The organism is Streptomyces sp. NBC_01092 (assembly GCF_045039535.1).
Lineage (GTDB): Bacteria > Actinomycetota > Actinomycetes > Streptomycetales > Streptomycetaceae > Streptomyces.
Window position 1 is genome coordinate 8,715,116 of the sequence record NZ_CP108659.1, and the last position, 114,700, is coordinate 8,829,815.

Below are 114,700 nucleotides of genomic sequence, written 5' to 3' on the forward strand. Positions count from 1 at the left end.
GACCTCGCCGCCCGCGGCGATCAGGGCGGAAATCTGCCCGTCCTCACCCTGGTCGATGATGAGTACGGCCTGCCAGGACGCCGTCGTCGCCTGACGGCGCGCGTCCGAGGGCCTGATGCGATCCGACCCGGAGGAGCGGTCCGTGGTGGCGTCCTGGTCGGGTTTGGAAGCGTTGCCCGCCCATCGTTCGCGGATGCGGGGCAGGGAGAGGTCGGGCGCGAGGGTGGAGCCCGAATAGTAGATCGGCTCCTGGTCCTCATTGCGGTCGTCGGACAGCGCGACCTTGTAGCCGAGCAGGTCACCGGAGGGCGCGACGCGCTGCTGGACCAGAAGGCCGGCGGCGGTCAGACGGTCGAAGAACTCCTTCTCGCTGGCGACGCCGGCGGCGGCGCGGCGCACCGTCTCGCGCAGTTCTTCGCGTGGCGTGCGTTCCTTGCCCTGGCGGTTGGCTTTGTGGCGTTCGGCGCTGCTCGGGCGTTTGGCGGCGGTTCCGTCGCCGACGTTCACCCGCCGTAGCCCGTAGTCGATTTCGATCTGCCGGGCTTCCGCCTGGGCGCGGGCGCCATCGCGATGAATGCGGGCCTGGCGGCCGTCATGGCGGACGACGGTGGCGATGATGTGGATGTGGTCGTCGGCATGGCGGACGGCCGCCCAGCGGCAGGCGGCGTCGTCGCCATCGGGAGCGATGCCGGTGGCGGAGACCATGCGGCGGGCGATGTCCGCCCACTGCTCGTCGGTGAGGATCGGGTCTTCGGGGGCGGCGCGTACGGACAGGTGCCATACGTGCAAGGCGGGCCTCTCGTCCTCGGGCAGGGCCATGACGGGCTGGTCGAGCAGTATCTGCAGGTCGGCTTCTGTTGCGTCAGGGTCGCGGCCGGGGTCGGGGGCGAGGCTGTCCCATGCGGCGACGAGGTGGGGATCGATGTGCTCCTCGGCGTCGCCGGGGCCGTACAGATACTTGAGAAGGCCGAGGGTCTTGTCGCCCATGTCGTTGACTGAGGGGATCATGCTGCTGGACGCTCGCTGTCCAGGTAGTGCTGGATGAACGCGTGCACCTCCAGGCGAACCTGGTCGACACCGTCGAGGACTGCTCGGGCCTGCGGCGCCAGCTCGTCTCTGTTCAGGGCTGCCGCAACCTGGTTGAGGTTGTTGCCGATCCGGCTCAGCGCGGGGCCAAGGGCAAACAGCTGGCGCTTCATTTCGCGTTCGCCGGCGACCTCGGCTTCTGTACGGGTGAGATCCCGGGAGGCGCTCAGCGCGGCATGGGCGAGGAAGCCGGACGGTGTCATGGCACACGCTGCCGCTGCGTCGAGCACGGACTGCTTCTCGGCATCGTTGAATCGGCTGGCGATCAGGTGTTTGCGCTTGCTGGATTTGGTCTTCGGCTTGCGATTACGCGCGGGCGGCGGGCTCGGCGGCGCACTCGCGTGCTGGGCGCAGTGCGGGTTGTGACACGGGTGAGTCGTCTCCTCCTCGGGATGCGAGCCGCCCTCGGTCGCATCCCCCCGGTCCAGTGCCCCCCGGCGCTGGACCGCCTCCGCCACCCCCGGGGCGGAGGACGCGAGAGTAATACTCCCAACGGGAGTATTACTCTCGCACCAACTTGCTCCCGCTGAGGTCGAGTTGGCTTCCGGCTCATCGGGCGCGGAAGAGGGGTTTGTCGTCGGGTCTGTCATCGGGTGTCGTTCCTCGTGGTACGGATGCCTTGCTGGATCTCGACGGCCAGATCGACCATGGCGGTCGCGCCCGCCAGGACCCGGACGGGCGACGCAGGCCGGTCCTGGACGAGCCACTGGCCGGTGGGGGTCAGCACGGCTGCGTGCAGCAGCTGGTGGTGCACGAGCACGTCCGCCCAGGCGCCGGCTTCGGCGATCGACGGGACACGCGCGCGCGGATGGCGGGCAGAAATGGCGATCCCTCCGTGGCAGGAGCGGTGGCCCGACCGAGGCCGGGCCACCATGCGGAATGCGGATTCAGACGCGTGACCTGCTTCTTTGCAGGAGTCAGCCGCACTCGGGACAGCGGTCGAGGTGCGTGTTCAGGGCCCGCGCCATGTTCCGCTTCACCGAGACGGCGTTCTTCGCGCTGGTCTTCGCCGGCGCGGATCCCTGGTGGCGCTCGGCGTGACCGCGCAGAAAGCGGGCGTCCCGCTCGAAGCCGGCCTTGATGGTGGAGAATCTGTGGCAGTTCTTCATCGGGGTGCCCTCCTTGTCGTGGTGCCCGCCTCATCCCGCAGCAATTGCAGGAGCCGCGTGATGTTCTCGTTCCGGCCGCCCGCGAGGTTCAGGGAGCGGAGGATCTCCCGCAGCTGCGGGCGCGTGATGACGGCATTTCCGTCGCGCTCCAGCAGCGCGGGTATGTGGGGACGCACCAGCTCGGCCGTCTCCTCGAGGCTCAGCTGCTTCCGCCGAGGGCGCTTGGACTTCCCGCCACCCGGCCGACTCCGCTGCGCCTTCGTCCTGGGCTTCGGCTTCCGGCGTACGGGGACGGTGTGGGGACGGTCCCCTTCGGCCTCGGTCCCCGTTTCCGTGGCGGGGTTCTCACCGTCCCCGTTGTCGTTGGGGACGGTGTGGGGACGGTCCCCTTCGGCCTCGGTCCCCGTTTCCGTGGCGGGGTTCTCACCGTCCCCGTTGTCGTTGGGGACGCTGTGGGGACGGTCCCCTTCAACCTCCGTCCCCGTTTCCGCGTCTGGGTGTTCCCGGCCCGCGTCGCCGTTGGGGACGGCTGCGGGGGACGGTCCTGCACCGCCCTGAGCAGCAGCTTCGTGGAGGTTCGCGGCATTGCCCTCGACGTCGGCGTCGGCCTCTTCGGCCCCGGCAGGTGCGTCCCCTCGGTCCCCGATCGCCGCCGCTGTGCCCTCGCTCAGCAGGCTGGAGTCGGGCTCATTGACACGGCCCCGGGTGTCGTCGGGGACGGCGTGGGGACGGTCCCCTTCAGCCTCCGTCCCCGTCCCCGATTCCGTACGATCCCCGTCCCCGCGGTTCTTGAGACCGTCGTTGGGGACGGCGCTCAGCCACCGACCCACCTGCTTCTCGTCCGTCGGCAGCGACACCGGGGACGGGCCGAAAGGGGACCGGCTCTCGCGATCGGAGTCCGGGCCGTGCACGGACTGAGCCCAGGGCGACGGCAGATCGACGGTGGCGAGAGCCGCCGCGTGCCGACGGGCGGCCAGCTGCTCCAGGAGAGCCTGACGCTGCTGAGGATCGGTACCGACCCCGGCTCGGGTGAGAGCCGACTGGAGCCGACGCGTGATCCTGGTGTCCTTCTCGCGATCCGCTGCCGACATCCCGGCCAGCTGGGAGGCAAGGGCCACTGCCCGTCGAGTCGCGCGGTCTTTGGTGATCTGCGCGGCATCGCGGTTGCGAGTGGCGACGCCCAGGCGTGAGAGCAGCCGCTCCCGCGCTTCGCGTCCGAGCGTGGCCAGGAGCCCCTGCGAGGCGGCGTCCGGTTTGTGCAGCCGCAGCTCGATGCCCATGGCCAGGTGCCAGAGCACGGCTGCCATGACCGGGCCGATGAAGGCCCGCACGGTGCCGCCCACCGTGCCCGACTCGGCGTACGCCGGGATGACCTGCACCCCGGTGATCACCCAGACCAGGGCACCCGGCAGGCCGGGCGCCCCCTGGGTCTTCAGGTTCTGCCGGGCCATCAGCGCGGTCGCGAACAGCGCCGCCTCGCCTGCGCTGAACATCATGGCCCGCTCCACCGTGCCGGCCATGTCGAGGTAGTCGGCGGCGAACCGCCAGCTGGTGTCGCCGGAGTAGACGGTGCAGTTGAGCGCGGCAAGGGCTGCGACCCAGACCGCGGGAGTGCCGACGCGCCTGCCGCCCGCCCGGTTCCGGCTACGCCGGATCGACCAGCCAGCAAGCGCGAGGGCGAGTAGCCCCACGGCCGCGACGACATAGACGAATTCGATGCCGTAGGGCAAGGACATGGCGATGGGGTTTGTCATGCGGCCTTTCGGAGAGCGGCGATCAGCGAGTCGGTCTGTACCTGGCGGGGCACCTGCACCGACGAGGCGACGTCCTCGTTCTCGGTGGTCTCGTCGGCCTGGTCCCAGTAGCGGTCGCGGTCGGCGACTGCGTGTGCGGCGTTGCGCATCAGGTCGCGCGCCCAGTCGAGGTCGAGCCGCAGCGCGTAGGCGAGCCGCTCGGGGCTCCAGCCACGGACGTAGGCGTGGCGCGTGACGGCGTCACGCTCGGCGTCGCTGAGATGGACGTCGCGTCCTTCGAAGGCGGCCTTCACCCGGCTGTAGTCCAGGCGCTTGTTGACCTTGGCGTGCCAGGGGCGGCGCTCGTCCTCGGTGAGCCCGCCCCACATGCCCTGGCGGATCTCGTTGTCGAGGGCGTAGTCGAAGCACGCCTTCTTCACCGGGCAGCTGCCGCAGATGGCCTTGGCCGCGTCGATGGCCGCGCGGTCGCGGGCGGCGTGGAAGAACAGCTCGTCGATCTCCTCAGCGGGCAGGCGATGGCACCGGCCTCGTTCCTGCCAGCTGTGGTCGGCGATGCCCCGGATCGTCGGGGCGGGGGTGTTGTTGGTGGTGATGTGGCGCAAGACGGTCTCCGGAAGTCGCCTCGGTGGGTGCGGGTCGCGCGGCACCGGCGGCGGACGGGGGTGCGGCGGGATGCGGCGAGGCCGGGCTCGGGGTACGGCGTCGGGCCGTACTGGAGGCGGAACGTTTCTGTGGGGAAGTGGGCTGGGGTCAGGCGGCGGGAGCCTGGGCCTGCGCAGCCAGGGCGAGGTCGATGCGCCCGGGGTGGGCGGTGGCGCGTGGTGCGTTGCCCCGGGCGGTGCCGTCGAGGGTGATGCGACGGCGGCGGCAGGGTTCACCCTTTTCGGCGTGGCACCAGTCGCACGGCACGCCGAGGATGTCGGGGCCTCCGGCGGCGATGGCGGCTTCGCGGGCGGCGCGGGCCGGGCGGTAGGGGGCCAGCTCCGCGCGTACGGCCGCCGGGATGTAGGAGCCGACGGCGGCCAGCTGGTCCTTGAGTCCCGGCCGGTGTCGCCCTGCGGTGATCCCGCGGTGCGCAGAGGGGGCGGCCTGTCCGGCAGCGACGGCGTCGCGCGCCGCCAGCAGCTCGGCCCTCCAGGCTTGCGGATGGTCCGGGTCGGCCATGGGGGTCGGGTCAGTGTGCCGGGCCAGACGATCGCGGCGGTGCGCCTGCCATTCACGGGCCACGTCGGCCGGGAGGATCGGGTACGGCGAACTCACGATGCGCTTGCGGACGATCTCGCGGACGTCCCAGCCCTGGCCGGTGGCCATCGGGACGTCGCCGAGCAGCTCGTGCCACATGGCGAGCTGGTCGCGGGCCTCGCCCGCGTCGGTGCGGATGGTGCGCGGGTCCAGGCGGCCGACGTAGGTGAGCACGGCAGCAACTTCGCGGCGGTCCATGGTGGTTACTCCGTTCCAGTCGGTTCGTCGAGCGCGGCCTTCAGGGCGGCCATGTGCAGGTCGGCTTTGGTCATGCCGGCCTGCGGGGCGGGGCTGCCGCCGGGCAGGGCGTAGAGGTTCGGACGCTGGGGGGTCGGGCTGTGCTCGCGGGCGATCCAGGACCGCCAGTCGGCAGCCCAGGCTGCGGCGGAGCGAGGGCTCCGGTCGGCTCGGTGGTGGCGCCACTTCGCGTCGGCGGCCTGCAGACCATGCTCGCCGAGGCGTTCGAGATGCCCCTGCTGCTGGGCCCAGGACAGGCTCGCGTCGTCGACCTGCCAGTCCCCGGCCAAGGTGAGGTCGGCAGCACCACTGCTGCTGTACCTACGGTTCACCTTCGGTTCACTACGGTTCTGGGGGTCAGAATCAGACCCGGGCAGGGGTCGGGATCTGACCCGGGGAGGGGTCAGGTTCTGACGAGGGGGTGCAGATTCTGACCCGGTCAGATTCAGACGACGGGGGTCGGATTCCGACCCGGTCCTGGGCCAGATTCCGTGCTTGCGCAGCCGCTCGACGTCCAGTTCGGGCACCGGATCGGACTCGACCGGGGGCGCCACGTACGCCTCGGGGTCGTCCTTGCGGGCCGCCGCGACCTTGGCCAGCCACGCAGCGGCGCGCGGCAGCCGGTAGACCGTGCTGTGCTGCGGGCCGTCGAGGTCGTCGAGCACCTCCAGTTCGCCGGCCTCGGCCAGCGCCGTGATGGCGGCGCGTATGGCGTTGCGGCTGGCGTTCGTACGCTTCATCAGCGAGGTGAGGGACGCCCAGGCGACGCACTGCTCGTCGGGGATCCGGTCGGCGATCGACAGCAGGACCAGGCGAGCGTTTCCGCGGCTGGCGCTGTACTCCCACGCCCATTCGCGGGCGTCCCGGCTCATCGGGTCACCACCCAGACGGGCCGGGTGCCAGCGGCAGGCTCCGGCGCGAGGGCGCCGAGCAACACGTGCACCGTCAGGAAGCCGGGCGGCGAAGCGAGGACGGCTGCCGCGCGAGCCGGGGACACCGGCCCTTTGCGCAGGGCAGGCGGCATGTAAGACTCTCCTCCGTAGTGAAGCCCGCGCCGGTGTGCCTCGTAGGAAAGGACCGGTGCGGTGAAGGTGGGTAAATCTCCGCCCTTGCCGGGGCAGGAGTACCGTTTGGCGTTCGGCGTCCGGGAGTTACCGCTCCATGGGCGCCGTCGCTGTGTTCGGGGCTATCTCACCCGGCTGGATTGCGCGTTGCGCATGTGCTCCTAGCGTCGTCTGCCGCCGGGCGGGGTGCCCGGCGAGGGACGACGAACATATGCAGGCCCGGCGGCAAGATCTAGACCTTGCTAAAGGACTCTCTACAAGTCGCACAGGGCTGGGCCTTGCACGACGCATGCACCGAGTGGACTGGCTGCTCGGTCTAAGAGGTGCTGCGGCATGGTCGGGACTTCCTGACGTGCGGTGGGGGGAACGTTTGCCCACTGCGGCGCAGAGGTACTGCCGGCCTCCGGGCCCGCGGTGGACATGCCGCGCCGTCGTGGAGAGGTGACCTCTCGCAGGCGGTGCGAGCCTCTCCGCTGGCTTGAGGGCTGGTGGAGAGGCTGAAGCCAGAGGGGCCGGCGGTGTGCACAGCCACTCTTTTTTCGCTACGCTGAACCTATTCCCCGGCAAAGTAAAAGTCAACAAGATGCATCCGCTTCAACTTGCAGAAAAATCGAGGTTTGATGCCTGCCCGTCACTTCGACCGACACCGCGCTCGCGCGGTGCGGCGAGCCGCCGACCGCCTCCAGAGTGAGGTGGGGGCTGACGTGGGCGTGTCCAACTCCGCAGTGGCGAACTGGGAGGCCGGCCACTCCTCGCCCGATCCGGAGAAGCTGGCCGCATACGCTGCGGCGCTCCGCGGCGACCTGGACGACCTGTTTCCGCGGACGGGCCTGCCCGATCTGGCTGACCTGCGCTGTGACGCCGGCGTCTACCTGAACGAGACGGCCGAGGTGATTGGGACCAAGAGCGCAGGACCGGTCAAGGCGGCCGAGAAGGGCGACCGCCGTCTCAAGGACAGGTACGTCCCGGCTTTGGCGGCGAGGTACGGCGTCAGCGAGGAGGAGCTGCGGAGGGCCGAGGACCGTTCCTTCGCCGCAGCCGAGGAGAGAAAGAGCGGGGGAGTGGAGCCGGGAACGCAGCAGGATGCTGCTGCGGACTTGGGTAGGCCGCCGGGCTCGCTCGCCGAGAAAATCACCCTCATCCTGCAGGGTTCGTACCCGGGGCCTCAAGGGCCTCCGTCGGACGCTGAGATGGCGGCGCAGGTGAATGCCCAGATGGGTGCGGACATCCTCACCGCGCAGGACTTCAGCGATCTACGGACTGGCGCCAAGGAAACGGCGCCTCCGGCAGTGCTGCCTGCCCTGGCCGCCGTTGTCGGCGTGTCACCGTTGTACTTCGAGTCCGATGAGGCTGTTGCCGCGCAGGTCTATGAAGGACTCCACCTGCTGGCCGCCGCCAAGCAAGGAGCCATCGGAAGGGTCAAGGCCCGTGGTCTGGGCCCTCAGGGCCTGTCGCCCAGGATGATGGCGCTGGTTAACGAGCTGGTGGCGGAGATGACGGAGAAGGAGGCGGAAGCCGGAAAGTAGAGCGGCCCCGTGGCCTGTGAGCCCGGCAACCGGCCGTGTAGCTACCGCTTCTGCTCTGCCGTTGAGCCCGGCTCGTGCACGCGTCCTGCCGTGATCACGGCACGGATCTCCTTGAGCGCCGCAAGGTCGGCGAGAGGATCGCCGTCGACGACCAGCAGGTCCGCGCAGTGCCCGGGCGCGATGCGGCCCGCTGACCCGCCGAGTCCGAGAGCGTCGGCCGCGTGGGCGGTGGCCATGTCGATGACCCTGCCGGTCGGCATACCCACGTGCGCATAGAAACCGAGCGCCCCGGCGAGCGATCCGTGGAACCCGGTCCGCTGTACACCGGCGTCGGTTCCGGCGATGAGCCTGACACCGGCCTCGGCCATCTGCCGGACCTGCCCGAACAGGATTCGCGTCCGCTCGTCGCCGAAATGGCGGGCCACCATCTGCCAGTGAGGACTGACAGCAGGGCAGACCGCAATGCCCCGATCGACGATCTCCTTTAGGACGTCCTGGCGCAGACCGAAGCCGTCCTCGGTCATCCACGTGCAGTGCTCAATGGTGTCCACGCTGGCAGCCACGACCGCCGCGATGCCGTCAGCGCTGTGAGCGTGCGCGGCCACCGGCACGCCGGCCTTGCGCGCCTCGTCCACCAGGGCCCTCAGCTCGTCAGCCGAGAACTGGCTCTGCCAGCTCTTCGGCCCGTCCTTCGTCAGACCGCCCCCGCTCGCCATCACCTTGATCACTCCGGCACCCGCCGCCACGTTGCGCCGTACCAGGTCACGGACCGAAACATCGCCGCAGACCTCACCGCCCAGGAAATAGCAGTGGCCTCCAGGAGTCGTCAACGGTGTGCCTGCAGACACGATGCGGGGGCCGGCGGTGGCGCCCCGGCCGATCTCCTCGCGCAGGCGCAGAGCCAGGCCGTTGCGGTCCCCGAGGTCCCGCACCGTTGTCACGCCGCTCGACAGGAGCTGCTGCGCGCGTCGGCGCATGTCGTGCAGCAGCTCCTCGTCGCTCGAGTCCTTGAAGGCGGCCAACGGGTCGGTGCTGCCGTCGAACACGAGGTGTACGTGGGCGTCGATGAGCCCGGGCATCACCGTGGCACCGGGAAACGAGAGATCTGTGCCCTGTGCGCCGGAGTGGCCGGTGATCTGCGCGCGAGGCCCGACGGCGGTGATCAGGTCACCGTCGATGAGGACGGCGCCGTCCTCCAGGTACGTCCCGGAGCCGGTCAGAATCCGGTCGGCGGTGATCAGCATGTCGTCTCGCCTTCGCTGTCGCTTCCACGGTCACGCGGTCAGCCGCAGTGCCTCCGACACCGCGATCAACTGGTCGACATCCGAGTCCCGGTCGTCACCCTTCGGCTTTGCCAGAGGTAGGGGCCTTGCCGTAGCTGGGGCGGCCTGCCAGATCGTGGCGGAGGCACGCCGCAGCCGTCTGGCCAGTTCGGCCGGCTCCAGGCTGAGGAGGTCGGCTTCCTCACCCCCAGCCGCTAGATATGGGCTGATGTCGACCAGTCCGTCGCGGCATTCCACTATCCGCCGGTGATAGCGGCGGTGCACGCCACGGGCACGCCACCGATCCCAAGGTGTGCGGGACGCGGGCTTCAGCTCGTTCTTCGGATTGATCCCGGTCAGCAGTTCCCACAGAGGGGCCAGCCGACGGTGATCCCGGCGCCGGCGCAGCCATAGCCGAGTGGCGGTGATTCTCGCGCGCAGGCCCGAATAGGTGATGCCCACGACGAAGAGCAGGCTCGCCAACGTCAACAACGCTGCCGCCGAAGTCATGAGCGGGTGCGGCACGGACCCTCCGCTCCAACGGACGACGGTGACGACCGCGCGGACGCCGCAGGCCACCGCCAGCGAGCCGAGGCCGATCGCGGTGATCCACAGCCCGGTGGCATGAGGCCGGCGCGACAGGCGGGCATAGCGGGCGGACCACCGTCCGGCCATCCCGATCGCGTACGTCATGTACAGGCCCGCGCAGAGGTAGAAGACGGCGACCTGCGGGATCGTCATGTCCATCGTGCGGCTCGGTCCGCTGAGTGCCCCCAGCGGTACGGTCAAGGCCGCCACAGTGATGGCCGTCGAGACCAGGGCCACGACGACGCCCTCCACCCGGGCTCGACGCCGAGCCGCCGGCCCGTCGGCCGAGTAGAGGTAGAAGCACATCAGGAAGTAGCACGCGAGCAGCAGCAACAGGTTCTGGACCAGCCGCGTGATGTTGTGCCCCGCCATGATGTCGAGGCCGTGGGTGCCCCCTGGCCTGGCTACGGCGTGTGACAAGCCCAGGCTCAGGAGGGTGAGGGCAACCGACCGGGTGGGAGCGTCACGCGGGGCACGCGACCACAGAAACAGTCTCCACACGACGGCAGCCGCGATGATCAGTGGAAGGAACTTCGCCATGGCCTACAGCCACCCCCGCCGGTCACCCAGAGCAGCCTGCACCCGACGGACCTCCGGGTCCTCCGACAACGGCGGAAGCGCGTCGACCACCGAAGACCACTCCAGGATGATCGTCGCCGCGAGCTCGACCGAGCACTCCTGCTCATCCTCGAACGAGCAGCGCAGGGAAACACGCCGGATCAGCTTCGGATCGACTATAGGGATGAGGGCAGCCCACTCCTCCACGAAATCGGCCGCCGACTCCGCCACGACCTCACCCTCCCACTCCGCGACGATGATGTGGAGAAGCTCGTGGAGGATGATCTGGAGCTGGTGCAGCCGGGTCGTCTCCTGCTGGTAGACGATGATGTCCACCTGCGGCATTTCGAGCCACATCCCCGACGGCCCCGGCACCTCCAGCGGGACCGGGCGAAGAACGATCGGACGGCCGCGCCTCTCGCCGAGCGCCTTGGCCAGCTCCTCCACGTCCAACGGGGGGTGAATACCCAGGCTGCGCAGCTCCTTCCGGAGCCGGCGGTGGAGGTCGCGTTCCACGGTCCGCCGTTCCGCTATACGCCACCGCCCCCATCGGCGGCGACTCGCTCTCTCGCGCGTAGGCACCGGAGATTCCTGAGTGCGGGGGAGGCTCTCTCCCAGAGACATGTGAGCAATCCCTTCGTACCGGCTGGTCGAGGCTCTGCTTCCGAGCCGGATTAGGCCAGAAGGCTTATCCCCTGGCGGCAATAACCCTATTGGCGGATCTCGGAAGCCACAGGGAACAAAGGCCGTGCCTATCTTGTAGATGAGAACTGGCAGTTCTCATAGCCCGACGGTCGCCGTTTCAGCCATCGCTTGTCCGTTGCGAGCGCAGGCTTCAACTGGCGCAAATTCAAGCTCGGATGACGAGTGGCCATAGCGGCGGGCGGTGCCGTGGAAAATCGGAAACCTGTGACGTGAATCCCACCCGTGGACACCAATGGACGTTATATGAACGTTATGAGCGGTGGGGGTGCCGAGTCTCTCCTTCTCACCCGCATACTGCGGCAAGCCCGCGCACGTCGGAACACATCGGACATACCAGGGTTTACATCCATGTTCGGTGCGGGTTTCGCTCGCGGGATCACCCAGGGTCAGACCGCGCAACTGGCGGGCGTCAGTCGCCGGTGGTACAACGCCCTCGAATCGGGGCGCCCAGCGAACTACAGTGACGCCTTCCTCCATCGGATCCGCGCTGTCCTCGCTCTGGACGACGATGAATGGGTCATCGTCTACCGCATCGCCCGTGGCCGAGCGCCGGCCGCCACTCCCGGCATCCCTCTCAATCAACTCCTGCCGCCTGCCTTGCTGGCCCTAGTCGAGCAGAGCAAAACCTGGGGCATCTACCTCAGCGACCAGCGCTGGGACGTCCTCGCCTGCAACGAGAAGATCCAGGAATACTTTCCGTGGATGGGTTCCGGACCCAACATCGTGGAATGGGTGCTGACATGGCCCGAAGCGCGGGCTCAGCTCATCAACTGGCAAACAGACTGGGCTCTGCCCACGATTGCGGCGCTCCGGGTCAACGCAGAACAGTGGCCCAACGACAAACGCCTTCAGGAAGTCATCGAAACCGTGCGGCTCGACCCGACTGCCCGCAAATTATGGAACTCTCCCGACCTGCCAGCCGTCAGCCATCCGGCGTCGAGTTCACCACGCCGTCTTTACCTGCCACAGCAGGAAGACAAAGAGTTCGCTATACGGATTGTGTCACTCACGCCTATGGAGCTGCCCGGCTGCCGACTGATCGCAATCACGCCTGCAGAGCTGGTGTCCACAGGCTGAAACGACGTCAAGTTCACGCCTCGCGGAAGGTACGCCAAGAGAGGAGAGGCCAGACTCAACAAGGGCAGCAAGAGGTGCCCAGAGCTGCGTGCCTCCGGTGGGGGCAGACCCAGGCGGTCCAACGGAGCGCGGCCCACGAGTACAAACCCCGTGCCCGACTAGTCGAGGCCCCCGGTCTCCTCGATGTGTGTGACAAAGGCGGCAACAATACGCGGCCGAGGTGCGTCGGGAACAGGCGTGGGCGGCAAATCGTCCAACAGGCCCCACTCGGTGTTGAACATGACCGTCATGCCGGTCGGTACCACGCAGTCCCTGAGCCAGAGGGCGAACTCGGCCGCCAAGTGGGCGTTGCAGTCCAGAACGGCCACCCCTTCGGATGACAGGCGGGCCAGGCCCTCCAGCTGTTCGTCGCCCAGGGTGATGCCGAAATGCATGGATGAGCCTCTGACCGGCCCTTCGGCGTCGATGCGGGTGAACTCGTCGGGGTTCCGCTCGCGTAGCTTGTCTTCGAGGCTCTCGAACGTCAGGCCCCAGCTCTGCCCCTCAGCTGGGGTGAAGACGTACATGGTGCGGAGTTCCGCGATCTCTTCGGGTTCCATCGTGGATCTGGTGCTTCCTGTGTGGCGGTGTGGCGGGCCTCAAGGAACGTAGCGGGCGTGGCCGCTGACGCCGTAGGCGGCCATCATGATGCGCCAGTACTGGACTGCTTCCTGGTTGTTGGTGACGGTTTCGACGCCACGCATCTCCGTGTTCCGCGGGTCATTCAGGGCCGCGGCGTACTTGCGGAGCTCTGCGCGGTCCTTGTCGTAGAGGAAGTCCCTGTCTCCGCTGGCATGGTTCTTACGGAGATCTTCCAGGGAGCGGTAGCAGCGCTGGTCCGGTTTGTTCACGTACTTCGCCTCGACGGCCATCCCGTCGACGTCGCGGAATCCGTCCACCATCAGCGTGCTGTTGGGGCTGATCCCTGGAGGGATGTGGACTTCGTACTCGGGGTAGCCGGCGACGCGCCGCTGGTAGGCGACCTCTGCCGGCCTTCCCCCGGAGAAGTCGCCTTGGCGCAGGGAGTTCAGCCACATCTGGAAGTTGTTCCGCTGCCCGGGCGTGAGTGGGGGAAAACGGGGGTTGGGCGGCACCCCTGGGGGGATGGGCTGTACGCGCGGGCCGTTGGCCGGGCGGTAGGCGGCAGGGACCAGCATCGGGACGCGAAGAATCGGTGCCAGGAACGGGGGCAGCCCGGGCACAGGGCTGTCGTTGTCCGGCCGCGGCATCTTCACCTTCGCCTTTGAGCTGTCCAGAGCGGGCGGGATCTTGCCGAGCGCAGCGATCCGCATGTCACTCGTGACGAGTTCGTTCAGTCCGCCGTCGTGGCCGTCCCCTCCGAACCGCGGCTGTTCCCACGGCCAGAGGGACTCATCGGGGGAGGTCTCCTCGACCGGCAGCCGCCGCTTGGCGGTCTCTATGTGATCGGCGTAGGCGTCGCAGGCGTTGGCGATCATCTTGCAGGCGGTGGGCAGGTTCGCCATGAGGGTCTCGTCCTCGCTCACCTCACTGGGAGGCGAGCTCTTGCCGACGAACTTCCTGAAGAACTCCTCGACCCGGTCGGCGGTCTGACCGACCTCGTCGAGGGTCGCGCGCTTCCACGCGGCTTCGGAGTCCCAGTACGCCGCTTCGAGAATCTTGGCTGCGGCACGCCAGGTACCCGCCACGGCACGGCACTTATCCGGCTGCCCGAGGAAACGCTCGTTGAAAAGGAACTGGTCGACACCGCTGGTCTCGCCGACGACCTCGGGGAGGTCCTCAGCGTGGTGACTGCCGCGCGGGGAGCAGTCAGGCCCCGACGGCTGTACGCCGATGTCCGGACCTTGAGGGCTGTGACCGAGAAGCTCGGCCGCGATACGGCTTTCCTGCCTCAGGTACGCCTCGGCCGACTTGAGCAGCGCGCCCGCACCGTTGGCCATCACCTGGTGGGCAAAGGCGGACTGGTCGAAGACCGTCTTCACGGCCGCCTTGTACACAGTGGCGAAGGCGCGGCCCGCCTCGTCGTCGCCGGCCATGCCGCCGTTCTCGCTGAGTTCGGTGGAGAGAAGGCTCAGCATGTTGTAGATCAGGTCCCGCAGATCTACCAGCGACCAGGACGCGTTGACGAAGTTCGAGGTCTGATGCTGAAGATCCAACGCCCCTCCCCGTGGCCCTGACATGCACTCAGGGAAACCGTACACGGTTGCGAATAGGGACTGTGGCCTAGCCGATGCCTGTTCGTCACATGCGGGGCTGCCGTGCGGGCCTCGGCGATCATTTTCGGACTGCGGGGCCAGGACTGCCAGCGATGATCACGGTCAAAAACCGTTCCGTTTCGGAACAAGGCGCCGTTCCGGCTCGGAACAAAGCGCGCGTTCCGTTTCGGAACAGCTCGGCGTCGCCCTAGCCGTCATGGGGCGTGCGAGCACCGTCCTGCAGGCTCACTCGGTGCGCTTTGGCACCGTCGCCCACAGGAGGGTGCCGACGGGGACGTTCGACCAGAGACACGGCCGGGTTTATCGCTGCTGGGCAATCAGCCAGAGGCGCTGAGCGGCTAGGGCCCATGAGGCTTCGGCATCCGGCCCTTCGTGTCCCGACTCCAACTCCGCCAGGATCGCGTTGCCTTCGGCGAAGCGGCCGACGGCGAGGTCTAGCCAGACCAGGCTCAGCCGGTCGTCGGCGATCGGGTCTCGCAGCGCGGCCACCGTGTAGGCCGCCCAAGCTGCGGCAACCAGGTCGTCGCCGCGCGCCGGAAGCAACCCGCCGACCGCACGCAGTGCCATCCCGTTGCGCTGCACTGCGGCGAGCGACGCTGCGTCGCCGAGGGGAAAGGGCATGGCGGCCTGCAAGGCGGTGACATCAGGTTCGTTCAACTCGTGCCAGGAACGCCACTGCAGATGTACCGACTCTCCGGCGTCCTGGGAGGTGGGGCCCGGGGTGCAGCCGTGGGCGAGATAGAGATGGGCTTTCTCGGTGCTTGTGGCGCGCGCGGTGGCCACCGCGCCGAGTGAATACAGCCATGCGGCCTGTAGTCCGGTCTCCTCGGCCAGTTCGCGGCGGGCGGCGTCGGCTGGTTCCTCGTCCTGGTCGACAAGCCCGCCGGGCAGGTCGGTGATCGAGCCGTGAAGGTAGTGGTGCTGAGTGACCATCGCCACCTGGCCGTGACGGACGGCGAGAACCCTGACCGAGTCCGGGGCGGCCACGTGCGGGTATTCCACGGTGACACCATCGGGCCGGACGGCTTGATCAACCGTGAGCCGGATGCGCTTGTCCGGTCCGCCGGCAAAGAGGGTCCGGCTGTCCCGCTTGCTCCATTGGCCGTCACTGTTCACGCTCGGGACCCTACCGCCCTGCCGACTGGAGTCTGCACCCGTAGGGCGATCGGGGAGTCTTTGCAGGTTGTGCCGGTGAGCCAGTGCGCCGCGTGACCCGTCTCGGATCTGCGGTGGCAGCGTCATGGATGCTCTCGCAGGGTAGCGGCCATGACACAGGCCGCGGACCAGCGCAAGGTGAGCGATGGCTCTCCGAGCAAGGACGGCACGAGACCGTGGAGGTAATCGCCGCGGTGCTTGTGCATCTGGAAGCGTGGCCGTCCTGCGGCGTCGGGGCGCGTGTTTCGGGGCTTGCTCGTGGGTGCTGTTCACTGCGTACGCCGACGGTGAGGTCTTGGTCTACGACCTGGGAGGGGTTGAGTGACCCCGGCCCTCGGCCGCCGGTGCCTTCGCCGTTCCCTTTGGTTCCCTGATCTCTGGCCGTGGACTCTGGAAAGATCTGCTGCGGATCCGGACGGGATGCGTCCGGTAATCGGATAGGGAGGTTGCGTGGGCCAGGATCGACAGGCACAACCAGCCATTGACGGGGAGTTAGCGCAGGCGGTGCCCTCCGACGCAGTCCCGCAGCGGCCCGCTAGTGACGGAGCGTCAACCCAGACACAACCCTCTGACACTGCGCCCCTGCAGCCACAGGCACAACCCGGCGGAGACGCCGGCTCAGCACAGCCGCAGTCTCCCGGCCCCGAAGCGAAGCCGCCGCAGCGCATCGACTGGATGAAGGCCGCCACAGTGGTGGCGGCTCTCGCAGCCGCCGGCGGCCTGATCTTCTCCGCCTGGACCAGCTACTACAGCGTTCAGACAGCTCAGGACCAGCTCGACCAGTCCCGCGAGGACGCTGACCGAGAACTCCGCCAGCAAGCCGTACTGGTCTCGACCTGGACTCAGATCGACGGTAGCAACGCGGCGCGCGGAGAGCCTGGCGTGACCACCGGGTACATAGCGAACCGCTCACTCGATCCAATCGATCAGGTCGTCGTCGGCCTCTCCACAGAACTCGAAGGCGACCCCCGCACGTTCCCCCTCGACTACAAAGAAAACAAGACCATGCTGTATCTGGGAGCCCTCCCGCCGTGCTCGCGGGTGACCCTCCCGGCGATCGTCGCGAAACGCCAGCTAGGTCCCGGAATGCCCCTGGAGGTCAGCTACCACATTCCCGGGGTGTCCTTCATCGACGTTTACGGCCAGCGGTGGGCACGCCCCTCCTCCGGCCCCTTGCAACCCCTGAAAGAGGGGGGACCCGTCGATAGCAAGGGCAACCTCTCAGCAATGTCGAAGGTGCTGTTCGAGGACGAAGTCTTGGAACTCACTTGGGCGCCCGCCGGGGCGAGCAACACTGAGGTGCCTGCACCGGAACCGCTCGAAGAATGTGGGCCCGACAAGTAGGCGACCCATACTTCCGCGGACCCCAGAGACCTTGACCGACGCCTCCTGACCGGCCACCGCCAAGAAGGCCCGCTTCCTGCCGCTTCACCGTGCGGGCCGCCTTCACCGCGTGATCGTCGACTCTTTTGGTGCCTGGACGCCTCGTTTACTGGATGGGGTCTTTCTCTTGTTGGTCGTCTGCCGTTCCGGCTCATCGTCGACCGGCATGCTCAGCTTGACGTCGCGCAGCCCTGCGGCACGGGCACGGGTCGCCTGGCCCGTGTCGTAGGTAAGTACCGTTACCTCGCGTCCCGAGAGCGGCTTGATGGCGAGCGCCCTGTCGACGATCTCGTCGTCGTTGATTGGCAGCCGTACATGCCCTGGCGGGTCAAACAAGAGCTGCACGGTCACTTCGCCGCGCCGTACACCGGTGTTGCGTTGCACCTCCGCGTCTGCTCGGCGGAGCACTGCGTGATCGGTGCTCTTCTGAAAGAGCTGGTCAAGTACGGCCAACGTGTACCGCGCGCGCCACCTTGCCTGCGGAGCCTTGCTCTCCTTGAGCTGGTCGAGCTCGTCTACAACGACCATCGGCACCAGGAGGTGAACAGGGTGTTCTGTGATGCCCAGCAGCTCGGCGAAGTCGGTCTCCTCCAACTTGTAGGAGTGGTGGACGTAGAAGCTGCTGTCAGCCACGACCGGCATCCCGCGTAGTTGCCACCGCTGCAACTCCTGCGCGAGTGTTTCGACCGCGGCCGTGAACACCGTCGTACGTTGCCGAAGTTCGGCGCTCACCAACTGGTTGACGAGGCGCTGAGTCGACCCGACGGTGAAGTTGTCCAGCCCGGCCAGCAACTGGTCGTACCGCTTGGTGAGCACAAGCCGGTCAATGTCGGCGCTGCTGATGAGCGAGTCCAGCCGCTCAACGGCATCGGTGGCCCAGTCGAGGTACGCCAAGAGCCGCTCGTAGTACTCGTGCGGGCCGCTGGTGTAGAGGTTCGACACCTTCTGGCACACCTCGCCAAGCGTCCGGTGCAGGTGCTTGCGGTCAACGCCGGGCAGTGGGCTTACGAGCATCCCCCTACTGTGGCATCCGGGTGACGGCTGCCGCACGTAGATTCAGGCGACCACCACGCGGCCGGACGACGGTGATGCGCTGACACAAGGCGTTAGTTCAGAGAAGTCCGGGGCGTCTACGTGAGGGTAGGCGACGGTGACGCCATCGGGCCTCACTGCGTGGTCCACGGTGAGGTGGATGCGATCGTCGGGCCCGCCGGTGAAGAGCACCCGACTGTCCTGCTTGATCCATCGGCCGCTACTCATGTCGAGGAACCCTACTGCCGCTGCGGTCGGGGAGTTGGCACGGGCCACCCTGCGGGTGCCAGGGGGTGGAGATTCTTCGACCAGGCCGACTGGGCCAACCTCACCAGCCACATCGGCCTGCCCAGCTTGGTCGTGCCGGTAGTCACGATCACCCAGGGGCTGCCTATGGGAATATCGGCCGGCCCGCTGACGGTTGTGGTCAAACCAGGCAAGCGAGTCAGGACTCGTATGCCCAGGTCTGGCCGGTCTGCCGGTACTCGGCCAAGGGGATCGGGGCGGCGTCGGGCCGCATTCGGACCGTGTACAGCTTCCCTTCAAGGTGGTCGATCTCGTGCTGGATCAGCCGCGCGAGACCGCGCTCGTAGACCGTGCTCATCGTGGAGCCGTCGAGGTTCGTCGTTTCGACGGTGATTCGCAGTGGGCGGGGCACGAGACCGCGTACATCGAAGAAGGACAGACACCCCTCGTATTGCTCGTCACTCTCGTCGGATTCCTGCGTGACGCGAGGGTTGAGAAGGATGATGGCACCGGCACCAGGCTCAGGAGGCTGGACGACAGCGGCAGCGCGGCCGATGCTCACCTGGGGAGCCGCGATGCCCATGCCCTTGGCGAAGGTATGGACCTCCGCGATGCGCTCGATGGAGGCGAACAGGTTGTCCACGACCTGCTCGGCGGTGTCCCGCTCAGAGGGGAGGTCGAAGGGCCGGGCCGGCTCGGCGAGGAGCGGGGCGCCTTCCTGGACAACGCCGAGGTCACGCATCTGCTCGCTGGGCCGAGCCTCGTTCACCTGAACTCCCTGTGATTCACGTTCTGTTGGGGCCGCAGCGCGGAAGCGCCATTCAAGACGATAGCGGGCATGCAGAACCGGCCGGTCGGTCGACCAGGTGAAGACCGTGATCCCGTTCTCCTCACGCCGGGTCGGGGCGGTGCGCAGCGGTGAAGCCTCGGCGGTCATGGACGTCTCCGTGCCCCACACAGCCGGGTCGAGCCGGGCAGGGAAGGCGAGTTCGACTTCCAGGTGCTCGGTCGGCAGCCGGACGGCGCGCTGGAGCCAGCGGCCCCACTTCTCGTGGCTGACCGTGTACGAGTACTCGATCCATACCGACTCTCCGGGGTAAAGCGGGAAGCGGCCATGTGGTCTCCATTCGAGTGAGGTCGGGGCCGGAAAGTCTTCCGACGGCCATTGCCGCCGTCCCTACGTACGCGAGGCCCGGCGGGCGCGGATGAGCTGCACGACAACGGGGTTGCCGGCCTCGGGAGCTTGGAGCAGATCAATTGCTTCCACGCGGAAGCCGTAGTCGACCAGCAGGTCCTCCCATAGCTGTGATGTAAGCACCCACATCTGCACAGGGATTGGCTCCTGGCCGCGGATGCGGATGATCTCCTGCCGGGGTGTGACCGCAGAGGAAGGACCCTGATCGTGAAGGTTGGTGTGCAGGACGGAGAAGACCAGCGGTGCTCCGGCAATGAGTCCATCCCGCAGGGCCGGCAAGAGGTAGTGAGGGTCGGCGCAGGCGAGGGTGCCGATTGCGTACGCCACCTCGTACGGCGCCGCTTGGCTGAGGTGGTCGACGACATTGCCCAGCACGAAGCGGACACCGCGTTCGTCTCCGAACTGATGAACGGCCCGCTCGTGCTGAGTCGGCGACAACTCGGTGGCGTCCACGAGGGCGCCGTGGGCGCGCGCGAGGTGTACGGCGTGGTGTCCAGGACCTGATCCGATGTCCAGGACCAGTCGTCCGGCCAGCGGTCCGAGGACCTCGTCGCCGGGTCCGACTCCGTCCCAGAAACCCCACCTGATCTGTTCGGGAACGGGCGGGAGGTAGCCGCGATCCAACTGGATCTGCCCGTAGCGGGCCCAGCTCTCCTGGTTTGTGGTGCTCACGGTGGTCTTTCTCTGATCGGATGTGCGAGGTCACGGGCGGAGGGCGAAGCAGGCAAGCTGATCGAGGTCGACGGCGGTCACGGTGGACCAGCGGGCGGTGAGGAGTTCGACGTCGGGCGCGGTGATGCCCAGGCTCTTGAGGGGATCGTCGTCGGCGCGCCGGTCGGTGAGCTCGGTGACCACCCAGAAGGTCCCGCCGGGGACGAGGAGTCGACGGACCTGGTCCAGGAAGACGGCCTTGTCGGTGATGAACCGGAAGACGAGCCGGCAGGTGATGACCGCGTAGGCCGGGTCTGGCAGCTCAGCCAGGTCGCCAGCGGCGAAGTCCATGACCTGGAACCGGGGCTGATCGCTTGAGCCCGGGGCATCCGTGGCAAGGGCGATGGCAGTGGGTGCGCAGTCGATGCCGGTGGTCCGGTAGCCGAGCTGGTGGTGCAGATGGCGGGCCAAGGCGCCGTCGCCGGACCCCAGATCGAGGGCCGGCCGTCCTTGGCCGGGACCGAGGTGTTCGGCGAGGAGCTGGGTCTCGGTGTCGGTGATCTCCCGGTAGCGGCGGCCGGAGGCCCACAGGGGTTCCCAGTAGTCGACAGGGGAGGCGATCACGTGTTGTTCCCTTCGGCGCGGTAATCGGCCGTCGGTGCGGTGCGGTGTGGCTGTCCGCGGGCCGAGCGTCGCCCACGTCGCCCTGTACCACCAGGTCCCGAGAGGCGATGCGGTCCATGTGGCGTGCGAACACGGCCTGGGCATCGGGGTTCATGCGGGCCAGGGCGACCATTCCGGTGACGATGACGTCGCAGATCTCGGCTTCGACGTCGGCCCAGGTGTGCGAGTGCCCTTTGCGGGGGTTCTGCCCCATGGCTCCGATCACCGCCTCGGCGACCTCTCCCGCCTCCTCCTGGATCTTGAGGAGCTGGAGCAGGATGCGTTGCTCGCGAGGAAGGGTCGAGTGGTCTTCCAACCGGCAGGCAAGGTCGGCGATCGTCTTCCAGGTATCAGGCATGCGCGTCTCGCTTCTGTGGAGGGAATGACTCTGGGCCGGTAGGGTCATCGGTCTTGTGCCAGAGCGACGAGCTCGGCGAACAAGCCACCGGAGCTGACCAGGTCCTCGTACTGGCCGTGCTCGATGACTCGGCCCTTGTCCATGACAAGGACGCGGTCGGCGAGGCGGGTGTTTTCCAACTGGTGCGTGACCACGATCGTGATGCGGTCGGAGGCGCCGTGTTTGATCTTCTCGAAGATCTGGTGCTCGCCTCGGGCGTCCATCTGCGAGGTGGGTTCGTCCAGGATGAGTAGTTCGGGGCGCCTGTAGATCGCGCGAGAGCAGGCCAAACGCTGCCACTGCCCGCCGGAGAGTTCGGCACCCCCGAAGACTTCCCGGGCAAGCAGCGTCTCGATGCCGTCTGGCAGTGCCTCGACCGCCTCTCGCATGCCTACGGCGTCGATCGCTTCCCATACCGGCAAGTCGTCGCGGGTGCGGGGTTGCCCGAGGGTGACGTTCTCGCACACGCGCAGCGGCCACTGGGCAAAGAGCTGCGGCACGAGCCCCGTACGGGCCCAGACGCTGTCCTGATCAAGGGTGGCGAGGTCTGCGCCGTTCCACAGCACGCGCCCCTTGTCCGCCAGGTAGATGCCGGTGATCAAGCGCAGGAGGGTGGACTTGCCGCTGCCGTTCTCGCCGACGATGGCCAGGATCTCGCCGCGGCGCAGCGTGAGGGATACGCCGTCGACGGCGGGGCTGTCCTTGCCCGGGTACTGATAGACCACGTCGGCGATGCGGATTTCCTCCACGGTCGCAGGCGCTGGCAACTCGCCTCGCTGTGGGGCACGTTGAGCTGCGTCGTCGACGAACGTCTGCATGTCGGTCAGGTAGAGGCTGGTGTGGAACAGGGCCGCCCCGTTGATGACGACCTGGGAGAGCGCTGCGAGCGTCGTCTGCACGGCGACGACTGCGGTCGCAGCAATGGCGAGTTCGATGCGCCCGGTGATGGCCAGCCAGGCGAGGGCAGCCCAGGCCAGAAGTAGGAAGACCCCGCCCGCCGTCGAGGACAGCAGGGTGATGCGCAAGGTCCGTGGAGCGGCGTCCAGCAGACGGCGGTCGATGCGCTCAGACAGGGACCGGTACCAAAACAGCAGATAGCCGGTCATGCCGTTGGCGCGGACTTCGTCGCCGTGTTTCGGCGTGGTGGCCCACCAGCGCATCATGTGGCGCACGTTGCGGTCCGAGACGTTCGCGTAGTGCATCTCGTAGTCGACGCGCGCGCTCAGAACGGCGCCGACTCCGGCGGGCAGGACAGCGAGGAGGAGCAGCGGCAGCATTGCCCAGTGCAGCACGGACAACACTCCGCTTGCGGCGACCATCCTGATGAGAGCGGCCACGAATCGCTGCGCGTCGTTGACCATCACGTGGGTGCGGACCACGCCCATCTCGGCGGCTTCCTGCCGGTCGGCGAACCCGTCCTGGGCGTAGGCAGCGGCTTCGACTCGGCACACCGCCTCGACCAGCGAGGTGTCCGCATGCGTCGTCAGCGGCGGGGTGAGCCTGCGACCCGCGTACGAGGCGAGCGCGCTGGAGAGCCGCCCGAGTGCCGCCGCGCCGGCCACGACGAGCAGTGCGGGAAGCGCCTGATGAAGACGGTCGGCCACGGTGCCGGCGCCAAGGATCGGCTGCATGGCGCGGGCGGTCGCGGCTAGGCCCATCGCGGCGGCGGCACCTGTGACCAGTTGGCAGGCGGCGAGGAGGAGAACGGCCGTGCGGTCGAGCTGCCAGGCCATGCGACAGATGCGGCGCAGCACGGAGGGCAGGCGGGCGCACATGTGCGTGAAGGACACGTCGCCGAGCGGGTTGACGGAGTATTCGCCGCTGTAGCGGATCTCCGCAGGTGGCGGAGGGGGCGGCGTCTCAGCGTTGGCAGTCGAGGCGTCAGTCACAGTCACCTATGTCCCTCCTAGGGGGGGGCAGGGTCGCACCTGGATGGTCGGCGGTGCACGGCATAACGACGCGGCGCCGGAATCGAACGCGCTCGATTCCGGACGCGCTGGGGGCCTTGAAACACAAGGGGGTGAACGTGCGACCGCCGTGTCGGGGCGGCCCAGAGCCGGTGCAGACATGGCCGAATCGCCGATGCCTGTGACGTCTGTGACGCATGAGGTTTCCAGGCGGTGATCGGCTCGCGATGGCGCCAAGGGGTACGGCCAATCAAGATCATTTTTGCTCAATTGGGCAAGGATGATCTCGGCGAGCAACGCTTTCCCGGATTGTGTGATCGCTCGTACGCACCGCATGCTCCAGTTGGTCACGCAACTCATCGGGGATCGTTCCTGCTCCGAGTGCGCAAGCGGTGAGGAGAGCTCGGCACTCCTGTGCCTCTCGATCAGCAGCGAGGGCGGCACACAGGGGGTGCGTCAGGATCTCTCGGGCGGCATAACCGTCGGAGGCTTTGATCGCCCTGCGGTGCAACGCCTCGACCACGAGGCGTGCTTCAGCCCCTTCGGGCGAAGCGAACATGTCCAGCGCGGCGAGCCCGAGCCGCGTGTTGAACACGGTCAGGTCGTCCCCGTCTAGACCTCTGAGGCACATGGTCACCAGGTTCTGCAGGGTGCGCTGCCAGGGCAGTCCCGCCGTCCGATGGCACACGATGCTCAGGCAGTCGGTCACGGCGTTTTCCCAAGGTTCACCAGGCTTCGTGTCGGCCAGGAGGCTGTCAGCGCTGAGGGTGTCTCCGGTGGTGAGTGCGGCTAGTACGGCGACCTGGCGGCCGTCGAGCATGCGCTGTCCAACGCCGTGGTGTGCTTCGACGTGGGCGAGTGCTTCAGTCCAGCGGCCGGCGGCGGTCAGTGCGCGTGTTCCATCGGCGAGGAGGACTCGCCATAGCCAGGCGCGGACCTCTTGGCGATCGTCAGCTGTTGAGGTGAGGCCGGATGGTACGGCGATGTCCTCGAACAAGGTGGTGGGGGCGTTGGTGCTGACCGCGTCGAACAGCTGGAGGAGCGTACGGCGGCCGTCGTCGTATTGCCCGGCGCGGATGGCGAGACGGGCGAGGTTGATGACGGGTTCGAGGGCTCGGATCGCGGTCCTGCCGGGCAAGGGGACGGCGGCCAGGTAGGCGGCAGCGTGCTGGTGGCACAGTGTGCGGGCAACGTCCGGGATACCGGTGTCGGAGGCGATCAATGCGGCCTGGTTGTAGACCGTGGAGGCCATGCTCGGGTCGCCCGACTTTGCTGCGCTGTCGGCGAGTTCGGCGAGCGCGCCTACACGCTGGGGCAGCGGGAGACAGGCCGGTCGGGGCCGGGCGACGAGCGGGAAGCGCCGGGCCAGAGTGTCAGGGAGTTCCCTCACGGTCTGCGGTGCTCCTTTCCGCGGTGGGGTCCGGGCCAAAGATGACGGTTCTCGCGGCGTCGGCGAGGGTGGCCTGGGTGGAGTAGGGCAGACCGATGCGGTTCCAGGCGAACAGCACGTGGTGAGCGAGGACGTCGCGCAGGCCGCGGTGGAGCAGCCCCAGCTGCATGAGATGGGCCAGATCCCTCCCGGTGTCGGCGTAGGCGCGGGCCCATTCCGCAAGGTGGGCCAGTGGCCCGCCGGTACGCATCAGCTCTTCCCCGTCCACGGAGATCAACCGCTGTACGGCGGCCTGTAGTTGCTCTCCGCTCGCTGATGGGGTGTCTAGGGGCAGTGCACGGTGGGCGCCGACGCGTGCCCAGACGTCGCCCTGTTCGTACCAGTCGAGCCCGGCGGAGCGCATCAGGAGGCTGCACAGCATCAGGGACATCTCGCGTCGCTGCCGGCCACTCTCCCTCTGAAGGTGTTCGAGCAGACTGCGGCTGTCGTGGTGGAAGAGACGGTGTGCGCTGGCCATGGCTTCGGGGCCGCCGAAGGCATGCACCTCGGGCTCGTAGACGATCTCCGTCCACGCGGTGATGGCACCCTCGGCAACCAGGTCGTCGAGGCCCTGGCCGATACGGTCTGCTCCTCCGCTGGCGGGCAGGTAGCGCACACGCCAGCACGGGCTTTTGCGGATGATGAACCATCCGGCGAGGAGGCCATCTTCCTCGGCGGTACGCAGAACGGGGGCGAGTCGGGACACGGCGACGGTCTCGGCGCTGTCCCAGTCCGAGAACACGACATTGGCCTGGCACCAGGCAGGCAAGATCATCGGAGGGTCTCCGCGGTGTATGCAGCTGCCAGGTGCGGTGTCAACGTTCGTTCGAGGCGTACCAGGTAGAAGCGCAGGATCAGGAGCGAGTGGTCGGTGGCTTCGCGGGTGTCGTCGTTGTCGATGACTTCGACGCTGTGCAGCGCGGAGGCGAGGCCGCCTGCCCCGTAGGGGCGGTCAATGCGCTGGGGACCGCCCTGGTCCGGTTTTTGCTGTCCGGCGGTGGCGTTGAGCGCCTCGGGCTGGCCGAGGTGGTCGGCGGCATATCGGGCAAGGTCGAGGTAGCCGGCGTCGGTCATGGAGGCGTCGGGACGGGTGTCACTGCGGCGGTGTCCGTCGGCGTCGAGGTAGGTCCGGTGGACCATGTGCGCGCGATCGGTCACCGTGTCCCAGTCGGGCAGGACGAGGCGCTCGGGATTGCGCGGGTAGCTGTTGGTGTCGCCTGCGGCGAGGGTCACCATGCCCGGCTGCGCGTGCATGGCCAGCCAACCGGCTTCCGCCAGACGCTGGTTGGCGTCGAAGCAGCACATGTGGAAGGAGATGAGGTTGAGCGGCACCGGACAGTTGCCGAGCCGCGCGACCACGTGGCAGGGGTGCAGCCACCACGGCTTGGCGCGGGGGCGTGCTTCGGCGACGTCGAACAGGGAGGACCGGAGGTAGACGGCGGTCGCGATGTCAGCGTCCGCGTACGGGTTGGGCGCGGAGAGGAACCCTCGCAGCCCGAGCCGCTTCTCCGTGGCGTGCAGGCGCTCACTGCCCCGATCGCGGCTGAACTTGGCCTCCTGCTGGAGGACGACGTCCGGCTCAACCCCCGCGAGGACGTCGAGTGCAAGATCCCGGTGTTCGCCGTTGCGGCCACCGTCGGCCTCGATGTTCCACACGGCGACGGTCACGAGGTCAGTCACTTCAGACCTTTCGGTATCAGTACGGATGGGCGCGGCATCACGCCAGAGCGAGGAAGGTGTCCCAGTGCGGAGCGGGCGCACGGCCCGTGCCCACGGTGTGCAGAGCGAGTGCTGCTCCGGCCGTTCCGTCAAGAAGTTCCGGGTTGGAGGCGCTCTGGTCGAGCGCGGTGATCAGGCGGTTGGTCAGGATCGGCAGCTCCGCGGTGATCTCGGGGCTGTCCGTCTCGGTGGCCATCCGCCAGGCCGCCTGAAGGAGTCCGGCCATGCCGTGGCACAGCCCGGTCTCGGGGAGCGTGTCCAGGTAGAGGGGGTCTTGCAGGGCGGAGAGGAGGGCGTTCTCGGCCATCGCGACGCGTGCCCGGTCTCTGAGGGCGAGTCCGGCCAGCTGCTGGGCACGGGCGGTGCCGCTGACGCCGTAGCACCAGGATGGCCGGGGCCGAAGGGAGCAGTGGATCTCGTGGTCGGTCACCTGCTGGATCGAGAGGTGTCCCGGCCACCAGGGCGTAGTCTCGCTGCCTTGCCGCCAGTGGTCGGTCCAGGCGCAGATCCTCGCGATCGCGTCGGCCATCCCGGGCACGGTCAGCCCGCCGAGCAGGGCTTGAGACAGGACGGCGAGGGTGGAGCCGATGCCGTGGGCGAGCCCGAAGTTGCCGTGCCCGCCAGGGTAGTCCGGGTGAAGGACGCCGCTGGGGGCGACGTCCGTCCACCACGGCGGCAGCCCGGCTGGGTCCGATAGCGGCTCGGTCAGGCGTACCAGGTAGGTGATGACGTCCGAGGTGATCTCGTGGTGCGGGTGGCGGCTGAGGTGGTAGGCGCCCAGTCCAGACAGACCGCGGATCAGGTCGAACTCTTCCATGAGGGGGCGCTCGGCACGGGCGATGCGCTGGTGGGCAGCGGCCAGCCGGCTTCGGGTGAGGGAGAGGGTTGCGGTGTCCAGACGGTCAAGGACCGGCAGGTACCGGCTCGATGCGCTGGCCGCCCGGTGCATCACGTACGCGAGGGCGGGAGCGCCGAAGTACAGGTTCGCGTTGGCCGCGGCGCTGACTTCGCCGTGCACGGCCGCCCTCAGCCAGGCGTGCGCGGTGGACCAATCCCCGTGCCCGGCCCGGGCGCGCTCGATATGAAGCAGGGCGATGCCTGAGGCTCCTCCGGCAAGTGACTGGGGCCAGGACCGGCCGCCCTCTGGGCGTCCGCCGGGCCACGCTGTGCCCGGGTCGGCCAGCGCGTCGGCCAACCGGTCAGCCGTCGTCAGTGCAGTGGGGGCGGGTGCGGTGGTGATCACGATGTACTCCTTGCGCGTGCCGTCCAGCTGAGGGCAGCGGCTCTGGCCAGGTGGAGGTGGGCGCGTTCCTCGGGCAGTCCCGGCCCGCGCATCCGCACGTGGTGGAGGTGCAGCAGGTCCGGCAGCAGCTCATGGGGGTGGGTGGCCGCGTCCGTGAGCGCGCGGCGGTAGTCGGCCAGTGCTTCGCGGCGGGCGGTCCAGGCTGCGGTGACGTTCTCGCTCAGGCTGGCCGGGGGCGCGTTCACCAGGTCGACGGCTTGGCGGTAGACGGTGCGGGGCGGTGCGGCCGGGTCGGTGCGCGTGTGTTCGATCAACCACTGCATCGCCGTTGTGCTGTCGCCGAGCACCGCCGTGGCGATGTCCACCATGCTCGCGGCGGTTATCGCGCGAACGTCGGGAGCGTCCGTTCCTGCCGGGGTGGCGAGTTGAGCCAGGGCGGCGGCGGAGTCGGCGGCGAAGTATCGTTCGGCCGCGTCGATGGCGGTGGGGCCACCGAATCGGGCGGTTTCCGGGTGGTAGGTCTCCACACTGGCGTGGGTGATCAGGCTGTGCTGCCGCAGGCGTCGGGTCCACTCGCCGATCGACTCGAAGGCGGCTCCCAGGGTGCCGGGCCGGCAGGTCAGGCGCACCCGTAGGTGGTCGTCCGGATCTCGGTAGCGGACAAACCACCATTGGAGAGCCCCGAGGTCGTCGCCCAGGAACGACGGCAGGTGCCGGGTCAGGAGGGCGTCCTGACGGTCCCGGTGGCCGTGGAGGTGGAGCGAGATGCGGTCCTCGCATCCGGGCAGATGACCGTGCTCCCGGCTGACGGCGCGACCTGGCCCGCGGACGGGGACGACGTTCTGCTCGGTACTCAGGGGAATGACGACTTCGTGGGCACGGCCACCGGTCCAGCCCAGATCCTGCGGGCGTGGTGCCGGGTGCAGCGTTACGGTGCCGTCGCGGTCCAGGTGGACGCGGAGCAGGGCTCGGTGGGATGGCTCCGTCAGGTCCAGGGCCATGCACTGGTCGGCCTCGCTCAGGTACACCCGGTCGGGCAGCTGTACGCCGTGGCGCCACTGGGTGAGGGCGTCGTCCCATTGCGGCCACGGCGCCGGCGCGGCAGGCAGGTCGTCGCGGGTCAGGAGCCAGCGGGCCGGGGAAAGGATGGTTCGGCCGTAGCGCAACGCGGGCAGGAACGGCAGGTTGGAGGCTGCGGTGCCCCATCTGAACCCGGTGCAGGGGACGGCCAGTGCGGAGGGTGCCTCGGCCAGGAACCGGCACAGCGGGTGCGAGTGGTGGCCCAGGTCCACGGCGTTGAGCAGCAGGGTGTGGACCGGGCGGCGGCGGGACAGGGAGATCAGGTGCAGCCGTTCGGCATCGGCAGTGACCGCGAGGTCCGTCACGGGCAACAGCTGGGCGTCCGGCCCGCGGTAGTCGCCGAGCGAGATCACCAGCTCGGTCGCCTGCGGGGCGCGGGCGACGTTCTCCGCGGATACGGACAGCGGGGTGGAGATGATCTGCGCGCGCAGGGCGTCTTCGTGTACTGCGGGCAGGGCGTCGTAAGCCTCGGTCATGCGGCGGCGGTCTTCGTCGTCGAGCAGATGCAGAAAGCGTCCGGTGGTCGCTCCGGCCGAGCGCGCCACCCCGACCACGTGCAGAGTGAACTCGCCCTGGTCGAGAGCGGTGACGCTATCGGCGTCGATACGGACGGTCAGCTCGGTGCTCGGCTGGACGGGATGGCCCGGATCTACGGTGGCCAGGGCCTCGATCGCCGCATCGTCCAGCTGGATTTCGAGGCGGCGCTGCATGCCGGCGGTGTGCGCGAGTTTGATGAGGCTCCTGTCACGGTCGGGCAGCGGGGAAGCCGCCGGAGAGGAGGCGGCACCGAGGAATCCGGACGGGTAGCCGAGCATGTCGATCGCGTCCAGGACGGGGACGGCCGCCCCTGGCCCATAGCGGTCCAGGAAGCGGCTGTGCCACTCGGCCCAGCCAGTCAGTGACGTTCGTGGCGCGAGGCGGATGAGTGCCTTCGCTGCCGCTGCCGCCTCCTGTACGACTGCCGTGGACATGGTCAGGTCCCAGTCCACCCGCAAATCGAGCGCGGACCTGGGGGCGGACCGGATCTTGGATGCCTCAGCGGAGGGGAGGTGCTGTGCCTGTTCAAGGAGGGGGGTGAGCGGGTCGGTGACGGTCATTGCCGGCCGGAGGCTGGTGAGCAGGGCCCGTTGCCTGACCAGGTCTGCGATGAGGCTGTCGATCACGGAGGGCGGCGCGCTCGGGAAGCTGGTGGACAACTTCGCGGCGAGGTCGCTCCACAGGACCGGCGTCCGTGCCCCGTCCAGAGCTTCGCGGACCGGTGCGGTCACGCGTATTCGCACGTGCTCGGGGCCTTTGTCGGGCGTTCCGCTCGGGCGGTGCTCGATCATCATGTGCCCGTTGCGTTCGACGAGGAGGCTGGAGGCGAGCAGCATCAGGCGGGGCCGCAATGCCGGGTGCTGCTCGAAACGGTCGATGAGGGCCGTACTGTGCGCGGCGTCTGATCTGGCGACGGCACGGTGGGCGGTGCCGACGCGGAGCGCGGGTACCGCGCCTATTCGTACGGCCGCGACACCGGCGAACAGGCCGAAGGGAGTTGCCCGGGTGTGAGCACGCAGGAGATAGCGCAGCATGGCGATCACTGTGCGCCGCACGGCAGGTGCCGGTAGCGGTCGGTCGGCACAGATCTGTTCCACCCGGCTCGCGAGGTCGGGGCTGGCTGCTTTGACGGCCGCCGCGAACTCCGTGTCGTTCCAGGTCTGTTGTAGCCACGACCGCCAGGACGCCGGGTCCTCGGACGCGCCGGTGAGATCCGGCCATACCGTCTGGTGGTTGGCATGCCATGCCGCCGCCCGGACCAGTGCCGCATCAATGAGGCGATACATGAGCCCCTCCTGTAGCTGCGTGGGGCCCGGCCGCGCCCATGGAGCGGGCACGGCCGGGCACAGCGTTGGACACGGTTGGTGCTACGCCGGGCAGCTCGTGCACGCGGTCGCGCACGTGGAGTTGCAGCCGTCATCCGTCATGCGGATGAGCTGGTCCGCGGAGGGCCCGCCCTCAACGATGGTGATGTCAAGCTCGAACTCGGTGAGATCCGCCGGTTCGGCGGACGGCGTCGCGGGCTTAACCGGCCGCTCCATTTGAACTGTCATGCATGCCTCCTTGAAGCAGTGGATGGAAGGTGCAAGGTCCCGGAGCCCTCGTGGGCCCCGGAGTCTTAGGCCCAGGACGCGGTGACGATCCCGTGGCGGCGCAGAACGGCGGCCTGGGGCAGGGGGGACGGGGCGGGGGCCGGCAGGTACCGGAAGGTGGCAGCTCCCCGGCGACGGTGGTGTTGGGCCCAGCGGCGCAGCAGCTCCGCGTACTGGTGGGCGAGGTTTTCGGCCTGCGGGCCGTGGGCGATGACGCCGCTCTCGAAGCCGCCGGTGTCCTCGTTATCGCGGCGGGTGCGGTAGGCGATGCTGTCCTCGCTGACCAGGGCAGGCACGCCGAACTGGACCGCCGGTGTCACCAGCCCTTGCTCGATGACGTCCTTGGCCGCGTGCAGCCGCACCGCACGCGGCAGGTTGAGCGTGAGGTACAGGTCCAGCTCGTCGGGCAGGTCCCATGCCGCCCCCGACCAGTTCACCAGCCCGGGGGTGTCCAGGGCATGGTTCAGCGCCTGCGCGTTGAGCGGCACCGTTACGTCGTCGGTCTGCACGACGACGCCCTCTCGCAGCATCACCTTGCGTTCCTCGGCGGCGCCTTCGCCCTGCATGGGCACGAAGTGAGCCAGGCGGTAGGAGTGGCTGAGCAGGCCGGCACCGTCGCGGTCGAAGGCGATCGAGCGGGTCGTGCCGCACACTGTCAGCGGGACGACGAGCCGGCCTTTCTCGGTGAGCCCGTCGATCCAAGACGGGGGGATGTCCCACGCCGCGGCGGTGACGATGATCCGGTCATACGGTGCCCCTTCGGGGACACCGGCCTCGCCATCGGCGAGGACCGTCTTCACCTGCCGGTATCCGGCCTCGTCCAAGCAGAGGCGGGCGCGGTCGACGATGTCGCGGTCGATGTCGACCGTGGTGACCTCACCGTCGCTGCCCACGAGTTCCTGGAGGTAGGCGGCGTTGACGCCGCCCGAGCCGATCTCCAGGACCTTCATCCCGGGCGCGATGTCGGCCTGCTCCAGCATCACACCCTGAAGGTGGGCGGCGGACATGACGCTGACGTTCAGGCCGCTCTCGTCCTTCTTGACCGGCACAATCCGGTGGAGATCGTAAACGACCTCCAGGGACGCCTCCGGTGCGAACTGGTGCCGGGGCACTGCGGCGAAGGCAGCGGCGACACGGTTGGACGTGATCGCGTCCTGGTCATGGAGTGCGCGGACCATGTCCGCACGCAGCGTGTCGGGATCGCGAACAGGCGAGTCATCCATTGCAGTCATCCGATTCCCTACTTCTGTTGGTGGTGGTCTTGCGGTGGCCCAGCTCGTGCTTGTAGTCGGCGAGGGCGCCAACCACGGCTCCGTACCTGGAGAACGGATTCGCGCCGCCGGGTGGTGTGGCTGTCGGAGTTCGGGCTGAGTGCGGCCGGGGCTCGGGGGCTGGGCCGCCCCAGTCCTAGGCGGCGGCGGGCTCTGTGTCGTCGGCCGCTGCGGTGTACTCGTCGTCGAGGATCGAGTTGAACGTGTGGTCGATGCGGTCCATCGCTTCCTCCTCGCGGAAGGTGCCGGATCGGGCCCAGTACGCCCGGTAGGGGGCGCGCTCCATCAGGGCGCGGGCCTGCACCCGCAGCGCCGCTCTGTCGGGCAGGCCGACGCGGTGCTTCGCGGAGAGGAAGCTGACCAGCCGGTTGCAGTGCATCAGCTGGACGTTCTCTTCGTCGGACAGGCCGTCGGTTGCCCAGATCGCCTGGTGCTCGGGGTCCGCTGCGGTGTCGGCGATCAGCCTCTGATGCATCTCTGCCGCCTGCAGGGGGAGTCGCTGCCGGTGCCGGCGTTCGGCGAGCCAGAGCCCGGCGGCCCCCACGGTGGAGGCGACGAGGACGGCGTGTGAGGTCTTCATCAGGTGCCTTTCGTGGCGGCGTGCTGCGGGTTCCGGCACGCGGCACGCTCCTGTTCTTGACGCACTTCTTCGGTGGCTTCGACCAGGCGATGGATGAGATGGGCGAGGTTCTGTGCGCGGTGCGCCACCAGCTTTTGGCTGGCGTGCGGGGGCGACAGGTACAGCCGTCCGGCGGCTTGGCCGAGCGTGGCTTGCGCACCGGTTCCCGCCTCCGAGTCGGCGGGGATATTCAGGCACCCGGCGCGCAGGTCCTCGGCGACGGCCCGGCCGAACTCGGTCAACGTCTCGACCATGCCCAGCGCGACAATGACGGACGGGAGGCGGGGGCCCTTGAGGTCCCAGGCGAGCGCCGTCTCCACGAGCGGCAGGATCTCGGCCTTGCCGGGGACGGTGGGTGTCACCGCAGCCATGCGATCACCTGGTCTTCGGTCAGGATCTGGTACTGCCACGCGCGGGTGATGGCGTGGGCTCGGTTTCGGGCCTTGAGGTTCTGCAGCAGTTCGCGGCCGTCCCGGCGGACGATGCCGACCGGCCGTTTCAGCTCGGTGGCCATCTGTGCAGCTGCCATTTCTCGTGCGATGAGCGGGATGATGTCCCGCTGTTCACAGGGGATGTCCAGGGCCTCGGGGTCCAGCATGTCCGGCCGGGGGATGGCCTGGGTGGCGTAGCCGGCGGCGAGTGCGGCGGCGTTCTCGCTCACGCCGTACAGCTTGCGCTTGGCGAGTTTGAGGTAGCCCGCTGCCGTGCTCTCGCGGATCTTGAGGTTCAGCGCGACCGCGGCGAGCGTGCTTCCGTCGGCCAGTCCTTCGAGGACCTGCCGTTCTCTGGGGGCGAGGTCGAACCTGGCTACGGTCGTGGTGGTCACTGCTCAACTCCTCGGCGTGCGTGGGTGATCTGCTGGCACAAATCGGCGACGGGGGGAAGTGCGGGCCGTTGTGCAGCGGGACGGGCGATGGGGTCATGGGCAGGTGATGACGGCGGCGTAGGCGCGATCCAGGGGAGGGGGCAGGTCCCTGCCGCCGGGCGGGGAGTTAGGGGTTGCTCGGCGACAGGGAGTGGAACCCGTGCGCGGCAGTGGATGGCAACGGGGCTGCCGAGCAGGGGAGTCAGCAGAGGGCTGTGGTCAGGGGACGCTGGCCTGTTCGAGTAGCCGGGTCAGTAGATCGGCCTGGGCGGGGTCGAGATAGAGCTCCACTCTGTCTGGTTCGTGCCGGCATCCCCGGGCCCCTTCTGCCTGGACGAGGGAGCCTGTGACGCCGGTGAGCAGCCAGGCGAGCCGGTCGGTGATGTGGCGGATGCCGTCGGCATGGGAGAGGTCGAGTTCGGCGGCGATGCCCGGGGCGCCGAGCAGTTCGGCGAACGCGGGGACGGTGCCCGCGCTTTCGGAGTCGTGGAGCAGGAGGCTCAGCGCGCCAGGTCCCGTCACCCGGACCTCGTAGGGCAGGGGGTGGGTAGCGAGTGCGCCGTCCAGGGCTGCTGCGGCGGCATGCGTGACGATGCGTGCGTCGAGGGTCAGCTCGGTCAGCCGGTGAACGGCCTCGGGGGTGGCAAGCCTGATCACGAGGTCCATGCAACTGTCGAACCGTGCGCTGGCTTCGATGCCGTTTTCGGTGAGCCAGGCGTTGGCCTGGTCAGGGTCACGGTCGAAGGGCATCCTGCCGGCCGTGAGCAGGGTCAGGTCCAGGGCGCCGCCAGGCGCTACCTCGACCCGGGCGGCGAGCCGGGCGGCCACGAAAGCGTCGTCCAGGTGCTGCTTCAGCTCGGCTGCCGATGGGGTGCCGGTGTCGGACGGTGGGCAGTCCAGTGGTGGGGTGTCGGACATCAGAGCATCAGCTCCCCGTCAGCTTCGGGCGTCAGTGGCTGGTGGGCAGGGGCGAGAGAGTGGCTGTCTCACGGGTGATGGGTGTCCACCGGGTAGGCGAAGTCGGTGACCTGGCCGAAGAGGGCCCGGCCAGGGCGTGTGATGGTGTGGGCGTCAACTACGGGCAGCTGTTGCACGGTCAGCAGTGCTCCGTCGAGCAGGGCCTGGCGGTGAGCGCGATCGAGCACGACCCTGAGGACTATGGGTTCTTCTCCGTAGATGACACTGATGTGCTGGGGGCAGCACTCGGTGTGTCTCGGGGTGGGACGGGGCGGCGCTGGCGCTGCGGGGACGTCGGCGACTATTCGGTACGTGCGTGGGCGGCCCGCGTCATAGGCGATCAGCCCCATCGCTTGCAGTCGGTCGAGCTGGTGGGTCACGGATGACGTACTTGCCAGCCCGGGAGCCTCACCGATTTCGCGCAGGGAAGGCGCGTACCCCCGCTCTCTGGATACGTCGCCGATGAACTGGAGGATCTGCCGCTGCTGCTCTGTGAGTTCGTGTGATGCCATGGTGAGCGGACTGGCGGTGTTCTCAACTGCCTGGAGCGGACTACCGTCCGCTACCAGCAGATCGTCATTCGTCATGGATTACCTGAACAGGTCATTTGGTGGACGAAGCAGGGGACGTGAGTGGCCGGCCCGGCGCGCAGGGTCATGCGGGGGCCGGGTCTGGTGTGGGCTGGATCCAGGCGGCCTCGGCCGCGAAGTGCTCGGACCATTGGCGGGGCATGGTTCCCAGGGCGGTCTTGGCGAGGTGGATGCGCTGGAACTCGCCGGTGCCGGCGGGCGGACCGCCGTGCCAGACGTCGCGGAAGAACCGCTGGAGTTCGTAGTCGGCGTCTAGGCCGTGCGCGCCGTGCAGCTCCATGGCGTCTCGTGCGGACTCGGCGGCGAGCTGGTGGCCGGCGTGCTTGGCGCCGATGAGCTGGCTGTCGCAGGCCACACCGTTGTCGAGGAGGTGTACGGCGCTGTAGGCGGTGGTCATGGCGGTCTGGAGGCGGCCTTGCATCTCGCCGAGGCGGTCTTGGACGACGGGGTGCTCGGCCAGGTAGCCGCCGTAGCGGGGCCGGTCGTTCAGGAAGCGTGCGGTGGTGTCGACGAGTGCTTCGTGGATGCCGAGGCTGACGGCGGTCAAGTTGGGGCGGCCGTAGAGGATGCTGGCGCTCTGCGCCACGTACAGGCCCTGGCCGACCTCGCCGAGGACGTTGGCCGCGGGTATGCGCACCTGGTCCAGGATGAGCCGCCCGGCCGAGAAGCCGTGCAGTCCGAGGCGCGCTCCGTGCGTACCGTGGCTCAGTCCTTCGCGTTGGTTCTCGACCAGGAAAGCCGTCAGCGCCGCAGAGGCCGTGACGCCGGGCGGGGCGGTGCGCGCGACGACGACGTGGAGCCCGGAGAGGTGGCTGTTGCCGATGTGGATCTTCTCGCCGGTGATGACCCACTCGTTCCCGACGAGCTTAGCGGCGGTCTGGCAGCCGCCGATGTGGCCGCCCGTATCCGGTTCGGTGACTGCGATGGACGCCAGCATCGTCCCGGCGGCCACCTTCGGCAGCCACCGTTGCTTCTGCTCGATCGTGCCCCAGTGGCGGATGGCGCCGACGGGGATCAGGGTGGCCTGGAGGATCGCCGCGGCGGTGGCGGAGACCACCCCGATGCGGTGGATCAGCACCGTCTTGGCGACATGGCCCGCCGCCATCCCCCCGTACTCCTCGGGAATCGTCACCCCGAACCAGCCCCGCTCGCGCATGAGCCGGGGCAGCTCCCGCTCCAGCTTGTGCGGGGCGGCCTCCATCCGCTTCACGCGGGGAGCGACGTGCTCGGAGGCGAACTCTTCGGCTTCAGCCCACAGTTGCTCGTGAGCGGGGTTGAGGTACGGGCGGAGTGCCAGGGGTGGGGTGCCGGTGGTGGGCATGGTCGTCTACCTCTCCCTGTGTGGGGTCGCAAAGCGGGGTGCGGCCGGGTCCGCGTGTGTGTGGGGAGGGGTTGGGCGTCAGGGACCAGGGGTTTTGATCTTGAGTACGTCCGCGGTGGTCTGGGCGGCGTCTTTGACGATGGCCTGGAGCCGGTCCGCGTCGTTCAGGGTGCGCGGCTCGGGGTCGATGATGCAGAACGTGAGCAGGACGAGGCCGGTGGCGTCGTCGATGACGGGGCTGCCGAAGTAGCTCTGGATGTTGATGGCGTCGGCGACGTGGTTGCTCTGGAACCGCGGGGAGGCGGCCACGTCGGGCAGGGGGAGACCCCGCTTGCGTTGCACGACCTCGGGGCAGTAGCCGTGGCCGCGGCTCATGGTGCGGCCGACGATCGGGTAGCCGGCGTCGGGCGGCGGCTGGTAGAGGCCGAGGAAGGTCTGCTCTTCGCCGAACGCGTTCGCCATGGCGTAGATGAACCCGCTGCGCTGGGCCATGTCGGTGGCGATGTCGTCGAGTACCTCGTGGCCTTCAAGGCTGATGCCCAGTTCGCTGAACCTGTTCAGGCGCTGCTGCATCTCGGCGAGTTCGGTGGCCGGGTCATCGGTGAACGCCTCGATCTGGGCCGTGCGGGGGGCGGGGATGGGCACGGTGGGGGCCGGGTGGCGCGGGGAGTAGGTCATCAGGCGTCCAGGAGGGTGGAGTGGGTGGATGTGATGCGCGTGATGTGCCGGACCAGGGTGATCAGGACCCCGGCCACGGAATCGGCGTTGCGGGCGTCGCAGAACATCAGCGGCACCTGCTCGTCCACGTCGAATGCCTCGCGGACCTCGGGCAGGGTCCGGGTTTCGGTTCGGGGGAACCGGTTGACGGCGATGACGAAGGGCAGGCCGAGCTGTTCGAAGAAGTCGGCCGCGGGGAAGCTCGACTCCAGCCGACGGGTGTCGGCCAGCACCACGGCGCCGAGCGCCCCTTCGCACAGGTCGTGCCAGAAGCTCCAGAAGCGGGGCTGTCCCGGCGTGCCGAAGAGATACAGCTCCACGGGGTCGGGGACATCCCAGCCGACGCGGCCGAAGTCGAAAGCGACCGTCGTGGTCGTCTTGCCCTCGACGCCCTGAAGACTGTCGGTCGCGGTGCTCTGTGTGGTGAGGACTTCCTCCGTGCGCAGCGGTGTGATGTCGCTGACGGAGCCGATCGCGGTGGTCTTGCCGACGCCGAAGCCTCCCGCGATGACCAGCTTGGCGATGGCGCGGTTGGCGGGGGACGGGGACTGGGTCATGGGAGTCACCCGGCCTTCGCGGTCGCGTTGGGGTGCCGGCGCATGAGCCCGGCGCTGATTGCCTGGAGCAGTTGCAGGTCGCTGCCTGCGCTGCGCCGGTCCGGGATGGGCAAGGCCAGAGCCTGCGCGTCGATCAGGTCGGAGACGAGCACGCTCACCGCGGTCACGGGAAGTGCGAGGGTGCCGGCCAGCTCGGCGAGCGGACGATGCCGCTGAGTACAAAGCTCGATGATTCTGCAGCTCTCCTCGGACAGCCCAGGGCGCGGCGAGCGGCGTCCAGGCCCCAGGACGGTGTGGAGACTGAGGTTGTGACGTGCGCGGGTGCGGCCGTCGGTCACCGCGTACAGCCGGACGATGGTGGCCGTGTCGTCCAGGGCCTGGCCCTCTAACGAGTCCTGGCCTGTCGGGGCGTTCATGCGTTGCCCTGGCCGTCGTGGGCCCGGACCGGGGTCGTCATGAACGGGGCGAACCGCTGCACCAGACGCCCGACGGCGAAGGCGACGGCACCGACGTTCGCGTCCGTGCGGGTCAGCACCGTCAGCACCGTTGCAACGCTCTTCCCGGCCGCGGTGAACGCGCTGCCCACCCCGGCCTCGGTGAGGAGGAACAGGGTGTCGTCGCGTTCGATGAGGATCTGCTGTACCGGCCGCTTGTCGCCCGTGGGGCCCGTGACGCCCTTGGCCAGGGCCGCCAGGCCGGAGGCCGCTGCGGCCAGTTCGTCGGTCCAGTCCTCGTCGGCGTTGGTGGAGTTCATGTGCGAGGGGACGACCTGCTTCATGCCGTCGCGGGAGGCCAGCAGGGCGTGCGTGACACCGGGGGTGTCCTCTACGAACTCGTCGATCAGGCGCGTCATCTCCTCCTTGACCTCATCGGGGGAGATCACGGGGGCGGCGGCGTTCACATCGTGGGTCATGGCGGGTCGCTTCCTGCGGGTAGTGGGGGTCAGGTCTGGGGGGAGGCGGGCGTGTCGTGGGCCGGATCCGTGTTGATCCCGGCGCGCAGGCCCGTACGCCAGTCGGCCAGGGCCTGGGGGTTCGCGGCCGGAGCCGGTGCCGCAGGCTCGTTGGCCGCCTGGTCAGGCATCGGCCTGGCCACTCGCCGGCGCCGGGGCAGAGGGGATGCGCTGCCGCTGTCAGCCTGCTCCGCGGGGCGTGCGGTGCTGGGCGTCGGGCGCGCGGGCTGCTGGGCGGCTCCCACAAACGCCAGCTGCGGGGCGGCGGGGGCGACTGTGACGGTGCCGATCGTGGGGGTCGTCGGAACGAGGTACTGATTGGGGACGACGACGTTGGCGGTCGTCCCGCCCATCGGGTTCATCGCCAGCCAGACCTTCAGGCCGTACTTGGCGGAGATCTTCGCGGTGGTGATCAGGCCGAGGTTCCCGGCGCGGACCTGGCCTGCGACATCGGCTTGAGCAGGGTTGGCGAGAAGGTGGTTGAGCATCGTCCGCTTGTCCGGGTTCATCAGCAGCGTTGCCCGGTCTTCCACCTCGATCAGCAGGCCGTGAGCCACCTTCTGTGCACTGACGGTGACCTTGGTTACCGGATCGGAGTGCTCCAAGCCGTTGTCGATGAGCTCGGCGAGCAAGTGCGCGATGTCGGGGTGCACATGCGCGGGCAGCGCGAACTTACTGCCGACGTCGCCGGGGACCGTCTGGACTCGCTTGTACTTGACCACCTCGGACTTCGCGCCGCGCAGCACCGTGGTGACTTGCACAGGCGCCCGCGTCTCGCGCAGGGACTGGCCGCCCAGGACGACAGAAACGCTCTCCACCATGCGACGCAGCCGCGTCGCGAGGTGGTCGATCTTGAAACTCCGGTCCAGGAGTTCAGCGTCCTCGGTCGCCATCTGTAGACGGGTCAAGTGATCCAACATCTCGTCGATCAGCACGTGTTGGCGCCGCGTGAGAGTCCGGTGCATCGCCACGAGTACCGCAGCCTGCGACTCATCGTGCGTCCGCAGCAGAGCGTTCGCTCCCTGCACCTGGAGGTTGCCGATCAGCTCGATAACCTTCTCATGCGGGTCGTCACCAGCCAGTTGAGGCTCTTGGGGGAGCGGGGGGCGGGCACCCTGGCAGAGCTGTTCCGCTGTCCAGATCATGGTCTGTTCGGCCGCACTCGCCGATTCCGCGATGCGCTCGAAGTCGGCAGCACGCTGTTGCTGAAGGGACATGGCCACAGCCCGTACTCGGGAGACGCCCACCAGACCTGTGATGACGAGGCCGCCGCCGAGAGCCAGTGCGAGCTGCGTGAGGCTGAACTCGTACAGCCACGCGGCACCGAGGACCACGCCCCACAGCACAACGATGGATACAAGTGATGCGGCCAGCACGCCGGACACCTCATCGAAGAGGTAACGGTCCACCCGAGGCCGGCGGTCTCGTCTGCGGCGGTGGGTGACCGGGCGAGTGGGGGACACGCGGTCAGACATAGGAGGGGATCTCCGATAGGTCGGTGAGTGGGGTAACGGGCAATTCGTGATGCGAGTCCGCTGTCTACGCCCTGATGAAGGTCAGGAGGATTCGCCGCAGGGAGGGCGAGGCGACACCAGGTCTCCGCACCGGAGTCAAAGCCTGCACGCTCACTGGCTGCCTCCCTCTGCCCGGGCCGCTCGCCCGTGGCGGACCAGCTCCTCCACCTCATCCACGAAACAGAGGTCCCTAGGAGACTCCATCGGGCGGCACCAGTACGCGTGCCCCTTCGGCTCAGTGAGCCGGATCGCCGGAACACCGAGGTAGTTGTCACGGCGCAGGCACTCCACGCCGGGGAAGTCCCGGTCATTCCATGGCCAGGAGGCGCTCCCGGGTACGAGGGCGTAGTACAGCTGTGTGCGGAGGTCCATGAACACCGCGCCGCCGTCAAACCAATGACGGAGGAAGACGTCCACCTTTTCCAACTCATCCGTCTTGGCCACAGCCCACACCATGTGAGCGGGGATCCGTACGGCGGCCAGGATGCCGCCGCAGGCCAGGAGCGCGATCCCTCCTTGGCCGTCCCATTGGCTACGCGCCAGGTCCTGGTCCTCGGCGGCGCCGAGGAGCCAGTGAGTAACGGCGAGCTGACGCTCTTGCAGGGTCGTGACCCCGGTTGCCTCAAGCCCGCCTCCGTCCGATTTAGTCGGCCCCAGCTCTCCGGACGTAAGCGCACTCGTCACGACGCCTCCCGCCCCTGCGGGCTCTCATTCGCATCGCTGTCGCTGATAAGGAAGTTGGCCCACACGTCCTTGCCGCCGTTGATGAGCGAGCATCCGAAGTCGTCAGCGGACGCCACAACGAGTTGCAGCCCTCGGCCGCGCTCGGCCTCAGGGCCAGCGTGGGCGAGCTGCGGTAGAGCGACATCGAAGTCCCGTACGCAGATATTCAGGGCTCCGGGCAATCGCGTGACCATTAGCCGCGCGCTCCGCGCCCCCGTACGCGCGTCCGGTTGCGTGTGCCGCAGAACGTTTGTCAGCAGCTCCGTGGCCGTCAGCGCGACACGGCCACTCAGGCGGGGCAGGCCCCACAGCTCCAAGTGGGCGCGGATGATGGCTCGGACGCTGGGCACGGCCTCGCTGATGACGTCGAGGTCTATCTCCAGCCGTCCCGGCTTGCTGCGCGTCATCGCACGCACGCCGGTTGCTGGCGCAGCGGGTACTTCCAAGAGGAGGTCGGCCATCTCAGATCCACTTCGGTCTGGCGGAATCCCCACCAATGAGGTTTGACTGCGGTGTGTACTGGTGGAACCGGTCGGCAACCATTCAGTCAGGCCGCGAGACCCGCGTGCAGATCCGGATGCGGAGACCTGAGATATCCGCATCACGACCCAGGGGACGCTGATGCCGCAGCCCGAGAAGGAGCTCAACCCTGACGCCTCACCACAGGAGTGGTTCGGCGCTGAACTGCGCTACTGGCGCAAGCGCCAACCCGGCCTGACCGCTGCCCAGTTGGGGCCGATGGTGCAGGTCAGCCCGGATATGATCTCCAAGATTGAGAAGGGCATTTACCGGTGCCAACGGGACCTCGCCGAGCGACTGGACGCCGTCCTCGAAACGGGCGGAGTCCTCACCCGCGCGTGGGGGATGGTGTGGGGTGATGCGGATAAAAAACGGGGTGATGCGGATAGTGCCGGCAAAGGGCCGGTGGAGGGCGCCATTCAGGTCCACCGAGGCCGCATGCTGGGCGGAGAGACCTCAGCCCCGCTACTTGGGAGCGTTCCGCCAGTGGACCGACGCGCCTTTCTGGCTTACACCAGCCTTGCCGCCATCGCCCCGATAGACCTCGCCGGCCTCGTAGCTCCGACTGCACCACCCGAGATCCCGAAGAGGATTCGGCCGAAGGAACTCGATCACCTCAGTCTCATCGCCGACGGCATCCACCGTTGGGACAACACGCAGGGCGGTGGGGGTCTGGTCGGCGACTTCGCGAGTCGCTCCCTGGCGTGGGCCGTACGGCTGCTGTCCGTCGACTGCCCGCAGCAGCTCCGCCCGGATCTCCTCAGCAGCATCGCGAGGTTGGGAATCGTCGTCGGCGCGACCCACTTCGACGCCTACTCCCACGACGAGGCCCGGGTCGCCTTCAAGGTCGCCTCCGAATGCGCGGAGGAGGCCGGCGACTGGTGGCTCCGTGCGAAGACGTTCTCTTTCCTCTCCCGTCAGGCGACTTGGCTCGGTGATCCGGACGAGGGCCTGACGTACGCGGAGAAGGGTCTTGTCCGCTCCGATCGGCTCACCCCGACGATCCGGGCCATGATGCACAGCGCCCGTGCCCGCGCCTTCGGCAAGATGCACGACGTACAGGGCACGATGGCCGCAGTCGGTGAGGCGGATGATGCCTTTGCCCACTCGAACCCGGCCGAAGACCCGACGTGGATGCGCTACTACGACGAGGCGCAGCACCACGGCGACACGGCACACGCACTGTGGGACCTGGCGATCCACGCTGAACAGGACCCGGGGCGGGCTGCGGACCGGTTCGCGACGGCGGTAGCCGGACACAGCGACGACTACGCCCGCTCTCGCGGGATCTCCGGTACGAAATTGGCGTCGCTCGTCATGGCGAAGGGTGACCCGATGCAGGCCATTGCCCTCGGCCATAGGGCCCTCACCGACGTCGGTCGTCTCACCTCGCAGAGGGCTGCCGAAGACCTGAAGGAACTTCGCCGATTCGCCGGACAGCACCGTACGCTGGAGGAGGCGGCGCACCTGCGCCAGCGCATCACGGCTACCTTGCAGGCATGACACTCTCGGCTGGTCCCGCCCGCACCGTACTGGAAGAAGCCTGCGCCACCGCTGGCTTCAACACGGCAGGCGCCGAGCCCGTTCGTATCGCCGAGAACGAGATATGGCGCCTCCCTGGCAAGGTGATCGTCCGCATCGCGCGCACCGGCCAGTGGAAGGCGGCCGTCCGCGAGATCCGCGTCGCCCGGTGGCTCGCCGACAACGACGTGCCGGCCGTCCGCGCTCTCCCAATCGAGCAGCCTGTAGAGGCCGCAGGCCGCCCGGTGACATTTTGGGTCGAGCTCCCGCCGCATGAGAACGGCACCGTCCGGGACGTCGTCAGGCTGCTGAAGATGCTCCATCCGTTGCCCGTGCCCGCCTTCCCGCTTGACCGGCTCGACCCGTTCGTACGGATCGCTGAGCGGATCGACGCGGCGACGTCCCTATCGGAGGATGACCGGGAGTGGCTGCGGCACCAGCATGCGGAACTCCGCGCTCGGTGGGAGCACAGGCCCGTGGGCTTGCGCGAATGCGTCGTGCATGGTGACGCGTGGGTCGGCAACGTCCCTCGCACCGCGGCCGGGCCGATCCTGATGGACTTCGAACGGGTCTCCGTCGGTCCGCCGGAGTGGGATCTCGTCTCCACCGCGGTCAAGATGACGACAACCGGCGCAGTTACTCGGGCCGAGTATGCCGAGTTCTGCACGGCGTACGGTACGGACGTCACGCAATGGGAGGGGTACGAACTACTTGCCGGAGCCCGAGAGTTGCGCATGGCCACCTACGCGGCCCAGCACGCCGCAGCCCGCCCCGAGTGGCGGGCCGAGGCTCAATACCGCCTCGACTGCCTGCGCGGCCGAGCAGAACCACGCCCCTGGCACTGGAAAGGGATCATGTAATGACCGCGCTCAGCCAGGCATAGGAGTCTCCAACAACTCGATCATGCTGGAGGCGGCTTGGAGGCCGTGCTGCTGCGTTGCTGTACGCCGCCTGTTGCTGCTTACCTGTTGTGGGGTGATGGTTTTGAGTGGCTGCGGTTAGTCGAGCCGCGGAGGTCCCCCACGCAGCGAGCATCGTGAATACCTGCTCCGCCCGGTCCAGGGTCAGCCGCATCGCGCCGTAAGGTTCCACCGCGTATCCGGTGCGGTGGCCGTGCAGATGTAGTTTTGCCACCGCTTGAACCGCGGCATCGATCTGTGGCACCTCGGTCGGCGGACGAGAGCGTGCAGCTCCTCCGCCCACTCCCAGCCGAGATCGCGGAGCACGGTTCGAGCTTCTTCCTTCTCCCAGCCGCTTCGCGCCACCAACCCATGTCGGTGGTCCGTCGAGAAGATCATGTCGGGGTTGGTCATCATTGCGCGTTCATCCCCGGCTCGACGGTGACAGCGGTTAGCCGCTCGTCAGGTGCTGCGAGAAGACAGATTGTCTTCCGCTCCGCGGGGCGCTCGGTAGTGGTGAGTTCCCCCGCCGGGGCGCCGGGCCTGGCAGTTGGGCCTCCGGTGAGCAGGTGGCTGGGGCCAGCTCGGCCCCGTCCTCCCAGGCGGTTACACCGGCTGCCCTTCTCGCAGGTACACGGCGGTCCCTGATGTGGCAGCTTCGTGAAGCGCCTGCAGGGTGCGGGCGGGTGCGGCGAGCATCATGTCCTGCAGTTCGTCGGCCTTGAAGAACGCATACTGATCATGCTCTGGGCTCAGGCGGATCTGGGCCTCGCCCGTCAGGGTGCCGCCGTGGAAGAAACAGTCGAGAACGGGACCAGTTCCACAGACATTGACGCGGTGGTCGACGCCGATCAGCCGGAGTTCGGTGCTGATCTCAACACCGGTCTCCTCGTGTGTCTCCCGCCAAGCAGCCGTCCGTGGGTCCTCGCCGTGGTCGAGCATCCCACCTGGCAGCCACCAGTGCCCCGCGTTTGGCTGGCCGGTCCCGTAGCGCAGCAGCAGTATCCGGTCCTGGCGGTCGAGGAGTACGACGCAGGCGGCGATGAGGGCCTGCGGTTGCGTCTTGATCCACTCCTCGCGGGGAATCCAGGTTACGCCCGCTTCGCTGTCGACACCGGACGCGGGTTCCTGCTCGGCAGGGTCGGTAACGGAGGGCAGTGGGGTGGTCTCCATCCGAGTGAGGTTAGGGCCCTGAGAGGTGGGCCGGGGGTAAACACGTCGGCTACGCCCCTTTCAGCCCAGGCGACTTGACGGCCCAGCCCGGCCCGCTCGCGCGAGGTGGTTGCCGTCCCGGCTACCGGCGTCCCCCTCCTGGACATGCGGGTCCCAGTCTTGGATCGGACGTCCCGGCCCGTCCGCTGTGTTCCGCGTCCGACTCCTCGACCGCACTCCGCCGCAACTCCAGCAGCTCTGGCACCGGCAGATTCAGCACACGGCCCAACGCTGCCACCGTCTCGGCAGACGGCAGCGGCTGTCCGGGGCTGAGCGCCTCCCACACCTTGGTACGCCCCACACGAGCCTTCTGAGCAAGCTGCGTCCGGTTCAGCCGGGCCACGGCCAGCCCATCGGCCAGCCTCTGGCGCAATTCGGTGAGTGCCGGGCTGTCGCCACTCTGCTTGTCGTGCACGTACTCGCTCCCAAGGCCCTTATGTGTTCGCCGGTGTTCATCTTCGTCCTGGCGAACCCCGGTGGACACCGTTTGCGCGACCTTCGACCACGTCAACACCCCACCATGTACAAGGAGTTTGTCGTGGCTGTCGCCGTCGCCCTTTTGACCATCGCACTTGTGATTGTCGTCGCGCTGCTGGCCGCGGCTGGCGCGGGCAAGCTCGCCCGCATGGACGGCGCCACCTACCCCGCCGCCCTGACCAGGGCTGCCACCGCCTTCGCCGCGGTCGTCACCCTCGCCGCAGCCGTGACGACGGCCCTCACCGCCCTCCTCGCCTGAATACAGGACGGTTTACGGCTGCTGGGTAGACTTCTTCCGGTCCCCGATCAAGGGCGACTTCGGCGTCGCTCACGCGATTCGCTGCACGCACCCCGGACCGACTACCACGGCCCTCGTAACGCAGGCGGCTCCTCCCTTGTGAAGCCCGTCCGCAGGTCAGTACGGGTCTCCCTGGGGAATCAAGCCGACCAATTCTGAAGCGGAGCCGATTACAAGGTGGCCGAATTCAAGGAGCCCCATCAACTCGGCGGGCAAGACCGTGCTCCGCAGCCGCTACTGTGGCGACTCGCCTGATCTAGCGCCAGATTTGGAGCAACCCCCAGATGAACAGCGCCCCTTTCCGTCTCGTCGTCACGGGCGGCGGAACCGGTGGACACACCTACCCCGCGCTGACCGCTGTGCGAACTCTGCAGGCCCGGCTCGCTGCCGATGGCACGGCGCTCGAGACTCTGTGGATCGGGACGGCTGACGGCTTGGAGGCGCGCGTGGCCCCGGCCGAGGGCATCCCCTACACCAGCGTGGTGACCGGATAGATCCGCCGCTCGAAGAACCCATTGAAGTTGGCGTCGCCGGCGAACGTGCGGGATATGGCACGGGTACCGCTGGGGGTGGTGCAGGCTCGGAAGGCGATCGATGGTTTCCGGCCGGATGTGGTGCTCGCGACGGGTGGCTATGTGGCGGTCCCGGCCGGACTGGCGGCGCGGATGTGCCGTCGTCCGCTGGTGCTGCACGAGCAGACGGTCAGGTTGGGGCTGGCGAACCGGAAGTTGGCGGCATCGGCAGCTCGGATCTGCGTGTCGTCGGAGTCGACGCTGCCACTGCTTTCGGAGTCGGCGCGGCAGGTCGCTGTGGTGACGGGGAACCCGGTACGACCGGAAGTCCTGTCGGGACACGCAGACAGGGCCGTACAGGCGCTGCAACTGGGGGGCTTCGACCGGCAGCTGCCGACTGTGTACGTCACCGGCGGCGCGCAAGGGTCGCAGCAGATCAATGAGCTGGTCGGCGAGGTGCTGCCGTGGCTGCTGCGGCAGGCGAACGTGGTGCACCAGTGCGGCCCGGCCAATGTCGAGGGACTGCGGGCGCGGGCGGCCGGGCTGCCCGCCGGGCTCGCGGGCCGGTACTACCTGGCTGGCTTTGTCGGCCCGGAGCTGCCGGACGTGCTGGCGCTCGCGGATGTGGTGATCTCCCGCAGCGGTGCGGGGACGCTGGCTGAGCTGACTGCGCTGGGCAAGCCTGCTGTGTTTGTGCCGCTGGCGTCGTCGGCCGGCAACGAGCAGGCGCACAACGCGCGGCATCTACAGGAGGCCGGGGCAGCGGTCGCGCTCGAAGGTGCGGTGACGGCGGATCAGGTGCGGAACGCGTTGGGCCCGCTCCTGGCTGATGCCCAGCTTCGGTGGGCGATGGCGGACCGGGCCCGTGCGTACGGCCGTCCGGACGCGGCCGACAAGCTCGTGGACGAGATCCTTTCGGCTGCGTTCGGTCAGCCGGTTACTGGAGCGGCTGGCCGACGTGGAGAGCCGTCCCTGCCTCAATGAGGACAGCGCAGTCGTTGAACGCGACGTGGTCCTTTCCCATGGCGTCGGGGACGTCGCGGTCGCCGAGGTACAGGGCGAGCTTGGGCTCGTTGGCCTGACCGCAGATCGCCCGCAGAGTGTCGAGGACGGCGGTGTCCATCGCCAGGACGGTTTCCGCCCAGTCGAGCATGTCCAGGGTGATCTGCTGCCCGCGGTGACCGGTGAGGTCGTGGCCGAGGCGTCGGGCGGCGTTGACCATGGACTCGTTGGCGGGTTGGTCCTGCCATTTCCCGATCAGCCCTGCCGAGCGGACTTCCAGGCCGGTGCCGCCCCTGCGGGCCAGTGCGTCCTCGGCGAACGGGCTGCCAAACGCCTCGATTGGACGACGCCGGACACTTTCAGCTCACGGCAGACGTGAATAAGCCCCAAGGGACTGGAACCTCTTCCAGGAACATGTCAACGTACAACGTCCCCGAAATTCCCAGGTCAGAAGGGGGCATCGCATGGTCGGCATCGATGGAGGCATCCCCGGAATCCACAGTCGTCCTGCCGCCAGTTCCATTCGAGGGAGACCTTGCCGAAGCCCGTCATGCGATCCACTCGCCCTGCCACCCCATTTTCTTGGCGCTCAGCGCCATTAATGTGTGGACGGATCGGACCACGGCGCACTACTACGCCCTGTCCACTGCACTGTGCCTGTGCGTCTGTGCGGTCGGCAATGGAGTGGCGTGGATCTGTCCGAACGCGGCTGCCGCTGTGATCGCGCCGTCGCTCACATCGCATAGTCGCTCACGCTGGGGCGGCGACCCGCAGTGTCCCCCGACCGGTCAGTGCGCCCGAGCGTGTCGTGGCACGAAGTCATAGCGGACTCACGGATGACGGAATTCCCTCATTCGTCACAGACGGTGCGGCGCCCGTAATCGGTTCTCGCTACCTGGCGTCCGATTCCGCGTGGGCGGGCGCAGTCTAGTTCACGATCCCCGGTTACCGAAACCGGGGATCGTGCGGAGCATTAATGGTGTTCGCACCCGGCTGTGCTTGGCGGTGGAGCCGTAGCGAATAGTTCCGTCAGTTTGCCTACCCCGATCGGTAGGCGCGGCGTGTTGAATTTATCCGCCTGTTCGAGGAGAGTGAGAATTCTGTCCAACCCCATCAAGAAACTTCCGCCGAACTCCAAGGGGAAGGTTCGATACCGGTTTGTTGTCGACGCAGGAATCGACCCCGAAACTGGGAAGCGTAAGCAGTTGAGGCGCACCTTCGACTCGTTGAAGGAAGCTAGGGCTGAGTACGCGAACATAACTAATCGGCGGCATGATGGGTCGCTTGTGCCGCCTAGCGAGATCACCGTGAATGATTGGCTCGACCGGTGGCTGGCCATGAAAGCGGAGGACCTCGAAGAAACCACTATCTACAACTACAGGATTACCCTGAACCGAGTTCGGGGGAGGCTCGGCAATATCCGTCTCCAGGACCTTACTGAGGAGCACGTGGAAGAGTGGAGGGATTGGGCGCTGGCGCATGGCCGCCTGCGTGGTAAAAGGGCCGGGACGCCACTCAGTGTCACGACTGTGGATATGAGCCTCGCTCGGCTGAAGGAAGCGCTGGGGAGGGCCGTTACCAGGCGGTTGGTGTACGTCAATGTCGCTGCGTACGTGACCATTCCCCGGAGAGCGCGCAAGGAAGAGCGGAAGACTAAAGAGGAGGTGCCGCCTTGGAATGTCCAGGAGGTTCAGAAATTCATACATGGAATTAGGGGTGAGCGTCTCTATGCCGCGCTTCTTCTTTCGCTGATGGGGCTTCGTCCAGCTGAAGTCTGCGGCCTCCGGTGGGAAGACGTTGACTTGGAGAACGCCACGATCGTCATTGCCAACACGCGCACGATGATGGGCAACCGGTACGTGGTGGAGAAGGACACCAAGTCTCTTGCGGGTGAGCGGGATCTGCCGCTGCCGGCGCTGGTGTTGGGAGCCCTCAAGGCGTTCCGGGCTCTCCAAGCCGAGGAGAGGCTCGCTCTGGGGGAGGCGTACACGGTGTCGGGCTACGTGCTGGTGCACGAGGCGGGCGAAGCCTTCACGATCAAGCAACTTCGCCGACGCGCGTACCGGCTTATGGAGCTTCTCGGGCTCCGACGCGTCAGGCTCTACGACGCACGCTCGTCGTGCTTCACCTTCCTGGCCAACAAGGGTGTCCCGGACCACATCCTCGCGCGATGGGCCGGACATACGAACGTAAAGACGACCAAACGGTGGTATGTCAAGCCGGATGTAGAAGATCTTCGCGGAGCCGCCACCACTTGGGATGGCCTGCACGGGGGTGCGGCGGAGGCGCAAGAGTGAGCCACGCGGACTATCAGCTGAGCGACTTGCGAGCCGTATGGCCAGCAGGATCGGGGCGACGTGGATTCGGGGTCCGCTTGCTGGTTTTGGACCAGTGACTGTAACTGAGAGCATGCGGCTACGGCCAAGCCTTCTACCAAGCGTTCACCGTGTGGTGTTCAAGCTGCTGTTGGGCGGGATTCGGGAAGGGTTCTAGGTGAGTCACGCCGAGCCTCGTCCGTGCCACCACACTTGATGCGGCAACGCGAACCGCCTGGAGGCCGTGATCAAAGAGGAATGCGTTGCTCGGGGCGGCTGAAGGAGAGCACGCGCCCGGAGGGCCCACTACCTACACGGTCACGGGTACATGCCGGAGAACGTATACCTGGGCTCTCGTCGGCAGGATCGGCAGTGCGGGAGCGGGGCAAGGCCCGCTAGGTTCACCCCGGCGATGTGACATCTCGTGACAGATGAGAGGGTCGGGCGGGTGAGTGAGACACCGATGAACACCCTGCAATACCGCTTTGACGGGCCAGAAGACGCCCCGGTCCTGATCCTCGGTCCCTCACTGGGTACCACATGGCACATGTGGGACCGCCAGGTCCCCGAGCTGACCCAGCAGTGGCGTGTCTTCCGGTTCGACCTGCCCGGACACGGCGGCGCGCCCGCCTACCCGGCCGGCTCCGTCAGCGACCTCGCCGCACGGCTGCTCGCCACGCTCGACAGCCTCGGCGTGCAGCGCTTCGGCTACGCGGGCTGTGCGTTCGGCGGTGCCCTCGGCATCGAGCTCGCGCTGCGCCACCCCGAGCGCATCGCCTCGCTGGCGCTGATCGCCGCCTCGCCCCGCTTCGGCACGGCCGACGAGTTCCGCCAGCGGGGCGTGATCGTGCGCACGAACGGCCTCGACCCCATCGCCCGCACCTCGCCCGACCGTTGGTTCACCACCGGCTTCGCCGCCGCCCAGCCCGCCATCACCGAGTGGGCCGTGCAGATGGTGCGCACCACCGACCCCGGCTGCTACATCGCCGCCTGCGAGGCCCTCGCCTCCTTCGACGTACGGTCGCAGCTCTCCGGCGTCGCCGTGCCGACACTCGTCCTCGTCGGCTCGGACGACCAGGTCACCGGCCCCGCAGAGGCCCGCACCCTGGTCGCCGGCATACCGGACGCCCGCCTCGCCGTCGTCCCCGGCGCCTCCCACCTCGTCCCGGTCGAGCAGCCCGCCGCCGTCACCGACCTGCTGGTCCGGCACTTCTCCACCGCCTGGCAGCCCGCCTACGACTCCACCACCGGCCAGATGGCCATCGTCGCCGCCCCCGCCAAGCCGGTCCTGGCCGCCGCACCGCCCCAGCCCACGCCCATCGCCGAGATCGCCCCGGCTGTCGTGTCGCCGCGGACGACCGGACGGCCGGACCCGTACGACGCCGGCATCAAGGTCCGTCGCGAGGTGCTCGGCGACGCGCACGTCGACCGGGCGCTGGCGCAGGCGGACGAGTTCTCCGGCGACTTCCAGGAGTTCATCACCCGCTACGCGTGGGGGGAGATCTGGGACAGACCCGGCCTCGACCGGCGCGCCCGCAGCTGTGTCACCCTCACCGCCCTGGTCGCGGGCGGTCACCTCGACGAACTCGCCTTCCACACCCGAGCCGCCCTGCGCAACGGCCTCACCCCGGACGAGATCAAGGAAGTGCTGCTCCAGGCGGCCGTCTACTGCGGTGTACCGGCGGCCAACAGCGCGTTCAAGGTGGCCCAGAAGGTCATACGCGAGGAGACCACTCCGCAGGAGTGAGCATCCGTGGTGGGGGAGCATCCGCAGCCGGTGCGCGCCAGGATGGAGTCATGAAGCTCACGAAGAAGTCGCACGCCTGCGTCCGGCTCGAAAAGGACGGACAGACGCTCGTTCTCGACCCCGGTGGGTTCAGCGAGGAGGACGCCGCCCTCGGCGCGGACGCGATCCTCGTCACACACGAGCACCCCGACCACTTCGACGAGGCGCGGCTGCGGGTGGCCATGGAGGCCAACCCGGCCGCGCGGATCTGGACGCTGAAGTCCGTCGCCGAGAAGATCTCGGCGGCGTTCCCGGGCCGTGTGCACACCGTCGGCCACGGCGACACCTTCACCGCCGCCGGCTTCGACGTCCAGGTCCACGGCGAACTGCACGCGGTCATCCACCCGGACATCCCGCGCATCACCAACGTCGGCTACCTCATCGACCACGGGCGCGTCTTTCACCCCGGCGACGCACTCACCGTGCCGGACCGCCCCGTCGAGACGCTGATGCTCCCCGTGATGGCGCCCTGGAACAAGATCGCGGAAGTCATCGACTACGTCCGCGAGGTCAAGCCGCAGCGCGCCTACGACATCCACGACGCCCTCCTCACCGACCTGGCCCGGCCGATCTACGACCGACAGATCGGCGGCCTGGGCGGCTCGGAGCACCTGCGTCTGACGCCGGGGGACTCCGCGGAGCTGTGACCGGTCCCACCCCGGGCGGGGCCGGGTTGTCAGTCCCGCCCGGTAGGTTGTCAGGCATGCGCATCGCGACCTGGAACGTGAACTCGATCACCGCCCGCCTGCCGAGGCTCCTTGCCTGGCTGGAGAGCAGTGGCGCCGACGTGCTCTGCCTCCAGGAGGCCAAGGTCGCCGAGGACGCTTTCCCGTTCGACCCGCTGCGCGACCTCGGCTACGAGGCGGCGGTCCACGCCACCGGGCGGTGGAACGGCGTGGCGGTGCTCTCCCGCGTCGGCCTCAAGGACGTCGTCAAGGGCCTGCCGGGCGACCCCGGCTACGACGGCGCGGAGGAGCCCCGCGCCATCTCCGCGACCTGCGGCCCGGTCCGCGTCTGGTCCGTCTACGTGCCGAACGGCCGCGAGGTGGACCACCCCCACTACGCCTACAAGCTCCAGTGGTTCGAGGCCCTCAAGGTGGCCGTGGCCGGCGACGCGGGCGGCAGCCGCCCCTTCGCGGTGATGGGGGACTACAACGTGGCCCCGACGGACGACGACGTCTACGACGTGGCCGCCTTCGAGGGCCTCACCCACGTCACCCCCGCCGAGCGCGCCGCCCTCGCCTCCCTGCGCGAGTCCGGCCTGTCCGACGTGGTCCCGCGCCCTTTGAAGTACGACCACCCGTACACGTACTGGGACTACCGCCAGCTCGCCTTCCCCAAGAACCGCGGCATGCGCATCGACCTGGTCTACGGCAACGAGCCGTTCGCGAAGGCGGTCACCGACTCGTACGTGGACCGGGAAGAGCGCAAGGGCAAGGGCGCGTCGGACCATGCGCCGGTGGTCGTGGATCTGGACGTGTAGTCACCGGTCCGCTCACCCGGCGAGCAGCCGCAGGTCCACCGACTCGGCCAGCGCCGCGAGCCCCGTGTCGCCCGGATGCAGATGGTCCCCGCTGTCGTACGCGGGCAGCATCCGGGACGGCCGCGCCGGGTCCCGCACCACGGCATCGAAGTCGAGCACCGCGTCGTACACCCCGGCCCCGCGGATCCAGGCATTGATCTCGGCCCGCTCCACGTCCACGGCCGCCGTGCACCGCACCTCCCCCTCACACGGCAGTACCGTCGCCGCCAGCATCCGCAGCCCCCGGGCATGCCCACGGTCCGCGATCGCGCGCAGCCCGGCGATCACCTGCTCGGCGGTCGTGCCCGCCCGCACATCGTTGATGCCCTCGAACACCACCGCCGTCCGCACCGACGTCTGGGCCGCGACGTCCCGGTCGAACCGGTACAGGGCGCTCACACCGGCCGTGTCCGTGGAGACGCCGTCCCCGGGATAGCGGTCGGAGACCACACGGTTGCCGGAGATCCCCTGGTTGAGCACCCCGTAGCGCGGGACCGCACTCTGGTTCAGCAGCCGGGTGGCCAGCACATTGGGCCACCGCCGGTTCGCGTCCACCGTGGACTTGTCGCCGTCGGTGATCGAGTCCCCCAGCAGCACCACGGACCCCGGCCCACCGCCCACGTCGACGCCCGTCAGCAGCGGCCAGCTGGTCAGGACGGTGCCGTACGGCGTCGCGGAGGCGTCCGCCGTATGGTCGCCCGGCCCGCTCACGTACGACCGCTGCTGCGCGAGCCGGTGCACGGGCGCCGCCGGCACGGTCCCCGGCAGGTGGAAGCTCACCAGCAGGTTGGCGTCGGCCGGCACGGCGAAGCCGAGCGGATCGCTGTACGCCTGCGCTCCCGCCGGGATCTCGACGCCGGCCGCACCCCGGAAGGAGACCCGGACCGGCGCCGCCTTCGCCGCCGCGCCCGACTGCTGCACGGCCACCGTGGCGCTCCCGATCCGCACCGGCCCCGCCGCGAAGGTGTTGTCGAACCGCAGCCGCACCCGCGGCCCGCCCGCCGAGGTGTGCACCACCAGGCGCAGCGTCCGGTCGGTCCACGGCCCCACGGTCGGATAGCCGCCCGTCGCGCTCGCCCAACTCCCCGTCCAGCCCGTGGTCGCGGCCCGTACCGTCACGGCGAACACATGCAGTCCGGCCGCCTGCGGCAGCAGTACGGAGGCGACCGCGCGGCCCGCCACGATCGGCACGGTCACGACGTACAGCCGCGCCCGCTCGGCGAGTTGGCCGCCGGGTGTGTTGAGGTGCGGCAGGGCGACCGCCTTGGTGGCGAGCGGGCCGGTACGCCAGTCGGGGGCGGTCAGCCGGTAGGCGGACCGGGTGCCGTCGGCGTACAGCACCGTCCCCGCCGCGCCGACGTCGATGCCGGCCGTGCCCGCCACCAGGAAGGCCAGCGCGTCGCCGCGGCCGGACACCCGCACGTCCTGCCCGGCGGCCAGGACGTTGTCCGGCTCGCCCGGCTGCCGGTTCGGCCAGGTCAGCCGGGCGCCCTGCACGGTCAGCGCACGGCCGGGCGTCCACCCGGCGGCCGCGAGGTCCTGCGCCGACAGGGAGGCGCCCGCCCCGTCGAAGTCCGCCCCGGCCGGCCGGGCGTCGTCGCTGACGGCCGTGTTGTCGAAGAGCCGCTCCAGCGGGAGCGGCGTGGCTCTGCGCTCGCCGGCCGCGTGTGCGGAGACCGCCGGCACGAGGGCCGCGAAAAGGGCAAGGACGACCGCTGAAATCCACACACATCGGCGCACGGCCGACTCCTCCCGTTCACGACCGCTCAGGACTGCGTATGACCGCGCATGACAAGTTCGGGTGAGATAAGCCGTTCAGACGAGACGCAGGACGCACCGCGAACGTAGAGAGGCACCCGTGACCCGTCAACGAGCCATGCCACAAGTCGGCGTGAACTCGACCGGAATCGACGGCCAGCGCGCCTGTGGTGCGTTCGGCCGTGCGAATGACACGCTGTGGGTATGAAGATCCCTTTTCTGGGCCACCGGCCCGAGAAGCGCGGGGCCCCCGACGCCGAGGGCATCGCCGATCTGCTCGCCGAGTGCGAACTCCTGCGCTCACACGCGTCCCGGGCGGGGATCCAACTCGATGACACCGTGGCCTCGTTGGAGGCCCTCGACCAGCTGCTGCCGCGCTGGCGGGACGACGAGGAGAGCCTGCCCTGGCTGGGCAACGACGCCGGGCTGTACCTCGGCACGGTCATCGTGCGCACCGTACCCGGAGCCGCCTGGGAGATCTGGCCGGACGGTCAGCCGGTCGTGCGGCTCGCCTCCGGACGGGAGTTCGACGTCGTGACCTCGGGGCGGGAGTGGGCCGCGAGCGGGGTGCCGGAGCTGTCGCAGCTGTACGCGGAGGTCTCGGAAGCCTGAGCTCCAGGCGTATGGAATGACATAAGAACCGAGTAAATACGGCTTATGTCCGAAAAGTGCGTGTCGCGTATTAAGTCCGCTCTCGCCTGGGTAGCTTGCGGCCATCGCTACGCCGAAATCCTCGCCGTGTCCGACCTCGACTACGATGTTCCGTCCGTCCCCAGGGACGCTGCTGCCGGGTGGGGATCCCCCCACGGCCCCTGGGGACAGGGGCAGCAGGGGGCAGCAGTCACAGAGCCATACCCGTCCGGCGCCGGCCGGAGATCACTGTTCGCGCAGTGGAATCGACACGTACGACGGGTCGTTCGCCGGCGAGGAGAAGGTCAGCCGCGCGCTGGACGGGTTGTGCTCGATGTAGAGCGGGTCGACCGTGTCGACGACCAGGGCGAGACGGTGGCCTGCCGGGACGTCGTAGGCCGTGGAGTACAGCTCCAGGTCGACGCCGAACGGCTGTCCGGGCGTGCGTCCGTGGAAGGTGTACGGCGCGTTGCTGACCAGCTTGCCGAGGCCGAGCGGGCCCACGTCGTAGAGATAGGCGACGAGGGTGCCGCTCTCCTTGGTCGGGGTGACGGTGGTGTGCAACTTCGCGGTGCCGCGTATCTGCTGGGCCGTGGCGTACTTCCCCGACTGCCAGACGCCCGCCCAGAACCGGGGGATCAGCGGGATCGAGGCCATCGGGGGCAGTTGGGCCACCTGGTCGAGGATGCTGGAGAGGAAGACGACCCCGCCGTTCGCGCCCGAGTCGACGTTCGTGCGGATCGTGGTCGTGCCCGCGAGGTCGATCTTCCGGTTCGTCGCGCCGACCGACTTCCAGTCCGGGTAGCCCTCGTAGCCGCCGCCGGCGCGGGACTTGAGCTGGACCGGCAGCTCGCGGTTGATGCCGTTGTCCTCGCCCTTGAGGTAGTGGTCGAACCAGCGTTCGGTGTCCGTCCATACGTCGTTGGGCAGGCCGAACAGCCCGGTCAGTTCGGCGGTGGCGTGGTCGCCGGGGCGGAACTCCAGCCGCTTGGGGCCGGTGAGCTTCTCGTAGAAGTCCGCGTACTGGTTGGGCGGGAAGATCGTGTCGCCCCAGGCGTTGGCCATCATGACCGCGGAGCCGCTGTCGTTGAGTTGGTCCAGGTATGTAGCGACCGAACGTTTCTTCCCCCAGTTGATGATGTCCTGTTCCTTGGACAGGTTGGAGGCGTAGAAGTCGTTGAAGACCTGCCGGATCTCGGCGCTCTGGCGGCCGGTGACCAGGCTCGCGCCGTCGAGCAGTCCGGCGGCCTGGACGTGCTGGGTGCGGCCCGAGTAGATCGAGCCGATGAGGTCGGCCCAGCCGCTGAGGGCGGCGACCGCCCTGACCCGCTTGTCTTGCGCGGCGGTCAGCAGGCTGATGCCGGCGCCGTACGAGACGCCCGCCATGCCGATGAGCCGCGCGTCGGCCGGGGTGTTGGCGAGCGCCCAGTCGATGACCTTGGACGCGTCGGCTATGTCGGGCGGTCCGGCCACTTCTATCTCGCCGCCCGACTGCCAGAAGCCGCGCACGTTGTAACTGACCACGACATAGCCCGAGTTCGCGAGCTTCTGGGCCTGCGCGAAGTACTCGACCTGGGGCAGGCCCCAGCTCGTGGGCATGACGAGCAGCGGGTAGCTGCGCGTGCCGTCGGCGCCGGCCGGCGTGACGACGTTCGCCTTGAGGGTCGTGCCGCCGTCGCCGGTGATGTCGACGAAGCGCACGCCGTTCGGGGCGGCTTGGGCGGCGGGGGCGAGCCCGAGGGCGCTTCCGGCGACCAGAGTCGCGGAGACGGCGCCCACGGCGGTCGTACGCAGGGCCTTGCGATGGAGTCCCACGGGTCACTCCTCACTCGTGTCAATGCAAAGTGACCCGACGGTAACCTCGGCCCCTTACCGTAAGTAACCCGTCGGTAAGTTACGTGGCAGTAACGATTACCGGAATGTAACGGACCTCAGGAGGCTCGGTGTGCGTTGCGCGGAGCCGCCGGTGTCGGCAGGGGTGCCTGCGCCGCCCGTGTCACGTCCGCGACCAGCTCCACCACATCCGGGCCGTACGCCTGCGAGTTGACCACCTTCAGCAGCAGCACGAAGGAGCCGGTGCCGTGCTTGCGGGTCAGCCGCTCGTGGTTGCGGGCGAGGTAACGGGTGGCGGCCTGGTTGGTGATCGCGGTCTGCCCGCAGAACAGGAAGACGGGGCGCGGGCCCTGGCTCTCGCCGACGGTGAGCCGGGCGAGGAGCGCGTACTCCTCCTTGCCGACCTCCACCCGATAGCGCTCGGAGCCCAACTGGAGGGCGCCCCGGTCGGGGCCGGGGTCGGCGTCGACGTTCACTCGGACCCCGGGCAGCAGGGACGCCAGGTGCGCCATCATGCGGCGGTTCGACGCCGGGCCGCCCACGCAGAACTCGGTGCGCTCACCGAAGCCCTGGCGCGCCGCGTCGTGCGGGATGATCTGCGCGTGGGCGTTGCAGTCCTTGATCAGGGCGGCGAGCTCCAGCAGCGCGAACACGTCGTAGCGCATCACCGTCAACTCGGGCCCGCCCGCCCCGCGGTTGACCACCAGCAAGGACTCGGCATTGTCGGGCAGCCCGAAGAACGCCTGCTTGCGCCGCAGCTTGCGCTTCCACAGATAGGTACGGGCGAGCCAGCCCAGTCCGGCGCTGACGGCCGCCGCGACCACGCCCAGGACTATGTTGCGCACGTCGTCATTCATGGGCGCGCATGCTAGCGGGCCAACGCAAACCCGCGTTCGATGAGAGCTTGCCGAGGGCGGGCTGACGGGGGCATGCCGATCGAATAGGCTGCGCGGACGGTCCCTGGCTGGAGGTGCGGATGCGTCGCCCTGTCGCGCGGAAACTGTCGGTCCTGGCGATCTCGGCTGCTGTGGTGTCGGTGGGAGCTGCGCCGCCCACAGCGCACGGCAGCCCCGTCGAAAAGGTTCCCGTGGCCGTCGGATACGGCGGCGCCGTCTCCAGCGTCGACGCGGACGCCTCGGCCGCCGGCATCGAGGTCCTGCGCAAGGGCGGCAACGCCGTCGACGCCGCCGTCGCCACGGCCGCCGCGCTCGGCGTCACCGAGCCCTACTCCGCCGGCGTCGGCGGTGGCGGCTACTTCGTCTACTACGACGCCAAGTCCCGTACGGTGCGCACCCTCGACGGCCGGGAGACCGCGCCGCTGAGCGCCGACGCCGACCTGTTCGTGGAGAACGGCACCGCGATTCCCTTCGCCGAAGCCGTCAGCAGCGGTCTGAGCGTCGGGACCCCGGGCACGCCCGCCACCTGGCAGCAGGCGCTCGACAAGTGGGGGAGCAGGAGCCTCGGGTCGGTGTTGAAGCCCGCCGAGCGCCTCGCCCGCGACGGCTTCACCGTCGACGACACCTTCCGCTCGCAGACCGCGGCCAACGAGACCCGGTTCCGCTATTTCCCGGACACCGCGAAGCTGTTCCTGCCGGGCGGATCGCTCCCGGTCGTCGGCTCCACCTTCAAGAACCCCGACCTCGCCCGCACCTACGCCGAGCTGGCACGCGAGGGCGTCGGCGCGCTCTACCGGGGCGACATCGCCGAGGACATCGTCGACACGGTCGACAACCCGCCCGTGGACCCGGCCTCCGGCTGGAACGCTCGCCGCGGCGACGTGACCGCCAAGGACCTGGCCGCCTACCGGGTCAAGTCCCAGGCACCCTCCAAGACCTCGTACCACGGTCTCGGCGTCTACTCCATGGCGCCCTCCTCCTCCGGCGGCACGACCGTCGGCGAGGCCCTCAACATCCTGGAGAGCACCGACCTCTCTAAGGCGAGCGAGGCCCAGTACCTGCACCGCTACATCGAGGCCAGCCGCATCGCGTTCGCCGACCGTGGGCGCTGGGTCGGCGACCCCGCCTTCGAGGACGTACCGACCAAGGAGCTGCTGTCGCAGCGCTACGCCGACTCCCGGGCGTGCCTGATCAAGGACGACGCGGTGCTGACGAGCCCGGTCGCGCCGGGCGACCCGCGCGATCCGGCGGCCTGTGACGCGCGCGGTACGGCGGCCCCGACCACCTACGAGGGTGACAGCACCACCCACCTCACCGTGGCCGACAAGTGGGGCAACGTCGTCTCCTACACCCTCACCATCGAGCAGACCGGCGGCAGCGGCATCACCGTGCCGGGCCGCGGCTTCCTCCTCAACAACGAGCTGACGGACTTCTCCTTCACCCCCGCCAGCCCGGCCGTCCACGACCCGAACCTGCCGGGTCCGGGCAAGCGTCCGCGCTCCTCGATGTCCCCGACGATCGTCCTGGACCAGCACAACAGGCCGGTGGTGGCGCTCGGTTCGCCCGGTGGGGCCACGATCATCACCACCGTGCTCCAGTCGCTGACCGGATTCCTCGACCGGGGGCTGCCGCTGGTCGACGCGATCACCGCGCCGCGCGCCAGCCAGCGCAACCAGACCACCACCGAGCTCGAACCGGGCCTGTACAACAGTCCGTTGAGGGCCCAGCTGGAGGCCATCGGGCACGGCTTCCGGCTCAACCCCGAGATCGGCGCGGCCACCGGCGTCCAGCGACTGCCGAACGGCCAGTGGCTCGCCGCCGCCGAGAAGGTACGGCGCGGCGGCGGCTCGGCGATGGTGGTGCGCCCGGCGTCGTAGCGCCTTGGCCCACCCGGTTCACAACTCGGGGGCGGGCGGCAGGTCTTCCGTGCGGAAGGCGAGCCGCCCGTCCGCCACGTCCACCGTGACCCGGCCGCCCTCGCCGATCCGGCCGTCCAGGAGCAGCCGGGACAGCTGGTTGTCGACCTCCCGCTGAATGGTGCGGCGCAGCGGGCGGGCGCCGTACTCGGGCTGGTAGCCGCGCTCGGAGAGCCAGTCGACGGCCGCGCCGGTGAACTCGACCGCGACGCCCTGGGCGTGCAGCAGACGGCGGGTCCGGTCCAGCAGCAGGTTCGTGATCCGCTCCAGCTGCTCGGGGGTCAGCCGGCGGAAGACGACGATCTCGTCGATGCGGTTGAGGAACTCGGGCCGGAACTGCTGGCGCAGCGGCCGCAGGATCCGTTCGCTGCGCGCCTCCTCCTCGGCCCCCTCGTCGCCCGAGCCGAACCCGATGCCGGCGCCGCCGCGGCCGATCGCCTCCGAGCCGAGATTGCTGGTCATCACGATGACCGCGTTGGTGAAGTCCACGGTGCGGCCCTGGGAGTCGGTCAGCCGCCCGTCGTCCAGCACCTGGAGCAGGATGTTGAAGACGTCCGGGTGGGCCTTCTCGATCTCGTCGAGCAGGAGCAGCGAGTACGGGTGCCGGCGCACCACCTCGGTGAGCTGGCCGGCCTCCTCGTGGCCGACGTAGCCGGGCGGGGCGCCGATCAGCCGGCTGACCGTGTGGCGTTCCTGGTACTCGCTCATGTCGAGGCGGACCATGCGCTCCTCGCTGCCGAACAGCGCCTCGGCGAGCGCCCGGGCCAGCTCGGTCTTGCCGACCCCGGTCGGGCCGAGGAACAGGAAACTGCCGATCGGCCGGTCGGGGCTGGCGAGTCCGGCCCGGGAGCGCAGCACCGCGTCGGAGACCACGCGCACCGCCTCGTCCTGCCCGACGACCCGCTCGTGCAGATGCTCCTCCAGGCCGAGCAGCCGGTCCTTCTCCTCCTCGGTGAGGCTGCTCACCGGGATGCCGGTCTGCCGGGACACGACCTCCGCGATGGCCTCGGCGGTGACCGTCAGGTCGATGCCCTCGTCGGCCTCCTCGTCGCCGGAGGCGTCCGCGATGCGCTGCTTCAGATCGACGATCCGGTCACGCAGCCCGGTCGCCTGCTCGTAGCTCTCGTCGGCGACCGCCTGGTCCTTGTCCCGGGTCAGCTGCTCGACCTCGCGCTCCATGGCCCGTACGTCCGTGCCCTTGGAGCGGGCGCCCAGTCGTACCCTGGCGCCCGCCTGGTCGATCAGGTCGATGGCCTTGTCCGGCAGGCGCCGGTCGGTGAGGTAGCGGTCGGACAGCTCCACGGCGGCGACGAGCGCCTCGTCGCTGTAGCGGACCTGGTGGTGGGCCTCGTAGCGGTCGCGCAGGCCGCGCAGGATCTCGATCGCGTCGGCGGTCGTCGGCTCGGGGACCAGGATCGGCTGGAAGCGGCGGGAGAGTGCCGCGTCCTTCTCGATCCGGCGGTACTCCTCCAGCGTGGTCGCGCCCACGACGTGCAGTTCGCCGCGGGCGAGGGCCGGCTTGAGGATGTTCCCGGCGTCCATGGACCCGCCCTCGCCGCCGCCTCCGGCGCCCACGACGGTGTGCAACTCGTCGATGAACACGATCAGCCGGTCGGAGTGCGCGCGGATCTCGTCCACGATGTTGGTGAGCCGCTCCTCGAAGTCCCCCCGGTAGCGGGTGCCGGCGACCACGCCCGCCAGGTCCAGCGCGATGACCCGGCGGCCGCTGAGCACGTCGGGCACGTCGCCGTCGGTGATCCTCTGGGCCAGGCCCTCCACGATCGCGGTCTTGCCCACGCCCGCGTCGCCGATCAGCACCGGGTTGTTCTTGCCGCGCCGGGAGAGCACCTCGACGGTCTGCTCGATCTCCTCGTCACGCCCGATCACCGGGTCGACACGGCCCTGGCGGGCCAGTTCGGTGAGGTCGCGGCCGTACTTGTCGAGAGTGGGCGTACCGGTGTCGACGCGTGGCCGCTGATCGACGCCCGCCCTGGGCTGGGCCCCGTCCGGGGCCTCGGGCGGCATGCCGGACGGGGCGAAGCGGGCCGCGTTCAGGATGTGCCCGGCCGCCGAGTCGGGGTTCGCGGCGAGGGCGCTGAGCACGTGCTCCGGGCCGATGTAACCGGCTCCGCGCGTCCTGGCCAGGTCGTGCGCGTCCAGCAGGGCCCGCTTGGCGGCCGGGGTCAGGGACAGCGAAGTCGGCGGCGGGGCCTCGCCCGGCGGGTGCTGGACCGGGCCGGAACGCTCGTCGATCTCCGTCGCCAGCGAGTCCGGGTCCGCGCCCGCCCGGGTGAGCAGACTCCGGGTCGGCTCGGCGGACAGCGCGGCGCGCAGCAGGTGCTGGGTGTCCAGGTCGCGGCTGCCGTGCTCGGCGGCGTACTGCGCGGCGCCCCGCACCAGTTCCCGGGCCGGCTGACTGAGCAGGCGGCCGATGTCGATCTGCCGGGGGCCGGGGCGCGGTCCGCCGAAGAAGCGGGCGAGGAATTCTCCGAAGGGGTCGTAGTCCTCCGGACCACCATTGAAGCCGCTGGTCATGGCGTTCCCATCCGGCGTCCCTGCGCGGGCAGGGTCGCCCTCGCTGATCGACGTGCCGGAGTCGGGTAACCCGGGCGCAAGCCGGTTACACCTGGCCGCGTTCGTAAAACACCTTCGCACGAACGGTGGCCGGGGGCACCTCAAGGAACGCCGGGGGACGACCGCGCCGCTCCTGCTCGATCAGCGGTCCTGGAGCAGGGCGGTCTGCGGGAGCGACGTGCAGATGGGCGGACGGCGCGCCGGACATGGCTGTGGGCGTCGGCGGCCGGGCCGAGGCGTGCGGCATGCGGCTGTCGATGTCGCCTCGGTCGCGGCGGACGGCGCGCCGGACATGGCTGCGGGCGTCGGCGGCCGGGCCGAGGCGTGCGGCATGCGGCTGTCGATGTCGCCTCGGTCGCGGCGGACGGCGCGCCGGACATGGCTGCGGGCGTCGGCGGCCGGGCCGAGGCGTGCGGCATGCGGCTGTCGATGTCGCCTCGGTCGCGGCGGACGGCGCGCCGGACATGGCTGCGGGCGCCGGCGGCCGGGCCGAGGCGTGCGGCACGCGGCTGTCTACGTCGCCTCCGTCGCGCCTGCCGTCCCGAAGCCGCGATGGCCGGGGACGAGGCACGCAGGCCCACAGCGCCCCGGGCTCAGCGGGCCGTCAGGATCCGCGGCCCCGACCGGGTGATCGCCACCGTGTGCTCGGTGTGGGCCGCGCGGGAGCCGTCGTTCGTGACGAGGGTCCAGCCGTCGGCGGCCGCGTGGTAGCCGTCCTTGCCGCTCGCCACGAGCATCGGCTCGACGGCGAGGACCATGCCGTGCCGCAGTGGCAGGCCCTGGCCCGGGAGGCCCTCGTTGGGCACCGAGGGGTCCTCGTGCATCTTGCGGCCCACGCCGTGCCCGCCGAAACCGTCCGGGACGCCGTACCCGGCCGTGCGGCACACCGAGCCGATCGCATGCGCGATGTCGCCGATGCGGTTGCCGACGACGGCCGCCTCGATGCCCGCGGCCAGCGCCCGCTCCGCCGTCTCGATGAGGCGTACGTCGGCCGGGCGGGCCCTGCCCACGGTGAAGCTGATCGCCGAGTCGCCCACCCAGCCGTCCAGTTCGGCGCCGCAGTCGATGGAGACCAGGTCGCCGTCGCGCAGGCGGTAGCCGGTGGGGATGCCGTGCACGATCGCGTCGTTCACCGAGGCGCAGATGACGGCGGGGAAGGGGACGGGCGCGAAGGAGGGGCGATAGCCGAGGAACGGGGACGTCGCACCGGCCCCGCGCAGCACCTCGCGCGCCACCTCGTCCAGCTCCTGCAGTGAAACCCCCACGTCAGCCGCCTTGCGTACGGCAGTGAGGGCCTGGCCCACGACCTGCCCTGCCGCGTACATCGCCTCGATCGACGTGTCCGTCTTCAGCTCCACCATGCCAATTACTATACCGGTATTAGAATGGGCGCCATGGTGCGCACCCCTCTCACTCCCGAAGAGCGTGAACGCGGCGAGCGGCTCGGCCGGCTGCTCCGCGAGGCCCGCGGCGGCCGCAGCATGACGGACGTCGCGGCGAGCGCCGGCGTCTCCGCCGAGACGCTGCGCAAGATCGAGACCGGCCGGGCGCCGACACCCGCCTTCTTCACCGTGGCCGCGCTGGCGGACGCCCTCGGGCTGTCGCTGGACGAACTCCACAGCCGGTGTGCGCCGGTTGTCGAGGCCGCCGCCTGAGCGGCACGCACGTCACGTTCCGGCAGCTGCGGCGTACTCTGCGTTCAGTCGGAAAACTCCCCGTAGCGCGCCCGTAACACGGCTGGTGTTGCCTAACGGACCGGAGTGCTCCGGTCTGGTGGGAGTTGGCATGTCAGTGGATCAACTCCCGGCTCGGGTTCGGGAGTTCGTGAACTACCTGGACGGCCTGATGGCGCGCCTCGATCAGGGCGGCGGTTGGTGCGGGGTGTTCTGGCAGCGTGACCCGGAAGGCATGCGGGCCTGCCTCGACGGCCGCGAGATGCCGCCCTGGGACGTGGTCGAGTCCCTGCTGCACGACCTCGCCGCCCAGTACGGCCCCGGCGGCGCCGACCCCGAGGCGGAACGCGCCCGCGCCCTGCACACCGCCGCCCTCGCCGCGTACGACGCCCGTCCCGGCGCGCGCGATGCCCTCGGTGACCGCCTCGACGTCATGCTCCGCGAACAGCGCTACGCCGCCGAACGGCAGGTGGAACTGGGCCGATTGCTCGCCTCCGCCACCAGCAGGGAGGAGGCCGAGGCCATCCGCCTCGACCTCGCCTGGGCCCGCGACGACCACGAACGCGCGACGTCCCGCTGCGCCGAACTCCGAACCCGCGCGGCCGACCTGGACCACCGGGCGGCGAGGGCACGGGGGCAGGCGGTGCTGCGGGATCGGGTGGGGGATGGGGGCGGCTTCCACGATCATGGCGGGGGCGAGGGCGGCGGGGCCGCGGGCGACTGGTCCGGGGGCGGGGAGCTCGGTGAGGACGCTTTCCGCGGTGGCGGGGGTGGTGGGGTCGGCGGCAGCCCGGCTGCCGGTGGGGGCGAGCGCCGTCCGGGCGTGGATCCGACGGGTCGCACCGGTCCCGCGGGGGCTGCTGCGCCATCCGACCGGCCGGACGCCCGGAGCGCCCCTGCCCCCGCAACCTTCGCCGACCCCGACCCCGACCCCGCCCCGCCGGAGACCCCCACCTCCAAGCAGCGCAAACGCCGCCGAGGCGGTGCCCGGTTCGCCGGGATGGTCGAGGAGGAGTCCGCCCCCGTCGTCGTACCCCCGGCCGAGGCGCCCGTGCTGCCGACCCTGCCCGCGCAGGCCGACCGTACGGGACGCACCCCGCGTGGGGCCCGGTTCGCCGGGGCCGAGGACGGGGGGAGCGCGGCGTCGGCGGAGTCGTGGGCCGAACCCATGGACCCGGTCGGCCGGCAGGAGGTCGCCGCCACCGTGGGGGCGCTGGTGCGGCTGCGGGGTGAGGGGCGCAGTGGCGAGGCGCATGTGCTGCTCGTCGAGGCCGCGTACTGGCCCGCCGGGCGCTTTCCGCTGCTCGCCGCGGAGATGCAGCGCGCCGGGCTCGGGGCCGACTGGGCGACGCTGCTGTGGGAGGCCGCCTCGCTGCCCGCCGAGCGGCTGGTCGCCGCCGCCGACGCGCTGACCGCGGCGGGGCGGGCCGAGGACGGGGAGCAGATCCTGCGGCAGGGCGTGTCGCGGCCCGCGCCCGAGATCGGGCAGGCCGTGCTGGGGCTGGCCGGCGAGGGGCGCCGCCGCGAGGTCCGCGCGCTGCTCGACGCGTACGTCCGCGTGCGCACCCCGGAGGAGGCCGCCCGAAGTGTCGCGCCCGACCCGAGGACGCTCGTCCCCCTCCTGCTGGAGGCCGCCCAGGGGGTCTCCGACGAGTGCCAGTGGGATCTCGTGCACGCCCTGAGGGTGGCCGGCTTCACCGCGTGACCCCTTGTGTCACGGCGTCACACCCCTCCCACCGGCCCCATCCATCACCCACAGGAGGGTGAAACCTGATCGACTCAGCGGGTTAACGACGATGGTCTTGGCAAGGCTCTTCCGGGGGCTTACTTTCGAGCCTCTACGGCCCCCCTCTACGGGCGTAGAGGCTCTGACGTCCCGTCGAAGGAGCAGCTCATGGCCAACGTCGTACGCGCCGCTCTGGTCCAGGCCACCTGGACCGGCGACACCGAGTCCATGGTGGCGAAACACGAGGAGCACGCACGCGAGGCGGCCCGGCAGGGCGCCAAGATCATTGGCTTCCAGGAAGTCTTCAACGCCCCGTACTTCTGCCAGGTCCAGGAACCCGAGCACTACAGCTGGGCCGAGCCCGTCCCCGACGGGCCGACCGTGCGTCGTATGCAGGAGCTGGCCCGCGAGACCGGGATGGTCGTCGTCGTACCGGTGTTCGAAGTCGAGGGGGCCGGCTTCTACTACAACACCGCCGCCGTCATCGACTCCGACGGCACCTTCCTCGGCAAGTACCGCAAGCACCACATCCCGCAGGTCAAGGGCTTCTGGGAGAAGTACTACTTCAAGCCGGGAAACATCGGCTGGCCCGTCTTCGACACCGCCGTCGGGAAGGTGGGCGTCTATATCTGCTACGACCGTCACTTCCCGGAGGGCTGGCGGCAACTCGGTCTGAACGGCGCCCAGTTGGTGTACAACCCGTCCGCCACCTCGCGCGGGCTGTCCTCCTACCTCTGGCAGTTGGAGCAGCCCGCGGCGGCCGTCGCCAACGAGTACTTCATCGCCGCGATCAACCGGGTGGGACAGGAGCCGTACGGCGACAACGACTTCTACGGGACGAGCTATTTCGTCGACCCGCGTGGGCAGGTTGTCGGGGAGATCGCCAGCGACAAGAGCGAGGAGCTCGTCGTGCGCGACCTCGACTTCGACCTGATCGACGAGGTGCGGCAGCAGTGGGCCTTCTACCGCGACCGCCGCCCCGACGCGTACGAAGGACTGGTGCAGCCGTGACCAAGGACCTGATGGGACGCCACCGAGCCGTCATGCCGGACTGGCTCGCCCTGTACTACGAGGAGCCGCTGGAGATCACCCACGGCGAGGGCCGCCACGTGTGGGACGCCGCCGGCAACCGCTACCTCGACTTCTTCGGCGGCATCCTCACCACGATGACCGCGCACGCGCTGCCCGAGGTCACCAAGGCGGTGAGCGAGCAGGCCGGGCGGATCATCCACTCCTCGACCCTGTACCTCAACCGGCCCATGGTCGAACTCGCCGAGCGCATCGCCCAGTTGAGCGGCATCCCGGATGCCCGCGTCTTCTTCACCACCTCCGGCACCGAGGCCAACGACACCGCCCTGCTGCTAGCGACGACCCACCGGCAGAACAACTCGATCCTCGCGATGCGCAACAGCTACCACGGCCGCTCCTTCAGCGCCGTCGGTATCACCGGCAACCGCGGCTGGTCGCCGACCTCGCTGTCGCCGCTCCAGACGCTGTACGTCCACGGCGGCGTCCGCACCCGGGGCCCCTACGCCCATCTCTCCGACGACGACTTCATCGCCGCCTGCGTCGAGGACCTCAAGGACCTCCTCGGCCACACCCGCCCGCCGGCCGCGCTGATCGCCGAGCCCATCCAGGGCGTCGGCGGCTTCACCTCCGGTCCGGACGGGCTGTACGCCGCCTTCCGTGACGTGCTCGCCGAGCGCGGCATCCTGTGGATCGCCGACGAGGTGCAGACCGGCTGGGGCCGCACCGGCGACCACTTCTGGGGCTGGCAGGCGCACGCGCGCTCCGGCCCGCCGGACATACTGACCTTCGCCAAGGGCATCGGCAACGGCATGTCCATCGGCGGCGTCGTCGCCCGCGCCGAGATCATGAACTGCCTCGACTCCAACAGCATCTCGACCTTCGGCGGCACCCAGATCACCATGGCGGCCGGCCTCGCCAACCTCTCCTACCTGCTGGAACACGACCTCCAGGGCAACGCCCGGCGCGTCGGCGGGCTGCTCCTGGAGCGACTGCGGGCCGTCGCCGCGCAGGTGCCGCACGTACGGGAGGTGCGCGGCCGGGGCCTGATGCTGGGCATCGAGCTGACCCGCCCCGGCACCGACGAGGCCGACCCCGCCGCCGCGTCCGCCGTGCTGGAGGCGGCCCGCGAGGGCGGCCTCCTCATCGGCAAGGGCGGCGGCCACAACACCACGTCCCTGCGTATCGCCCCGCCCCTGTCCCTCACCGTCGCGGAGGCCGAGGAAGGCGCCGCGATCCTCGGACACGCTCTGAGGAGCATCTAGCAGGAACCACCTGAGAACCTGGTGCCTGAGTAAGGAACGCCGCCATGACCACCACCTCGGAGCCCACGCACACCCTGGAACCCGCTCTGTCGGTCCGGCAGGTCCTCACCCTGGAGCGGGTGCTGGCCGGGGAGCCCGAGGTGGTGGCCGGCGCCGGTCAGCTCGACCGGCCGGTGCGCTGGGTGCACGTCGCCGAGGCGCCGGACGTCGGCGTGATGCTCACCGGCGGCGAGATGGTGCTCACCACCGGGGTGCTGCTGGCCGGGGACGAGGACAAGCAGGCCGAGTACATCCGCTCCCTGCACCGGGCCGAGGCGGCGGCCGTCGTGCTCGGACTCGGCCGGGCGTTCCCCACCCCGCCGGACGTGATGCGTCGGGCGGCCGAGCGGTGCGGGCTGCCCATGGTCGTCCTGCACCGGCCCTTCCCCTTCGCCGAACTGACCGAAGAGGTCCAGTGCCGGCTCGTGCGCCGCAAGTTCGCCGCCGTCAGCCTCTCGGAGGCGGTACGGACCGCGCTGACCGGACTCATCACCGCGGGCGCCCCGCTGCAACGGCTGCTCGACGAGGTCGCCTCGCACAGCGCCTGCCCCGTCGTCGTCACCAACCTCGCCCACCGCGTCCTCGCCACCGCCGGCGAGCGGCCGGCGGTGGACGACGTGCTGCGCGACTGGGAGCGCATCTCCCGGCAGGCCGGCGGCAGCCAGGGCGACGGCTGGATCCGCGCCGCACTCGACGGGCGCGGGGAGCGCTGGGGCCAGATCGTGCTGTGCGGGTACCGCGGCGACACCGCCACCGGGCGGCTGCTGGCCGACCGCGCCGCCGAGGCCCTCGTCCTGCACCGCATGCTCGGCGGGAACTCCGCGCACACCTGGGAGGAGCAGTCCGCGCAGAGCCTGCTGACCGACCTCGTCAGCGGGGTCGTACCGGCACGGCAACTGCTGCCGCGGGCGCGGGCGGCCGGGCTGCCCGTCAACCGGCGGACGTTCGTCCCGCTGGTCGTGCGGGACGTCGAACCCGACCAACTCGACCGCGTACTGCGGATGGTGGGGCTGTCCGGGCTCGTCGCCGAGCTGGCCGAAGGGGCCGTGGCGGTGCTGCTGAGCCTCGCCCGGGACCAGGACGCCTCGGTGCTGACGGCGAACTTCGCGGCCCGGGTGCACTCGGAGGCCGTCCGCACCGTCGTGGCCGCCGCCGACCCCCGCACCGCCTGGGACGACGTGCCCACCGGACTGCGCGAGGCGCAGCATGTCGCCGACGCCGTCGCCGACTCCTCGGCCGTGCTCGACCTCCCGGCCGTCGTACGCCTCAGGGACGTCCATCTGCGCGGCCTGGTCCGGCTGTTGCGCGACGACCCGCATGTCCAGGCGTTCGCGGAGCGGGAGTTGGACGGGCTGCTGTGCGCGGCCGACGAGGACATGCTGTCCGTGCTGCGCACCTACCTCGCGACCGGCCGGAACAAGTCCCGCACCGCCCAGCTCCACCATGTCTCGCGGCCCGCGCTCTACCGCCGCCTGGAGGCGATACAGACGCGGCTCGGCGTCGACCTCGACGACTTCGAACAGGCCGCATCCGTACACATCGCACTCCTCGCGCACGACGCGCAACAAGCCTGAAACCTGCCACGACCTGGGAAAACGGCGGTGAAACATGGGACCACGACAGGGTGACACCGTGACACGCCGCACGCCCTCAGACGTGACACCGTGCAACTCAAACCGCTGCTCCGGACTTCTTAGGCTCCTCGCACACCGAGCGACCGGAGGTCCCGATGAGCCGAGTGATCCGTGCCGCCCTTTTCCAGACCGCGTGGACGGGCGACAAGGAATCGATGATCCAGGTACACGAGCAGGCGGCCCGCGACGCGGCCGCGCAAGGTGCTCAAGTGCTGTGTTTCCAGGAGCTGTTCTACGGGCCCTACTTCTGCCAAGTGCAGGACAAGGCGTTCTACGAGTACGCCGAACAGATCCCCGAGGGCCCGACCGTCCGCCGCTTCCAGGCGCTCGCAAAGGAACTGGGCATAGTCCTCGTGCTGCCGATGTACGAGGAGGAGCAGCCGGGCGTCCTGTACAACACCGCGGCCGTGATCGACGCGGACGGCTCCTACCTGGGCAAGTACCGCAAGACCCACATCCCCCAGGTCGAGGGATTCTGGGAGAAGTTCTACTTCCGTCCGGGGAACAGCGGCTGGCCGATCTTCGAGACGGCCGTCGGGAAGATCGGCGTCTACATCTGCTACGACCGTCACTTCCCGGAGGGCTGGCGGGCACTGGGCCTGGGCGGCGCCGAGATCGTGTTCAACCCCTCGGCCACCTCCCGTGGGCTCTCCCGCTACCTGTGGCAGCTGGAGCAGCCGGCGGCGGCCGTCGCCAACGAGTACTTCGTGGGCGCGATCAACCGGGTCGGCGTGGAGGACCTCGGCGACAACGACTTCTACGGCACCACCTACTTCGTGGACCCGGAGGCCCAGTTCGTCGGGGAGGTGGCGAGCGACAAGGAGACCGAACTCGTGGTGCGCGACCTGGACCTGGCCAAGCTCCGCGAGGTCCGCGACCGCTGGCAGTTCTACCGCGACCGGGCGCCGGGGGCCTACACGCCGCTGACGGCACCCTGATCGCATCGACCGCACCGAACACATCGCGAGTCACACTGCGAGGAGAGGGACCATGACCAGCCGTACCGTCATCCGCGGCGGTCTCGTCATCACCGCGTCCGACGAGATGCACGCCGACGTCCTTATCGAGGACGGCCGTATCGCCGCCCTCGCCGCCGCCGGAACGTCCGCCGCCGAGGCCTGGACGGCCGAGCGGACCATCGAGGCCACCGGGAAGTACGTCATCCCGGGCGGCGTCGACGTCCACACCCATATGGAGCTGCCGTTCGGCGGCACCTTCGCCTCCGACACCTTCGAGACCGGCACCCGGGCCGCCGCCTGGGGCGGTACCACCACGATCGTCGACTTCGCCGTGCAGAGCCAGGGTCACTCGCTGCGCGAGGGCCTCGACACCTGGCACGCCAAGGCCGAGGGCAACTGCGCCATCGACTACGGCTTCCACATGATCGTCTCCGATGTGAACGAGGGGACGCTCAAGGAGATGGACCACCTCGTCGAGGAAGGTGTCACCTCCTTCAAGCAGTTCATGGCCTACCCCGGCGTCTTCTACTCCGACGACGGCCAGATCCTGCGCGCCATGCAGCGCTCCGCCGAGAACGGCGGCCTGATCATGATGCACGCCGAGAACGGCATCGCGATCGACGTGCTGGTGGAGCAGGCGCTGGCAAGGGGTGAGACCGACCCCCGCTTCCACGGTGAGGTGCGCAAGGCGCTGTTGGAGGCCGAGGCCACCCACCGCGCCATAAAGCTCGCCCAGGTCGCGGGCGCCCCGCTGTACGTCGTGCATGTCTCGGCGATGGAGGCAGTCGCCGAGCTGGCACGCGCGCGGGACGAGGGCCTGAATGTCTTCGGCGAGACCTGCCCGCAGTACCTGTTCCTGTCCACCGACAACCTCGCCGAGCCGGACTTCGAGGGCTCGAAGTACGTGTGCTCGACGCCGCTTCGGCCGCGCGAGCACCAGGCGCAGCTGTGGAAGGGCCTCAGGACGAACGACCTCCAGGTCGTCTCCACCGACCACTGCCCCTTCTGCTTCGTGGGTCAGAAAGAGCTCGGCAGGGGCGACTTCTCCAAGATCCCCAACGGTCTGCCGGGCGTCGAGAACCGTATGGACCTGCTCCACCAGGCCGTCGTCGACGGGCACATCACGCGCCGCCGCTGGATCGAGATCGCCTGCGCGACCCCGGCCCGGATGTTCGGCATGTACCCGAAGAAGGGCACCATCGCGCCGGGCGCCGACGCCGACGTCGTGATCTACGACCCGGGGGCCCAGCAGGTCATGTCGGCCGACACGCACCACATGAACGTCGACTACTCGGCCTACGAGGGCAAGCAGACCACCGGCCGGGTCGAGACGGTCCTCTCGCGCGGCGAACTCGTCATCACCGAGCGGGAGTACACCGGTCACGCCGGGCATGGTGTCTACACGCCCCGCTCCACCTGTCAGTACCTCAACTAGGAGCGGAGCACATGGACTTCGGACTCGTCCTGCAGACCGACCCGCCGGCCTCGCGGGTCGTCAGCCTGATGAAACGCGCCGAGCGCAGCGGCTTCAGCTACGGCTGGACCTTCGACTCGGCCGTGCTGTGGCAGGAACCGTTCGTCATCTACAGCCAGATCCTGGCCAACACGCAGAAGCTGACGGTCGGCCCGATGGTGACCAACCCGGGCACCCGCACCTGGGAAGTCACCGCCTCCACGTTCGCCACCCTCAACGACATGTTCGGCAACCGCACGGTCTGCGGCATCGGACGCGGTGACTCGGCCATGCGCGTCGCCGGCCGCAAGCCCAACACCCTGGCCCGGATCAGCGAGGCCATGAAGGTCATCCGGGCGCTCGGCAGCGGCCGGGAGGCCGATCTCGGCGGGGGAACGGTCGTCAGGTTCCCCTGGATCAAGGAAGGCGCCGAACTCCCCGTGTGGATGGCGGCGTACGGGCCGAAGGCCCTGAAGATGACCGGCGAGGAGGCCGACGGGTTCATCCTCCAGCTCGCGGACCTCTATCTGACCGAGTACATGGTCAAGGCCGTGAAGGACGCGGCGGTCGCGGCCGGCCGTGACCCGTCCGAGGTGAAGATCTGCGTGGCCGCCCCGGCGTACGTCACCGAGGACGACTCACCCGAAGCGCTCGCCCACGCGCGCGAGCAGTGCCGGTGGTTCGGCGGAATGGTCGGCAACCACGTGGCCGACCTGGTCAGCAAGTACGGCCAGCACTCCGCCGCCGTACCGGACGAACTCACCGAGTACATCAAGGCCCGTGAGGGGTACGACTACTCCCACCACGGACGCGCCGACAACCCCGACACCGCGTTCGTGCCCGACGAGATCGTCGACCGGTTCTGTCTCATCGGCCCGGTCGAGAAGCACATCGAGAAGCTGAACGCCCTGCGTGAGCTGGGCGTCGACCAGTTCGCCGTCTACGACATGCACGACGCGCAGGAAGCCGTGATCGACGCGTACGGCACGTCGGTCATCCCCGCGCTCAACCCCTAGCCCTCGCGGGCGAGCTCGCGGCATCATCGCTCCACCCGACCCCCCACCTCTTGTCTCCCTCCCCGCCGGTCCCCGGCCTCCCCGCCGCCGTCCCCGGGGAGGGGCCCAAGGCCCCCGCACGGCCTCTCCCGTTCCCGCCTGATCGATTGGCCTGCTCATGACCAACACAGTCCCCAAGGGGTCACCGATACCGCAGTCCGCCGACGCCGGCGGCCGGATCGAGCTCGCCCCCGAGGCGTTCCCCGCCGACAGCCCCTTCGCCAACGAGGATCTGCGTCCCGTCCCGGTCTCCGAGCGCAAGTGGACGACGTACAACTTCGCGGCCCTGTGGATCTCCATGGCCCACTGCATCCCCAGCTGGACCCTGGCCTCCGGCCTGGTCGCCCTCGGCATGGACTGGAAGCAGGCCGTCTTCACCATCGCGCTGGCCAACGTCATCGTGCTACTGCCGATGCTGGCCACCGGGCACGCCGGGCCCAAGTACGGCATACCCTTCCCGGTGCTGGCGCGGGCCTCCTTCGGGCTGCGCGGCGCCAACATCCCGGCGATGATCCGGGCAGCCGTGGCGTGCGGCTGGTTCGGCATCCAGACCTGGATCGGCGGCAGCGGCATCTTCGCGCTCGGGTCCAAGCTCACCGGGGGCCACTGGGAGAACGCGGGCAAGATCGCGGGCAACCCCTGGCCGCTGTGGCTCTGCTTCATCCTGTTCTGGGCCGTGCAGATCGCGATCATCTACCGCGGCATGGACTTCCTGCGGCACTTCGAGAACTGGGCCGCGCCCTTCGTGATCGTCGGTGCGCTGGTGCTGCTGATCTGGATCGCCGTCAAGGCGGACGGGTTCGGCGCGCTGCTCGACCAGCCCTCGAAGCTCGGCTGGGGCCCCGACTTCTGGCCGGTCTTCTTCCCGTCCCTGATGGGCATGATCGGTTTCTGGGCGACTCTGTCCCTGAACATCCCTGACTTCACCCGCTTCGGCGCCAGTCAGAAGGCGCAGACCTGGGGCCAGTCCCTCGGCCTGCCCACGACCATGACGCTCTTCGCGGTCCTCGCCGTGCTGGTCACCTCCGGCTCCGAGGCCGTCTACGGCGAGGCGATCTGGGACCCGGTCACCCTGGCCGCCAAGACCGACAGCGTCTTCGGGCTGCTGTTCGCGCTGATCGTCGTCCTCGTCGCCACCATCTCCGTGAACATCGCGGCGAACGTGGTCTCCCCGGCGTACGACCTCGCGAACCTGGCGCCGAAGCTCATCAACTTCCGTACGGGCGCGCTGATCACCGGTGTCGTCGGCATCCTGATCTTCCCGTGGGAGCTGATCTCCACGCCGGAGTTCTACATCTTCACCTGGCTCGGCGTGGTCGGCGGCCTGCTCGGCACGGTCGCGGGCATCCTGATCGCCGACTACTGGATCGTCCGCCGTACGGTCCTGCACCTCGCCGACCTGTACACGCCCGGCGGGCGCTACTGGTACACGAACGGCTGGAACTGGCGCGCGATCGTCGCCTTCCTCGTCGGCGGTGTCCTCGCGGTCGGCGGCTCGTACTCGGGTGTGGGCGCCGACGGATCGAAGACCGGGCCGTTCCCGGCCGACGGACTGATCCCGTTCCTCAAGCCGCTCGCCGACTACGGCTGGGCGGTGGGCGTGGCCACCTCGCTGGTGCTGTACGTGGTGCTGATGGGCGGGCGCAAGGAACGCGCCGAGGCCTGACCCCGCACTTGCGGGACCTTGCGGGACCTTGCGGGACTCTTGCGGGACCGGAGGACGGTCAGCTCTGCCGGCCGTCCTCCAAGGCAGCCACCGCCTCCTTGGCCGCCTTGATGGCACCCTTGTTGATCTCGTCGGTGTCGGGCGCCTTCTTCGACTCGAAGTCGCTTCCGCTGTAGGTGATGGAGACCAGCGCGTTGGAAGCGCGGACCAGCACCACACCCTCGCGGGTCTGCTGCTTGTCCTCCGTCGTGAGGTTCACGACGGAGTACCCCGCGTCGCCGAGCCCGGGGACGGCGCCCCCGCCGCTCTTGTCCGCGACGCGGCCCTTGTAGGACTCCTCCGCCGCCTCGTCCGACGCCGTGACCTCGATGGACACGTCCAGCCAGCGGTACTCGTAACCGTCGAGCGCGTTCCACGAGCAGGTGCGGCGCACCTTGGAGTCGGTCGACGGGAGCTCCTTGCCGGCCGCCTTGGCGCCGGGCACGAGATCCTTGATCGACTTCGAGCTCAGGCTGTCGCACGGTGCGGGAGCGGCGGCGTACGTCTTCGACGCCGCCGCCGTGGCGGGAGCCGAGGGCGAGTCTTCATCCGTCTTCTGCGTCGCCGTCCGGTCCTCGGCGGCCGGCGTCGTGGCGGGGCCGGAGGACAGCGCCCAGCCCGCCGCGGCGAGCACGACGACGGGCGACAGACGCGCGGTGAGGGCGAGCGGCAAGGGAAGAGAACGCACGGCGCACTTCTCGTGGGGGATGGTGCGGAAGGAGTCCGCACTGCGGACGGGACGCCAGTGTCACATGACTCCCTGTGAGGCGGAAGTGCCAACTCGCTCCGTGCTGACGCCATTACGCAAGGGCCTCGAATACGTGGCGTCCTGGGCGAGTTACAGGGCCTCCTGGGTAATTTGGGCGGAAATGGCGCTTTCGATGCGGTCCACGGCGATGAAGGCGCCGTACGCGACGAGGTGCACCAGACAGTGGTCGCTGTGCTCCGGCCGGCGCCAGGCCGCCACGTCCTCGTCCGTGATGCGGTACGGCGCGAGGGCGGCCAGCAGCGCCAGCCGCGCCCCGGGACGCTCCCGGCGGTCCGGGAACCCCTCCAGGGCGAGCGTCGGATGAGTACCGTCCCAGTCCTGCAGGGCCGCCTCCACGAGGTCGTGGTCGTCGGCGTCGAGGAGGTCCGCCCCTCGCATGGCCGCCCTGAGCAGCGCCGCGTACGCGATGCCGACGGGCGTGCCGCGCGCCCACGCGGGAGCCTCACCCGGGTCGATGTCGTCGAGCAGCGCGAGGGACTGGCCGGGGCGTGCGGGGCGGCGCACGGTCCGGGAGAGCGCGCGGCCCGCGATGCTCCGTACCGCCCGCAAGCGCTGGGCGCCCGCCGGGAGCAGGTTCTCGGTCAGCAGGGCCGACGCGATCCGGTTGATGAAGTGAAAGGTGAGCGCGGTGCCGAGATGGGCGGCGGCCTGTTCGCGCGGGAAGGGGTACGGCGCCAGGTCGGCGCCGGGCACGCGCGTGTGCCGCCCCCAGGCGAGCAGGCGTGCGTGCTCCTCGCTGTGCGGCGACTCCCCGCGCGCCACCCGCTCGGCGAGCGCGTGGTCGCCGGTGGCGTGCAGCAGCACGGTGTGCGCGTCCACGCAGAACGGGCACCTGTTGGCGAGCGACACCCCGAGCGCCACCAGCTCCTTGCCGGTCCGGCTGCCCGCGCCGGCGATGAGCGACTCGCGCAACAACGCCCAGGCGGGAGCGAGGAGTTCAGGTGCGCTGGACAGGACCACGAAGGTGGGGGGCTCGGCGATGCCGAAGTCGAGGGCGATCTGCGCGTACACCTCGGCGACGGTGCCGGCGGCCGACCTGGGCGGGAGGGGTTCGGTGAATCGGAAGGGTGTGGGCATGGTCAGCAGGGTGCTCCGCCGGGGCGGTGCGGGTCGTCGTACGGGCGAAGGGAGTCCGCGCTGCGCCGGCGGGGCGGGCCGGCGCCCCGCACTACTACGCCGGGAGTAGTCCGGGAGCCGTCCACAGGGCTGACGTCGCTGTCGGTGGGGCGGTCTAGTGTGCGGGCATGAGCGGGTACCGCATCACACGCGAGCGGTTCGCCGACGCGGCCGTCGCGGTCGTGGTCGGCGCCATCACCGTGCTCGCCGCCGTCGCGGACGACCGGGCGGGGCCCGTCGACTGGGCCCTGATCGCGGCCGGTTCGCTGGCCCTGGCCGCCCACCGCACCGCCCCGCGCGCGGTGCTCGCGATCACCGCGGGCTGCCTGCTCGCCGAGGTGTTCCACGCGGGGCCGGCCGCCACCCTGGCCATCCCCGTCGTGGGCGCGGTGCACACGGCCTCGCGGACCGGACACCGGGGCACGGCCGCCGCGGCGGCCGCCGTCTTCCTCGGCGGCTACGTCGCGGCGGGCTCGGCGACCTCGGACGTCGTGACCGAGACACTGCTGCTGGCCGGATGGTTCCTGTGCGCGGTCGTGACGGGCCTTGCCGACCGCAACTGGCAGGCGTACCTACGGCAGACCGAGCAGCGCGCGCTGGAGGCAGAACGCACCCGCGAGGAGGCGGCGTTGCGCAGAGCGGGCGAGGAACGCCTGCGCATCGCCAGGGAGTTGCACGACTCCCTCACGCACAGCATCTCGATCGTCAAGCTCCAGGCAGGCGTCGCCGCGCACTTGGCCCGCAAGCGCGGTGAGGAGGTGCCGCCCGCCCTGTCCGCCATTCAGGAGGCGAGCGGCGAGGCCATGCGCGAGCTGCGCGCCACGCTGGAGGTGCTGCGCACCGACGAACCGACCGGCACGCCGGCCCTGCTCGTGGAGCGGGCGCGGGCCGCCGGGCTGGCCGTCGGCCTGACCGTGACGGGGGACGAGCGGCCGCTCACGGCGACGGTCGACCGGGCGATGTACCGCATCGTCCAGGAGGCCCTCACGAACGCGGCACGGCACGCGGGACCGGCGAAGGTGAGCGTCCAACTCGCCTATGGTGAGGATGACTTGACGATATGCGTCGAGGACGACGGCACCGCCGACCCGTCCCGTGCGCCGGCTCCCGGCATCGGCCTGACCGGTATGCGCGAGCGCGTCACGGCCCTCGGCGGCACGCTGGACGCCGCCCCGCGCGAGGAGGGCGGATTCGTGGTGCGGGCGTGCTTGCCGCTGGGAGAGGCGGGGGGACCGGTGGCGTGATCAGGGTGGCGTTGGTCGACGATCAGGCGTTGATGCGGGCGGGGTTCCGGGCCCTGCTGGACGCCGAGGACGGTATCGAGGTGGTCGGCGAGGCGGGGGACGGCGAGCGGGGGCTGGCGCTGATCCGCGCGCAGGTGCCCGACATCGCGCTGATCGACGTACAGATGCCGGTGATGACGGGCATCGAGGCGACCCGCCGTATTGCCGCGGACCCGGCCCTGACGGACGTGCGCGTGGTGATCCTCACCAACTACGGCCACGACGAGTACGTCTTCGAGGCGCTGCGGGCCGGCGCGAGCGGCTTCCTGCTGAAGGACACCGAGCCGGACGACCTGCTCCAGGCGATCGAGGTGGTGGCGCACGGGGAGGCGTTGCTGTCGCCCGCCGTGACCCGCACCCTCATCGGCGAGTTTGTCTCGCGTCCGCCCGACCGGGCCACGGCACCCGGCCTTGAGGGCCTGACCCGCCGCGAGCGGGAGGTCACGGCGCTGGCGGCGCGCGGCCTGACCAACGAGGAGATCGCCGCGCACATGGTGATCAGCCCGTTCACGGCGAAGACCCACATCAGCAGGGCGATGACCAAGCTGGGGGCGCGGGACCGCGCCCAACTCGTGGTGTTCGCCTACGAGTCGGGGCTGGTGGCGCCGCGAAGCGCGGACTCGTCGGCATCCTGAGCCCCGGGGCCGCGCTCGCCCTCGAACGCCGCCAGGATTCGCTCGGCGGCCAGCGTCGCCGTCAACTCGCCGTCCCTGACCCGCTGTTCCAGCTCCGGCGCGACGGCCCGCACCGCCCGGTCGGCGTGCAGGCGGCCCAGGAGTTCGTCGCGGACCATGGTCCACGTCCAGTCGATCTGCTGGTCGCGGCGCTTGGCGGCGAGTCGGCCGGTGGACTCCAGCAGCGTCCGATGCTGTTCGAGGCGGTCCCAGAGGGTGTCCAGGCCGATCGACTCGCGCCCGCTGCAGTGCAGGACCGGCGGCGTCCAGGCGGCGTCCCTGCCGTGCATCAGACGCAGAGCACCCGCCAACTCCCGTGCGGCGGCGCGGGCGTCGCGCTCGTGCGGGCCGTCCGCCTTGTTGACGGCGAGCACGTCGGCCAGTTCCAGGACGCCCTTCTTGATGCCCTGGAGCTGGTCGCCCGTGCGGGCCAGCGTCAGCAGCAGAAAGGAGTCCACCATGTTCGCGACCGCGGTCTCCGACTGGCCGACGCCGACCGTCTCCACCAGGATCACGTCGTAGCCGGCCGCCTCCATCACCACGATCGACTCGCGGGTGGCCTTGGCGACCCCGCCCAGCGTGCCGGCCGTGGGGGAGGGGCGGATGAACGCCGCCGGGTCGACCGCCAGCCGCTCCATCCGCGTCTTGTCGCCCAGGATCGATCCGCCCGTCCGGCTGGAGGAGGGGTCGACGGCCAGCACCGCGACCCGGTGCCCGAGCGCGGTCAGCATCGTGCCGAACGCGTCGATGAACGTCGACTTCCCGACCCCCGGCACCCCGCTCACGCCGATCCGCCGCGCCTTCCCGCTGTGCGGGAGCAGCTCGGTCAGCAACTGCTGTGCCAGCACCCGGTGCTGGGGCCGGGTGGACTCGACGAGCGTGATGGCGCGCGCGACGATCGCACGCTTCCCGTCGAGCACACCCTTCACATACGCGTCGAGATCGATCACAGCTCGTGCCCGAGATCGGCTCCCAGCCGCCGTACGAGGTCGTACGCGGCGTCCGGGATCACCGTCCCGGGCGGGAAGACGGCCGCCGCGCCCATCTCAAGGAGCGTCGGTACGTCCTGCGGCGGGATCACCCCGCCGACCACGATCATGATGTCCTCGCGGCCCTCCTCGGCCAGCGCCTCCTTGAGCGCCGGTACGAGGGTGAGGTGACCGGCGGCCAGCGACGACACCCCGACGATGTGCACGTCCGCCTCGACGGCCTGGCGGGCCACCTCGGCCGGGGTCTGGAACAGCGGGCCGACGTCGACGTCGAAGCCGAGGTCGGCGAAGGCGGTGGCGATCACCTTCTGGCCGCGGTCGTGGCCGTCCTGGCCCATCTTGGCGACCAGGATGCGCGGACGGCGGCCCTCGGCCTCCTCGAAGTCGGACACGAGGGTGCGGGTGCGGTCCACGGACGGCGACTCCCCGGCTTCGTTGCGGTACACGCCGGTGATCGTACGGATCTGGCTCGCGTGCCGGCCGTACACCTTCTCCAGGGCGTCCGAGATCTCCCCGACGGTGGCCTTCGCGCGGGCGGCGCTCACCGCCAGCTCCAGCAGGTTGCCCTCGCCCCCGGCGGCCCGGGTGAGCGCGTCCAGCGAGTCCTGGCAGACCTGCTCGTCCCGCTCCGCCCGCAGCCGCCGCAGCTTCTCGATCTGCTGGGCGCGCACGGAGGAGTTGTCGACCTTGAGCACCTCGATCTGCTCGTCGCTGTCGACGCGGTACTTGTTGACGCCGATGACCGGCTGACGTCCGGAGTCGATGCGCGCCTGGGTGCGGGCCGCGGCCTCCTCCACGCGCAGCTTCGGGATGCCGGCGTCGATGGCCTGCGCCATGCCGCCCGCCTGCTCGACCTCCTGGATGTGCTGCCAGGCCCGGCGCGCGAGGTCGTACGTCAGCTTCTCCACGTAGGCGCTGCCGCCCCACGGGTCGATGACCCGGGTCGTGCCCGACTCCTGCTGGATCATCAGCTGCGTGTTGCGCGCGATGCGGGCCGAGAAGTCGGTGGGCAGCGCGAGCGCCTCGTCCAGGGCGTTGGTGTGCAGCGACTGTGTGTGACCCTGCGTCGCGGCCATCGCCTCGACGCACGTACGCGTGACGTTGTTGAACACGTCCTGCGCGGTCAGCGACCAGCCCGAGGTCTGCGAATGGGTGCGCAGGGAAAGCGACTTGGAGTTCTTCGGGTCGAACTGCTTCACCAGCTTCGCCCACAGCAGGCGCGCCGCCCGCAGCTTGGCGACCTCCATGAAGAAGTTCATGCCGATCGCCCAGAAGAAGGAGAGGCGAGGCGCGAACGCGTCCACGTCCAGGCCGGCCTCACGGCCCGCGCGGATGTACTCGACCCCGTCCGCGAGCGTGTACGCCAGCTCCAGATCGGCCGTCGCACCGGCCTCCTGGATGTGGTAGCCGGAGATGGAGATCGAGTTGTAGCGGGGCATCCGCTGCGAGGTGAAGGCGAAGATGTCGGAGATGATCCGCATCGACGGCTTCGGCGGATAGATGTAGGTGTTGCGGACCATGAACTCCTTGAGGATGTCGTTCTGGATGGTCCCGGCCAACTTCTCGGGCGGTACGCCCTGTTCCTCCGCCGCCACGATGTACAGCGCCAGCACCGGCAGCACGGCGCCGTTCATCGTCATCGACACGGTCATCTTGTCCAGCGGAATGCCGTCGAAGAGCTGCCGCATGTCGTAGATCGAGTCGATGGCGACGCCCGCCATGCCGACGTCGCCCGTCACGCGCGGGTGGTCGCTGTCGTAACCCCGGTGCGTGGGCAGGTCGAAGGCGACCGACAGGCCCTTCTGGCCGGCCGCCAGGTTGCGCCGGTAGAACGCGTTGGACTCCTCGGCGGTGGAGAAGCCCGCGTACTGGCGGATCGTCCAGGGCTGGTTGACGTACATCGTCGGGTACGGGCCGCGCAGATACGGCGCCATGCCCGGGTAGGTGCCCAGGAAGTCCAGGCCCTCCAGGTCACGGCCGGTGTACAGCGGCTTGACCGCGATGCCCTCGGGGGTCTCCCACAGTGGCTCGTCCCCGCCCGTGGCCTGCTTGACGGCCGTACGCCACTCGTCGGCGCCGGCGGCGGCGGTCGGGGTCCCCAGCTCGATCCCGGAGAAGTCGGGGATTCCCATCAGGACACTCCCATGCGGTCGAGGGTGGCGGACAGCACGGCGACGGCGTCACAGCCCGCGAAGACGTAACTGTCGACATCGGTGTACTGCCCGGGGCGGCCCGCGAGGAACACGTGCGTGGCGCCCGCCGACCTGAACTCGGCGGCCACGGTCTGGGCCTGCTCCTCGTACACCGCGTCGCTGGAGCACAGGCACGCCTCGGTGGCGCCGCTCTCGGCGAAGGTGCCCTCGGTGACGGGCTCGATGCCGCCCGCCTGGAACAGGTTCGACGCGAAGGTGAGCCGCGCGGTGTGGGCGGCGGCCGGGCCGAGTGCGGCCAGGTAGATCCGCGGCCGGGACCCGGTGGCGGCGAGGTGGGCGTCGGAACGGGCACGCAGCGCCTCGTACGCCTCGTCACGGCGGACGCGCGGGAGGCCGCCGGACCGGACCTCGGGAGCGGGCTCGCGCTCCACCGGCTGCTCGGCGAGGTTCGGGAACTCGCTGACGCCGGTGATCGGTTCGCGCCGCTTGACGAGCTTGCCGGTGCGCGCCGCCCAGGTCTCGGCCAGGTCCTGGCCGAGCCGTCCGGAGCGCAGGGCCTCGGCCTGGCCGCCCGCACCCTCGATGCGCTGGAAGAACTCCCAGCCCGCCTCGGCGAGTTCGTCCGTGAGCCGCTCCACGTACCAGGAGCCGCCGGCCGGGTCGATCACCCGGGCCAGGTGCGACTCCTCGATGAGGATGGTCGAGGTGTTGCGGGCGATGCGCCGCGCGAAAGCGTCCGGCAGGCCGAGCGCATGGTCGAAGGGCAGCACGGTCACGGAGTCGGCGCCGCCGACGCCGGCGGCCAGCGTGGCCACCGTCGTGCGCAGCATGTTCACCCAGGGGTCGCGGCGCGACATCATCACCGGCGAGGTGACGGCGTGCTGCACCTGCGCGCTCGGCGCCCCGCACACCTCGCTCACCCGCGCCCACAGCCGGCGCGCGGCCCGCAGCTTGGCGATGGTCAGGAACTGGTCGGCGGTGGCCGCGTACCGGAACTCCAGCTGCGCACCGGCCTGTTCGACCGTCAGACCGGCCTCGGTCAGCTCCCGCAGATAGGCGACACCGGTCGCCAGCGAGCAGCCCAGTTCCTGCGCGGCCGAGCCACCGGCCTCGTGGTACGGCAGCGCGTCCACGGTCAGCGCCCGCAGCCCCGGGTACTCCTCGGCGCACAGCCGGGCCAGCGAGGCGACGGCGGCGAACTCCGAGGACTGTCCGGTACGGGCCTCATGGCCGAGCGGGTCCGCGCCGAGGTTGCCGCGCGCCGCCTCCTTGGCGACGCCCCGCTCCTCGTACAGCCGCAGCAGCTCACGCGCGGCGGGCTCCACCTCGGTGCCCGCGTCGAGGACGACAGGGGCCAGGTCGAGGTAGACGCCTTCCAGGGCGCGGCCGAGTTCCGAAACCGGGATGCCGCCCTCGCCGAGGACCAGCCACAGTGAGGTGACGCCGTTCTCCAGGTCCGCGAGCACCACGCTGTCCTTGAGCGCCGTGTGGCGCTGGCGCACATCCCAGCCGCCGGCCGTGTTGCCCTCGGCACGGCCGCCACGGACGAAGGGGGCGAACCCGGGCAAACCTGTGTCGGGTGCGGCATCGCGCGCGGTGTACAGAGGGCGGGTGCGCAACCCGTCCTCCAGGGCAGTGGACAGGGCTTCTTCCGCGGCCGGGCCCGAGACGTCCTTGCCCGCCTTGCGCAGCACACCTTCCACCAGGTGTTGCCACTGCTCATGGGTTGCGTCAGGGAACTCGGCGGCCAGCGAGAGCCCGTCGTCAGGCAGGACCGTCATGCTCGGATGCTAGGTCAGATCATCAAAGGAGCAGCAGAGGGCACGGCTGTGACCTTGCCCTCTCCCACATTGTGACCTGGGTCTCCGCATCGAATGAGGCGGTCGGGGAAAGGGCGTTCCGCGGCTTTCGTCGCAGGTAAAGGTTCGGTCAGAGGAGGGTCCCGCAGGCCCGCCTGCCATTGGTCATGTCCTGGTCGAGCAGTACGGTCGGTGCGATATCGACGACGGCGAAGCGGAAGCCGGTGGGAATCCGGCACGGTCGCGCCACTGTATGCCGCCCCTTGGGAAGGGTGGCGAGTCAGACCCGTGGCCGTCGTCATGTGCACCACCGAGATGGGACGCGAACTCCCTTAAGGAGGCCCTGCCATGGCGCAGCATGTCGCTCAGCCGACCGCCACCACCCCCGCTCTCCCCGCCAAACTGCCGATCGGCGCGATCGTCCCCTGGGCGGTCTTCTTCGGCATCCTGATGCTGGTCCTGCTGTACTTCGTCGGCGCCGAACAGGGCGCCACCTCCGTCGTCTCCGGCGAGGACGTCCACGAGTGGGTGCACGACGCCCGCCACCTCCTCGGCTTCCCCTGCCACTGACCAGAGGGACGCCGCACACTCATGAACTCCGCAACGGTAAGAAACCTGCTCGTACGGGGCATGCTCGCCGGCCTCGGCGCCGGTGTACTCGCCCTCGTCGTGGCCTACTTCCTCGGTGAGCCGAGCGTCGACAAGGCGATCGGCTTCGAGGAGGCCCACGCCTCCGGGCACGAGCACGAGGTCGAACTCGTCTCCCGCAGCCTTCAGTCCACCGCGGGCCTCGCCACCGGTGTGCTGATCTACGGGGTCGCCTTCGGCGGCATCGCCGCCCTCGCCTACTGCTTCGCCCTCGGCCGCGTCGGCCGCTTCAGCCCGCGGGCCACCGCGCTGCTGCTGTCCGGGTGCGCACTGCTCGCCGTCTACGTCGTGCCGTTCCTGAAGTATCCGGCCAACCCGCCCGCCGTCGGCGACCCCGACACCATCGGCAAACGGACCACCCTGTACTTCCTGATGATGGTGCTCAGCGTCCTCCTCGCGGTGGCCGCGACCCTCCTCGGCAAGCGCCTCGCCCCGAGGCTGGGCACCTGGTACGCCACCGTCGCCGCGGTGGCCGCGTTCGCCGTGGTGATCGGCCTGGCGTACGCGTTCCTGCCGGTCGTCAACGAGGTTCCCGCGGACTTCCCGGCCGCCGTGCTGTGGAGGTTCCGGATCTCCGCGCTGGCCATGCAGGCCACGCTCTGGGCAGGCTTCGGGCTGCTCTTCGGCGAGCTGGCCGAGCGACTGCTGAATCCCAGACCGGCCGCCGCGGCTTCGGCCCCGGCGGTGGCTGCCCCCAGCTGACCGGAATGCGATCACGTGAGAGGGCCCGCGGAACCATCCGGGGGCCCTCTCACGTTCTGCGGACACCGAGTCGACGGGACGGGACATGGCTCGGACGACCGGCCGATTACCCGACGACCACGCGGGCGAGGAGCGGAGGAGCCGAGTGGCCAGACACCCACAGCCGCGCCGCATCACCCTCGGCGGCCACGAGGCGGTGGCGCTGACCGTGGAGGAGTACGAGCAACTGATGGCCAGCCGACGGCAGATCGGCGGCCAGAGCGCCCGGGTGCGCGTACTGGGCCAGCAGGTCAAGCGCACCGAGCAGCTGCTGCAGGACCTGGAGACGCTGGTCGCGGCGCCGCCCGCCCGCTGCCGGGAGCAGGCGGGCACGGCGTGCGCCGGCGATGCGGTGACGCGGACGGACACCGACACGGGCTGTCTGCGCTGCGCCATCGCGGCATTGCTGCGTCGCCACCGCGACACGGCATCCTGAACCCCGGACGCTCGTCTCTAACCGGTGTGCGGCGCGGCAAGGGCCCGCCCCAGCCGCAGGTTCCAGCGCCCGGTCCGTCCACTGAGCTCCGTCGCCGTCAGCGGGGCGACGTCAAGACGCCAGAAGGCCGCCGCGGGCATGCCGAGCGCATGAACGACGGCGGCGCGAACGACCTCCGGCTCGACCACGGCGAGCGTACGGCCGTCCAGGTCCTGCGCGGCCGTCAGCCACTGGGCGACCCGGTCGCAGAAGTCCCGTACCGACTCGCCCCCGTGCGGCGCGCACCCCGGGTCCGTGAGCCAGCGGCTCACCGACTCCGGCTCGACGGCGCTCACCTCGTCGAGCGTGCGGCCCCGCCAGCGGCTCATCTCCAGCCCCGTCAGCTCCCCCGCCGCAGATCCGTGCAGAGCGAGCGCCTCGGCCGTCTCCCGGCAGCGCAGGCTCGGCGAAGTGAACACATCGGCGGCCGAGGGCAGGGTCCCGGCGGCCGCGCGGGCCTGTGCCGTGCCGCTGTCGTCGAGCGGGGTCCGGCCGTCGTCGAAGCGGGCCTGGCGCAGGCTCGCGTTCATCGCGGGTGAGATGAAGGTGACGCGGCTGGTCACGCGCTCGCTCCTCCTGCCGGGTCATGACGTGCTCCTCGCTGCCCTGGGGCCCTCACCACGTGAGCGGTGAGGGCCCTTGGCCGGTCGGCCGGGTCAGGACACGGACAGCTCGCTCCGTACCGTACGGGCCGCTGCCACCAGGTTCTCCAGCGAGGCCCGGGTCTCCGGCCAGCCACGGGTCTTCAGACCGCAGTCGGGGTTGACCCACAGCCGTTCGGCGGGGATGGCCCGCAGGCCGGTGCGCAGCAGCTCGGCCGCCTCCTTCGCGCTCGGCACCCGCGGGGAGTGGATGTCGTAGACACCCGGCCCGGCCTCGCGCGGGTAGCCGTGGGCGGCGAGTTCACGGGCGACCTGCATGTGCGAGCGGGCGGCCTCCAGGCTGATGACGTCGGCGTCGAGGTCGTCGATGGCCTGGACGATGTCGCCGAACTCGGCGTAGCACATGTGCGTGTGGATCTGGGTGTCCGGCCGGACCCCGGCGGTGGTGAGCCGGAACGCCTCCGTGGCCCAGGCGAGATACGCGTCGCGGTCCGCGGCGCGCAGCGGCAGGGTCTCCCGCAGGGCGGGCTCGTCGACCTGGATGACGGACGTCCCGCTCGCCTCCAGGTCGTTCACCTCGTCGCGCAGGGCGAGGGCGACCTGTCGGGCCGTCTCGCCGAGCGGCTGGTCGTCGCGGACGAAGGACCAGGCGAGCATGGTGACCGGGCCGGTGAGCATGCCCTTGACCGGCCGGTCGGTGAGGGACTGGGCGTACGTCGTCCAGGGCACCGTCATCGGTTCGGGCCGCGAGATGTCGCCGGCCAGGATCGGCGGGCGGACGTGGCGGGTGCCGTACGACTGGACCCAGCCGTGCTGTGTGGCGAGGTAGCCGGTGAGTCGCTCGGCGAAGTACTGGACCATGTCGTTGCGTTCGGGCTCGCCGTGCACCAGGACGTCGATGCCGGTCTTCTCCTGGAAGGAGATGACCTCCTGGATCTCGGCCTTGACACGCTCCTCGTAGCCCGCCGTGTCGATCCGGCCCGCGCGCAGGTCGGCGCGCGCGGTGCGCAGTTCGCCGGTCTGCGGGAAGGAGCCGATCGTGGTGGTCGGCAGCAACGGCAGCCTGAGGTGGGCGCGCTGGGCCGCGGCCCGCTCGGCGTACGGCTGCGAGCGGCGGGCGTCCGCCTCGGTGACGGCCCCCGCACGGGACCGGACGGTCGCGTCGCGGGTGATCGGGGAGCCCGCGCGGGAGGCCAGGTCGGCCCGGTTCGCGGCGAGTTCGGCGGTGATCGTGCCGGTGCCCTGGGCGAGACCCTTGGCCAGGGTGACGATCTCGGCGGTCTTCTGCCTGGCGAAGGCCAGCCAGCGCAGGATCTGCGGCTCGATGTCCCGCTCGGCCGACGCGTCGAGCGGCACATGCAGCAGGGAGCAGGAGGCCGAGACGTCGACCTGGTCCGCCAATCCCAGCAGGGTGCCCAGCGTGGTGAGCGACGCCGACAGGTCGTTGACCCAGACATTGCGGCCGTTGACGACGCCGGCGACCAGCCGCTTGCCGGGCAGCCCGCCGGCGGCGGCGAGCGCCTCCAGGTTGGCGGCCGCTGACTCCGTGAAGTCCAGCGCCAGCCCCTCGACCGGCGCCTTGGCCAGCACCGGCAGCGCCTCGCCGAGCCGGTCGAAGTACGAGGCGAGAAGCAGCTTCGGCCGGTCGGTGCGGCCGCCGAGGTCGCGGTAGGCACGCCCGGTGGCGTTCAGCTCGGCCGGGGTGCGGTCCTGGACGAGGGCGGGCTCGTCCAGCTGGACCCACTCGGCGCCGGCCGCGCGCAGGTCGGCCAGGATCTGCGCGTACACGGGAAGCAGCCGGTCCAGGAGGGTTAGCGGCTCGAAGTCCGCTGCCACTCCGGGCGCCGGCTTGGCGAGCAGGAGGTACGTGATCGGGCCGACCAGGACCGGCCGGGCGGCGAGACCCAGGGCCAGGGCCTCCTTCAGCTCGGCGACCTGCTTGGTCGAGTCCGCCGTGAAGACCGTGTCCGGACCCAACTCCGGCACGAGATAGTGGTAGTTGGTGTCGAACCACTTGGTCATCTCCAGCGGTGCGACGTCCTGCGTGCCACGGGCCATGGCGAAGTAGCCGTCCAGGGCGTCGGATTCGACGGCGCCGCGGTGGCGCTCGGGGATGGCGCCGAGTGCGACGGTGGTGTCCAGGACGTGGTCGTAGTACGAGAAGTCGCCGGTCGGCACCTCGTGGATGCCGGCGTCGGCGAGCTGCCGCCAGTTGGCGCGACGCAGTTCGGCGGCGGTGGAGCGCAGCGCGTCGGCGGTGACGCGGCCCTTCCAGTAGCCCTCGATCGCCTTCTTCAGTTCCCGGTTCGGGCCCTGGCGGGGGTAGCCGTACACGGTGGCCCGTGCTGCCGCGGCTGCGGACTTGGTGGTCACGGAGATCTCCTTCGCGAGATGAATCCCTGAGATCCCGGCGACGGGACGAGAGCGCGAAGGGGTGACGGACCGGACGGCGACGGCCGTACGGCCGTCCGCTCGGTCATGTTCGCCGACCCGCCCTCGAGGTCACCGGGAGGTCCGCGCACGAGTGCTTCGTACGCGGGCAGTTGGCAGGTCTTCGGACTCGCGGGCACGTCCTCGTCTCATGAGGACACCTACTGGCCGTCGCTTCCCAGGCCCGGTACGTCGGACCCAGTGCGTATGACGGCGGTCGTTCCCGCTCACCGCTGCGGGGCAGTCCCGGATTCCCACCGGGTTCCCTCTTGCGACGCATCCCGCCTGGCGGACGGGGCGAACCAGCTGCGTCGGCCAGCCTACAGCTCAGACCTGGCCGTACACGTGGAACCCCTGTCCGGACTTGCGGCCCAGCAGCCCCGCCTCGACCATCCGCTGGAGCAGCGGGGGAGGGGCGTAGAGGGGCTCCTTGAACTCGTCGTAGAGGGACTCGGCGATCGAGGCGACGGTGTCCAGACCGATCAGGTCCGCGAGCCTGAGCGGGCCCATGGGGTGGGCGCAGCCCAGTTCCATGCCGGTGTCGATGTCGGCGGCGGTGGCGAAGCCGGACTCCGCCATCCGGATCGCGGACAACAGGTACGGGACGAGGAGCGCGTTGACGACGAAGCCCGCCCGGTCCCGGGAGCGGATCACAGTCCTGCCGAGCGCACCGGCGGCGAAGTCCTCGACGGCGGCGATCGTCTCGGCCGAGGTGTGCAGGGAGGGCACGACCTCCACCAGCGGCAGCACGGGTACCGGATTGAAGAAGTGCAGGCCCACGACCCGGTCCGCGCGGCCGGTCGCCATGCCGAGCCGCATGATCGGCAGCGAGGAGGTGTTGGTCGCCAGCACGGCCGCCGGATCCTCGACGATCTTGTCGAGCGCGGCGAACACCTCGGTCTTGGCGTCCGGGTTCTCCACCACCGCCTCGACCACGAGCTGCCGGTCGGCCAGGTCCTCCAGGCCGCCGGTGAACACCAGACCGGCGAGGGCATCCCGCGCGGCGGACTGCTCCAGCTTGCCGCGTCGCACACGGCGGTCCAGCGACGCCGTCACCCGTTCCCGGGCGGCGCGGGCCGCGACCGCGTCCACCTCGCACACCACGGTGTCGAGCCCGGCCAGCGCGCACACCTCGGCGATCCCGGCCCCCATCTGCCCGCCGCCGACCACCCCGACCCGTCGGATGCCCCCGCTCATGCCCCGGCCTCCGTCCGGCGCACGAGATGACGGGAGTAGGCGTCCGGGGTGAAGAACAGCGGCAACTCGCCCGCCAGCGCCATCCGTTCGAACAGCGCGCGGATCTCCTCGACCGGCGCCCACGGGTACTCGGCGCCCAGCGCCACGACCTCGTCGTCGAGCAGCGTCAGCACCGTCTCCCGGTCGATCACCCGGTGCCGCAGCCACTGCCAGATCTGCACACGAGCGATCTCCGCGGTGGCCGCGTCCTCCATCAGGCCGCCCAGCGCCACCGCACCCTGACCGCGCAGCCAGGCCGCGAAGTACCTGAGCGCGACAGCGATGTTGGTGCGCACCCCCTCGGAGGTCGGCGGGCCGCTGATCCGGCGCACCGACAGCAGGTCGCCGGCGGTGACCTCCACGTCGTCGCGCGTACGGTCGATCTGGTGCGGCCGTTCGCCGAGGACACCGTCGAACACCTCACGGCACACCGGCACGAGCCCGGGATGGGCCACCCATGACCCGTCGAACCCGTCCTCCGCCTCCCGCTCCTTGTCCAGCCGGACCCTGGCCAGCGCGGCGTCCTTCGCGGCCGGGTCCTTGCCGGGCACGTGGGCGGCCATAGCGCCGATGGCGTGGGCACCGCGCCGGTGGCAGGTGCGTACGAGGAGTTCGGTGTAGGAGCGCATGAACGGGGCCGTCATCGTCACCTGTGCCCGGTCCGGCAGCAGGAAGTCCGTCCGGTGGCCGAAGGTCTTGATCAGGCTGAACAGGTAGTCCCAGCGGCCCGCGTTGAGGCCGGAGCTGTGCTCGCGCAGCTCGTAGAGGATCTCCTCCATCTCGAACGCGGCGGTGATCGTCTCGATGAGCACGGTGGCGCGGATCGTGCCGCGGGGGATGCCGAGCAGTTCCTGGGCGAGGACGAAGACGTCGTTCCACAGGCGGGCCTCGTACCGGTTCTCCAGCTTCGGGAGATAGAAGTACGGGCCCTGGCCCGCGTCGATCTGGCGCTGGGCGCAGTGGAAGAAGTACAGGCCGAAGTCGACGAGGGCGGCGGGCACGGGCCGGCCGTCGTACGCGAGGTGCTCCTCGTCCAGATGCCAGCCGCGGGGGCGGACCACGAGGGTGGTGTGCCGCTCGCCGACGTCGAGCAGGGTGAGCTGCCCGTCGATGAGGTTGCCCCAGGTCGGCGAGGTGGCGTCCTCGAAGTCGGCCACCCACACCTGGGCACCGGAGTTGAGCGCGTCGGACGCCGTACGGCGATCGGGCGGCCCGGCGATCTCCACGCGCCGGTCGGCCAGTCCGGGTGCGGGCGGTGCGACACGCCAGGTCGGGTCGGCGCGGATGGCTGAGGTGACCATGGGGAAGTCGAGCGCAGAGCCCGCGGCGAGCCGGAGGGCCTGTCGCCGGCGTTCCTTCATCAGGTCCTGACGGCGCTCACCGAACTCCGCGGCCAGGCGGCCGACGAAGTCCAGAGCGGCGGGCGTGAGGATCTCGTCGTGGCGGTGGCCGGGGGCGCCCAGGATACGGACGTGGTGAGTGACTGCAATGATGGACATCGGGCTCTCCTTGTCGAGGCCGTTCAGGGCATCGCCCCAAAGGGGCGCGGGGAACTGCGCGACCAGCCCCCACGCACCCGCAGACAACAAACCGGACCTAGTGGAACTGCTCTTCCTCCGTGGAACCGGCAAGCGCGGTCGTCGAAGACGCAGGATTGACGGCGGTCGACACCAGGTCGAAGTACCCCGTCCCGACCTCACGCTGATGCTTGACGGCGGTGAAGCCGTACTGCTGGGCGGCGAACTCCCGCTCCTGAAGGTCGACATACGCCGTCATCCCCTGCTCGGCATAACCCCGCGCAAGGTCGAACATCCCGTGGTTCAGCGAGTGGAACCCGGCCAGCGTGATGAACTGGAACCGATAGCCCATCGCCCCCAACTCCCGCTGAAACTTGGCGATCTGGTCGTCGTCCAGCGCGGCCTTCCAGTTGAAGGACGGCGAGCAGTTGTAGGCGAGCATCTGATCCGGGTACCGGGCGTGGATCGCCTCCGCGAACTCCCGTGCCTGCGCGAGATCCGGCGTACCGGTCTCGACCCAGATGAGGTCGGCGTACGGGGCGTAGGCGAGCCCGCGTGCGATGACCGGCGCCATGCCGTTGCGGACTCGGTAGAAGCCCTCCGCCGTGCGCTCGCCCGTGACGAACGCGGCGTCGCGCTCGTCGACGTCCGTGGTGAGGAGGTTGGCGGCGAGGGCGTCGGTGCGGGCGATGACGACGGTCGGCACATCGGCGATGTCGGCGGCGAGCCGGGCCGCGTTGAGGGTGCGGATGTGCTGCGAGGTCGGCACCAAGACCTTGCCGCCAAGGTGCCCGCACTTCTTCTCCGACGCGAGCTGGTCCTCGTAGTGAATGCCGGAGGCCCCCGCCGCGATCATCGCCTTGGTGAGCTCGAAGGCGTTCAGCGGGCCGCCGAACCCGGCCTCCGCGTCGGCGACGATCGGCGCGAGCCAGTCGGTGCGGTCCTCGCCGCCCTCCGCGGTGGCGATCTGGTCGGCGCGCAGCAGTGCGTTGTTGATCCGACGGACCACCTGGGGAACGGAGTTGGCCGGGTACAGGCTCTGGTCGGGGTAGGTGTGCCCGGCCTGGTTGGCGTCGGCGGCGACCTGCCAGCCGGACAGGTAGATGGCCTGGAGCCCCGCCTTGACCTGCTGCACGGCCTGGCCGCCGGTGAGCGCGCCGAGTGCGTGGACGTAGTCCCGCTCGTGCAGTTGGCGCCACAGCCGCTCGGCGCCGCGCCGGGCCAGGGTGTGCTCCTCGCGGACGCTGCCGGAGAGCCGTACGACGTCCTCGGCGGTGTAGGTGCGCTCGATGCCCTGCCACCTCGGGTCGGTGGCCCAGCGCCGCGCGAGTTCCCCGGCCGCCTGCGTGCTCGCCTCTGCCATGACTGTCACCGTCTCCTCGGTAGGGGGTGTCTGTTGCGTCTGCCAAGCCTGTGCCGCTCGCGGCAGGCAATGGCACTGCGTGTCGTTGAAGGAAATGCGGCCCGCGATCCGCAGGGCGAATCTGAGCAATGTCGCCTTTCCTGCGGGCCGCACTGAAACTCTGGCACTGGCACTGAGTGCCATCAAGCATGGCTGTCTGCCAAGTTCTGCGAATCTTCTCGCCGCCGATTGCCAAGCTTGCGAAGGGTGCGAACGACGCCGGTTCGCCTACGCTGGCCAGGTCCCGTTCCGGATCCGACAGGAGCCCAGGTGAGCAAGACCTACGCGGGCGCGCGGCTGCGGCGGCTGCGCGACGAACGCCGGATGAGCCAGGCGGAACTCGCCCGCGCCCTGGGTATCTCCCCGAGTTACCTGAACCAGATGGAGCACGACTCCCGCCCGCTCACCGTGCCCGTCCTGCTCCGGCTCACCGAGACCTTCGGCGTGGACCCGGGATTCTTCTCCGAGCGCGACACCGCCCGGCTCGTGGCCGATCTACGTGAGGCGCTGACCGGCGAGATCGCCGCCGCCCGGGTCTGCGCGACCGACCTGGGCGAACTGGCCGCACGGATGCCCGCGGTCGCCCAGGTCCTGCTCGACCTGGGCCGTCGCAACCAACTCCTGTCCGAGCGGCTGGCGGGAGCGGCGGACGGCCGTGACACGGCCGACGAGATGCCCCACTCGCCCCGCTCCCCGCACGAGGAGATCCGCGACTTCTTCTACCGCCGCCAGAACTACCTCCACGACACCGACCTCGCCGCCGAGCAGCTGGCCGGGGAGATCGGCATCCGGCCCGGCGAGGTCATGCGGGCCCTGACCGCACGCCTCGCCGACGCCCACGGCATCCGCCTGTCCACCGGATCCGAGGAGCACCTGTCCACCGGCTCCGGCGACCACCTGCACCACTACGACGAGCCGACCCGCACCCTCCACCTGTCGACCCGCCTGCGCCCCGGCCAGCGCGCCTTCCGCATGGCGACGCAACTCGCCCTGCTGGAGTACGCGGACGAACTGGACCGGCAGGCGGCCGAGGACTTCCCCGCCGACTCGCCCGCCCACACCCTGGCCCGCATCGGCGTCGCCAACTACTTCGCCGCCGCGCTGGTGCTGCCGTACACCGCCTTCCACGCGGCGGCCGAGGAGGTCCGCTACGACATCGAGCGGCTCACCGACCGCTACGGCCTCGGCTACGAGACCGTCTGCCACCGCCTCAGCACGCTCCAACGGCCCCGCCTGCGCGGAGTTCCCTTCTCCTTCGTGCGGGTCGACCGCGCCGGCAACATGTCCAAGCGGCAGTCCGCGACCGGGTTCCACTTCTCCCGGGCCGGCGGCACCTGCCCGCTGTGGAACGTCTACGAGGCGTTCGCCGCGCCCGGCAGGATCCATGTCCAGATCGCCGAAATGCCGGACGGGCAGCGGTACTTGTGGATGGCCCGCGCGGTCACCCGGCACCGCGGCGGCTGGGGCGAGCCCGGCAAGACCTTCGCCATCGGACTGGGCTGCGAGATCCGCCACGCACACCGCCTCGTCTACTCCGACGGCCTCGACTTCACCAGCCCCTCCGCCGCCACCCCGATCGGCATGGGCTGCCGGGTCTGCGAACGCCTCGACTGCCCCCAGCGGGCCGCACCGCCCCTCGGGCGGACCCTGCGCATCGACCAGAACACCAGCACGTTCGTGCCGTACCCCGTGACCGGGCGCACGACCTGAGAGCCGTACGGAGTTGATAGCCTCCTCGGGCCAGTCGAGCCACATCCGAGGCCAGGGAATCCGGTGCGAATCCGGAACTGACGCGCAGCGGTGAGGGGGACGGGCGGGGCACAGAACGCCACTGGGAGACCGGGAAGGCGCCCCGACCGGACGAACCCGAGTCCGAAGACCTGCTGGCACCTCCGCGCCGCCCCGGCGGGGAGGACGTCCGTAGGCCGGCTCCGCGTACGAGCCCCGACCAACCGAGGCATGATGTCCCACCAGCGGCCTGAGTTGCCCGCCGAGCGCCCGTCCGCCGAACCTGCACCCTGTCGCGTGGTCGTGTGCCGGGACTGCTGCTGCGGCACATCCAAGGTGACCGGTGTCGATCACGCGCAGCAGACCGCGCGCCTCGCCGAGCAGGTGCCCATGCGCATCTCCGACTGCCTCGACGTGTGCGAACACGCCAACGTGATCGTCGTCCAGCCCAGCGCCGCAGCCCGCAGGACCGGCGCCCGCCCGGTCTGGCTCGGCCTCGTCAACGACCCCGACGCGACCGAGGACATCATCGACTGGGTACGGGCCGGCGGACCCGGCGTCGCACCCTGTCCCGACGTGCTCGACCTCTACACCTTCACGCCGCCCAGGCTGAGCGCGCCGAAGCGGTCGGAGCCGGCTGGTTGACGCCCGAGTGCGTTGTCCCGTCGCGGGATCGTCAATCGGTCCTGGCGCGCAGGCTCCGCGCCAGGGTGGGAATCATCACCGTCGCGGGGACGAGGTGCAGCCCGACGAGGGCGGTGGTGGTGGCGGTGTCTGCCCCGGAGAGGAGGGGCGGGACCAACGAGATCGCGGTCAGTGCCACTGCCGTCCACACGAATCGCTCGGCGGGGCGAGCGCTCCACCGTAGAAGAGCGACGGCAATGACGACGCCCACGACCGAGAAGAAGCCGGTCACCACGGCGAACCCGGACAACGGGATCGTCTCGCCACCATCGGGCACCTCGAAGTCGACTCCGACGGCCTGGGCAGACGCAGCGACGAGGGTGGTGGCCACGATCGCTGCGAGCGTGGCCAGGAAGCCGGTGCCGGCGAGCCTGCGGAATCGGTGGGAGGCGCTGGTCCGGCCCGATTCCGGGCCTGCTACGACCCCGTTGTCATTCATGCTGGTCATGGCGTTCCTTCATCCGCCGGCAGGCGCTCCGGCAGCCCGAGCCGCGGGAACTGGTCGTCGTGGAACGTGATGATCTCGGTGATCGCCCCGCCGGTGACGCGCAGGACGTCGATCGTCAGCGGCAGGTACGCGCCCTCCTGCTTCTGCCAGAGGTAGAAGGCGAGGGCCGGCTGCCGGTTCACGGAGGTTTGGACGGCGCGCAGGCCCTTCATGCCCTCGAAGCCGCTCTCGACCCAGTAATTCACCACCGTGTCGCGGCCGACGTACAGGCCCGGCGTGGGCGGCATCGAGGAGCGGACGTCGTCCCGCAGCATCGAGGCGAGCGCCGGGATGTCCGTGGCCACGCTGGCGTCGGTGAAGCGGCGTACCAGCTCGCGCGTCCCCGCGTCCTCCTCGCCGCCGGACCAGTCCTGCCGCTCGGCGGGCAGGTGCTCCCGCATGCCTGCGCGGGCCCGCTGCAGCGCGCTGTTCACGGAGTTGACGGAGTCCCCGAGGGCCTCCGCGACGTCCTTCGCCGGCCAGCCGAGCACGTCCCGCAGGATCAGCACGGCCCGCGGGCGCGGCGCGAGGTGCTGGACCGCGACCAGGTACGCCAGCTCGATCGTCTCCCGCGCGACGGCGACGGACTCCGGCTCGTCGGCCTCGCCCGCGGGCAGCTCGTCGAGCAGCCGGTCCGGGTAGGGCTGCAGCCACAGCACCTCGCCGCCGGTCGCGGGCTCCGGGCGGCGCTTGGCCAGCAGGTCCAGGCAGGCGTTGGTGGCGATCCGGTACAGCCAGGCCCGGAACGTCGACCGCCCCTCGAAGGTCTCCCGGCGCCGCCAGGCACGCAGGAACGTCTCCTGCACGGTGTCCTCGGCGTCCTCGAACGACCCGAGCATCCGATAGCAGTGCACGTGCAGCTCCCGCCGGTGCCGCTCCGCCAGCCCCGAGAACGCCGGCTCGTCCACCTCGCCCAGACCGCTCACGCCCAGCTCCTCCAGCCGCGTGTCCGCACTCATCACGTCATCCTTCCGTCTCTTCGTGTCCCGTCGTAGGTGTGACGCGTGCGGGCGCGACAACTCATCACTCTGAGATGCGCGCCCCAAGGATTCGGACCCCGGCGCAGCGATCACTCCCCGTTTGACACGGTTCGGAGCGGTGGCATCGTGGTAGGCGGGGGCCAGGGTTGGGAGGCTCGGCGTGGCATCCGGTTCGGCATGGCGTTCCGCAGCGCGGCAACTGCCACTCAGGCTCACCGTCGGCGCGTTCTTCCTCAATTCCGGACTGTCGAAACGCGACGCGGACCAGGCCACCGCTGAGCGACTCCAGCAGTTCGCCAGCGCCACCTACCCCTCCCTGGGCAGGCTCGACGCCCAGACGTTCACCCGGCGGCTCTCCACCGGGGAGATCGCCGTCGCCGCCGCGCTGCTCGTGCCGGTCGTCCCTGCCGCCGTCGCCGGGGCCGCGCTCACCGCGTTCTCGTGCGCCACTCTCGGGCTGTACCTGCGTACGCCGGGCATGCGTCAGGAAGGCAGTCTGCGCCCCACCGAGCAGGGAACCGTGCTGGCCAAGGACGTATGGATGCTGGGCATCGGCCTCTCCCTCATCGCCGAGGGCCTGACCGGACACCGGGGACCCGCGGCCACCGCCCTCGGCCCTCGGTGCCACAGGCGCAAGCTGCGACGCTGATCAGGCCACCGCCCCAGGGGAATGACGCCAGGGGAGCCGACATGGCTTGGACGACATGGTTCTTCGAGCCCGGCCATACCGGCGCGGAGTTCCGCGCCAGGCACATGATGGTCACCTACGTGCGAGGGCAGCTCAAGAACGTGCACGGCCGGCTGCAGGTCGATCCCGACGAGCCGGAGAACGCCCGCGTGAACGCAACCATCGACGCGACCCAGGTGTACACCGGTCAGCCCGATCGTGACGCCCATCTGCGCAGTGCCGACTTCTTCGACGTCGAGCACCACCCGACGTGGACATTCGTCGGGTCGTCCGTGCATCAGCTCAGCGCAACCGAGTTCGAGGTCACGGGAGATCTCACCGTGCGGGGCGTCACGCGCTCCGTGGCCTTCGACGTCACCTACTTGGGACAGTGGGACACCCCCTGGTGGGAGGACGGTCGGGACCGGGGCCCCAGGCGACGCGCCGGGTTCAAGGCCACCACCCGCATCAATCGCCATGACTTCGGGGTGAGTTGGAACGACGTGGTCGAGCGGGGCGGAGTCGTCGTCAGCTCCATGGTCGATGTCGTGGTGGACATCGAGGCCGTCCTTGAGGCCGGCGAACCGGCCGCCTGAGCGCGCTTGTCGGCCCCGGGGCAGCGGTGGTCAGATTCTCCCCACGGCCCGTTTCGCTGCTGCACACGTGCACCGACGTACACAAACACCGAGGTCATATATGCAATTCACGACCCGCCCGACCCTGAGCGGCACCTTCGGCATGGTGTCCTCCACCCACTGGCTCGCCTCGCAGTCCGCGATGGCCGTGCTGGAGCGTGGCGGCAACGCGTACGACGCCGCCGTGGCGGGCGCGTTCGTGCTGCATGTGGTCGAGCCGCATCTCAACGGTCCGGCCGGTGAGGTGCCGATCCTCATCGCCCCGGCGGGCGGCGAGGTGCGGGTGGTGTGCGGGCAGGGCGTGGCCCCGGGCGGGGCGAGCGTCGCGCACTACCGGGGGCTCGGGCTGGACCTCGTGCCCGGGACGGGACCGCTCGCCGCCGCCGTGCCCGGCGCCTTCGACGCCTGGATGCTGCTGCTGCGCGACCACGGGACCCGGACGCTCGCCGAGGTGCTCGCATACGCCATCGGGTACGCCGAACACGGGCACGCGCCCGTGGAACGCGTCGGCGAGACCGTCGAGACCGTGCGGGAACTGTTCGAGACGGAGTGGACCTCGTCGGCCGAGGTGTATCTGCCGGGCGACAGGGCGCCCCGCCCCGGTGAGCTGCTGCGCAATCCCGCCCTCGCCGCCACCTGGAGGCGACTGCTCGACGAGGTCTCGGGCCCCGGGGACCGGGTCGCGCAGATCGAGGCCGCGCGGGAGGTGTGGCGGTCCGGCTTCATAGCCGAGGCCCTCGTACGGCAGGCTCAGCGGCCCACCATGGACACGAGCGGTGAGCGGCACTCCGGCACGCTCACGGCCGCCGACCTCGCCGGCTGGTCCGCGACCTACGAGGCGCCGGCGACGTACGACTGGAACGGCTGGACCGTGTGCAAGGCGGGCCCCTGGAGCCAGGGCCCCGTCCTCCTCCAGCAGCTCGCGCTGCTCCCGCCCGAGCTGCCCCGGTACGGGTCCGCCGAGTACGTCCATCTGCTGATCGAGGGCTGCAAGCTGGCCATGGCCGACCGGGAGGCCTGGTACGGCGACGCGGCCGGGGTGCCGCTGGCCGAGCTGCTGTCGGACGAGTACAACGCGCCCCGGCGGGAGCTCGTCGGCGAGAAGGCCTCGCACGAACTGCGGCCCGGCAGCCCCGGCGGGCGCGCCCCGCGACTGTGCGCCCACGCGCGCGTGGCGGCCACTGCACGGCCCGGCTCAGAGGCCCTGGGCGCCGGGGAGCCGACCGTCGCCAAGCGTTCCACGTCCCCGGTGCCGGCCGAGCCCGATGTCGCCGCCGACGGCGGCACCCGGGGCGACACCTGCCACCTCGACATCGTCGACCGCTGGGGCAACATGATCGCGGCCACCCCCAGCGGCGGCTGGCTCCAGTCCAACCCCGTCGTGCCCGAGCTGGGCTTCCCGCTCGGCACCCGGCTCCAGATGAGCTGGCTGGAGGAGGGCCTGCCGAACTCCCTGACGCCGGGCCGACGGCCCCGCACCACCCTGACGCCCTCCATCGCCCTGCGCGACGGCGTGCCCGTCCTGGCCTTCGGCACGCCCGGCGGGGACCAGCAGGACCAGTGGCAGCTGCACTTCCTCCTCGCGGTCGCCCTGCGCGGCCCGGTCCGCGGCGGACTCGACCTCCAGGGCGCGATCGACGCCCCGAACTGGCACAACGACAGCTTCCCCGGCTCCTTCTATCCGCGCGGGATGCGGCCGGGGAGCGTGACCGTGGAGTCCCGCATGGACGCCGCGGTGGTCGAGGAGCTGCGGCGGCGTGGTCATGACGTGACCGTCGGTGACGCCTGGTCGGAGGGCCGGCTGTGCGCGGTGGCGAGGGACCCGCGGACGGGCGTCCTGTCCGCCGCGGCGAACCCGCGCGGGATGCAGGGATACGCGGTCGGGCGCTGACGAGTCTCTGACGACAGGCTCCTGACCTGCCGATACGCGCCCCTCATATTCACGCCGACGCCATCCGGCGGCTACCCGGCGGGCGGGGTTTGTCAGTGGAGCGTGTTCTTATTGACGCGTGATCGAATACAACGAAACCATCGAAGAGTTTCTCGCACAGCACTCGGCCGACGTGGAGGAAGCGGTCCGCAAGGCGGCCGCGGCCGAGATCATGCCGCGCTTTCAGCAGCTCGCCGAGCACGAGATCGACCAGAAGAGCGGACCGCACGACCTGGTGACCGACGCCGACCGGCTCGCGGAGCAGTACCTCACCGAGGCGCTCAGCGCGCTCCTGCCCGGCTCGGTCGTGGTCGGCGAGGAGGCGGTGCACGCAGACCCGGCGTCGTACGACGCGATTCGCGGCGACGCCCCGGTCTGGATCGTCGACCCCGTCGACGGCACCCGCCAGTTCGTGCAGGGCGACACCGGCTTCTGCACCCTGGTCGCGCTCGCCCAGCGAGGCACCCTGCTCGCCTCCTGGACCTACGCCCCCGCCCGCGACCAACTGGCCACGGCGATACGGGGCCGGGGCGCCCACCTCGACGGCGTACGGCTGCGCTCCGGCGCGCCGGAGCCCGGCGCCGACCTGCGCGTGGCCACATCCCACCCCGACTACACGACCGACGAGCAGAAGCAGGCGCTGCTCGGCCTGTGGAGCGAGGGCGTACGGCCCCGCGCCTGCGGTTCGGCGGGCCTTGAGTATCTCGCCGTCGCCCGGGGCGAGTTGGACGCGACGGCGTTCAGCTGGGAGGCCGCCTGGGATCACGCCGCGGGCATCCTCCTGGTCGAGGAGGCGGGCGGCACGCACCTGACCCACACGGGCGAGCCGTTCCGTATCACCGGCGGCAATGCGCTGCCGTTCACGACGGCACGGGACGAGGCGACGGCTCGGCGGGTGGTGGGTCTGCTGGCCGACGGTGCGTGATCACGCACCCACACTCGGGGGAGCGACCGGCCCCCACGTCCCCCAGTCGCGACACGACCGATCGCGACCGAGCACTCGGCGAGGCCGTCCGCACACTGATGGTGTCAGTGGCCCGGCATATCCTGATCCTTCAAAGGCCATCGGCTGACGAAGGAGTCCGAACGTGCCGTCGATGCTCGATGCCGTCGTGGTGGGTGCAGGGCCGAACGGACTGACCGCTGCCGTGGAGCTGGCCCGCCGCGGCTTCTCCGTGGCCGTGTTCGAGGCACGCGACACCGTCGGCGGGGGAGCCCGCACCGAGGAGCTGACCCTCCCCGGCTTCCGGCACGACCCGTGCGCCGCCGCACACCCCCTCGGCATCAACTCACCCGCGTTCCGCGCCATGCCGCTCGACCGCTACGGCCTGGAGTGGCTGCACGCCGGCCTGCCGATGGCGCACCCCTTCACCGACGGCACCGCCGCCGTGCTGTCCCGGTCCGTCGCCGAGACCGCGGCCTCCTTCGGGCCGCGCGACGCGGGGACGTACCGCAGGCTGGTCGAGCCGTTCCTGGCCAAGTGGGACACCCTGGCCCGGGACTTCATGTCCCTGCCCCTCACCGCGCTGCCCCGCGACCCGGTCACGCTCGCCCGGTTCGGCCTGGTCGGGCTGCCGCCGTCCACCTGGCTGATGCGGCGCTTCAGGGACGAGCAGGCCAGGACCCTGTTCTCCGGCCTCGTCGCGCACATCATGGCCCCGCTGGGCGGCTTCGCCACCGGCGCCGTCGGCCTGGTCTTCGCCCTCGCCGCCCACGCCCGCGGCTGGCCCCTGGCCCGCGGCGGCTCCCAGTCCATCTCGGACGCCCTCACCGCGTATCTCAAGGACCTCGGCGGCACCGTCCACACCGACTACGAGGTCAAGCGGCTCGACGACCTGCCGCCCGCGCGCGCCTACGTCTTCGACACCTCGCCCACCGCCCTGGCCCGCATCGCCGGCTTCGGCAACTACTACGAGGGCTATCGCTACGGCCCAGGCGTCTTCAAGATCGACTACGCCCTGGACGGCCCGGTGCCGTGGACCGCGCCGGAGGCCCGCCGGGCCGGCACCGTGCAGATCGGCGGGAACAGCGCGGAGATCGACGCCGCACTGCGCGCCGCGTCCCGGGAGGGCCGGGCGCCCGCCAAGCCGTTCATGATCACGGTGCAGCCCAGTGTCGTCGACTCCACCCGTGCGCCCGAGGGCAAGCACGTCTTCTGGGCCTACGGTCATGTCCCGAACGGCTGGACCGGAGACCTCACGGACGCGCTCGAACGCCAACTGGAGCGCTTCGCCCCGGGTTTCCGTGACCGCGTCCTCGCCCGGGCGACGGCCGGCCCGCCCGAACTCGCCGTCCGCAACGCCAACTACGTCGGCGGGGACATCGGCTCCGGCGCCGCCTCCGGACTCCAGCTCCTGCTGCGTCCCAAGCTGTCGCTGTTCCCCTACACCACCCCGCACCCCGCGGTCTTCATCTGCTCGTCGGCGACGCCGCCCGGACCGGGCGTGCACGGCATGTCGGGGCACAACGCGGCCAAGGCGGTGTGGCGGCGGCTGCGCCAGGAGCCGTGAGGCCCGTTGCACGGCCGCTGCTCAAACGACCCACTTTTACCGGTAGTTGAGGCCGCAGGGTAAGGAAAACCTGTGTCTTCTTTGTCACTCCGCTTACCGGGGGGTAGGTAGCTGCATGCCCAACCGCCGCGAGTAGGGTGCCGCCATGAAAGATCGGAAAGCGGTTGCCCGCTGTGGATCCCGGTCTGCCGTGCGCCTCGCCGACCTCGCCCTGCTCGTCAGAGCGCCGGCCGCGCTGAGTGTTCCCGGTGACGTGATCGCGGGAGCGGCCGCCGCCGGACGGCCGCTGGGCGCCCGTACGTTCTCGGTGATCGGTTCCTCCGTCTGTCTCTACTGGGCCGGTATGGCCCTCAACGACTACGCCGACGCGGCGGTTGACTCCGTCGAGCGGCCCGAACGACCTGTGCCGTCGGGGCGGGTTCCGCGGCGTACCGCGCTGGCCGTGGCCGGGGGGCTCACGGCGGCGGGGATCGGTCTCGCGGCGGTGGCGGGGGGCCGCCGTAGCGTCGGAGTCGCCGTGCCGTTGGCCGGGCTGGTCTGGGCGTACGACCTGAAGCTGAAGTCCACCGCGGCGGGAGGCTTCGCCATGGCGGGGGCGCGGATGCTGGATGTGCTGGCCGGGGCGGTCGTTCCGGGGCCCGGCGCCGCGTCCGTCGGTACCGCGCTGCGAGGCGCGGCAGTGCCCGCCGCGTTGGTCGGCGCCCATACCGGCACGTTGATGGCGCTCAGCCGTCATGAGATCGGCGGTGCGCCGGTGCGGGTTCCGGTTCGGACGCTGGGTGTGTCGGTGGCGACGGTGCTTGCTGCGGCGGCCGTTCCGGTTGCCTGGGCCGACTACGGACGTGCCGCGAAGGGTTGTGTGTCGTCTGCCGCGCCGTCGTGGCTGGTCGCGCCCCGCGGCGGAGCCGCAGATCGACACAGCCCCGCGCCCCTTAGGGGCGTTGCCGGCGCCGCTTCTTCCATGAGGCTCCGCACCGCCGTCACCGTCGCCGGTGCCCTCGCCTACCTCGGTACCTATGGCACCGCCCAGGCCCGTGCCGTGCAGGAGCCCTCGGCCGAGAACGTGCGGCGGGCCGTCGGGGCCGGGATTGTTGGGCTGGTGCCTCTTCAGGCCGCGTTGACCGCGCGCGGCGGGGCGCCGGTCGTCGGCGCCGTGCTCGGACTCGTTCACCCCCTCGCGCGACGGCTGGCCCGGCGCATATCGCCCACCTGAGACCCACCCACCTCCGTGTGAGGAACCGGCACCATGAGACCTCCCCCCACGCCTCTCAGATTCGGCTACGGCACCAACGGCTTCACCCACCACCGGCTGACCGACGTCCTCACCGTCCTCGCCGACCTCGGCTACGACGGCGTCGCGCTCACCCTGGACCACAACCACCTCGACCCGTACGCCGAGGACCTGCCCCGCCGCGTCACCGCCCTCGCCCGGCAACTCGGCCGGCACGGTCTGGACATCACGGTGGAGACCGGCGCCCCCTACTTCCTCGACCCCTGGGGCAAGCACCTGCCCACGCTGATGTCGGACGGCTCCGAGCTCAGGATCGACCTCCTGCGCCGCGCCCTGCGCATCGCGGCAGACCTCGGCTCGCCCACCGTCCACCTGTGCAGCGGCCCCGCCCCGAAGGGGCTGGACGAGCAGGACGCCTGGAAGCGGCTCGCGGCGGGCATCGAGGCCGTGCTGGAGAGCGCCGAGAAGTACGGGGTGGCGCTGGCCTTCGAGCCGGAGCCGTACATGTTCGTCGACACCGTGGAGCGGTGCCTGCAGCTCGCTCAACTCGTCGACGGACACCCGCTGTTCGGGATCACTCTGGACGTCGGCCACGCGCACTGCGTGGAGGAACGCCCCGTGCTCGACTGTGTGCGCCGGGCCGCGTCGCTCGTGCGCAACGTGCAGATCGAGGACATGCGGCGCGGCGTCCACCAGCACCTCGAATTCGGCGCCGGCGAGATCGACTTCCCGCCCGTGCTGGCCGCCCTGCGCGAGCTCGGGCACCTCGGCCTGGTCTCCGTGGAGATCCAGGGCGGCTCGCTCGACGCGCCCGAGGTCGCCCGCCGCTCGATCGAGTTCCTGCGCGCGGCCGAACGGACCGCCGCGGACGCATAGCCGCCGCCCCCCTCCACTCTCCATCCGGCCCAACTCCTCCCCCCTCCGCCGTCTCCCTTTCCCTTCCCGGAAGTTGCCCCCCATGGCTGTCCCCACCGCTGCCCCCTCGGCTCCGCCGGACCCCCGCCCCGCCCTGGCCGCCGTACTCGACGACACGGCCCGCACCTGGCTCGACCGCGGCGCCGCCGAGGTCGCCGCCGAACCTCCCGCCGTGCGGCGTCTGTTCCCCGCCGCCCGAAGGCGCTGCGGGCGCGGCCGCCTCTCCGGCCACTGGAGCGTCGACGAGGCCGCCCGCGCCGTCCTGCTCACCGCACTGCCCCTGCGCGGCCAGGCCCTCGCCGACGAGGTCACCCGCCTCCATCGGCATGGCGACCCTGCCGAACAACGTGCGGTCCTTCGGACCCTGCCGCTTCTCGACCTCGGCGACCTCGCCCTCCCCCTCGTACGGGAGGCCCTGCGCGGCAACGACACCACTCTGATCGAGGCTGCCCTCGGCGCGTACGCCGCGGCGCACCTCCCGGACGCGGAGTACCGCCAGGCCGTACTGAAGTGCGTCTTCTGCGAGATCCCGCTGGACCGCGTGGCGGGACTCGACGCCCGCGCGGACCGCGAACTGGCCCGGATGCTCGCCGACTTCGCCCACGAGCGGATCGTCGCGGGACGGGACGTACCCCAGGACATCCGGCCCATCCTCCAGGTCTTTCCGGACGTCATCGGCGAGGAACTCCAGCACGCCCTCAAGGAAAAGAGCTGACCGTGCGCATCTTCGACCCCCATATCCACATGACCTCCCGGACCACCGACGACTACGAGGCGATGTACGCCGCCGGGGTGCGCGCCGTCGTCGAGCCCGCCTTCTGGCTGGGCCAGCCCCGCACCTCGCCGGAGAGCTTCTACGACTACTTCGACGGGCTGCTCGGCTGGGAGCCGTACCGCGCCGCGCAGTTCGGCATCCAGCACTTCTGCACGATCGCGCTCAACCCGAAGGAGGCGAACGACCCGCGCTGCCTCCCGGTCCTCGACGAACTGGACCGCTACCTCGCCAAGGACCGGGTCGTCGCCGTCGGCGAGATCGGCTACGACTCGATGACGCCGCAGGAGGACGAGGCGCTCGCCCGCCAGCTCCAGCTCGCCCTCGCGCACGAGCTGCCCGCCCTCGTGCACACCCCGCACCGCGACAAGGCCGCCGGCACCCGGCGCACCCTGGACGTCGTCCGCGAGTCGGGCATCGCCCCCGAACTCGTCGTCCTCGACCACCTGGGCGAGCTCACCGTCGGCATGGTCCTCGACAGCGGCTGCTGGGCCGGGTTCTCGATCTACCCGAAGACCAAGATGAGCGAGGACCGGATGGTCGAGATCCTCAAGGAGCACGGGACAGAGCGGGTGCTCGTCAACTCGGCCGCCGACTGGGGGCGTTCGGACCCGCTGAAGACGCGGAAGACCGCCGACGCCATGCTCGCCGCCGGGTTCGACGAGGACGACGTAGACAAGGTGCTGTGGCGCAACCCCGTCGCCTTCTACGGCCAGAGCGGGCGGCTGGAGCTGGAGGAGCCCAAGCCGGACGAGGCGGCCACCTTCCAGGGCAACTCCATACGCCGCGGGGGAGCGTGAGGATCGCATGCGCTTCGTGCATCCGGACGGTACGACCGTCCACCTCGGCTACTGCAGCAACGTCCACCAGGCGGAGGACCTGGAAGGTGTGATCGCCCAGCTCGCGGATCACGCGGAGCCCGTGCGCGAGCGCCTCGGCACCGGACGGCTCGGCATCGGGCTGTGGCTGGCACGCGGTGTCGTCACCGAACTCGCCGATGACGAGGGCGCGTTGGGGCGGCTGAGGAGCGAGTTGCGGGTGCGCGGACTGGAGACCGTCACGCTCAACGCCTTCCCGTACGCCGGCTTCCACCGCGAGGTCGTCAAGAAGGACGTGTACCTGCCCGACTGGGCCGACGAGGCCCGGCTGAACTACACCCTGGACTGCGCCCGCGTCCTCGCCGCGCTCCTGCCGGACGACGTCGACCACGGCAGCGTCTCCACCCTGCCCCTCGCATGGCGCACCCCCTGGACCCGTGCCTGCGCCGAGGAGGCCCGGCACGCCCTGGACCGGCTGACCACGGGGCTCGCCGCGCTGGAATCGTGGACGGGCCGCCGTATCCGCGTCGGCTTCGAACCGGAGCCGGGGTGTGTCGTCGAGACCACCACCCAGGCGGTACGTGAGCTGGGCGGACTGGACCCCGACCGGCTCGGGATCTGCCTCGACGCCTGCCATCTCGCCGTCCAGTTCGAGGACCCGGCCCACGCGCTGCGCCGGCTCACGGAAGCCGGCATGCCCGTCGTCAAACTCCAGGCGTCCTGCGCCGTGGAGGCCGCCCGGCCGGCCGACCCCGCCGCCCGCGCGGCCCTGCACCGGCTCGCCGAACCCCGGTTCCTGCACCAGACCCGCACCGTGACCGACGGCGACGTCCTCGGTGTGGACGATCTCGCCGACGCCCTCGACGGCGGCCTTCCCGACGCCGACGGCCCGTGGCGCGTCCACTTCCACGCCCCGCTGCACACCCGGCCCGAACCCCCGCTGCGTACGACCTCCGCCCAGCTCGACCTGGTCCTCGCCGGGCTGCTGGGCGGCGCCTCGGCCGACTGCGACCACATCGAGGTCGAGACCTACACCTGGTCCGTCCTGCCCGAACCGCCCGCCGACCTGCCCGGTGGCATCGCCGCCGAACTCGCCTGGGCCCGGGACCGGTTGACCGGCCTCGGCCTCAAGGAGGACCCCTCATGAACCGTGTGGTCGTACTCGACATCGTCGGCCTGACCCCGAAACTCCTGAAGCACATGCCGGCCGTCGCAGCCCTCGGTGAACGCGGCTTCCGGGCCCGGCTCGACACCGTGCTCCCCGCCGTGACCTGCACCGTCCAGTCGACCCTCCTCACCGGCGAACCGCCGTCCACCCACGGGGCGGTGGCCAACGGCTGGTACTTCCGCGACCTCGGCGAAGTCATGCTGTGGCGCCAGCACAACGCCCTCGTCGGCGGCGAGAAGATCTGGGAGACGGCCCGCAGGGCCGACCCCGACTACAAGGTCGCCAACATCTGCTGGTGGTACGCGATGGGCGCCGACGTCGACTGGACGGTCACCCCGCGCCCCGTCTACTACTCCGACGGCCGCAAGGAACCCGACTGCTACACCTGGCCGCCCTCCCTGCACGACGAACTCACCGACCGGCTCGGCCCGTTTCCCCTCTTCACCTACTGGGGCCCGAACGCGGGCATGCCCTCCACCCAGTGGATCCTGGCCGCCGCCCGCCAGATCTTCGACGAGCACCACCCCGACCTCACGCTCGTCTACATCCCGCAGATGGACTACGAGCCCCAGCGCTCCGGCCCCGACTCACCCGCCACCGTCGCCGCGGCCCGCCGACTCGACGACGCCCTGCGCCCGTTGATCGACCACTACCTGCGCGCGGGCGCGACCGTCGTGGCGCTCAGCGAGTACGGCATCACGCCCGCCTCCCGCCCCGTCGACATCAACCGCGCCCTGCGCCGGGCAGGGCTGCTGGAGGTGTACACGCAGGACGGCATGGAGTACCTCGACCCGTGGACGTCCCGCGCCTTCGCGGTCGCCGACCACCAGGTCGCCCACGTGTACGTCCGTGACCCCGCCGACATCGAGGCGGTCGCGAAGCTCGTCGCCGAACTCGACGGCGTGGAGCGCGTGCTGGACGCCGACGGCAAGGCCGCGCACGGACTGGACCACGAGCGCTCCGGCGAACTCGTCGCCCTCGCCGACGCCGACGCCTGGTTCACGTACTACTACTGGCTCGACGACGAGCGCGCCCCCGACTTCGCCCGCCAGGTCGAGATCCACCGCAAGCCCGGCTACGACCCCGCCGAGCTCCTCTACGACGAGACGGTTCCCGCGGTGAAGCTGCGCGCCGTCGGCCAGGTCGCCCGCAAGAAGCTGGGCTTGCGCTACCGCCTCAAGACGGTCCCGCTCGACCCGTCCGCCGTCCGCGGCAGCCACGGCCGCCTGCCCGCCGACCCCGCCGACGGCCCCGTACTGCTGTGCTCGCAGCCGGACCGGGCGAGGGAGTCCTACGCGGCCACGGAGGTCAAGTCCCTGCTGCTGGGCCTCGCGGGCCTGCACACGGAAGGAACGGAGCGATGACGACCCACCCGGCCCTCCCCACGATCCGCCCCCTGCTCGACCCGGCCCCCGAGTACGCCAAGTGGCGGTCCGAGGAGCCGATCCGCCGCGTGACGATCTGGGGCGACAACAGCCCGTGGCTCATCACCGGTCACGAGGACGCCCGCACGGTCCTCGCGGACCCCCGCTTCAGCGCGGACGCGAACCACCCGAACTTCCCCCACACCCGCCCCGGAGCCCCGCCCCAGGCCCCCGGTCTCTTCCATCAGATGGACCCGCCGGACCACACCCGGCTGCGCCGCATGCTGATCCCCGACTTCACCTTCCGGCGCATCGAGCAGATGGAGGACGCGCTCCGGCGCATCTGCGACGACCTGCTGGACGCGATGACGCTCGGCGGCGCGACGGAAGCGGACCTGGTGGAGTCGTACGCACTGCCGCTGCCCACCCTCGCCATCTGCGAACTGCTCGGCGTGCCCTACGAGGACCACGGCTTCTTCCGCGCGAAGTCCAACGCCCTCACCAGCGTCGCCGGCGACCCGGCCGAGGCGATGAACGCCCGCATGGCGCTCTACGGCTATCTGCGCGCCCTCATCGAGCGGCGCGCGCAGGAGCCCGCCGACGACCTGATCTCCCGGCTCGCCACGGAACGCGTGGCGACCGGCGAGGCCACGCTCGACGAGGTCACCGGCATGGTCTGCCTGCTCCTGCTGGCGGGCCACGAGACGACGGCGAACATGTTCCCGCTCGCCGTGATCGCCCTGCTGCACCACCCGGCCCAGCTGGACGCACTGCGCGTCGACGAGTCCCGCTGGCCGGCGGCGGTGGAGGAGCTGCTGCGCCATCTGACCGTCATCCATTCCGGGATACGGCGGGTCGCCACCGAGGACGTGGAGCTGTCCGGGGTCCGCATCCGGGCGGGCGAGGGCGTCGTGGTGGCGCTGCAGTCGGCGAACCGCGACCCGTCGGCGTACTCCGACCCCGACGCCCTCGACGTCCACCGCGACGCGGCCGGCCACCTCGCCTTCGGGCACGGCCTGCACCAGTGCCTCGGCCAGTCGCTGGCCCGCGCCGAACTCCGCCTGGGCCTGTCCACCCTGTTCCGCAGGCTCCCGATGCTGCACTTGACGACGCCGCCCGAGACGCTGGCCCTGTCCACCAGCACCGTCCATGGAGTGCGCTCGCTGCCGGTCGCCTGGCGGTGAACCTGCGGTGGCGGTACTGCCCTGCTATAGAGGCAGTCATGACCACCATCAGGCTCGTGCAGGGCGACATCACACGAGAGACGGTCGACGCGATCGTCAACGCCGCGAACTCCTCCCTCCTCGGCGGGGGAGGAGTCGACGGCGCCATCCACCGCCGCGGCGGCCCCGCGATCCTCGCCGCCTGCCGCGACCTGCGCGCCTCCCACTACGGCAAGGGCCTGCCCACGGGACAGGCGGTCGCCACGACCGCGGGGGAACTTCACGCCCGCTGGGTCATCCACACGGTGGGCCCGGTCTGGTCGGCCTCCGAGGACCGCTCGGAGCTGCTGGCCTCCTGCTACCGGGAGTCCCTCCGCGTGGCCGATGAGCTGGGCGCCCGCACGGTCGCGTTCCCGGCCGTCTCCACCGGCGTCTACCGGTGGCCCATGGACGACGCGGCGCGCATCGCGACGCAGACGGTACGCAACACGCCGACCTCCGTCGAAGAGGTGCGGTTCGTCCTCTTCGACGCCGCGGCGTACGACACTTTCGCCCGGCAGCTCGGCTGACGGGTCCCGCCCCGCTCGCCACCCCCGGCTCCGCCACCTCTCCCGTTCATTTGCCCTCCGTTCGGCCTTCACTCATCTGTGAACACAGAACGCACACAGATCCGCGACTCTCAGTGCGCTTTGGGTGATTCTTCGTCGCTGGCGAAAAACAGCCCATCGGGTGAAGGGGAGAGGGGGTGGTTTCCATGGTTTCGTCACGGTTCCTGTATGTGGTTTGGGGGACGCCGCAGAGACCCGTGGGGGAGGAACAGTCGGTCGGCTGGCGGCTTGTGGGGTCCAATCACCGTGAACTGGGGCGTAGCGCCGAGTCGTTCGCGGGATTCACGGAGTGCCGGGCCGCTGTGCTGTGGCTCAGAGAGCGGATCTCGGACGCCAGGGTGCTGCTGACCACGACGGAGGCGGCCGGCGGCTGGAGCTGGCGGCTGGAGATCGACGGCCGGGCGGTCGCGGTCGCCGGGCGGCTCTACCAGCGCCAACGGGACTGCCAGTACAACTTCGGCCAGTTCCTCAACACGGTCACGGTGGCCGAGCTGGCCGAGCCGACGCCGCCCTGGCCCCGAGGGGCCGGCGCGCGGCGGATGTACGGCCCTCCGAGAGCGGCCGGTCCGACCCGGCCCGGCGGTCCCGGAAAGGAGCCGGGCGCCCCGCGTCACAGCCGCTCCGACGACGATGACGGCGGTAATGGCGGCGGCGATGGCGGTGGTGGCGGCGGTGGCGGGCGCGAGCGGGCCGGGACGCGTGCCGGATGAGTGTTGTCATGCCCAGACTCGGGCAGCCCTCCGAACCCGGACCGGGTCCGGAAACCGGTGGTGACGACGACGCCCGGCGTGCGCCGCGCGGCCGGATCGAGCCCGCGGACCGCCTCTTCCAGGGCGTGCTCCGCGGCAGTGGCGCCGTCGTCCTGGCGATCATGCTGCTGGTCGGCGTCTTCCTCACCTACCGCGCCTCCCAGGCGCTGGGCGTCGCCAAGTGGTCGTTCCTCACCACCTCCGCGTGGGAGCCGGACTCGCGCCACTTCGGCATCGCGGCCGTGCTCACCGGCACGGTGCTCATCGGGGTGACCGCGATCTGCATCGCGGTGCCGCTGGCCCTCGGCACCGCGCTGTACATCTCGGAGTACGCACCGCGAAAGCTCAAGCGGACGCTGATCAGCCTGGTGGACCTCATGGCCGCGGTGCCGAGCGTCGTGTACGGGCTGTGGGGATTCTTCCTGCTCCAGGGGCAGGTCGTCGGGCTCTCCCGGTGGATCGCCACCTACTTTTCCTGGATCCCGCTCTTCAAGGTCGACGGCGTCGATCCGGGCGACCCGCTCCAGACGACCACCGTGTACACGTCGTCCACCTTCATCGCGGGCATCGTCGTCGCGCTGATGGTCACGCCCATCGCCTGCTCGGTGATGCGGGAGACCTTCTCGCAGGCGCCGTCCGGTGAGCGCGAGGGCGCGCTGGCGCTGGGTGCGACCCGGTGGGGGATGATCCGCGCGGTCGTCCTGCCGTACGGGCGGGGCGGCATCATCGGCGGCACCATGCTGGGCCTGGGCCGGGCGCTGGGCGAGACGATCGCCGTCTACATGATCATCTCGCCGGTGTTCTCCGTGCAGTGGCACATCCTGCAGAACGGCGCCAACTCCGTCTCCGCGCTGATCGCCCTGCGCTACGGCTCCGCCAGCGAGTTCGGCATGTCGGCCCTGATGGCCGCCGGGCTCGCGCTCTTCCTGCTGACCCTCGTCGTGAACTTCTTCGCGTCCTCGATCGCCGCCCGCAGCCGCTCCGGCGCCGGAACGGAGGCCTGAGCATGACCACCGAGCTCCTCAAGGAACCCGCGACCGTGCGACCGGCCGCCGAGGACCACGACAGCGGTCCCGAGGTACGGCGGAACACCTCCTCCGTGCACACCTCCGACCTGCTCGCCCTCGCGGGCGCGGCCGCCGGAGGGGTGTCGTTCACCGCGCTGCTGTTCGTCTGGATCGCCCCGTTCGACACGATCCTCGGCTTCGTCGTCGTCGCGTATCTGCTCTTCCTCGGGCTGTACGCCGTGCTGGTCTCCTTCGACGAGAACTCCGTCGCCGTACGCGACAAGGTCACTGCCGTGCTGTGGCAGAGCCTCGCCCTGTGCCTGCTCGGCGCGCTGGCCCTGGTCGTCGGGTACACCCTGTGGCGCGGCCGGTCCGCCCTCGTGCACATCGGCTTCTTCACCGAGGACATGTCGGGCACCGGCCCGCTGGAGCCGCTCAGCAAGGGCGGCGTGGTGCACGCGATCGTCGGCACCCTGGAACAGATCGCCATCTCGCTGGCCGTCACCGTGCCGCTCGGCCTTGCCTGCGCGGTGTTCCTCAACGAAGTGCCCGGACGCTACGCGCGTTTCGTCCGCACCATCGTCGAGGCGATGACGGCCCTGCCGTCGATCGTGGCCGGCCTGTTCATCTACGCCACCGTCATCCTCATCCTCGGCGTCGACAAGTCCGGCATCGCCGCCGCGCTGGCGCTCAGCGTGATGATGCTGCCGATCATCATCCGCGCCGCCGACGTGGTGATCCGGCTGGTGCCGGGCTCGCTGCGCGAGGCGTCGTACGCCCTGGGCGCGAGCAAGTGGCGCACCGTGTGGACGGTCGTCCTGCCCACCGCGCGCTCGGGACTGACCACCGCCGTGATCCTGGGCACCGCCCGCGGCATCGGCGAGACCTCACCGGTGCTGCTCACCTCCGGGGTCAACGCCGGACTGAACGCCGACCCGCTCAGCGGGCCGCAGATCTCACTGCCGCTGGCCACCTTCGACCTGGTGCGCTCGCCCCAACCCTCCTTCATCGCCCGCGGGTTCGGCTCCGCCGCGCTGCTGATGGCCCTGGTCCTGCTGCTGTTCGTGCTGGCCCGCGTCATCGGCGGGCGCGGACCCGGCGAGCTGACCCGGGGCCAGCGGCACCGGCGCGTACTCGCCTCGCGGCGCGACGCCGCGCGCATGAGCAGGCGGGCGCAGAGCAGGGGGCGGCAACCCGCCGACGCCAAGCCGGCCTCCGGCTCCCCGCCACCCGAAGACACCGCCTCGGGGCCGGACCCCGAGTAGCCCTCCCGCATCACCACTCGGCCACACCCGCCGCATCACCGACCCCGACCTGGAGTTCCTCGTCATGCCCGGATCACCTCCGGCCACGTTCGCACGCCTGCGCACGAGAGCCGTGACCGCCCTCGTCCTCCTGGCAGCCCTGCTCGTCGGCGCCGTGCCCGCCGACGCCGCGACCTATGTGCCGATCTCGGGCGCGGGCTCCACCTGGAGCCAGAACGCGCTCGACCAGTGGCGGGCCAACGTCAAGCAGTACGGCATGACCGTGAACTACAACGGCACGGGCTCCTCCGACGGCCGTAACCAGTTCCGCAACGGCACCGTGGACTACGCCGTCTCCGAAATCCCGTACGGCATCAAGGACTCGGGCGTCGTCGACTCGCCGCCGTCCCGGAAGTACGCCTACATGCCGATCGTGGCCGGCGGTACGTCGTTCATGTACAACCTCACCATCGGCGGCCGCCGGGTGACCAACCTGCGGCTGTCCGGCGAGGTCATCGCCAAGATGTTCACCGGGCAGATCAAGACCTGGAACGACCCCGCCATCAAGGCCGACAACCCGGCGCTCGCCTCCGCGCTGCCCGCCCGCCGGGTCGTGCCGGTGGTGCGCTCCGACGGCTCCGGTACGACCGCCCAGTTCACCACCTGGCTGAGCAGGCAGTACCCGTCACAGTGGGACGCCTACTGCCGCAGGGCCGGCCGGACCACCCCCTGCGGGGCGACCTCCAACTACCCGGTCGTGTCGGGCGCCGGCTTCGTCGGACAGTCGGGCTCCAACGGCGTCTCCGGCTATGTCGCCCAGGCCGGCAACGTCGGCACCATCACCTATGTCGAGTACTCGTACGCCGTGTACACGACCGGCTTCCCGGTCGCCAAGGTGCTCAACAGGGCCGGGTACTACGTCGAGCCGACCGCGAAGAACGTGGCGGTGGCGCTGACCAAGGCGGACATCGAGGAGAACGCCGCGTCCCCGGCGTACCTGACGCAGAAGCTCGACCGTGTCTACAACGACGCGGACGCGCGCAGCTACCCGCTCTCCAGCTACAGCTACATGATCATCCCGACCAAGCTGGAGTCGAACTTCAACGCCCAGAAGGGCAAGACGCTCGGCGCCTTCTCGTACTACTTCCTCTGCCAGGGCCAGCAGCGGGTCGACAGCCTCGGCTACTCGCCGCTGCCGATCAACCTCGTGCAGGCCGGGCTGAAGCAGGTGCGCAGGATCCCGG

At 70.0% G+C, this 114,700-nt stretch carries 104 protein-coding genes, 2 pseudogenes and 3 riboswitches (2 of these 109 cut by a window edge); of the genes and pseudogenes, 46 read left to right on the forward strand and 60 right to left on the reverse strand.

What is annotated here, in order from left to right; translation table 11 throughout:
- From OG254_RS39390 to OG254_RS39430, 9 genes are all read right to left on the reverse strand, one after another.
- Positions 1-1,008: the 5' portion of a relaxase/mobilization nuclease domain-containing protein gene (locus tag OG254_RS39390; protein ID WP_405591848.1), read on the reverse strand. The gene continues 717 nt to the left of window position 1, outside the view; 1,008 of the gene's 1,725 nt are visible here — the first part of the coding sequence; it begins with the start codon at positions 1,006-1,008; the stop codon falls past the left edge of the window.
- On the reverse strand, positions 1,005-1,544 hold the full coding sequence (locus tag OG254_RS39395; protein ID WP_405591851.1) for a plasmid mobilization protein: 540 nt from the start codon (positions 1,542-1,544) through the stop codon (positions 1,005-1,007). Before OG254_RS39395 ends, OG254_RS39390 begins: the two co-directional genes overlap by 4 nt.
- Positions 1,545-1,672: 128 nt before the next feature.
- Positions 1,673-1,960, reverse strand: coding sequence for a hypothetical protein (locus OG254_RS39400; RefSeq protein WP_405591854.1), 288 nt, complete (start codon positions 1,958-1,960; stop codon positions 1,673-1,675).
- Between the two features lie 43 nt (positions 1,961-2,003).
- A complete protein-coding gene (locus OG254_RS39405; protein WP_405591857.1) occupies positions 2,004-2,195 on the reverse strand; it encodes a hypothetical protein in 192 nt (63 codons plus the stop codon).
- The gene (locus OG254_RS39410) at positions 2,192-3,949 is read right to left on the reverse strand and encodes a hypothetical protein (protein ID WP_405591860.1); all 1,758 of its coding nucleotides are present in this window, start codon (positions 3,947-3,949) and stop codon (positions 2,192-2,194) included. The genes OG254_RS39405 and OG254_RS39410 overlap by 4 nt, the downstream gene beginning before the upstream one ends.
- Positions 3,946-4,551 (reverse strand): WhiB family transcriptional regulator, encoded by a 606-nt coding sequence (locus OG254_RS39415; protein ID WP_405591862.1) that lies wholly within the window; start codon positions 4,549-4,551, stop codon positions 3,946-3,948. Before OG254_RS39415 ends, OG254_RS39410 begins: the two co-directional genes overlap by 4 nt.
- Positions 4,552-4,699: 148 nt before the next feature.
- The gene (locus OG254_RS39420) at positions 4,700-5,389 is read right to left on the reverse strand and encodes a hypothetical protein (protein WP_405591865.1); all 690 of its coding nucleotides are present in this window, start codon (positions 5,387-5,389) and stop codon (positions 4,700-4,702) included.
- Between the two features lie 5 nt (positions 5,390-5,394).
- Positions 5,395-6,300 carry a helix-turn-helix domain-containing protein gene (locus OG254_RS39425; RefSeq protein WP_405591868.1) on the reverse strand — a complete coding sequence of 302 codons (906 nt, stop codon included), beginning with the start codon at positions 6,298-6,300 and terminating at the stop codon, positions 5,395-5,397.
- The gene (locus OG254_RS39430; RefSeq protein ID WP_405591871.1) at positions 6,297-6,452 is read right to left on the reverse strand and encodes a hypothetical protein; all 156 of its coding nucleotides are present in this window, start codon (positions 6,450-6,452) and stop codon (positions 6,297-6,299) included. Before OG254_RS39430 ends, OG254_RS39425 begins: the two co-directional genes overlap by 4 nt.
- A 660-nt stretch (positions 6,453-7,112) precedes the next feature.
- Here OG254_RS39430 and OG254_RS39435 point away from each other — a divergent pair.
- Positions 7,113-8,018, forward strand: coding sequence for a helix-turn-helix domain-containing protein (locus OG254_RS39435; RefSeq protein ID WP_405591873.1), 906 nt, complete (start codon positions 7,113-7,115; stop codon positions 8,016-8,018).
- Positions 8,019-8,059: 41 nt separating this feature from the next.
- Here the strand turns inward: OG254_RS39435 and OG254_RS39440 are convergent, their stop codons facing one another.
- The 3 genes from OG254_RS39440 to OG254_RS39450 are packed head-to-tail and all read right to left on the reverse strand — an operon-like array spanning position 8,060 to position 10,873.
- Positions 8,060-9,262, reverse strand: coding sequence for an amidohydrolase family protein (locus OG254_RS39440; protein ID WP_405591876.1), 1,203 nt, complete (start codon positions 9,260-9,262; stop codon positions 8,060-8,062).
- Between the two features lie 30 nt (positions 9,263-9,292).
- Positions 9,293-10,408: an MAB_1171c family putative transporter gene (locus OG254_RS39445; protein ID WP_405591879.1), complete on the reverse strand. Its 1,116-nt coding sequence runs from the start codon at positions 10,406-10,408 to the stop codon at positions 9,293-9,295.
- Positions 10,409-10,411: 3 nt separating this feature from the next.
- Entirely contained in the window at positions 10,412-10,873 is a 462-nt protein-coding gene (locus OG254_RS39450) for a hypothetical protein (protein ID WP_405591882.1), read from the reverse strand.
- A gap of 510 nt (positions 10,874-11,383) precedes the next feature.
- Here OG254_RS39450 and OG254_RS39455 point away from each other — a divergent pair.
- Positions 11,384-12,208, forward strand: coding sequence for a helix-turn-helix domain-containing protein (locus OG254_RS39455; RefSeq protein ID WP_405595467.1), 825 nt, complete (start codon positions 11,384-11,386; stop codon positions 12,206-12,208).
- Positions 12,209-12,366: 158 nt separating this feature from the next.
- Here the strand turns inward: OG254_RS39455 and OG254_RS39460 are convergent, their stop codons facing one another.
- From OG254_RS39460 to OG254_RS39470, 3 genes are all read right to left on the reverse strand, one after another.
- Positions 12,367-12,807: a hypothetical protein gene (locus OG254_RS39460; RefSeq protein ID WP_405591885.1), complete on the reverse strand. Its 441-nt coding sequence runs from the start codon at positions 12,805-12,807 to the stop codon at positions 12,367-12,369.
- Between the two features lie 39 nt (positions 12,808-12,846).
- Entirely contained in the window at positions 12,847-14,382 is a 1,536-nt protein-coding gene (locus tag OG254_RS39465) for a restriction endonuclease fold toxin-2 domain-containing protein (RefSeq protein WP_405591888.1), read from the reverse strand.
- A gap of 360 nt (positions 14,383-14,742) precedes the next feature.
- Positions 14,743-15,558 (reverse strand): NUDIX hydrolase, encoded by an 816-nt coding sequence (locus tag OG254_RS39470; RefSeq protein ID WP_405591891.1) that lies wholly within the window; start codon positions 15,556-15,558, stop codon positions 14,743-14,745.
- Between the two features lie 714 nt (positions 15,559-16,272).
- On the opposite strand from OG254_RS39470, the gene OG254_RS39475 reads away from it, so the two are divergent.
- Positions 16,273-16,941 (forward strand): hypothetical protein, encoded by a 669-nt coding sequence (locus OG254_RS39475; RefSeq protein ID WP_405591894.1) that lies wholly within the window; start codon positions 16,273-16,275, stop codon positions 16,939-16,941.
- A gap of 102 nt (positions 16,942-17,043) precedes the next feature.
- On the opposite strand, the gene OG254_RS39480 is transcribed toward OG254_RS39475, so the two are convergent.
- The 26 genes and pseudogenes from OG254_RS39480 to OG254_RS39605 form a co-directional block, all read right to left on the reverse strand.
- A complete protein-coding gene (locus OG254_RS39480) occupies positions 17,044-17,994 on the reverse strand; it encodes a PIN domain-containing protein (RefSeq protein WP_405591896.1) in 951 nt (316 codons plus the stop codon).
- Positions 17,995-18,457: 463 nt separating this feature from the next.
- Positions 18,458-19,195 (reverse strand): peptide deformylase, encoded by a 738-nt coding sequence (locus tag OG254_RS39485; RefSeq protein ID WP_405591898.1) that lies wholly within the window; start codon positions 19,193-19,195, stop codon positions 18,458-18,460.
- Between the two features lie 240 nt (positions 19,196-19,435).
- Positions 19,436-20,125, reverse strand: a complete 690-nt coding sequence (locus OG254_RS39490; protein WP_405591901.1) for a class I SAM-dependent methyltransferase — start codon at positions 20,123-20,125, stop codon at positions 19,436-19,438.
- Positions 20,126-20,155: 30 nt separating this feature from the next.
- The gene (locus tag OG254_RS39495) at positions 20,156-20,728 is read right to left on the reverse strand and encodes a class I SAM-dependent methyltransferase (protein ID WP_405591904.1); all 573 of its coding nucleotides are present in this window, start codon (positions 20,726-20,728) and stop codon (positions 20,156-20,158) included.
- 441 nt (positions 20,729-21,169) lie between these two features.
- Positions 21,170-23,059: an ATP-binding cassette domain-containing protein gene (locus OG254_RS39500; protein WP_405591907.1), complete on the reverse strand. Its 1,890-nt coding sequence runs from the start codon at positions 23,057-23,059 to the stop codon at positions 21,170-21,172.
- A gap of 268 nt (positions 23,060-23,327) precedes the next feature.
- On the reverse strand, positions 23,328-24,461 hold the full coding sequence (locus OG254_RS39505) for a hypothetical protein (protein WP_405591910.1): 1,134 nt from the start codon (positions 24,459-24,461) through the stop codon (positions 23,328-23,330).
- Entirely contained in the window at positions 24,445-25,275 is an 831-nt protein-coding gene (locus tag OG254_RS39510) for a thiopeptide-type bacteriocin biosynthesis protein (protein WP_405591913.1), read from the reverse strand. Before OG254_RS39510 ends, OG254_RS39505 begins: the two co-directional genes overlap by 17 nt.
- Positions 25,272-26,180 (reverse strand): endonuclease/exonuclease/phosphatase family protein, encoded by a 909-nt coding sequence (locus OG254_RS39515; protein ID WP_405591915.1) that lies wholly within the window; start codon positions 26,178-26,180, stop codon positions 25,272-25,274. The genes OG254_RS39510 and OG254_RS39515 overlap by 4 nt, the downstream gene beginning before the upstream one ends.
- 37 nt (positions 26,181-26,217) lie before the next feature.
- Positions 26,218-27,462, reverse strand: coding sequence for a lanthionine synthetase C family protein (locus OG254_RS39520; RefSeq protein WP_405591917.1), 1,245 nt, complete (start codon positions 27,460-27,462; stop codon positions 26,218-26,220).
- Entirely contained in the window at positions 27,459-30,365 is a 2,907-nt protein-coding gene (locus tag OG254_RS39525; RefSeq protein ID WP_405591919.1) for a lantibiotic dehydratase, read from the reverse strand. The genes OG254_RS39520 and OG254_RS39525 overlap by 4 nt, the downstream gene beginning before the upstream one ends.
- Before the next feature lie 81 nt (positions 30,366-30,446).
- The gene (locus OG254_RS39530; RefSeq protein WP_405591921.1) at positions 30,447-30,632 is read right to left on the reverse strand and encodes an FxLD family lanthipeptide; all 186 of its coding nucleotides are present in this window, start codon (positions 30,630-30,632) and stop codon (positions 30,447-30,449) included.
- Positions 30,633-30,697: 65 nt separating this feature from the next.
- Positions 30,698-31,903, reverse strand: coding sequence for a methyltransferase, FxLD system (gene fxlM, locus OG254_RS39535; RefSeq protein ID WP_405591923.1), 1,206 nt, complete (start codon positions 31,901-31,903; stop codon positions 30,698-30,700).
- Positions 31,904-32,078: 175 nt separating this feature from the next.
- Positions 32,079-32,522, reverse strand: a complete 444-nt coding sequence (locus OG254_RS39540; RefSeq protein WP_405591926.1) for a DUF6082 family protein — start codon at positions 32,520-32,522, stop codon at positions 32,079-32,081.
- On the reverse strand, positions 32,522-32,932 hold the full coding sequence (locus OG254_RS39545) for a hypothetical protein (RefSeq protein WP_405591928.1): 411 nt from the start codon (positions 32,930-32,932) through the stop codon (positions 32,522-32,524). Before OG254_RS39545 ends, OG254_RS39540 begins: the two co-directional genes overlap by 1 nt.
- Positions 32,920-33,387, reverse strand: coding sequence for a LuxR C-terminal-related transcriptional regulator (locus OG254_RS39550; RefSeq protein WP_405591930.1), 468 nt, complete (start codon positions 33,385-33,387; stop codon positions 32,920-32,922). Before OG254_RS39550 ends, OG254_RS39545 begins: the two co-directional genes overlap by 13 nt.
- Before the next feature lie 258 nt (positions 33,388-33,645).
- Positions 33,646-34,344 (reverse strand): hypothetical protein, encoded by a 699-nt coding sequence (locus tag OG254_RS39555; protein WP_405591932.1) that lies wholly within the window; start codon positions 34,342-34,344, stop codon positions 33,646-33,648.
- A gap of 68 nt (positions 34,345-34,412) precedes the next feature.
- On the reverse strand, positions 34,413-34,571 hold the full coding sequence (locus OG254_RS39560) for a hypothetical protein (protein WP_405595680.1): 159 nt from the start codon (positions 34,569-34,571) through the stop codon (positions 34,413-34,415).
- Between the two features lie 135 nt (positions 34,572-34,706).
- Positions 34,707-34,970, reverse strand: a pseudogene (locus OG254_RS39565) (repressor LexA); the annotation flags it as partial.
- 67 nt (positions 34,971-35,037) lie between these two features.
- A complete protein-coding gene (locus tag OG254_RS39570) occupies positions 35,038-36,294 on the reverse strand; it encodes an acyl-CoA dehydrogenase family protein (RefSeq protein WP_405591934.1) in 1,257 nt (418 codons plus the stop codon).
- Between the two features lie 78 nt (positions 36,295-36,372).
- Positions 36,373-36,972, reverse strand: coding sequence for a GAF domain-containing protein (locus OG254_RS39575; RefSeq protein WP_405591937.1), 600 nt, complete (start codon positions 36,970-36,972; stop codon positions 36,373-36,375).
- Positions 36,972-37,568 (reverse strand): GTP-binding protein, encoded by a 597-nt coding sequence (locus OG254_RS39580; RefSeq protein WP_405591940.1) that lies wholly within the window; start codon positions 37,566-37,568, stop codon positions 36,972-36,974. Before OG254_RS39580 ends, OG254_RS39575 begins: the two co-directional genes overlap by 1 nt.
- 5 nt (positions 37,569-37,573) lie before the next feature.
- Entirely contained in the window at positions 37,574-37,984 is a 411-nt protein-coding gene (locus tag OG254_RS39585) for a DUF742 domain-containing protein (protein WP_405591943.1), read from the reverse strand.
- Positions 37,981-38,481: a roadblock/LC7 domain-containing protein gene (locus OG254_RS39590; RefSeq protein ID WP_405591946.1), complete on the reverse strand. Its 501-nt coding sequence runs from the start codon at positions 38,479-38,481 to the stop codon at positions 37,981-37,983. Before OG254_RS39590 ends, OG254_RS39585 begins: the two co-directional genes overlap by 4 nt.
- Before the next feature lie 29 nt (positions 38,482-38,510).
- A complete protein-coding gene (locus OG254_RS39595) occupies positions 38,511-39,905 on the reverse strand; it encodes an ATP-binding protein (protein ID WP_405591948.1) in 1,395 nt (464 codons plus the stop codon).
- Between the two features lie 240 nt (positions 39,906-40,145).
- Positions 40,146-40,718 (reverse strand): hypothetical protein, encoded by a 573-nt coding sequence (locus OG254_RS39600; RefSeq protein ID WP_405591951.1) that lies wholly within the window; start codon positions 40,716-40,718, stop codon positions 40,146-40,148.
- Complete coding sequence (locus tag OG254_RS39605) at positions 40,715-41,218, reverse strand: ATP-binding protein (RefSeq protein ID WP_405591954.1); 504 nt, start codon at positions 41,216-41,218, stop codon at positions 40,715-40,717. Before OG254_RS39605 ends, OG254_RS39600 begins: the two co-directional genes overlap by 4 nt.
- Positions 41,219-41,378: 160 nt before the next feature.
- On the opposite strand from OG254_RS39605, the gene OG254_RS39610 reads away from it, so the two are divergent.
- A complete protein-coding gene (locus tag OG254_RS39610) occupies positions 41,379-42,779 on the forward strand; it encodes a helix-turn-helix domain-containing protein (RefSeq protein ID WP_405591957.1) in 1,401 nt (466 codons plus the stop codon).
- A complete protein-coding gene (locus OG254_RS39615) occupies positions 42,776-43,657 on the forward strand; it encodes an aminoglycoside phosphotransferase family protein (protein WP_405591960.1) in 882 nt (293 codons plus the stop codon). Before OG254_RS39610 ends, OG254_RS39615 begins: the two co-directional genes overlap by 4 nt.
- Positions 43,658-44,302: 645 nt before the next feature.
- Here OG254_RS39615 and OG254_RS39620 read toward each other — a convergent pair.
- Positions 44,303-44,869 (reverse strand): NUDIX hydrolase, encoded by a 567-nt coding sequence (locus tag OG254_RS39620; protein WP_405591963.1) that lies wholly within the window; start codon positions 44,867-44,869, stop codon positions 44,303-44,305.
- 577 nt (positions 44,870-45,446) lie between these two features.
- Between OG254_RS39620 and OG254_RS39625 the strand changes: the two genes are divergently transcribed.
- Positions 45,447-45,644 carry a hypothetical protein gene (locus OG254_RS39625; protein ID WP_405591966.1) on the forward strand — a complete coding sequence of 66 codons (198 nt, stop codon included), beginning with the start codon at positions 45,447-45,449 and terminating at the stop codon, positions 45,642-45,644.
- Between the two features lie 323 nt (positions 45,645-45,967).
- A pseudogene (locus OG254_RS39630) lies at positions 45,968-47,179 on the forward strand (UDP-N-acetylglucosamine--N-acetylmuramyl-(pentapeptide) pyrophosphoryl-undecaprenol N-acetylglucosamine transferase).
- Here OG254_RS39630 and OG254_RS39635 read toward each other — a convergent pair.
- Positions 47,133-47,537 (reverse strand): low molecular weight phosphotyrosine protein phosphatase, encoded by a 405-nt coding sequence (locus OG254_RS39635; RefSeq protein ID WP_405595469.1) that lies wholly within the window; start codon positions 47,535-47,537, stop codon positions 47,133-47,135. The pseudogene OG254_RS39630 and the gene OG254_RS39635 sit on opposite strands and share 47 nt — an antisense overlap.
- A 751-nt stretch (positions 47,538-48,288) precedes the next feature.
- Here OG254_RS39635 and OG254_RS39640 point away from each other — a divergent pair.
- The 4 genes from OG254_RS39640 (at position 48,289) to OG254_RS39655 (ending at position 52,781) form a co-directional block, all read left to right on the forward strand.
- Positions 48,289-49,494, forward strand: coding sequence for a tyrosine-type recombinase/integrase (locus OG254_RS39640; protein ID WP_405591969.1), 1,206 nt, complete (start codon positions 48,289-48,291; stop codon positions 49,492-49,494).
- 466 nt (positions 49,495-49,960) lie between these two features.
- Positions 49,961-51,259 (forward strand): 4-carboxymuconolactone decarboxylase, encoded by a 1,299-nt coding sequence (gene pcaC, locus OG254_RS39645; RefSeq protein WP_405591971.1) that lies wholly within the window; start codon positions 49,961-49,963, stop codon positions 51,257-51,259.
- Between the two features lie 50 nt (positions 51,260-51,309).
- Positions 51,310-51,945 (forward strand): MBL fold metallo-hydrolase, encoded by a 636-nt coding sequence (locus OG254_RS39650; RefSeq protein WP_405591974.1) that lies wholly within the window; start codon positions 51,310-51,312, stop codon positions 51,943-51,945.
- 56 nt (positions 51,946-52,001) lie between these two features.
- The gene (locus OG254_RS39655) at positions 52,002-52,781 is read left to right on the forward strand and encodes an exodeoxyribonuclease III (protein ID WP_405591977.1); all 780 of its coding nucleotides are present in this window, start codon (positions 52,002-52,004) and stop codon (positions 52,779-52,781) included.
- Between the two features lie 12 nt (positions 52,782-52,793).
- Here OG254_RS39655 and OG254_RS39660 read toward each other — a convergent pair whose 3' ends face one another.
- Positions 52,794-54,560, reverse strand: a complete 1,767-nt coding sequence (locus OG254_RS39660; protein WP_405591980.1) for an SGNH/GDSL hydrolase family protein — start codon at positions 54,558-54,560, stop codon at positions 52,794-52,796.
- Between the two features lie 222 nt (positions 54,561-54,782).
- On the opposite strand from OG254_RS39660, the gene OG254_RS39665 reads away from it, so the two are divergent.
- Entirely contained in the window at positions 54,783-55,190 is a 408-nt protein-coding gene (locus OG254_RS39665; protein ID WP_147995808.1) for a DUF6278 family protein, read from the forward strand.
- Between the two features lie 264 nt (positions 55,191-55,454).
- Here the strand turns inward: OG254_RS39665 and OG254_RS39670 are convergent, their stop codons facing one another.
- Together OG254_RS39670 and OG254_RS39675 are read right to left on the reverse strand one after the other, a co-directional pair.
- Positions 55,455-57,023, reverse strand: coding sequence for an alpha/beta fold hydrolase (locus OG254_RS39670; RefSeq protein ID WP_405591984.1), 1,569 nt, complete (start codon positions 57,021-57,023; stop codon positions 55,455-55,457).
- A gap of 116 nt (positions 57,024-57,139) precedes the next feature.
- Positions 57,140-57,898 carry a hypothetical protein gene (locus OG254_RS39675; protein ID WP_405591987.1) on the reverse strand — a complete coding sequence of 253 codons (759 nt, stop codon included), beginning with the start codon at positions 57,896-57,898 and terminating at the stop codon, positions 57,140-57,142.
- A 119-nt stretch (positions 57,899-58,017) separates the two neighbouring features.
- Here OG254_RS39675 and ggt point away from each other — a divergent pair, with 119 nt between their 5' ends.
- The gene (gene ggt / locus OG254_RS39680; protein WP_405591990.1) at positions 58,018-59,814 is read left to right on the forward strand and encodes a gamma-glutamyltransferase; all 1,797 of its coding nucleotides are present in this window, start codon (positions 58,018-58,020) and stop codon (positions 59,812-59,814) included.
- 18 nt (positions 59,815-59,832) lie between these two features.
- Here the strand turns inward: ggt and OG254_RS39685 are convergent, their stop codons facing one another.
- Together OG254_RS39685 and map are read right to left on the reverse strand one after the other, a co-directional pair.
- Complete coding sequence (locus tag OG254_RS39685; RefSeq protein WP_405591992.1) at positions 59,833-62,388, reverse strand: ATP-dependent Clp protease ATP-binding subunit; 2,556 nt, start codon at positions 62,386-62,388, stop codon at positions 59,833-59,835.
- A 632-nt stretch (positions 62,389-63,020) separates the two neighbouring features.
- Positions 63,021-63,788: a type I methionyl aminopeptidase gene (gene map, locus OG254_RS39690; RefSeq protein WP_405591995.1), complete on the reverse strand. Its 768-nt coding sequence runs from the start codon at positions 63,786-63,788 to the stop codon at positions 63,021-63,023.
- A 33-nt stretch (positions 63,789-63,821) separates the two neighbouring features.
- Between map and OG254_RS39695 the strand changes: the two genes are divergently transcribed.
- The 9 genes from OG254_RS39695 to OG254_RS39735 all read left to right on the forward strand — a co-directional run bounded on the left by OG254_RS39695 (position 63,822) and on the right by OG254_RS39735 (position 74,923).
- Positions 63,822-64,082 carry a helix-turn-helix domain-containing protein gene (locus OG254_RS39695; RefSeq protein ID WP_405591998.1) on the forward strand — a complete coding sequence of 87 codons (261 nt, stop codon included), beginning with the start codon at positions 63,822-63,824 and terminating at the stop codon, positions 64,080-64,082.
- Positions 64,083-64,212: 130 nt separating this feature from the next.
- A complete protein-coding gene (locus OG254_RS39700; protein ID WP_405592001.1) occupies positions 64,213-65,805 on the forward strand; it encodes a hypothetical protein in 1,593 nt (530 codons plus the stop codon).
- Between the two features lie 189 nt (positions 65,806-65,994).
- Positions 65,995-66,837 carry a nitrilase-related carbon-nitrogen hydrolase gene (locus tag OG254_RS39705; protein ID WP_351194044.1) on the forward strand — a complete coding sequence of 281 codons (843 nt, stop codon included), beginning with the start codon at positions 65,995-65,997 and terminating at the stop codon, positions 66,835-66,837.
- Positions 66,834-68,117, forward strand: a complete 1,284-nt coding sequence (locus tag OG254_RS39710) for an aspartate aminotransferase family protein (protein ID WP_405592005.1) — start codon at positions 66,834-66,836, stop codon at positions 68,115-68,117. The genes OG254_RS39705 and OG254_RS39710 overlap by 4 nt, the downstream gene beginning before the upstream one ends.
- A 44-nt stretch (positions 68,118-68,161) precedes the next feature.
- A complete protein-coding gene (locus tag OG254_RS39715; RefSeq protein WP_405592008.1) occupies positions 68,162-69,730 on the forward strand; it encodes a PucR family transcriptional regulator in 1,569 nt (522 codons plus the stop codon).
- A 155-nt stretch (positions 69,731-69,885) separates the two neighbouring features.
- Positions 69,886-70,728, forward strand: coding sequence for a nitrilase-related carbon-nitrogen hydrolase (locus OG254_RS39720; RefSeq protein ID WP_147995818.1), 843 nt, complete (start codon positions 69,886-69,888; stop codon positions 70,726-70,728).
- 52 nt (positions 70,729-70,780) lie between these two features.
- Positions 70,781-72,184 carry a dihydropyrimidinase gene (hydA, locus tag OG254_RS39725; RefSeq protein ID WP_405592010.1) on the forward strand — a complete coding sequence of 468 codons (1,404 nt, stop codon included), beginning with the start codon at positions 70,781-70,783 and terminating at the stop codon, positions 72,182-72,184.
- A gap of 11 nt (positions 72,185-72,195) precedes the next feature.
- Positions 72,196-73,218, forward strand: a complete 1,023-nt coding sequence (locus OG254_RS39730; protein WP_351194036.1) for a TIGR03842 family LLM class F420-dependent oxidoreductase — start codon at positions 72,196-72,198, stop codon at positions 73,216-73,218.
- A gap of 157 nt (positions 73,219-73,375) precedes the next feature.
- A complete protein-coding gene (locus tag OG254_RS39735; RefSeq protein WP_351194034.1) occupies positions 73,376-74,923 on the forward strand; it encodes an NCS1 family nucleobase:cation symporter-1 in 1,548 nt (515 codons plus the stop codon).
- Positions 74,924-74,981: 58 nt separating this feature from the next.
- Here OG254_RS39735 and OG254_RS39740 read toward each other — a convergent pair whose 3' ends face one another.
- A complete protein-coding gene (locus OG254_RS39740; protein WP_405592015.1) occupies positions 74,982-75,650 on the reverse strand; it encodes a hypothetical protein in 669 nt (222 codons plus the stop codon).
- 150 nt (positions 75,651-75,800) lie between these two features.
- A complete protein-coding gene (locus OG254_RS39745) occupies positions 75,801-76,808 on the reverse strand; it encodes a carboxymuconolactone decarboxylase family protein (protein WP_405592018.1) in 1,008 nt (335 codons plus the stop codon).
- 167 nt (positions 76,809-76,975) lie between these two features.
- Between OG254_RS39745 and OG254_RS39750 the strand changes: the two genes are divergently transcribed.
- Positions 76,976-78,091 (forward strand): sensor histidine kinase, encoded by a 1,116-nt coding sequence (locus OG254_RS39750; protein WP_405592021.1) that lies wholly within the window; start codon positions 76,976-76,978, stop codon positions 78,089-78,091.
- On the forward strand, positions 78,088-78,765 hold the full coding sequence (locus tag OG254_RS39755) for a response regulator (protein ID WP_405592024.1): 678 nt from the start codon (positions 78,088-78,090) through the stop codon (positions 78,763-78,765). Before OG254_RS39750 ends, OG254_RS39755 begins: the two co-directional genes overlap by 4 nt.
- Here OG254_RS39755 and meaB read toward each other — a convergent pair.
- The 3 genes from meaB to OG254_RS39770 are packed head-to-tail and all read right to left on the reverse strand — an operon-like array spanning position 78,714 to position 83,727.
- A complete protein-coding gene (gene meaB / locus OG254_RS39760; RefSeq protein WP_405592027.1) occupies positions 78,714-79,754 on the reverse strand; it encodes a methylmalonyl Co-A mutase-associated GTPase MeaB in 1,041 nt (346 codons plus the stop codon). The genes OG254_RS39755 and meaB overlap by 52 nt on opposite strands.
- Positions 79,751-81,925 (reverse strand): methylmalonyl-CoA mutase, encoded by a 2,175-nt coding sequence (scpA, locus tag OG254_RS39765; RefSeq protein ID WP_405592030.1) that lies wholly within the window; start codon positions 81,923-81,925, stop codon positions 79,751-79,753. Before scpA ends, meaB begins: the two co-directional genes overlap by 4 nt.
- Positions 81,925-83,727, reverse strand: coding sequence for a methylmalonyl-CoA mutase family protein (locus OG254_RS39770; RefSeq protein ID WP_405592033.1), 1,803 nt, complete (start codon positions 83,725-83,727; stop codon positions 81,925-81,927). The genes scpA and OG254_RS39770 overlap by 1 nt, the downstream gene beginning before the upstream one ends.
- A 191-nt stretch (positions 83,728-83,918) precedes the next feature.
- Positions 83,919-84,057, forward strand: a riboswitch (cobalamin riboswitch).
- Between the two features lie 36 nt (positions 84,058-84,093).
- Between OG254_RS39770 and OG254_RS39775 the strand changes: the two genes are divergently transcribed.
- From OG254_RS39775 to OG254_RS39785, 3 genes are all read left to right on the forward strand, one after another.
- The gene (locus OG254_RS39775) at positions 84,094-84,315 is read left to right on the forward strand and encodes a CbtB-domain containing protein (protein WP_147998663.1); all 222 of its coding nucleotides are present in this window, start codon (positions 84,094-84,096) and stop codon (positions 84,313-84,315) included.
- 21 nt (positions 84,316-84,336) lie between these two features.
- Positions 84,337-85,095 carry a CbtA family protein gene (locus OG254_RS39780; protein ID WP_405592036.1) on the forward strand — a complete coding sequence of 253 codons (759 nt, stop codon included), beginning with the start codon at positions 84,337-84,339 and terminating at the stop codon, positions 85,093-85,095.
- Positions 85,096-85,240: 145 nt separating this feature from the next.
- Positions 85,241-85,570 carry a hypothetical protein gene (locus tag OG254_RS39785; protein ID WP_405592039.1) on the forward strand — a complete coding sequence of 110 codons (330 nt, stop codon included), beginning with the start codon at positions 85,241-85,243 and terminating at the stop codon, positions 85,568-85,570.
- A gap of 17 nt (positions 85,571-85,587) precedes the next feature.
- On the opposite strand, the gene OG254_RS39790 is transcribed toward OG254_RS39785, so the two are convergent.
- The 5 genes from OG254_RS39790 to aceA all read right to left on the reverse strand — a co-directional run bounded on the left by OG254_RS39790 (position 85,588) and on the right by aceA (position 92,757).
- Positions 85,588-86,172 carry a histidine phosphatase family protein gene (locus OG254_RS39790; RefSeq protein WP_405592041.1) on the reverse strand — a complete coding sequence of 195 codons (585 nt, stop codon included), beginning with the start codon at positions 86,170-86,172 and terminating at the stop codon, positions 85,588-85,590.
- A gap of 93 nt (positions 86,173-86,265) precedes the next feature.
- A complete protein-coding gene (gene metE / locus OG254_RS39795; RefSeq protein ID WP_405592044.1) occupies positions 86,266-88,584 on the reverse strand; it encodes a 5-methyltetrahydropteroyltriglutamate--homocysteine S-methyltransferase in 2,319 nt (772 codons plus the stop codon).
- 154 nt (positions 88,585-88,738) lie between these two features.
- Positions 88,739-88,963: riboswitch (cobalamin riboswitch) on the reverse strand.
- Positions 88,964-88,968: 5 nt separating this feature from the next.
- Positions 88,969-89,838: a 3-hydroxybutyryl-CoA dehydrogenase gene (locus OG254_RS39800; protein ID WP_405592047.1), complete on the reverse strand. Its 870-nt coding sequence runs from the start codon at positions 89,836-89,838 to the stop codon at positions 88,969-88,971.
- Positions 89,835-91,376 (reverse strand): malate synthase A, encoded by a 1,542-nt coding sequence (gene aceB / locus OG254_RS39805; protein ID WP_405592050.1) that lies wholly within the window; start codon positions 91,374-91,376, stop codon positions 89,835-89,837. Before aceB ends, OG254_RS39800 begins: the two co-directional genes overlap by 4 nt.
- Before the next feature lie 97 nt (positions 91,377-91,473).
- On the reverse strand, positions 91,474-92,757 hold the full coding sequence (gene aceA, locus OG254_RS39810) for an isocitrate lyase (protein WP_405592053.1): 1,284 nt from the start codon (positions 92,755-92,757) through the stop codon (positions 91,474-91,476).
- Between the two features lie 309 nt (positions 92,758-93,066).
- On the opposite strand from aceA, the gene OG254_RS39815 reads away from it, so the two are divergent.
- Positions 93,067-94,506: a short-chain fatty acyl-CoA regulator family protein gene (locus OG254_RS39815; protein ID WP_405592056.1), complete on the forward strand. Its 1,440-nt coding sequence runs from the start codon at positions 93,067-93,069 to the stop codon at positions 94,504-94,506.
- A 14-nt stretch (positions 94,507-94,520) separates the two neighbouring features.
- Positions 94,521-94,699, forward strand: a riboswitch (cobalamin riboswitch).
- A gap of 59 nt (positions 94,700-94,758) precedes the next feature.
- Entirely contained in the window at positions 94,759-95,169 is a 411-nt protein-coding gene (locus tag OG254_RS39820; protein ID WP_405595471.1) for a (2Fe-2S) ferredoxin domain-containing protein, read from the forward strand.
- Positions 95,170-95,200: 31 nt separating this feature from the next.
- On the opposite strand, the gene OG254_RS39825 is transcribed toward OG254_RS39820, so the two are convergent.
- Entirely contained in the window at positions 95,201-95,656 is a 456-nt protein-coding gene (locus OG254_RS39825; protein ID WP_405592059.1) for a DUF6069 family protein, read from the reverse strand.
- Entirely contained in the window at positions 95,653-96,654 is a 1,002-nt protein-coding gene (locus tag OG254_RS39830; protein ID WP_405592062.1) for an RNA polymerase subunit sigma-70, read from the reverse strand. Before OG254_RS39830 ends, OG254_RS39825 begins: the two co-directional genes overlap by 4 nt.
- Before the next feature lie 181 nt (positions 96,655-96,835).
- On the opposite strand from OG254_RS39830, the gene OG254_RS39835 reads away from it, so the two are divergent.
- From OG254_RS39835 to pstS, 17 genes are all read left to right on the forward strand, one after another.
- Positions 96,836-97,324 carry a hypothetical protein gene (locus OG254_RS39835; RefSeq protein ID WP_405592065.1) on the forward strand — a complete coding sequence of 163 codons (489 nt, stop codon included), beginning with the start codon at positions 96,836-96,838 and terminating at the stop codon, positions 97,322-97,324.
- Positions 97,325-97,365: 41 nt separating this feature from the next.
- Entirely contained in the window at positions 97,366-97,938 is a 573-nt protein-coding gene (locus OG254_RS39840) for a YceI family protein (protein ID WP_405592068.1), read from the forward strand.
- 100 nt (positions 97,939-98,038) lie between these two features.
- Positions 98,039-99,868 (forward strand): gamma-glutamyltransferase family protein, encoded by a 1,830-nt coding sequence (locus OG254_RS39845; protein WP_405592071.1) that lies wholly within the window; start codon positions 98,039-98,041, stop codon positions 99,866-99,868.
- A 118-nt stretch (positions 99,869-99,986) separates the two neighbouring features.
- A complete protein-coding gene (locus OG254_RS39850) occupies positions 99,987-100,832 on the forward strand; it encodes an inositol monophosphatase family protein (RefSeq protein ID WP_405592074.1) in 846 nt (281 codons plus the stop codon).
- 172 nt (positions 100,833-101,004) lie between these two features.
- Positions 101,005-102,417: a phytoene desaturase family protein gene (locus OG254_RS39855; protein WP_405595473.1), complete on the forward strand. Its 1,413-nt coding sequence runs from the start codon at positions 101,005-101,007 to the stop codon at positions 102,415-102,417.
- Positions 102,418-102,607: 190 nt separating this feature from the next.
- On the forward strand, positions 102,608-103,630 hold the full coding sequence (locus tag OG254_RS39860) for an SCO3242 family prenyltransferase (protein WP_405592077.1): 1,023 nt from the start codon (positions 102,608-102,610) through the stop codon (positions 103,628-103,630).
- Between the two features lie 33 nt (positions 103,631-103,663).
- Complete coding sequence (locus OG254_RS39865; RefSeq protein WP_405592080.1) at positions 103,664-104,524, forward strand: sugar phosphate isomerase/epimerase family protein; 861 nt, start codon at positions 103,664-103,666, stop codon at positions 104,522-104,524.
- Between the two features lie 82 nt (positions 104,525-104,606).
- The gene (locus OG254_RS39870) at positions 104,607-105,278 is read left to right on the forward strand and encodes an EboA domain-containing protein (protein ID WP_405592083.1); all 672 of its coding nucleotides are present in this window, start codon (positions 104,607-104,609) and stop codon (positions 105,276-105,278) included.
- A gap of 2 nt (positions 105,279-105,280) precedes the next feature.
- Positions 105,281-106,135 (forward strand): TatD family hydrolase, encoded by an 855-nt coding sequence (locus OG254_RS39875; protein WP_405592086.1) that lies wholly within the window; start codon positions 105,281-105,283, stop codon positions 106,133-106,135.
- Positions 106,136-106,142: 7 nt separating this feature from the next.
- A complete protein-coding gene (eboE, locus tag OG254_RS39880) occupies positions 106,143-107,300 on the forward strand; it encodes a metabolite traffic protein EboE (RefSeq protein WP_405592089.1) in 1,158 nt (385 codons plus the stop codon).
- Complete coding sequence (locus tag OG254_RS39885) at positions 107,297-108,685, forward strand: alkaline phosphatase family protein (protein WP_405592092.1); 1,389 nt, start codon at positions 107,297-107,299, stop codon at positions 108,683-108,685. Before eboE ends, OG254_RS39885 begins: the two co-directional genes overlap by 4 nt.
- The gene (locus tag OG254_RS39890; RefSeq protein ID WP_405592095.1) at positions 108,682-109,869 is read left to right on the forward strand and encodes a cytochrome P450; all 1,188 of its coding nucleotides are present in this window, start codon (positions 108,682-108,684) and stop codon (positions 109,867-109,869) included. The genes OG254_RS39885 and OG254_RS39890 overlap by 4 nt, the downstream gene beginning before the upstream one ends.
- 38 nt (positions 109,870-109,907) lie before the next feature.
- On the forward strand, positions 109,908-110,417 hold the full coding sequence (locus OG254_RS39895) for an O-acetyl-ADP-ribose deacetylase (protein WP_405592098.1): 510 nt from the start codon (positions 109,908-109,910) through the stop codon (positions 110,415-110,417).
- Between the two features lie 341 nt (positions 110,418-110,758).
- Positions 110,759-111,166, forward strand: coding sequence for a hypothetical protein (locus OG254_RS39900; RefSeq protein ID WP_405592101.1), 408 nt, complete (start codon positions 110,759-110,761; stop codon positions 111,164-111,166).
- Between the two features lie 8 nt (positions 111,167-111,174).
- Entirely contained in the window at positions 111,175-112,209 is a 1,035-nt protein-coding gene (gene pstC, locus OG254_RS39905; protein WP_405592104.1) for a phosphate ABC transporter permease subunit PstC, read from the forward strand.
- A 2-nt stretch (positions 112,210-112,211) separates the two neighbouring features.
- Entirely contained in the window at positions 112,212-113,477 is a 1,266-nt protein-coding gene (gene pstA / locus OG254_RS39910; protein ID WP_405592107.1) for a phosphate ABC transporter permease PstA, read from the forward strand.
- 64 nt (positions 113,478-113,541) lie between these two features.
- On the forward strand, positions 113,542-114,700 hold the 5' portion of the coding sequence (gene pstS, locus OG254_RS39915; protein WP_405592110.1) for a phosphate ABC transporter substrate-binding protein PstS. 593 nt of this gene lie beyond the right edge of the window; the window shows 1,159 of its 1,752 coding nt (coding positions 1-1,159); it begins with the start codon at positions 113,542-113,544; the stop codon falls past the right edge of the window.

Bases quoted from the DNA above. Each gene is read 5' to 3' on its own strand.
- OG254_RS39400 (WP_405591854.1), bottom strand. From the start codon at position 1,960: ATGGTGGCCCGGCCTCGGTCGGGCCACCGCTCCTGCCACGGAGGGATC.
- OG254_RS39405 (WP_405591857.1), bottom strand. From the start codon at position 2,195: ATGAAGAACTGCCACAGATTCTCCACCATCAAGGCCGGCTTCGAGCGG.
- OG254_RS39410 (WP_405591860.1), bottom strand. From the start codon at position 3,949: ATGACAAACCCCATCGCCATGTCCTTGCCCTACGGCATCGAATTCGTC.
- OG254_RS39420 (WP_405591865.1), bottom strand. From the start codon at position 5,389: ATGGACCGCCGCGAAGTTGCTGCCGTGCTCACCTACGTCGGCCGCCTG.
- OG254_RS39425 (WP_405591868.1), bottom strand. From the start codon at position 6,300: ATGAGCCGGGACGCCCGCGAATGGGCGTGGGAGTACAGCGCCAGCCGC.
- OG254_RS39430 (WP_405591871.1), bottom strand. From the start codon at position 6,452: ATGCCGCCTGCCCTGCGCAAAGGGCCGGTGTCCCCGGCTCGCGCGGCA.
- OG254_RS39435 (WP_405591873.1), top strand. From the start codon at position 7,113: ATGCCTGCCCGTCACTTCGACCGACACCGCGCTCGCGCGGTGCGGCGA.
- OG254_RS39440 (WP_405591876.1), bottom strand. From the start codon at position 9,262: ATGCTGATCACCGCCGACCGGATTCTGACCGGCTCCGGGACGTACCTG.
- OG254_RS39445 (WP_405591879.1), bottom strand. From the start codon at position 10,408: ATGGCGAAGTTCCTTCCACTGATCATCGCGGCTGCCGTCGTGTGGAGA.
- OG254_RS39455 (WP_405595467.1), top strand. From the start codon at position 11,384: ATGAGCGGTGGGGGTGCCGAGTCTCTCCTTCTCACCCGCATACTGCGG.
- OG254_RS39460 (WP_405591885.1), bottom strand. From the start codon at position 12,807: ATGGAACCCGAAGAGATCGCGGAACTCCGCACCATGTACGTCTTCACC.
- OG254_RS39475 (WP_405591894.1), top strand. From the start codon at position 16,273: ATGAAGGCCGCCACAGTGGTGGCGGCTCTCGCAGCCGCCGGCGGCCTG.
- OG254_RS39480 (WP_405591896.1), bottom strand. From the start codon at position 17,994: ATGCTCGTAAGCCCACTGCCCGGCGTTGACCGCAAGCACCTGCACCGG.
- OG254_RS39485 (WP_405591898.1), bottom strand. From the start codon at position 19,195: ATGACCGCCGAGGCTTCACCGCTGCGCACCGCCCCGACCCGGCGTGAG.
- OG254_RS39510 (WP_405591913.1), bottom strand. From the start codon at position 25,275: ATGATCTTGCCTGCCTGGTGCCAGGCCAATGTCGTGTTCTCGGACTGG.
- OG254_RS39525 (WP_405591919.1), bottom strand. From the start codon at position 30,365: ATGTATCGCCTCATTGATGCGGCACTGGTCCGGGCGGCGGCATGGCAT.
- OG254_RS39530 (WP_405591921.1), bottom strand. From the start codon at position 30,632: ATGACAGTTCAAATGGAGCGGCCGGTTAAGCCCGCGACGCCGTCCGCC.
- fxlM (WP_405591923.1), bottom strand. From the start codon at position 31,903: ATGACTGCAATGGATGACTCGCCTGTTCGCGATCCCGACACGCTGCGT.
- OG254_RS39540 (WP_405591926.1), bottom strand. From the start codon at position 32,522: ATGAAGACCTCACACGCCGTCCTCGTCGCCTCCACCGTGGGGGCCGCC.
- OG254_RS39545 (WP_405591928.1), bottom strand. From the start codon at position 32,932: ATGGCTGCGGTGACACCCACCGTCCCCGGCAAGGCCGAGATCCTGCCG.
- OG254_RS39555 (WP_405591932.1), bottom strand. From the start codon at position 34,344: ATGTCCGACACCCCACCACTGGACTGCCCACCGTCCGACACCGGCACC.
- OG254_RS39570 (WP_405591934.1), bottom strand. From the start codon at position 36,294: ATGCCCACCACCGGCACCCCACCCCTGGCACTCCGCCCGTACCTCAAC.
- OG254_RS39575 (WP_405591937.1), bottom strand. From the start codon at position 36,972: ATGACCTACTCCCCGCGCCACCCGGCCCCCACCGTGCCCATCCCCGCC.
- OG254_RS39580 (WP_405591940.1), bottom strand. From the start codon at position 37,568: ATGACCCAGTCCCCGTCCCCCGCCAACCGCGCCATCGCCAAGCTGGTC.
- OG254_RS39585 (WP_405591943.1), bottom strand. From the start codon at position 37,984: ATGAACGCCCCGACAGGCCAGGACTCGTTAGAGGGCCAGGCCCTGGAC.
- OG254_RS39590 (WP_405591946.1), bottom strand. From the start codon at position 38,481: ATGACCCACGATGTGAACGCCGCCGCCCCCGTGATCTCCCCCGATGAG.
- OG254_RS39605 (WP_405591954.1), bottom strand. From the start codon at position 41,218: ATGGCCGACCTCCTCTTGGAAGTACCCGCTGCGCCAGCAACCGGCGTG.
- OG254_RS39610 (WP_405591957.1), top strand. From the start codon at position 41,379: ATGCCGCAGCCCGAGAAGGAGCTCAACCCTGACGCCTCACCACAGGAG.
- OG254_RS39615 (WP_405591960.1), top strand. From the start codon at position 42,776: ATGACACTCTCGGCTGGTCCCGCCCGCACCGTACTGGAAGAAGCCTGC.
- OG254_RS39620 (WP_405591963.1), bottom strand. From the start codon at position 44,869: ATGGAGACCACCCCACTGCCCTCCGTTACCGACCCTGCCGAGCAGGAA.
- OG254_RS39650 (WP_405591974.1), top strand. From the start codon at position 51,310: ATGAAGCTCACGAAGAAGTCGCACGCCTGCGTCCGGCTCGAAAAGGAC.
- OG254_RS39655 (WP_405591977.1), top strand. From the start codon at position 52,002: ATGCGCATCGCGACCTGGAACGTGAACTCGATCACCGCCCGCCTGCCG.
- OG254_RS39665 (WP_147995808.1), top strand. From the start codon at position 54,783: ATGAAGATCCCTTTTCTGGGCCACCGGCCCGAGAAGCGCGGGGCCCCC.
- OG254_RS39675 (WP_405591987.1), bottom strand. From the start codon at position 57,898: ATGAATGACGACGTGCGCAACATAGTCCTGGGCGTGGTCGCGGCGGCC.
- ggt (WP_405591990.1), top strand. From the start codon at position 58,018: ATGCGTCGCCCTGTCGCGCGGAAACTGTCGGTCCTGGCGATCTCGGCT.
- OG254_RS39685 (WP_405591992.1), bottom strand. From the start codon at position 62,388: ATGACCAGCGGCTTCAATGGTGGTCCGGAGGACTACGACCCCTTCGGA.
- map (WP_405591995.1), bottom strand. From the start codon at position 63,788: ATGGTGGAGCTGAAGACGGACACGTCGATCGAGGCGATGTACGCGGCA.
- OG254_RS39695 (WP_405591998.1), top strand. From the start codon at position 63,822: ATGGTGCGCACCCCTCTCACTCCCGAAGAGCGTGAACGCGGCGAGCGG.
- OG254_RS39700 (WP_405592001.1), top strand. From the start codon at position 64,213: ATGTCAGTGGATCAACTCCCGGCTCGGGTTCGGGAGTTCGTGAACTAC.
- OG254_RS39705 (WP_351194044.1), top strand. From the start codon at position 65,995: ATGGCCAACGTCGTACGCGCCGCTCTGGTCCAGGCCACCTGGACCGGC.
- OG254_RS39715 (WP_405592008.1), top strand. From the start codon at position 68,162: ATGACCACCACCTCGGAGCCCACGCACACCCTGGAACCCGCTCTGTCG.
- OG254_RS39720 (WP_147995818.1), top strand. From the start codon at position 69,886: ATGAGCCGAGTGATCCGTGCCGCCCTTTTCCAGACCGCGTGGACGGGC.
- hydA (WP_405592010.1), top strand. From the start codon at position 70,781: ATGACCAGCCGTACCGTCATCCGCGGCGGTCTCGTCATCACCGCGTCC.
- OG254_RS39730 (WP_351194036.1), top strand. From the start codon at position 72,196: ATGGACTTCGGACTCGTCCTGCAGACCGACCCGCCGGCCTCGCGGGTC.
- OG254_RS39735 (WP_351194034.1), top strand. From the start codon at position 73,376: ATGACCAACACAGTCCCCAAGGGGTCACCGATACCGCAGTCCGCCGAC.
- OG254_RS39745 (WP_405592018.1), bottom strand. From the start codon at position 76,808: ATGCCCACACCCTTCCGATTCACCGAACCCCTCCCGCCCAGGTCGGCC.
- OG254_RS39750 (WP_405592021.1), top strand. From the start codon at position 76,976: ATGAGCGGGTACCGCATCACACGCGAGCGGTTCGCCGACGCGGCCGTC.
- scpA (WP_405592030.1), bottom strand. From the start codon at position 81,925: ATGGGAATCCCCGACTTCTCCGGGATCGAGCTGGGGACCCCGACCGCC.
- OG254_RS39770 (WP_405592033.1), bottom strand. From the start codon at position 83,727: ATGACGGTCCTGCCTGACGACGGGCTCTCGCTGGCCGCCGAGTTCCCT.
- OG254_RS39775 (WP_147998663.1), top strand. From the start codon at position 84,094: ATGGCGCAGCATGTCGCTCAGCCGACCGCCACCACCCCCGCTCTCCCC.
- OG254_RS39780 (WP_405592036.1), top strand. From the start codon at position 84,337: ATGAACTCCGCAACGGTAAGAAACCTGCTCGTACGGGGCATGCTCGCC.
- OG254_RS39800 (WP_405592047.1), bottom strand. From the start codon at position 89,838: ATGAGCGGGGGCATCCGACGGGTCGGGGTGGTCGGCGGCGGGCAGATG.
- aceB (WP_405592050.1), bottom strand. From the start codon at position 91,376: ATGTCCATCATTGCAGTCACTCACCACGTCCGTATCCTGGGCGCCCCC.
- aceA (WP_405592053.1), bottom strand. From the start codon at position 92,757: ATGGCAGAGGCGAGCACGCAGGCGGCCGGGGAACTCGCGCGGCGCTGG.
- OG254_RS39820 (WP_405595471.1), top strand. From the start codon at position 94,759: ATGTCCCACCAGCGGCCTGAGTTGCCCGCCGAGCGCCCGTCCGCCGAA.
- OG254_RS39825 (WP_405592059.1), bottom strand. From the start codon at position 95,656: ATGACCAGCATGAATGACAACGGGGTCGTAGCAGGCCCGGAATCGGGC.
- OG254_RS39830 (WP_405592062.1), bottom strand. From the start codon at position 96,654: ATGAGTGCGGACACGCGGCTGGAGGAGCTGGGCGTGAGCGGTCTGGGC.
- OG254_RS39840 (WP_405592068.1), top strand. From the start codon at position 97,366: ATGGCTTGGACGACATGGTTCTTCGAGCCCGGCCATACCGGCGCGGAG.
- OG254_RS39845 (WP_405592071.1), top strand. From the start codon at position 98,039: ATGCAATTCACGACCCGCCCGACCCTGAGCGGCACCTTCGGCATGGTG.
- OG254_RS39855 (WP_405595473.1), top strand. From the start codon at position 101,005: ATGCTCGATGCCGTCGTGGTGGGTGCAGGGCCGAACGGACTGACCGCT.
- OG254_RS39865 (WP_405592080.1), top strand. From the start codon at position 103,664: ATGAGACCTCCCCCCACGCCTCTCAGATTCGGCTACGGCACCAACGGC.
- OG254_RS39870 (WP_405592083.1), top strand. From the start codon at position 104,607: ATGGCTGTCCCCACCGCTGCCCCCTCGGCTCCGCCGGACCCCCGCCCC.
- eboE (WP_405592089.1), top strand. From the start codon at position 106,143: ATGCGCTTCGTGCATCCGGACGGTACGACCGTCCACCTCGGCTACTGC.
- OG254_RS39885 (WP_405592092.1), top strand. From the start codon at position 107,297: ATGAACCGTGTGGTCGTACTCGACATCGTCGGCCTGACCCCGAAACTC.
- OG254_RS39890 (WP_405592095.1), top strand. From the start codon at position 108,682: ATGACGACCCACCCGGCCCTCCCCACGATCCGCCCCCTGCTCGACCCG.
- OG254_RS39895 (WP_405592098.1), top strand. From the start codon at position 109,908: ATGACCACCATCAGGCTCGTGCAGGGCGACATCACACGAGAGACGGTC.
- pstC (WP_405592104.1), top strand. From the start codon at position 111,175: ATGCCCAGACTCGGGCAGCCCTCCGAACCCGGACCGGGTCCGGAAACC.
- pstA (WP_405592107.1), top strand. From the start codon at position 112,212: ATGACCACCGAGCTCCTCAAGGAACCCGCGACCGTGCGACCGGCCGCC.